This is a genomic window from Rhizobium sp. 10N427, from assembly GCF_056394605.1.
Map to the genome: position 1 here is coordinate 1 of NZ_JBFTID010000002.1, position 109,661 is coordinate 109,661.

The 109,661-nt window shown below is 60.9% G+C and carries 124 protein-coding genes and 1 riboswitch (1 of these 125 running past the window's edge); of the genes, 35 read left to right on the forward strand and 89 right to left on the reverse strand.

All coding sequences use genetic code 11. From position 1 onward, the window contains the following. Together AC1DIJ_RS04360 and AC1DIJ_RS04365 are read left to right on the forward strand one after the other, a co-directional pair. On the forward strand, positions 1 to 376 hold a 376-nt coding region (locus tag AC1DIJ_RS04360; RefSeq protein ID WP_477831185.1), incomplete at its 5' end, for a hypothetical protein. Positions 377 to 453: 77 nt separating this feature from the next. Further along, on the forward strand, positions 454 to 840 hold the full coding sequence (locus tag AC1DIJ_RS04365; protein ID WP_477831186.1) for a thermonuclease family protein: 387 nt from the start codon (positions 454 to 456) through the stop codon (positions 838 to 840). 106 nt (positions 841 to 946) lie between these two features. Here the strand turns inward: AC1DIJ_RS04365 and ligD are convergent, their stop codons facing one another. The 49 genes from ligD to AC1DIJ_RS04610 all read right to left on the reverse strand — a co-directional run bounded on the left by ligD (position 947) and on the right by AC1DIJ_RS04610 (position 38,957). Continuing rightward, positions 947 to 1,987 (reverse strand): non-homologous end-joining DNA ligase, encoded by a 1,041-nt coding sequence (gene ligD, locus AC1DIJ_RS04370; protein ID WP_477831187.1) that lies wholly within the window; start codon positions 1,985 to 1,987, stop codon positions 947 to 949. A gap of 189 nt (positions 1,988 to 2,176) precedes the next feature. Beyond that, positions 2,177 to 2,689: a hypothetical protein gene (locus AC1DIJ_RS04375; protein ID WP_477831188.1), complete on the reverse strand. Its 513-nt coding sequence runs from the start codon at positions 2,687 to 2,689 to the stop codon at positions 2,177 to 2,179. 108 nt (positions 2,690 to 2,797) lie between these two features. Further along, complete coding sequence (locus AC1DIJ_RS04380) at positions 2,798 to 3,223, reverse strand: hypothetical protein (protein ID WP_477831189.1); 426 nt, start codon at positions 3,221 to 3,223, stop codon at positions 2,798 to 2,800. 16 nt (positions 3,224 to 3,239) lie between these two features. Beyond that, positions 3,240 to 3,530 (reverse strand): hypothetical protein, encoded by a 291-nt coding sequence (locus AC1DIJ_RS04385; RefSeq protein WP_112597599.1) that lies wholly within the window; start codon positions 3,528 to 3,530, stop codon positions 3,240 to 3,242. Further along, positions 3,517 to 3,855, reverse strand: coding sequence for a hypothetical protein (locus tag AC1DIJ_RS04390; protein ID WP_477831190.1), 339 nt, complete (start codon positions 3,853 to 3,855; stop codon positions 3,517 to 3,519). Before AC1DIJ_RS04390 ends, AC1DIJ_RS04385 begins: the two co-directional genes overlap by 14 nt. Next, entirely contained in the window at positions 3,758 to 4,207 is a 450-nt protein-coding gene (locus tag AC1DIJ_RS04395; protein ID WP_477831191.1) for a hypothetical protein, read from the reverse strand. Before AC1DIJ_RS04395 ends, AC1DIJ_RS04390 begins: the two co-directional genes overlap by 98 nt. Next, complete coding sequence (locus tag AC1DIJ_RS04400; protein WP_477831192.1) at positions 4,207 to 4,806, reverse strand: lysozyme; 600 nt, start codon at positions 4,804 to 4,806, stop codon at positions 4,207 to 4,209. The genes AC1DIJ_RS04395 and AC1DIJ_RS04400 overlap by 1 nt, the downstream gene beginning before the upstream one ends. Then, positions 4,793 to 5,014 (reverse strand): DUF7940 domain-containing protein, encoded by a 222-nt coding sequence (locus AC1DIJ_RS04405; protein WP_477831193.1) that lies wholly within the window; start codon positions 5,012 to 5,014, stop codon positions 4,793 to 4,795. The genes AC1DIJ_RS04400 and AC1DIJ_RS04405 overlap by 14 nt, the downstream gene beginning before the upstream one ends. A 26-nt stretch (positions 5,015 to 5,040) precedes the next feature. Continuing rightward, complete coding sequence (locus AC1DIJ_RS04410) at positions 5,041 to 5,619, reverse strand: DUF7338 family protein (RefSeq protein WP_477831194.1); 579 nt, start codon at positions 5,617 to 5,619, stop codon at positions 5,041 to 5,043. Next, positions 5,616 to 6,104, reverse strand: coding sequence for a hypothetical protein (locus AC1DIJ_RS04415; protein ID WP_477831195.1), 489 nt, complete (start codon positions 6,102 to 6,104; stop codon positions 5,616 to 5,618). The genes AC1DIJ_RS04410 and AC1DIJ_RS04415 overlap by 4 nt, the downstream gene beginning before the upstream one ends. Next, the gene (locus AC1DIJ_RS04420) at positions 6,101 to 6,862 is read right to left on the reverse strand and encodes a hypothetical protein (protein ID WP_477831196.1); all 762 of its coding nucleotides are present in this window, start codon (positions 6,860 to 6,862) and stop codon (positions 6,101 to 6,103) included. Before AC1DIJ_RS04420 ends, AC1DIJ_RS04415 begins: the two co-directional genes overlap by 4 nt. Before the next feature lie 10 nt (positions 6,863 to 6,872). Beyond that, positions 6,873 to 7,829 (reverse strand): hypothetical protein, encoded by a 957-nt coding sequence (locus tag AC1DIJ_RS04425; RefSeq protein WP_477831197.1) that lies wholly within the window; start codon positions 7,827 to 7,829, stop codon positions 6,873 to 6,875. Positions 7,830 to 7,843: 14 nt separating this feature from the next. Continuing rightward, on the reverse strand, positions 7,844 to 8,632 hold the full coding sequence (locus AC1DIJ_RS04430; RefSeq protein ID WP_477831198.1) for a hypothetical protein: 789 nt from the start codon (positions 8,630 to 8,632) through the stop codon (positions 7,844 to 7,846). After that, positions 8,625 to 9,704, reverse strand: a complete 1,080-nt coding sequence (locus AC1DIJ_RS04435) for a baseplate J/gp47 family protein (RefSeq protein WP_477831362.1) — start codon at positions 9,702 to 9,704, stop codon at positions 8,625 to 8,627. Before AC1DIJ_RS04435 ends, AC1DIJ_RS04430 begins: the two co-directional genes overlap by 8 nt. Further along, positions 9,676 to 10,212 (reverse strand): phage GP46 family protein, encoded by a 537-nt coding sequence (locus AC1DIJ_RS04440; RefSeq protein ID WP_477831199.1) that lies wholly within the window; start codon positions 10,210 to 10,212, stop codon positions 9,676 to 9,678. Before AC1DIJ_RS04440 ends, AC1DIJ_RS04435 begins: the two co-directional genes overlap by 29 nt. A gap of 27 nt (positions 10,213 to 10,239) precedes the next feature. Further along, complete coding sequence (locus AC1DIJ_RS04445) at positions 10,240 to 10,683, reverse strand: phage baseplate assembly protein domain-containing protein (RefSeq protein WP_477831200.1); 444 nt, start codon at positions 10,681 to 10,683, stop codon at positions 10,240 to 10,242. Further along, entirely contained in the window at positions 10,680 to 11,723 is a 1,044-nt protein-coding gene (locus AC1DIJ_RS04450; protein ID WP_477831201.1) for a phage baseplate assembly protein, read from the reverse strand. The genes AC1DIJ_RS04445 and AC1DIJ_RS04450 overlap by 4 nt, the downstream gene beginning before the upstream one ends. Before the next feature lies 1 nt (position 11,724). Beyond that, the gene (locus AC1DIJ_RS04455; protein WP_477831202.1) at positions 11,725 to 12,348 is read right to left on the reverse strand and encodes a hypothetical protein; all 624 of its coding nucleotides are present in this window, start codon (positions 12,346 to 12,348) and stop codon (positions 11,725 to 11,727) included. After that, complete coding sequence (locus tag AC1DIJ_RS04460; RefSeq protein WP_477831203.1) at positions 12,348 to 12,806, reverse strand: DNA circularization N-terminal domain-containing protein; 459 nt, start codon at positions 12,804 to 12,806, stop codon at positions 12,348 to 12,350. The genes AC1DIJ_RS04455 and AC1DIJ_RS04460 overlap by 1 nt, the downstream gene beginning before the upstream one ends. Positions 12,807 to 12,809: 3 nt before the next feature. Further along, positions 12,810 to 14,705: a phage tail tape measure protein gene (locus tag AC1DIJ_RS04465; RefSeq protein ID WP_477831204.1), complete on the reverse strand. Its 1,896-nt coding sequence runs from the start codon at positions 14,703 to 14,705 to the stop codon at positions 12,810 to 12,812. A gap of 59 nt (positions 14,706 to 14,764) precedes the next feature. After that, positions 14,765 to 15,139 carry a hypothetical protein gene (locus AC1DIJ_RS04470; RefSeq protein ID WP_477831205.1) on the reverse strand — a complete coding sequence of 125 codons (375 nt, stop codon included), beginning with the start codon at positions 15,137 to 15,139 and terminating at the stop codon, positions 14,765 to 14,767. 1 nt (position 15,140) lies between these two features. Further along, positions 15,141 to 15,512, reverse strand: a complete 372-nt coding sequence (locus AC1DIJ_RS04475; RefSeq protein ID WP_477831206.1) for a hypothetical protein — start codon at positions 15,510 to 15,512, stop codon at positions 15,141 to 15,143. A 56-nt stretch (positions 15,513 to 15,568) separates the two neighbouring features. Continuing rightward, positions 15,569 to 17,047, reverse strand: a complete 1,479-nt coding sequence (locus AC1DIJ_RS04480) for a hypothetical protein (protein WP_477831207.1) — start codon at positions 17,045 to 17,047, stop codon at positions 15,569 to 15,571. A 4-nt stretch (positions 17,048 to 17,051) separates the two neighbouring features. Next, positions 17,052 to 17,228, reverse strand: coding sequence for a hypothetical protein (locus tag AC1DIJ_RS04485; protein WP_477831208.1), 177 nt, complete (start codon positions 17,226 to 17,228; stop codon positions 17,052 to 17,054). Between the two features lie 43 nt (positions 17,229 to 17,271). Beyond that, a complete protein-coding gene (locus AC1DIJ_RS04490) occupies positions 17,272 to 17,982 on the reverse strand; it encodes a hypothetical protein (protein ID WP_477831209.1) in 711 nt (236 codons plus the stop codon). Further along, positions 17,982 to 18,374: a hypothetical protein gene (locus AC1DIJ_RS04495; RefSeq protein ID WP_477831210.1), complete on the reverse strand. Its 393-nt coding sequence runs from the start codon at positions 18,372 to 18,374 to the stop codon at positions 17,982 to 17,984. Before AC1DIJ_RS04495 ends, AC1DIJ_RS04490 begins: the two co-directional genes overlap by 1 nt. Before the next feature lie 4 nt (positions 18,375 to 18,378). Then, positions 18,379 to 18,753, reverse strand: coding sequence for a hypothetical protein (locus AC1DIJ_RS04500; RefSeq protein WP_477831211.1), 375 nt, complete (start codon positions 18,751 to 18,753; stop codon positions 18,379 to 18,381). Between the two features lie 101 nt (positions 18,754 to 18,854). Continuing rightward, positions 18,855 to 19,865, reverse strand: a complete 1,011-nt coding sequence (locus AC1DIJ_RS04505) for a major capsid protein (protein WP_477831212.1) — start codon at positions 19,863 to 19,865, stop codon at positions 18,855 to 18,857. Between the two features lie 12 nt (positions 19,866 to 19,877). After that, positions 19,878 to 20,249, reverse strand: coding sequence for a head decoration protein (locus AC1DIJ_RS04510; RefSeq protein WP_477831213.1), 372 nt, complete (start codon positions 20,247 to 20,249; stop codon positions 19,878 to 19,880). A gap of 3 nt (positions 20,250 to 20,252) precedes the next feature. Further along, positions 20,253 to 20,681 (reverse strand): hypothetical protein, encoded by a 429-nt coding sequence (locus tag AC1DIJ_RS04515; protein ID WP_477831214.1) that lies wholly within the window; start codon positions 20,679 to 20,681, stop codon positions 20,253 to 20,255. A gap of 142 nt (positions 20,682 to 20,823) precedes the next feature. Next, the gene (locus tag AC1DIJ_RS04520; RefSeq protein ID WP_477831215.1) at positions 20,824 to 21,753 is read right to left on the reverse strand and encodes a S49 family peptidase; all 930 of its coding nucleotides are present in this window, start codon (positions 21,751 to 21,753) and stop codon (positions 20,824 to 20,826) included. Positions 21,754 to 21,763: 10 nt separating this feature from the next. After that, positions 21,764 to 22,033, reverse strand: coding sequence for a hypothetical protein (locus tag AC1DIJ_RS04525; RefSeq protein WP_477831216.1), 270 nt, complete (start codon positions 22,031 to 22,033; stop codon positions 21,764 to 21,766). After that, on the reverse strand, positions 22,033 to 23,619 hold the full coding sequence (locus AC1DIJ_RS04530; RefSeq protein WP_477831217.1) for a phage portal protein: 1,587 nt from the start codon (positions 23,617 to 23,619) through the stop codon (positions 22,033 to 22,035). Before AC1DIJ_RS04530 ends, AC1DIJ_RS04525 begins: the two co-directional genes overlap by 1 nt. Beyond that, positions 23,601 to 25,577, reverse strand: a complete 1,977-nt coding sequence (locus AC1DIJ_RS04535; protein ID WP_477831218.1) for a terminase gpA endonuclease subunit — start codon at positions 25,575 to 25,577, stop codon at positions 23,601 to 23,603. Before AC1DIJ_RS04535 ends, AC1DIJ_RS04530 begins: the two co-directional genes overlap by 19 nt. After that, positions 25,574 to 26,173, reverse strand: coding sequence for a hypothetical protein (locus AC1DIJ_RS04540; protein WP_477831219.1), 600 nt, complete (start codon positions 26,171 to 26,173; stop codon positions 25,574 to 25,576). Before AC1DIJ_RS04540 ends, AC1DIJ_RS04535 begins: the two co-directional genes overlap by 4 nt. Positions 26,174 to 26,347: 174 nt before the next feature. Next, a complete protein-coding gene (locus AC1DIJ_RS04545) occupies positions 26,348 to 26,881 on the reverse strand; it encodes a phage tail protein (protein WP_477831220.1) in 534 nt (177 codons plus the stop codon). A gap of 171 nt (positions 26,882 to 27,052) precedes the next feature. Continuing rightward, positions 27,053 to 27,850, reverse strand: coding sequence for a hypothetical protein (locus AC1DIJ_RS04550; RefSeq protein WP_477831221.1), 798 nt, complete (start codon positions 27,848 to 27,850; stop codon positions 27,053 to 27,055). 302 nt (positions 27,851 to 28,152) lie between these two features. Further along, positions 28,153 to 29,973 (reverse strand): DNA primase family protein, encoded by a 1,821-nt coding sequence (locus AC1DIJ_RS04555; protein ID WP_477831222.1) that lies wholly within the window; start codon positions 29,971 to 29,973, stop codon positions 28,153 to 28,155. Between the two features lie 5 nt (positions 29,974 to 29,978). Further along, positions 29,979 to 31,223 carry a DUF7146 domain-containing protein gene (locus AC1DIJ_RS04560; RefSeq protein ID WP_477831223.1) on the reverse strand — a complete coding sequence of 415 codons (1,245 nt, stop codon included), beginning with the start codon at positions 31,221 to 31,223 and terminating at the stop codon, positions 29,979 to 29,981. Then, positions 31,220 to 33,136: a DNA cytosine methyltransferase gene (locus AC1DIJ_RS04565; RefSeq protein WP_477831363.1), complete on the reverse strand. Its 1,917-nt coding sequence runs from the start codon at positions 33,134 to 33,136 to the stop codon at positions 31,220 to 31,222. The genes AC1DIJ_RS04560 and AC1DIJ_RS04565 overlap by 4 nt, the downstream gene beginning before the upstream one ends. A 26-nt stretch (positions 33,137 to 33,162) precedes the next feature. Next, positions 33,163 to 33,369, reverse strand: a complete 207-nt coding sequence (locus AC1DIJ_RS04570; RefSeq protein WP_477831224.1) for a hypothetical protein — start codon at positions 33,367 to 33,369, stop codon at positions 33,163 to 33,165. Continuing rightward, positions 33,363 to 33,662, reverse strand: coding sequence for a hypothetical protein (locus AC1DIJ_RS04575; RefSeq protein ID WP_477831225.1), 300 nt, complete (start codon positions 33,660 to 33,662; stop codon positions 33,363 to 33,365). The genes AC1DIJ_RS04570 and AC1DIJ_RS04575 overlap by 7 nt, the downstream gene beginning before the upstream one ends. After that, complete coding sequence (locus AC1DIJ_RS04580; RefSeq protein ID WP_477831226.1) at positions 33,662 to 33,868, reverse strand: hypothetical protein; 207 nt, start codon at positions 33,866 to 33,868, stop codon at positions 33,662 to 33,664. The genes AC1DIJ_RS04575 and AC1DIJ_RS04580 overlap by 1 nt, the downstream gene beginning before the upstream one ends. Positions 33,869 to 33,871: 3 nt before the next feature. Further along, entirely contained in the window at positions 33,872 to 34,396 is a 525-nt protein-coding gene (locus tag AC1DIJ_RS04585) for a hypothetical protein (protein ID WP_477831227.1), read from the reverse strand. Further along, complete coding sequence (locus AC1DIJ_RS04590; RefSeq protein WP_477831228.1) at positions 34,393 to 34,836, reverse strand: hypothetical protein; 444 nt, start codon at positions 34,834 to 34,836, stop codon at positions 34,393 to 34,395. Before AC1DIJ_RS04590 ends, AC1DIJ_RS04585 begins: the two co-directional genes overlap by 4 nt. Further along, on the reverse strand, positions 34,833 to 37,364 hold the full coding sequence (locus AC1DIJ_RS04595) for a DNA methyltransferase (RefSeq protein WP_477831229.1): 2,532 nt from the start codon (positions 37,362 to 37,364) through the stop codon (positions 34,833 to 34,835). Before AC1DIJ_RS04595 ends, AC1DIJ_RS04590 begins: the two co-directional genes overlap by 4 nt. Then, positions 37,364 to 37,879 (reverse strand): GcrA family cell cycle regulator, encoded by a 516-nt coding sequence (locus AC1DIJ_RS04600; protein WP_477831230.1) that lies wholly within the window; start codon positions 37,877 to 37,879, stop codon positions 37,364 to 37,366. Before AC1DIJ_RS04600 ends, AC1DIJ_RS04595 begins: the two co-directional genes overlap by 1 nt. Positions 37,880 to 38,042: 163 nt before the next feature. Continuing rightward, complete coding sequence (locus AC1DIJ_RS04605; RefSeq protein ID WP_477831231.1) at positions 38,043 to 38,546, reverse strand: hypothetical protein; 504 nt, start codon at positions 38,544 to 38,546, stop codon at positions 38,043 to 38,045. Between the two features lie 234 nt (positions 38,547 to 38,780). After that, positions 38,781 to 38,957: a helix-turn-helix domain-containing protein gene (locus AC1DIJ_RS04610; RefSeq protein WP_477831232.1), complete on the reverse strand. Its 177-nt coding sequence runs from the start codon at positions 38,955 to 38,957 to the stop codon at positions 38,781 to 38,783. A 73-nt stretch (positions 38,958 to 39,030) separates the two neighbouring features. On the opposite strand from AC1DIJ_RS04610, the gene AC1DIJ_RS04615 reads away from it, so the two are divergent. The 19 genes from AC1DIJ_RS04615 (at position 39,031) to AC1DIJ_RS04705 (ending at position 49,399) form a co-directional block, all read left to right on the forward strand. Then, entirely contained in the window at positions 39,031 to 39,720 is a 690-nt protein-coding gene (locus AC1DIJ_RS04615) for a S24 family peptidase (protein WP_477831233.1), read from the forward strand. A 129-nt stretch (positions 39,721 to 39,849) separates the two neighbouring features. After that, positions 39,850 to 40,053: a hypothetical protein gene (locus AC1DIJ_RS04620; protein WP_477831234.1), complete on the forward strand. Its 204-nt coding sequence runs from the start codon at positions 39,850 to 39,852 to the stop codon at positions 40,051 to 40,053. Positions 40,054 to 40,112: 59 nt separating this feature from the next. After that, entirely contained in the window at positions 40,113 to 40,784 is a 672-nt protein-coding gene (locus AC1DIJ_RS04625; RefSeq protein ID WP_477831235.1) for a hypothetical protein, read from the forward strand. After that, positions 40,781 to 41,488, forward strand: a complete 708-nt coding sequence (locus tag AC1DIJ_RS04630) for a hypothetical protein (protein ID WP_477831236.1) — start codon at positions 40,781 to 40,783, stop codon at positions 41,486 to 41,488. The genes AC1DIJ_RS04625 and AC1DIJ_RS04630 overlap by 4 nt, the downstream gene beginning before the upstream one ends. Then, on the forward strand, positions 41,485 to 41,838 hold the full coding sequence (locus AC1DIJ_RS04635; protein WP_477831237.1) for a hypothetical protein: 354 nt from the start codon (positions 41,485 to 41,487) through the stop codon (positions 41,836 to 41,838). Before AC1DIJ_RS04630 ends, AC1DIJ_RS04635 begins: the two co-directional genes overlap by 4 nt. Beyond that, entirely contained in the window at positions 41,838 to 42,062 is a 225-nt protein-coding gene (locus tag AC1DIJ_RS04640; protein ID WP_477831238.1) for a hypothetical protein, read from the forward strand. Before AC1DIJ_RS04635 ends, AC1DIJ_RS04640 begins: the two co-directional genes overlap by 1 nt. Then, entirely contained in the window at positions 42,062 to 42,577 is a 516-nt protein-coding gene (locus tag AC1DIJ_RS04645; protein WP_477831239.1) for a single-stranded DNA-binding protein, read from the forward strand. Before AC1DIJ_RS04640 ends, AC1DIJ_RS04645 begins: the two co-directional genes overlap by 1 nt. A 21-nt stretch (positions 42,578 to 42,598) precedes the next feature. Next, on the forward strand, positions 42,599 to 42,937 hold the full coding sequence (locus AC1DIJ_RS04650) for a hypothetical protein (protein WP_477831240.1): 339 nt from the start codon (positions 42,599 to 42,601) through the stop codon (positions 42,935 to 42,937). Between the two features lie 32 nt (positions 42,938 to 42,969). Continuing rightward, positions 42,970 to 43,887 carry a DUF2303 family protein gene (locus AC1DIJ_RS04655; protein WP_477831241.1) on the forward strand — a complete coding sequence of 306 codons (918 nt, stop codon included), beginning with the start codon at positions 42,970 to 42,972 and terminating at the stop codon, positions 43,885 to 43,887. A gap of 17 nt (positions 43,888 to 43,904) precedes the next feature. Further along, the gene (locus tag AC1DIJ_RS04660) at positions 43,905 to 44,441 is read left to right on the forward strand and encodes a hypothetical protein (protein ID WP_477831242.1); all 537 of its coding nucleotides are present in this window, start codon (positions 43,905 to 43,907) and stop codon (positions 44,439 to 44,441) included. Beyond that, positions 44,428 to 45,561 carry a DNA polymerase III subunit beta gene (dnaN, locus tag AC1DIJ_RS04665; RefSeq protein WP_477831243.1) on the forward strand — a complete coding sequence of 378 codons (1,134 nt, stop codon included), beginning with the start codon at positions 44,428 to 44,430 and terminating at the stop codon, positions 45,559 to 45,561. The genes AC1DIJ_RS04660 and dnaN overlap by 14 nt, the downstream gene beginning before the upstream one ends. A gap of 7 nt (positions 45,562 to 45,568) precedes the next feature. Then, complete coding sequence (locus AC1DIJ_RS04670) at positions 45,569 to 46,132, forward strand: hypothetical protein (RefSeq protein ID WP_477831244.1); 564 nt, start codon at positions 45,569 to 45,571, stop codon at positions 46,130 to 46,132. Continuing rightward, a complete protein-coding gene (locus AC1DIJ_RS04675; RefSeq protein WP_477831245.1) occupies positions 46,129 to 46,998 on the forward strand; it encodes a hypothetical protein in 870 nt (289 codons plus the stop codon). Before AC1DIJ_RS04670 ends, AC1DIJ_RS04675 begins: the two co-directional genes overlap by 4 nt. Then, complete coding sequence (locus tag AC1DIJ_RS04680) at positions 46,995 to 47,507, forward strand: DUF1643 domain-containing protein (RefSeq protein WP_477831246.1); 513 nt, start codon at positions 46,995 to 46,997, stop codon at positions 47,505 to 47,507. Before AC1DIJ_RS04675 ends, AC1DIJ_RS04680 begins: the two co-directional genes overlap by 4 nt. After that, positions 47,504 to 48,055: a hypothetical protein gene (locus AC1DIJ_RS04685; protein ID WP_477831247.1), complete on the forward strand. Its 552-nt coding sequence runs from the start codon at positions 47,504 to 47,506 to the stop codon at positions 48,053 to 48,055. Before AC1DIJ_RS04680 ends, AC1DIJ_RS04685 begins: the two co-directional genes overlap by 4 nt. Next, entirely contained in the window at positions 48,048 to 48,344 is a 297-nt protein-coding gene (locus AC1DIJ_RS04690) for a hypothetical protein (protein WP_477831248.1), read from the forward strand. Before AC1DIJ_RS04685 ends, AC1DIJ_RS04690 begins: the two co-directional genes overlap by 8 nt. Positions 48,345 to 48,348: 4 nt before the next feature. Next, positions 48,349 to 48,849, forward strand: coding sequence for an ASCH domain-containing protein (locus tag AC1DIJ_RS04695; protein WP_477831249.1), 501 nt, complete (start codon positions 48,349 to 48,351; stop codon positions 48,847 to 48,849). Next, a complete protein-coding gene (locus AC1DIJ_RS04700) occupies positions 48,849 to 49,112 on the forward strand; it encodes a hypothetical protein (RefSeq protein ID WP_477831250.1) in 264 nt (87 codons plus the stop codon). Before AC1DIJ_RS04695 ends, AC1DIJ_RS04700 begins: the two co-directional genes overlap by 1 nt. After that, positions 49,109 to 49,399 carry a pyocin activator PrtN family protein gene (locus tag AC1DIJ_RS04705; RefSeq protein WP_477831251.1) on the forward strand — a complete coding sequence of 97 codons (291 nt, stop codon included), beginning with the start codon at positions 49,109 to 49,111 and terminating at the stop codon, positions 49,397 to 49,399. The genes AC1DIJ_RS04700 and AC1DIJ_RS04705 overlap by 4 nt, the downstream gene beginning before the upstream one ends. Here AC1DIJ_RS04705 and AC1DIJ_RS04710 read toward each other — a convergent pair. After that, the gene (locus AC1DIJ_RS04710) at positions 49,371 to 50,531 is read right to left on the reverse strand and encodes a tyrosine-type recombinase/integrase (RefSeq protein ID WP_477831252.1); all 1,161 of its coding nucleotides are present in this window, start codon (positions 50,529 to 50,531) and stop codon (positions 49,371 to 49,373) included. The genes AC1DIJ_RS04705 and AC1DIJ_RS04710 overlap by 29 nt on opposite strands. 133 nt (positions 50,532 to 50,664) lie before the next feature. Between AC1DIJ_RS04710 and dusA the strand changes: the two genes are divergently transcribed. Next, positions 50,665 to 51,666 carry a tRNA dihydrouridine(20/20a) synthase DusA gene (gene dusA / locus AC1DIJ_RS04715; protein WP_477831364.1) on the forward strand — a complete coding sequence of 334 codons (1,002 nt, stop codon included), beginning with the start codon at positions 50,665 to 50,667 and terminating at the stop codon, positions 51,664 to 51,666. Positions 51,667 to 51,728: 62 nt separating this feature from the next. Here dusA and AC1DIJ_RS04720 read toward each other — a convergent pair whose 3' ends face one another. After that, complete coding sequence (locus tag AC1DIJ_RS04720) at positions 51,729 to 51,941, reverse strand: cold-shock protein (RefSeq protein ID WP_007533154.1); 213 nt, start codon at positions 51,939 to 51,941, stop codon at positions 51,729 to 51,731. Between the two features lie 600 nt (positions 51,942 to 52,541). On the opposite strand from AC1DIJ_RS04720, the gene AC1DIJ_RS04725 reads away from it, so the two are divergent. After that, positions 52,542 to 53,240, forward strand: coding sequence for a fumarylacetoacetate hydrolase family protein (locus AC1DIJ_RS04725; protein WP_112387143.1), 699 nt, complete (start codon positions 52,542 to 52,544; stop codon positions 53,238 to 53,240). Between the two features lie 8 nt (positions 53,241 to 53,248). After that, positions 53,249 to 53,779 (forward strand): gamma carbonic anhydrase family protein, encoded by a 531-nt coding sequence (locus AC1DIJ_RS04730; RefSeq protein ID WP_112387142.1) that lies wholly within the window; start codon positions 53,249 to 53,251, stop codon positions 53,777 to 53,779. Here the strand turns inward: AC1DIJ_RS04730 and AC1DIJ_RS04735 are convergent, their stop codons facing one another. The 5 genes from AC1DIJ_RS04735 to AC1DIJ_RS04755 all read right to left on the reverse strand — a co-directional run bounded on the left by AC1DIJ_RS04735 (position 53,780) and on the right by AC1DIJ_RS04755 (position 56,796). Further along, on the reverse strand, positions 53,780 to 54,136 hold the full coding sequence (locus AC1DIJ_RS04735; protein ID WP_112443952.1) for a hypothetical protein: 357 nt from the start codon (positions 54,134 to 54,136) through the stop codon (positions 53,780 to 53,782). Positions 54,137 to 54,149: 13 nt separating this feature from the next. Then, entirely contained in the window at positions 54,150 to 54,593 is a 444-nt protein-coding gene (locus tag AC1DIJ_RS04740; protein WP_112387140.1) for a hypothetical protein, read from the reverse strand. 106 nt (positions 54,594 to 54,699) lie between these two features. Next, on the reverse strand, positions 54,700 to 55,098 hold the full coding sequence (locus AC1DIJ_RS04745) for a Fur family transcriptional regulator (RefSeq protein ID WP_112387139.1): 399 nt from the start codon (positions 55,096 to 55,098) through the stop codon (positions 54,700 to 54,702). After that, a complete protein-coding gene (znuB, locus tag AC1DIJ_RS04750) occupies positions 55,095 to 55,907 on the reverse strand; it encodes a zinc ABC transporter permease subunit ZnuB (protein WP_112387138.1) in 813 nt (270 codons plus the stop codon). The genes AC1DIJ_RS04745 and znuB overlap by 4 nt, the downstream gene beginning before the upstream one ends. Further along, positions 55,900 to 56,796, reverse strand: a complete 897-nt coding sequence (locus AC1DIJ_RS04755; protein WP_162705952.1) for a metal ABC transporter ATP-binding protein — start codon at positions 56,794 to 56,796, stop codon at positions 55,900 to 55,902. The genes znuB and AC1DIJ_RS04755 overlap by 8 nt, the downstream gene beginning before the upstream one ends. A 101-nt stretch (positions 56,797 to 56,897) precedes the next feature. Here AC1DIJ_RS04755 and AC1DIJ_RS04760 point away from each other — a divergent pair, with 101 nt between their 5' ends. Next, positions 56,898 to 57,890: a zinc ABC transporter substrate-binding protein gene (locus AC1DIJ_RS04760; protein WP_112387136.1), complete on the forward strand. Its 993-nt coding sequence runs from the start codon at positions 56,898 to 56,900 to the stop codon at positions 57,888 to 57,890. Positions 57,891 to 57,985: 95 nt separating this feature from the next. Then, the gene (gene zigA, locus AC1DIJ_RS04765) at positions 57,986 to 59,191 is read left to right on the forward strand and encodes a zinc metallochaperone GTPase ZigA (protein ID WP_112387135.1); all 1,206 of its coding nucleotides are present in this window, start codon (positions 57,986 to 57,988) and stop codon (positions 59,189 to 59,191) included. A gap of 213 nt (positions 59,192 to 59,404) precedes the next feature. Here zigA and AC1DIJ_RS04770 read toward each other — a convergent pair whose 3' ends face one another. The 10 genes from AC1DIJ_RS04770 to AC1DIJ_RS04815 all read right to left on the reverse strand — a co-directional run bounded on the left by AC1DIJ_RS04770 (position 59,405) and on the right by AC1DIJ_RS04815 (position 72,009). Next, positions 59,405 to 59,728, reverse strand: a complete 324-nt coding sequence (locus AC1DIJ_RS04770; protein WP_112387134.1) for an RcnB family protein — start codon at positions 59,726 to 59,728, stop codon at positions 59,405 to 59,407. A 413-nt stretch (positions 59,729 to 60,141) separates the two neighbouring features. Beyond that, positions 60,142 to 61,755, reverse strand: a complete 1,614-nt coding sequence (locus tag AC1DIJ_RS04775; RefSeq protein WP_112387133.1) for a glycoside hydrolase family 43 protein — start codon at positions 61,753 to 61,755, stop codon at positions 60,142 to 60,144. A gap of 250 nt (positions 61,756 to 62,005) precedes the next feature. Continuing rightward, positions 62,006 to 63,037, reverse strand: coding sequence for an L-glyceraldehyde 3-phosphate reductase (gene mgrA, locus AC1DIJ_RS04780; RefSeq protein WP_112387132.1), 1,032 nt, complete (start codon positions 63,035 to 63,037; stop codon positions 62,006 to 62,008). A gap of 85 nt (positions 63,038 to 63,122) precedes the next feature. Beyond that, the gene (locus AC1DIJ_RS04785; RefSeq protein WP_112387131.1) at positions 63,123 to 64,256 is read right to left on the reverse strand and encodes a Gfo/Idh/MocA family protein; all 1,134 of its coding nucleotides are present in this window, start codon (positions 64,254 to 64,256) and stop codon (positions 63,123 to 63,125) included. Between the two features lie 8 nt (positions 64,257 to 64,264). Further along, the gene (locus tag AC1DIJ_RS04790) at positions 64,265 to 65,026 is read right to left on the reverse strand and encodes a sugar phosphate isomerase/epimerase family protein (protein ID WP_112387130.1); all 762 of its coding nucleotides are present in this window, start codon (positions 65,024 to 65,026) and stop codon (positions 64,265 to 64,267) included. A gap of 35 nt (positions 65,027 to 65,061) precedes the next feature. Beyond that, the gene (locus AC1DIJ_RS04795) at positions 65,062 to 67,527 is read right to left on the reverse strand and encodes a glycoside hydrolase family 2 protein (RefSeq protein WP_112387129.1); all 2,466 of its coding nucleotides are present in this window, start codon (positions 67,525 to 67,527) and stop codon (positions 65,062 to 65,064) included. A 121-nt stretch (positions 67,528 to 67,648) separates the two neighbouring features. Continuing rightward, positions 67,649 to 68,734 (reverse strand): ABC transporter ATP-binding protein, encoded by a 1,086-nt coding sequence (locus AC1DIJ_RS04800; RefSeq protein ID WP_112387128.1) that lies wholly within the window; start codon positions 68,732 to 68,734, stop codon positions 67,649 to 67,651. A 2-nt stretch (positions 68,735 to 68,736) separates the two neighbouring features. After that, positions 68,737 to 69,681 (reverse strand): carbohydrate ABC transporter permease, encoded by a 945-nt coding sequence (locus tag AC1DIJ_RS04805; RefSeq protein WP_112387127.1) that lies wholly within the window; start codon positions 69,679 to 69,681, stop codon positions 68,737 to 68,739. Then, on the reverse strand, positions 69,674 to 70,579 hold the full coding sequence (locus AC1DIJ_RS04810; RefSeq protein WP_112387126.1) for a carbohydrate ABC transporter permease: 906 nt from the start codon (positions 70,577 to 70,579) through the stop codon (positions 69,674 to 69,676). The genes AC1DIJ_RS04805 and AC1DIJ_RS04810 overlap by 8 nt, the downstream gene beginning before the upstream one ends. Positions 70,580 to 70,776: 197 nt before the next feature. Beyond that, the gene (locus tag AC1DIJ_RS04815; protein ID WP_112387125.1) at positions 70,777 to 72,009 is read right to left on the reverse strand and encodes an ABC transporter substrate-binding protein; all 1,233 of its coding nucleotides are present in this window, start codon (positions 72,007 to 72,009) and stop codon (positions 70,777 to 70,779) included. 456 nt (positions 72,010 to 72,465) lie between these two features. Between AC1DIJ_RS04815 and AC1DIJ_RS04820 the strand changes: the two genes are divergently transcribed. Continuing rightward, positions 72,466 to 73,515 carry a LacI family transcriptional regulator gene (locus AC1DIJ_RS04820; RefSeq protein WP_112387124.1) on the forward strand — a complete coding sequence of 350 codons (1,050 nt, stop codon included), beginning with the start codon at positions 72,466 to 72,468 and terminating at the stop codon, positions 73,513 to 73,515. Between the two features lie 41 nt (positions 73,516 to 73,556). Here the strand turns inward: AC1DIJ_RS04820 and AC1DIJ_RS04825 are convergent, their stop codons facing one another. Together AC1DIJ_RS04825 and gndA are read right to left on the reverse strand one after the other, a co-directional pair. Beyond that, positions 73,557 to 77,744, reverse strand: a complete 4,188-nt coding sequence (locus AC1DIJ_RS04825) for a putative Ig domain-containing protein (protein ID WP_162705949.1) — start codon at positions 77,742 to 77,744, stop codon at positions 73,557 to 73,559. 908 nt (positions 77,745 to 78,652) lie between these two features. After that, entirely contained in the window at positions 78,653 to 80,083 is a 1,431-nt protein-coding gene (gene gndA, locus AC1DIJ_RS04830; RefSeq protein WP_112387122.1) for an NADP-dependent phosphogluconate dehydrogenase, read from the reverse strand. Positions 80,084 to 80,270: 187 nt separating this feature from the next. Here gndA and AC1DIJ_RS04835 point away from each other — a divergent pair, with 187 nt between their 5' ends. Genes AC1DIJ_RS04835 through AC1DIJ_RS04845 form a run of 3 tightly spaced genes read left to right on the forward strand, consistent with a single transcriptional unit; the run spans position 80,271 to position 81,619 of the window. Beyond that, complete coding sequence (locus AC1DIJ_RS04835) at positions 80,271 to 80,669, forward strand: SRPBCC family protein (protein ID WP_112387121.1); 399 nt, start codon at positions 80,271 to 80,273, stop codon at positions 80,667 to 80,669. Next, positions 80,670 to 81,023 (forward strand): VOC family protein, encoded by a 354-nt coding sequence (locus tag AC1DIJ_RS04840; RefSeq protein ID WP_112387120.1) that lies wholly within the window; start codon positions 80,670 to 80,672, stop codon positions 81,021 to 81,023. A 2-nt stretch (positions 81,024 to 81,025) separates the two neighbouring features. Then, positions 81,026 to 81,619, forward strand: coding sequence for a DUF1801 domain-containing protein (locus AC1DIJ_RS04845; protein WP_112387119.1), 594 nt, complete (start codon positions 81,026 to 81,028; stop codon positions 81,617 to 81,619). A gap of 39 nt (positions 81,620 to 81,658) precedes the next feature. Here the strand turns inward: AC1DIJ_RS04845 and AC1DIJ_RS04850 are convergent, their stop codons facing one another. The 14 genes from AC1DIJ_RS04850 to AC1DIJ_RS04915 form a co-directional block, all read right to left on the reverse strand. Continuing rightward, a complete protein-coding gene (locus AC1DIJ_RS04850) occupies positions 81,659 to 82,369 on the reverse strand; it encodes a PAS domain-containing protein (protein WP_112387118.1) in 711 nt (236 codons plus the stop codon). Positions 82,370 to 82,555: 186 nt separating this feature from the next. Beyond that, positions 82,556 to 83,491, reverse strand: a complete 936-nt coding sequence (locus tag AC1DIJ_RS04855; protein ID WP_112387117.1) for a lipid A biosynthesis lauroyl acyltransferase — start codon at positions 83,489 to 83,491, stop codon at positions 82,556 to 82,558. Between the two features lie 4 nt (positions 83,492 to 83,495). Further along, positions 83,496 to 84,524 (reverse strand): zinc-binding dehydrogenase, encoded by a 1,029-nt coding sequence (locus AC1DIJ_RS04860; protein ID WP_112387116.1) that lies wholly within the window; start codon positions 84,522 to 84,524, stop codon positions 83,496 to 83,498. A gap of 55 nt (positions 84,525 to 84,579) precedes the next feature. Beyond that, positions 84,580 to 85,866, reverse strand: coding sequence for a beta-ketoacyl-ACP synthase (locus AC1DIJ_RS04865; RefSeq protein WP_112387115.1), 1,287 nt, complete (start codon positions 85,864 to 85,866; stop codon positions 84,580 to 84,582). Positions 85,867 to 85,877: 11 nt separating this feature from the next. Then, on the reverse strand, positions 85,878 to 87,083 hold the full coding sequence (locus AC1DIJ_RS04870; RefSeq protein ID WP_112387114.1) for a beta-ketoacyl-ACP synthase: 1,206 nt from the start codon (positions 87,081 to 87,083) through the stop codon (positions 85,878 to 85,880). Further along, entirely contained in the window at positions 87,083 to 87,562 is a 480-nt protein-coding gene (locus AC1DIJ_RS04875; RefSeq protein ID WP_477831253.1) for a 3-hydroxyacyl-ACP dehydratase FabZ family protein, read from the reverse strand. The genes AC1DIJ_RS04870 and AC1DIJ_RS04875 overlap by 1 nt, the downstream gene beginning before the upstream one ends. Before the next feature lie 113 nt (positions 87,563 to 87,675). Beyond that, on the reverse strand, positions 87,676 to 87,954 hold the full coding sequence (locus AC1DIJ_RS04880) for an acyl carrier protein (RefSeq protein ID WP_112387112.1): 279 nt from the start codon (positions 87,952 to 87,954) through the stop codon (positions 87,676 to 87,678). 173 nt (positions 87,955 to 88,127) lie between these two features. Beyond that, positions 88,128 to 88,556 (reverse strand): L,D-transpeptidase, encoded by a 429-nt coding sequence (locus tag AC1DIJ_RS04885; RefSeq protein WP_112387111.1) that lies wholly within the window; start codon positions 88,554 to 88,556, stop codon positions 88,128 to 88,130. A gap of 146 nt (positions 88,557 to 88,702) precedes the next feature. Then, positions 88,703 to 89,683, reverse strand: a complete 981-nt coding sequence (gene cbiB / locus AC1DIJ_RS04890; protein WP_112387110.1) for an adenosylcobinamide-phosphate synthase CbiB — start codon at positions 89,681 to 89,683, stop codon at positions 88,703 to 88,705. Beyond that, positions 89,680 to 90,681, reverse strand: coding sequence for a threonine-phosphate decarboxylase CobD (gene cobD / locus AC1DIJ_RS04895; RefSeq protein ID WP_112387109.1), 1,002 nt, complete (start codon positions 90,679 to 90,681; stop codon positions 89,680 to 89,682). Before cobD ends, cbiB begins: the two co-directional genes overlap by 4 nt. After that, positions 90,678 to 91,985 carry a cobyrinic acid a,c-diamide synthase CobB gene (locus tag AC1DIJ_RS04900; protein ID WP_112387108.1) on the reverse strand — a complete coding sequence of 436 codons (1,308 nt, stop codon included), beginning with the start codon at positions 91,983 to 91,985 and terminating at the stop codon, positions 90,678 to 90,680. Before AC1DIJ_RS04900 ends, cobD begins: the two co-directional genes overlap by 4 nt. Continuing rightward, entirely contained in the window at positions 91,982 to 92,821 is an 840-nt protein-coding gene (gene cobA, locus AC1DIJ_RS04905) for a uroporphyrinogen-III C-methyltransferase (RefSeq protein WP_112387107.1), read from the reverse strand. The genes AC1DIJ_RS04900 and cobA overlap by 4 nt, the downstream gene beginning before the upstream one ends. A gap of 186 nt (positions 92,822 to 93,007) precedes the next feature. Further along, a complete protein-coding gene (locus AC1DIJ_RS04910; RefSeq protein WP_112387106.1) occupies positions 93,008 to 93,958 on the reverse strand; it encodes a nucleoside hydrolase in 951 nt (316 codons plus the stop codon). A gap of 70 nt (positions 93,959 to 94,028) precedes the next feature. Continuing rightward, a complete protein-coding gene (locus tag AC1DIJ_RS04915) occupies positions 94,029 to 94,448 on the reverse strand; it encodes a cobalamin biosynthesis protein (protein ID WP_112387105.1) in 420 nt (139 codons plus the stop codon). A 104-nt stretch (positions 94,449 to 94,552) separates the two neighbouring features. Between AC1DIJ_RS04915 and AC1DIJ_RS04920 the strand changes: the two genes are divergently transcribed. Continuing rightward, a complete protein-coding gene (locus AC1DIJ_RS04920; protein ID WP_112387464.1) occupies positions 94,553 to 95,338 on the forward strand; it encodes a TSUP family transporter in 786 nt (261 codons plus the stop codon). On the opposite strand, the gene AC1DIJ_RS04925 is transcribed toward AC1DIJ_RS04920, so the two are convergent. Then, positions 95,335 to 96,012, reverse strand: a complete 678-nt coding sequence (locus tag AC1DIJ_RS04925) for a cysteine hydrolase family protein (RefSeq protein ID WP_477831254.1) — start codon at positions 96,010 to 96,012, stop codon at positions 95,335 to 95,337. The genes AC1DIJ_RS04920 and AC1DIJ_RS04925 overlap by 4 nt on opposite strands. A 168-nt stretch (positions 96,013 to 96,180) precedes the next feature. On the opposite strand from AC1DIJ_RS04925, the gene AC1DIJ_RS04930 reads away from it, so the two are divergent. Both AC1DIJ_RS04930 and AC1DIJ_RS04935 read left to right on the forward strand, forming a co-directional pair. Then, positions 96,181 to 96,543, forward strand: a complete 363-nt coding sequence (locus AC1DIJ_RS04930; RefSeq protein ID WP_112387103.1) for a nuclear transport factor 2 family protein — start codon at positions 96,181 to 96,183, stop codon at positions 96,541 to 96,543. A 2-nt stretch (positions 96,544 to 96,545) separates the two neighbouring features. After that, positions 96,546 to 97,343: a helix-turn-helix transcriptional regulator gene (locus AC1DIJ_RS04935; RefSeq protein WP_112387102.1), complete on the forward strand. Its 798-nt coding sequence runs from the start codon at positions 96,546 to 96,548 to the stop codon at positions 97,341 to 97,343. Here AC1DIJ_RS04935 and AC1DIJ_RS04940 read toward each other — a convergent pair. The 5 genes from AC1DIJ_RS04940 to cobU are packed head-to-tail and all read right to left on the reverse strand — an operon-like array spanning position 97,340 to position 104,097. Beyond that, positions 97,340 to 97,765: an EamA family transporter gene (locus AC1DIJ_RS04940; RefSeq protein WP_112387101.1), complete on the reverse strand. Its 426-nt coding sequence runs from the start codon at positions 97,763 to 97,765 to the stop codon at positions 97,340 to 97,342. The two genes, AC1DIJ_RS04935 and AC1DIJ_RS04940, sit on opposite strands and share 4 nt — an antisense overlap. Continuing rightward, on the reverse strand, positions 97,765 to 98,397 hold the full coding sequence (gene cobO / locus AC1DIJ_RS04945; protein WP_112387100.1) for a cob(I)yrinic acid a,c-diamide adenosyltransferase: 633 nt from the start codon (positions 98,395 to 98,397) through the stop codon (positions 97,765 to 97,767). Before cobO ends, AC1DIJ_RS04940 begins: the two co-directional genes overlap by 1 nt. Before the next feature lie 19 nt (positions 98,398 to 98,416). Then, entirely contained in the window at positions 98,417 to 102,529 is a 4,113-nt protein-coding gene (gene cobN, locus AC1DIJ_RS04950; protein ID WP_112387099.1) for a cobaltochelatase subunit CobN, read from the reverse strand. Positions 102,530 to 102,532: 3 nt separating this feature from the next. Continuing rightward, positions 102,533 to 103,579, reverse strand: a complete 1,047-nt coding sequence (gene cobW / locus AC1DIJ_RS04955) for a cobalamin biosynthesis protein CobW (protein ID WP_112387098.1) — start codon at positions 103,577 to 103,579, stop codon at positions 102,533 to 102,535. A 5-nt stretch (positions 103,580 to 103,584) separates the two neighbouring features. Continuing rightward, complete coding sequence (gene cobU / locus AC1DIJ_RS04960; RefSeq protein WP_112387097.1) at positions 103,585 to 104,097, reverse strand: bifunctional adenosylcobinamide kinase/adenosylcobinamide-phosphate guanylyltransferase; 513 nt, start codon at positions 104,095 to 104,097, stop codon at positions 103,585 to 103,587. Between the two features lie 324 nt (positions 104,098 to 104,421). Beyond that, positions 104,422 to 104,812: riboswitch (cobalamin riboswitch) on the reverse strand. A gap of 222 nt (positions 104,813 to 105,034) precedes the next feature. Here cobU and AC1DIJ_RS04965 point away from each other — a divergent pair. Continuing rightward, entirely contained in the window at positions 105,035 to 106,825 is a 1,791-nt protein-coding gene (locus AC1DIJ_RS04965; RefSeq protein ID WP_112387096.1) for a chloride channel protein, read from the forward strand. On the opposite strand, the gene AC1DIJ_RS04970 is transcribed toward AC1DIJ_RS04965, so the two are convergent. Then, complete coding sequence (locus AC1DIJ_RS04970) at positions 106,822 to 108,276, reverse strand: cobyric acid synthase (RefSeq protein WP_112387095.1); 1,455 nt, start codon at positions 108,274 to 108,276, stop codon at positions 106,822 to 106,824. The two genes, AC1DIJ_RS04965 and AC1DIJ_RS04970, sit on opposite strands and share 4 nt — an antisense overlap. A 451-nt stretch (positions 108,277 to 108,727) precedes the next feature. Here AC1DIJ_RS04970 and AC1DIJ_RS04975 point away from each other — a divergent pair, with 451 nt between their 5' ends. Continuing rightward, on the forward strand, positions 108,728 to 109,661 hold the 5' portion of the coding sequence (locus AC1DIJ_RS04975) for a glycine betaine ABC transporter substrate-binding protein (RefSeq protein WP_112387094.1). Its footprint extends 65 nt past the window's final position; only the first 934 of its 999 coding nucleotides appear in the window; its start codon is at positions 108,728 to 108,730; its stop codon lies beyond the right edge, outside the window.

Consider the following 109,661-nt stretch of genomic DNA (forward strand, 5'->3'; position numbering starts at 1 on the left):
GTTCAAGGACAAGCTTTTTCCTGATGTGCCGTTCGGCATGGCCAGCAACCCATGGGCGCAAGCCTATGCTGCTAGCGGTTACACCATGGTGACCGTCTTCGCGATCGGCTACGCCGTCGCAGTGGGAACCCTCGGATATCTGTTCAGGATTTCGAAAGGCGCGTTGCGTGCAACGTTCCTTGTACTCGCGATGTGGGTAGCCTTCTATTTTCATAGAAACGATTTGATGACCGAACTCGGCATCCTTAGACAGACACTTTATATCGCGATATTGGCGCTACTCGTCTCCGGCGGCGGATTTGCTATGAAACTGGGCATTGAGCGACTGCAGAACATTAGGCAGACCACCAAACGTTTGCCAAAACGAGAGGCCTGAACTCATGTATGGATGCCAGGAGCAGCCGAGGGCCATCCGCCGGAGTTAGGGATCGGTCTGGGCGTGAGGGTTAAAAAATGCTTGAATTGCTGGTTTGCGCTTCGTTGGTGGCTGTCGATGGAGACACGGTGAAGTGCCTGCCGACAGGGCAGAACATGCGTCTACTGGGAGAAGGTGTTCCGTTCGTCTCGGGGATCGATACCCCGGAGATAGGATCGCACGCAAAGTGCTTGAAGGAACGGAAGCTGGCGTTGATCGCCAAGGGAAGATTGAAAGAGCTTTTGGCTGAAAAGGGATTGCGTCTGGAATGGAGCGGCGCGGTGGACAAAACGCAGACGCACCGGCCGCTGATCAACATCTACCGGGCGAGCGGCGAGGAAGTCGGGCAGACGCTGTTGCGGGAAGGCTTTGCGCGCGTGTGGCGGCCGAATCATCGGAACGACTGGTGCGCGCCAGGTGCTTGAACCGTGGAACCGTTTGACGGATGGCCGCGTTCATAGGGCGCTGGCTCATTCCTCTGCCAGCTATGTCACTCTCGCGACTTGCCCCGCTCCGTGCGGGGCTTTCTTTTTACTCGATCTCGTAGACGGACGCGCGATCCGCGGTATCTCTCAACCCTTTGTACGAGGCGTGTCGGAGCTTCCCATCGGCCGTCCAAGCCCGATACTCGATCTCGGCTATCAGCCGCGGTCGTGTCCAGACGATGTTCTTGCGACGGCCGCCATAATCGATCGCCGGTTTCTTGGTAGCCAGCTTGTCTAGCTCCTCGCGCAGTTTCCACGTCGCGGCTTCCTTGAACCCGGTTCCGACCGATCCGACGTAGACGAGCTGTCCGCCGCTCTTGCCTGCCAGAAGGAGCGATCCGATACCTGCCCTTGCCGACATCGAGTGCTCATAGCCGACGATCGCAAAGCTGTCGGATTGGATGCACTTGATTTTAAGCCAATCTCCGAGACGCCCGCTGCGGTAGGTGCTGTTTCGATCTTTCGCGATGATACCTTCGAGGCCATGCTCGCAGGCAATTCGGAGAAGAGCGTCACCGTCAGCTTCGACTTCTTCCGATATCCGGATGGCGCCCTCGCCGGTAATGAGCCCTTCCAGCAAATGCCGGCGCGTCGCGAGTTCGGTGTTCAGGAAGGAATGACCATCGAAATAAAGCAGATCGAAAGCCATGAAGATGGCGTCGCCGGAGGTCGCCTTCCCGCTTCGGCCGCCGAGCGACTGCTGAAGGGCACTGAAATCCGATCGGCCTTGCTCGTCGAGAACAACCGCCTCGCCATCAAGGATGGCCGTGGAGACCGGCAGACCCTTGGCGGCGGCTTCGATGAGGGGGAAGCGGTGGGTCCAGTCGTGACCGCCTCTGGTGAGGATCCGGACGCCGGACGGCTCTATGTGAACGGCAAGACGATAGCCGTCCCATTTGACCTCGAAAGACCATTGCTCGCCTTGTGGCGGCTTGTGCTTCAGGAGGGCAAGACACGGTTCTATCCGTGCCGGCATTGGATCGAAGGGAAGGTTTGGCTGCGCAGGATCGCGCGGCTTGCGTGGCCGGGATCGAACCGGCTGATCGGCTTCGCGGAGAAGCGGCTTTGACTTCGGCGGCTTGGTCATGCCGCGAGTTCATCAGCAAATACTTAAAATGCAGTTTGTCTGGATACGTACAAAGGCGCCTTGTCCCGCTGATGTCGCGGGACTCTCATCATTCGATGTGATTAGTTTCGAGCGCTGATGCGTCTTGGCGGACACCTTGGCGCATGAAGGGCTCGCCGGTGTAATGAGTGGCGAGCCCTTTCTCGACTCTCATTGTGCCACGCTTTGCTTCGAGACACATCCCACGATTGCCTGCCCTGCGGCTGTCGATCCTCGCGCGGTAAGAAGGTGAGGCTTATCGGCGATGCCGTCATCAATCGCGATCTGTTTCTTCGCTGCCACAAAAGCCTCGACGAACATTTTCGCAGCAACACCTTCAAGGTGCGTTTGCGAAACAGCTAAATTATCGCCCACCGATCCTGTCTCGCCGTCTTGTACAAAGAGCAACTTGCCATCGAACGCGAACTTCATCTTCGGCCGGTACTCCGCAAGCTTGGCGTCATAGGTGAAGCCGGGTATAGCACGCACGATTATTCCGGGCTTGGCGGAATCGCAAAGTACAAATACGCCAGATCTCAGCGAACTCATGAAGTCGGCGGTGATGCTTTCGCCGCCGGAGAACGGATCAGCCTCCTTTTCTGAAGACCATTGAAGAAGCCCGGCCGATGCTGATGCCGCTGCACCGATAGAGATTGCAGATGCCAAGATGTATGCGCGAACCATCACTCACTCCGTGATCTCTCGGAACAATCTCAGCGATCAAATGCGGAAAATCAACTTCTAATCTTCGTCAAGATTAACGGCGCACCCATCTTTAATGCAACGCCCTAGTCACGGAAAGAAATCGGTGATCGTATTCCAGAATGGATGACACCGATGCACGAGCTGCGCGAAACTGTGGCCGCGCAGTTCATCGATCGATACTCCGATGATCCACGGACCTACAGCCTGATATCCGACCGGCCGGTTAGGGCTACCCGTATCGTCGCGATCGCGCATCAGCGTGACTGGCACTCTCTCGAACCGGTCAGGCCTCGTCCCAACGTACCAAGCGAGTCCTATGTATTCGCACGTGCGCAGCTTCCGGAACGCAGCACGGATCTCTGTTCGCCCATCCGGAAGTTGGCGCATTGAGGTAATTTCGAGTTTCGAGACAACTGGATTATATTTCGTCTCAAGTGCCGGCCCTACGGCATAGCTTGTGAAGACAAAGCTGAAGAACACGATCACCGCGCACATCAGCTTCACCAGCGCCACGCCCGCGGCCTTCAGCCTACTTTGCCACAAGGACCAGCCCTCCCTTGAAAACGAAGTTGGCGAGCAGGGTAATGAACGACCCACCGAAGGCAGCCAAGAGCCACCATCCGAGATTGTTGATCCGATCAAGTCGTTTCTCGATCGCAGTCAACCGTTTCTCGAGGAACTCTTTGTTGAGGTCGTCTTCGACTTCCCTGATCGCTATTTCCTTCTTGATCTCGGCGATGCTCGTGGTGAATTCGGAAATCGTCTTGGCATGCGCCTCAAGATCACGCTGCATGAGGTCCTGGCGATCAAGTGGCATCATCAACCTTTCCGCCTCCCGCACGGCGCGACTTTTGAAGTCGATCGTAATGATCTGCGCACCATTGGACGCGGGCGTTTTCGTTGGCACGCACGATCTGCCAACGCTTCTGCGGCCCGTCGATCGGGTCGTTGAGCTTGGGCTCGACGCCAGGCATTTCGTCACGGCAGTAGCTTGGCCAGTCCGGCAGATTGTCGCCTGCCCGCTGCTGACCTGTCTGCGCCGCAGCATTATCGAGCCTCGCCAGCTGCAGCGCCTGCTTTCCCGCGCAGGCGGTCAAGGTCATACTGACGCCAGCGGCTGACATCAGGATCAGTATCCTCTTCATCTTTCCTCTCCTGCCCTGCGAGTTCCGCGGCGAGCTTTGCATTGGCGGTGGTCGCCTGCCGGCGCGCTTCGTCGGCAAACAGAGCATTCTGGATTGACTGGGTGCGATAGCGCTCAGCCTCGGCCTTGGCAGCGGTCAGTTCTGCCCTCTGCACATAGCCCTCGCGTGCAGCTTCAGCTGCTTTGGCGCGCTCAAGTTCGACCCTGCCGACGATGAACCAGCTCACCAACGGCAGCTTTGAGGCGTAAGGAATATCCCGAAGGGCGGGAACGCCTTCGTAGTAGCCAATCGTGCAGACGAGCGTCACCGCGACCGGCCCAAAGAACTTGATGACCCAGAAAACGAAGCTCATCACTTCAGTCCCGAGACGCAGATCTCCGCCTCGCCGATCCGCTGGGCGTCTCCCATCTCACGGCGCCTCACCAGGCCGGTGACGATCTGCCCGCCCGCCTTGTTGAACGCGGTCTGCGCTTCACACGCTTCCCGGTATCGATTGATCCGGGCAAAGCGTGCAGCCGTCGAATTACAGGAAGCGCCGACGCCGAAATTGTATGCGCCCGAGGTCATGGACGCCTGAAGGCTGACGGGCTTCATCTCGAACCCGTCGATGCATTTCGTCAGCGGTAGATAGTAATCGTGATAGACGCGCCGCCGCAGCATGTCTTCAGCCTGCTGCCGCGTGATCGTCATTCCGCCCTTGACAGGCTTGCCGTCGATCAGGGTTTCGCCATATCCGATGTCCCAGATCTTCGCATACGGGTCCCAGTGCGACTTCAGCACCAACCCTTCCCACGGCTTGATCAAGCTATCCACGGCCAAGGTGGCGGCCGGCGGAGGAATGTCTTCATTGACGGCGAAATAGGTGCCGGACCCTGCGAGAATGGTTGCGAGCATGGCAGCCGCGATAGCTGCCTTGCCCCGCTTTGAAGGGGAAATCTTATGGATCGGCATCGGGTATACCCTTCTGTGCGATGAGGCGTGCGACGAACGCCGCTCCGACCGTCAGGCCAGACAGCGCAGCGAAAAGACGTGGGGGGATCGGCACAAGGCCGTCGAGGTAGGGAAGCGAAAACTCAAGGCCGGAGAGCGCTCCGGCCAGCAGCATCAAGCGCACCGACCAGGCACGCTTCAGCACTGCGCGCCAGTTGCTGACGAGCATGGAAGCCTCCAATGATATACGGGTGGTTACTGGCGCTTGAGGCCGAGATTGAACTGGTAGTGACAGTTGACGCCGTCATAGGCGACGTTCAACCAGCCGAGCCAGACTTTGAGATACCAGCCGGCAAAGAGCGGCTGCTCACGCTTCCACATGAAGAAGCGATGATGGTTGTTCGCCATCAACCAGTAGCGCGGATTGTCCGTATCGGCAGGCGCCTTCAGATAGACCAGAGCCTCCGCCGACATGCCGAGAAGGTTTGATTGCCATCCGTGCGCGGGGTTTCGGCAAATCCAGCATGTGCGCTGCCACCAGAGCTTCCAGCCGGTCGCGCCAACCTCGTATCCCTGCTTCTGGCCGCCATCGAGCGTATTGTCGAGCGTCGAGAACCACTGCAGGACGCCGGGCAGCACCGGTTTGCGCAGCGCCATGGAGAGAGCGGCCAGACTGGGTGCGCTGAACAAAAGAAGCAGCAATGTCCACAGGCTAACGGCCAGCGGAACGCCCCACCACCACAGCAACCCAATCAACATCGGGGATAGAATGCCCCACGTCGTCAAAACGAGCAAACCATTCGGGATGGAGTAGAGGATATAGCGGAGGATCATGACAATGTATCTCCTTCAACTGCCGACTGTTCTGAAGGTAATGGCGGGCCCATGATCTCGCTGGCGCGCGCGGAAGAAAGCGCATCGGAAATGATCGCTTTGAATTTGATGAACGCGTCCGTTCCGGTCGTGAAAACCGTAGCCTTATTGATGATTTGCCTTGTCCTGACTGGCGAGGAATCGATGGCATCAGATACCAGCTCGGCCTCTTCATCAGTCATGCGCAACCAGGGAACGTCAGCCGCCAGGGAATAATCGGTCAAAGGCGGAATCTCACCCCAAGAAGATGTGTCGAAATCCCAGACCTGCCGTGCATCGTCCGGCGCTGTCGGTACTTCAATCGCCGCGTCAGGAGGCTCCACGCCGGCGTATCCACCGATGTAGATGCCGTTCGCGGAAACATAATATTTTGTTTCCGGCGGCGGCAGAACAGAAAAAGGCACATTGGCAACGTCTGCCTCTGTCAACTCCAGGTCTTCGCTCATGCCCACGCCCTCATTACTAGACGCCAGTTGGCGTTGGTTAACCCTACAAGCGCACCGGTCGTCTTATGCGTATACAAGAACACTCCCGCCCCCGCCGACCCGTACCGGACCAGAATGTTCGTCGGGTCACTGAAGTCTATTGACGCCCCGAAGTTGTCGTTAGCGGACGTTGAGACGGCCGTGTATGGGCAAGGAATGGTGTTCCCCACCGAGTATCCGCTCTCGGCAGTTGTGCAAACAAGAACAGGCATGATGACTTTCGGCGCCACACCTAGGCCATGCGCGAGCGTGAGCAATCCTGCGGTCGTAATTGTCTGCTGAGCGCTGATGAATTCTTTGGTAAACGGAAAGCTGATATCCGAGTTTGGAACATTCCAGGTTCGATCCGCAGTCAGACCAGCGATTGAGAAGATTGGGGAAAAGCCGCCGCCATTCTTCAGGCGGAAAGTGGTCGCCGTGAACCATGCGTTGCCAATCTGCCTGCCCACAAAAATGGTGCTGATGAGGTTCGAAACCGTCAACTTCTTCAGCGAAAAACCGTCCGCGCTGTCTGCTACTGCGAACTCATCGCTATCGGCGAGCGTCGGTTTAGCTGTCGCAGCGTGGAAGTAGCCAGGCAGATACCCCGCAACCTTGCCTTGAACGAACGACAAAATCTGACGAACGGTTAGAAAGATCGTTGCACCGTTCAGCATGGCTGGAAGTTTGTGATCTTCCGACGCGGCTCCCGGATCAAGCTGGTCTATACGTGTACCCATCGTCAAATCCTCATGCCATCAGGGTCGCGGAAAGCTGCATACCGAACGTTCTCGACTGCGATGGGTCATTGAGATCGATGGTGGCGATCGGCTGCAGCACGTAGCGGGAAAGAACCGCATTCGCTGTCCCGCTGCCGTCTGTGCCCGACCCGGAGAGAGAAAGCGCAGGCTCTTCCGGAACGTGAGGAAGCTCGCCGTTGTAGCCGATACGGCTCGCGCGGCCCGTCACCTTAGGCGTACGCGCCCAGTTGAGCGGGATAGCGGAGAATGGCGCCACCCAGTTCCCGCCAGCAGAGGCGGAGCTCGTCCGCGTAAAGCTCTCGTTGACGAGGATAGCATCAAACAATCTGGCTTTGTTGACCAGGTTGGTGATCGTAGGCACGTTACCGGCGCTGGTCATGACACGCGCAATCAGCATGTCGTCATAGCCGGAATCGAATAGTGCATTGGCCTCTGCGAGGACACCCGCATTGTAGGCAGGGTCAGCAAGATCCTTGAGGACATAGCCACCCGTGGGCGACCACCGCAGGTGATACGTCTTGCTTGCGGCCACGGCGAAATCCGTCTGCACGGTCGTCACCGTGAAGATGCCACGGTGCAGAAAGTCGATACCCGCCGGCACACGCACCTGACCGGCGGACGGCGAGACGACAGGGATCATTCCGTCAGTCCTGAGAACCTCAGGATAGATGGGCAGGCGCGCACGAGCCTGCGGCATCAGGACGAAGTTGCTCGTATCGCCACCACCGGTCGCCGCCGAGATCAGCTGCTGAATTGCTTGTAGAAGCTGCGTCAGGTCACCACTCGAAGGCGTCAAACCACCAGCTGCGATGACAGCCATAATCTCACGCTGGGGATGCTCTGCTGCCCTTGCGGGCAATCGCGAGCCTGAAGTCGCCCCAGGCGTGCTGCGATCGACATACGGCGCGTTCGGGTCCGCGCTGCCATAGGGAGCGTTGTATTCCATTGAAACCTCGATTTTTAGGGTGTGACAGTGATCAGCAGCTCATTGCCGTATTCATCGACGATCGGTGTGCCGTCCTCGGTCACCAGATTGTCGAGGTAGATCCACGGCGAGAGGATGGGGATCGTCCAGGCAGGCATCTCCCGCCGGAAGAAGCACAAGATCTGTTCGGCCTCACCGAGCGAGAAGAGAGGATCCAGTCCGCATTCGGACACACCCACCTCGAAATACGTTTCCGATGTGTCCCGCACGCGGACGATGACATAGGCCTCTTCCGCCGCCGCGCCCGTCTCGTGGTAACCACCACATTCCGAAAAGCCGCATTCGAAGATGCAAGGCTCCTCGATCTCGACGACGAAACCGAACTCGTAGGCGATCCGGACAAAATCTTCCGGGTGGTTAAGGGGCTCTGCCGCGACCTTGCGGCGAAGCGCGGTCAGGCGCTGCACCGTTGACTGCTCGCCGGTAAAGCATGTTTCCGGCAGGCCGTAATCAGCCTCCCATTCGTCGAGCGTCTCATTCACAGTTTGAGCGCTGGACTCTCCGACGAGCTGCCATGCGCGGGCATAGGCAAAGGCGAAGGGCGCCAGGAGCACACGCGTGAAGCGGCCCAATAGTCCATCCAGCGACACCGCCTCGGCGTCAGGGCTTCCCCATGCTGGCCCCGTGGGCCAAAACGACAGCCCTGCCGAGATCAGATCGTCGCTGGATGGCTGCGAAAGAACATCCGCAGGAAGGGTGAACGCCGCCTGGGATCGTGGCGTGAAGCTGTTCGTCAGCGTATGCGCATAGGGTGATTTAGACATAGTCCACGGTTCCCATGACCGGATACCGTCCGTCTGTGTAGGCGATGTCTTCGATCGGCCAGTTCAGAACGTGGCTTGCCTCACCTGCTACACCGGAGATCGCTTCGGTTATCCAGCTGCGCGAAAGCACGAAGACGTCAGCGGCAACACCTGGCCGCGCCTTGTCGAACAGCATCTTGGTCAATGCAGCCTCGATCAACTCGCGCACGCCCTGCGTATCATTCGTAAGGTTGGCGATGATGGGGTTCAGAGCCTGTGGGGTTGGCGCTTCCGCCACACTATCGTTGACCCGGATCATTCTCTTGGCATCGACGGCGGCCTGAATAGCCACCACGTCGCCCGAGGTTGGGATGTTATCCGGCCGGTCCTTGAACAGAAAAAACACGACGATGAATGAAGGCGTGACGACATCTCGATACGCCCATGCCTTCAGGACTCCAGGCACATCGAGGACGGCCTGCTCGTAATCCGTCAGTTTGCCGGCGCCTGGCGGGTTTGCTTTTCTGAACAGGTATCGGGCGCGGAACGCTTCGACATCCTCGATATCGGCGCCGCCACCTAAGCCCGCGTCACCGACGACAAGATCAACCCCCAATGTCGGATAGAGGCCTGGATCGGACAACGACATCGCGCCGCCGGCATCGCGGTTGGTTGCCGCCCCTTTTCCCTCAGATACTACTTCGAAACTGACAGACCCGAGAGGCGTTGTCTGCGCAGGCCTGGTCGAGATATAGATCTGTGACCCCGATCCGAAACGGATACCGGCCGGATAGACCCGGTTAGGCTCGCCGGTTCCGACAATCACACCGGACGACGATGCAGGTTGCTTCTGGAAAATGTTAACATCGCCGGCATGCAGTTTCAGCATCGGAAGGTTGGCCGTTCTGCCGAACAGCTGCCGGGCCAGGTTGGCCATCCGCAATTCAACTTCATGCCCGAGACCGGCAAGCACCTTTGCCACCACAGTAACGAAGTTATTCTTCAGGCTGGTATCGGTGCCAGGCGTATATTGGCGAAAGTAACCGCGCGCCCGCGACGAAAGCTCATCCAGCGAGCGGACTGTCCACGCCATCGATCTGTCTCCATAAATTTTCGAATTTGCGCTGGTAGACGCGAACGCCGTCGCGCCCGTAAAGATTAACGACGCAATCAAGTCGATTGGCCTGACGGTCAGCTGTCGCAACTGCCTCGATCCGCGACACGGCGCCCTGATCGATCAAGGGCTGGAGAGCCTCGATCGCATAATCCTGGGCATCGATCTCGATCCCCTCATAGAGCGAGCGCCTGCGCAGCAACCACCAGCGCGAGCCGAGCGGCCCCTCGCCTTCCATCTGGTCGAAGCTGTCGCCGAACCAGCCCCGGTTTTCTTCGCCGTCACGCAGCTCGCTTTCCTCCACACGACGATCGGTCATGAGGTGAATGAGAACCTGCGTCGCCAATCCCTGCTCGGCGCGAAAATCGCCCGGCGCGGTAGGGTGGTCAGGCGAATTCAACAGGAGATCGCCGACAATCCCATCCCAGCCGAGATCCGGCGCGCGATAGGGCTCAGCGCTATCATCCTTGGGAATGATGCGAACCACGGATATCCTCGTTTTCGTTAAGCGGGATCAGGCCCCGTTATTGCCGTCGCTGTCGGTGATCACGCCTGAGGCGGTAATATTGCCGTTCACCTGCAGATCGCCGTTGATGGTCGCCGGACCGTTGAGTACCCAGCCACCGGCCGTCGTCGTGATCGTCCGCCCGGCAACATCGACAATGATCCCTTCCGAGACGAACTTCTGGATATTGCCGAATGCGTCATAGATCGCGGACCCACCAAGCGGTAAAACCGGCCGCTTGTCGGGATGCTCGCCTCCGATCGCCAACGCGAAGTCGGGAGTTCCAGGCTTTGGCAGGACGAAACCCTTGCCGCCGGCTATCGGGCTAGAAGCAAAACCGTGAGGCTCCGGACGATAGATCCGCGTCCAGCCATCGCCATAGGCGCCGCGGCCAGAGACGAATTGCTGACCATCCTTCTCCTCGACGCGGCCATCAAAATCGAGCCGGATCATTCCTCACCATACTCCGCATCAACGAGACCGGGCGCCGCATAGTTGCTGGCATTTTTGCCGCGTGGGTTGTCGCCACCCAAGGCTCGGGGATCAGCAAGAGAAAGCGTCGCCACGGTCATGTCCGCCTGCGAAAAGCTGATGCTTTTGATGATCATCAAACCCTCGATCCCTAGCCAGTCGTCCTCGACATGAACAAGCCAGTTCGGCTGCCAGATCATTCCGGCCTTATCGCGCCAGCCAGTGACGGGAAGGTTCGCTGTTACGCTGTTTCCGGCCGCTCGCCGCGCCGACCACGTGGCCCGCTTCTTCATGCGGTCGATCGTGGTCTCACCCTCATGCGGCAGAATGAGAGGCCGGTGTCGTTTGACACCCTTGTCGTGAACCGAGGTCTGCGGCCGGAGCTGCTGCTTTCCGGTCCCGACAGTCGCCTGTCCGCGCACCTTCGTGTGACTGTAGCGGTTCGCTTCCGTGAAGTTGGCAGTTGGACCTGGCAAGATATTCACGCCGCGTTTCAGTGTTCCCGCATGCATGCCGCCAGGCTTGCTGGCAATCATGATCTGACCCTTCGGCGTATCGTGGATCAGCGCGCCCCGCCCCCGGGCGCGGCGCTCGATCGAGCTGAAAGCACTTTCTCCCAGTCCGAGCTTATGGCGCGGCTCCTTCGGAAAGCGCGTCCCGTCTGATTTGATGCCGATACCAAGGCTATCCAGTTCCTTGGCGATCCCCACGATATCCTCGTCGAAGATCTCGCCTGTCGGATGCTCGGCCGAGCACTCGACGAAATCGACAGTCCTCGACACAAGACTGCAGCCGAGGCTGCGATCATCAGCCTCGTAACCGGTTGCGATATCGCGGACATAGCCAGTCAGCATCCGCGTTCCGCTGGCATCGACCGCCGCTTCCTGACCGACGGTGATGGGTAGGCCGCGTCCTCTGATCACCAGGTCGAGATTGGCAGTACGGACCGCCTCCTCCGCGGAGACGTCGATGGTGATGGTCTTGACCGGAGGAAAACCTGCGATCGTGATCGTCTCGAACATGTCAGCCTTCCAGGGCGTCGAAACCGACAGGCATCAGCATCGGGGTGGACGATCCGGCGATATCGACGAGGCCGCCGGCCCGTGACGCGTCGCCATAGAGTTTGTAGGCAAGGACCGTCGAAGGCATCGAGATGCCGGTCTCAATCCACACGACGGGCACAAGGTCTGCAGCAATGTCCGAAATCAGGCGCACGGAAATCTGCACCAGGTTGGAGAGCCATCCATAGAGATCGGCCGCATCCGCGCCGATCGTCGAGACAACAGACAGCGCCGTATCTCCCGTAATAGAGACGCGCTCCCTGCCAGCGCGGGCCTGAGGCCGGGAAATCCACGACACTCGCGCGCCTGCAATCGCCAGACCGGCCGCAAGCAGAATCCTCCCGGCGTCACGCGTGTCGGCACTGGAGAATACACCAGCCTTCAGGCTGTCGAATTCAGCGGGCGACGAGACACTCTCGCCAATGACGCGCATCAGCGACAGACACTCCGCGGCAAAACCCTCCGCGTCCAATGATGGGGCAGCATCAACCCGCGTGCTGAAGGCGGAGGCGTCATCCTCGTCTGAAACGAGAACTGCCGCCAGATCTGCAAGCCAGGCACAGAGTGAGGCGCGATCGACGCTCATCAGAACAACCTCGAAAATCCAGACACAGCACCGGCAAGCCTTTCAACAAAGGCAATTGTCACATCGCCGATCCGAAGCGTCGTGCCCGCCTCGTTGCTCAGCGGAACGGCTGAGAGATCGAAGGCAATATAACCCTGCCGGTCCTTTTCGCGGGAGCGGCGAAAATTCTCGACATAGGCCATGAACCCGCCATCGATCGGCAGGACCAGACGCCCCGGCCCAACGGCGAGGCAGGCCGTCGCGAGCGAAAGCGCTTGCCGGTCGCTTTCGTCGCCGAGCAGGTAGGCTGTGACATCGTAGTTCGCCGTCGCAAGCCCTGCCTCTTCAAGGACGGTTCGGCGGCCACCGGCATATTCGTGCCGGGCAATCCGCTTTCCCCCGGCGAAAGACTCCTGATCAACCCAAAAGCGCTCGCCGCGGAAACTCGCCGGCCGCAGATCTCGTGCCCAGTTGCGCATCCCCTACTCCATCCCGGCATTCATCGGCCGATTGATCGAAGCCGGCATCGAGCGGCCGGTGTCCGCATTGACCCGACCGCCTGCCACGCCCGGTCCCGGACCCAGCGAACCGAATTTTCCGGCAGCCGCAGCGAGCTTCTCGGCGGCAGCGGCAATCGCAGTGCTGACGTCGTAACCAGCCACCTTGATCAAAGCGGCGGACTCTTCGATATGCTTTCCAGCTTCCTTGCCACCATCGGCAACCTGCTGTCCGGCTTCCTCGCCGCCGAGATCGATCTTCAGCGCATCCTTGAATTCCTCTTTCGAGGGCATGCGGAAGAAATCCGGCGAGATGGCAGGGGCGCCGGGCATCCCCGCCGTCTTCGCCCGCTGCAGCGATGCCTGGTTTGCGCCGTTGCGGCTGTCAGCATACTGACCGTAAATCTCAGCTGCGCTGGCGCGCGGAGCATCGACAGCGGAGGGCCGGGAGCTTGGCATTGGGACACCCGTCCCAGGCAGCTTGCGTGGATCCATATGACTGTCGCCACCCGGAAACTCCGGAAGCCTTGGCCCCTGCGGCATGTTCGGGCCTTGCCGCATGCGCTTCAGGAATTCTGGATCGCGATAGCCACCGGCCAGAGCAAGCTTGTCAGCAGCGTCACTATGCGAAAACGAACCGAAAGGCAGGTTCTTCGCCATCCATGTCTCTGTCGCCCAATAGCCGTTGCCCTGCTTGCCGAGCGTGTCCCTAACAGCGCTGCCGTAATCGACGTCTTTCGAGATCGCATCCATGACCGGCACGGCAGGAACGGCTGCGCCACGGCCGATGCTGTTCATCAGCTTGTCCCAGCTGCTCGACAGCCGGTCCACGCTCGCCTGCGTGTCGCCGGTAACCCGAGCGAGATCGCGAAAGACCGTTCCATCGACGTCGGTCTCATTGACCGTCTTCAGGAACTTTTCATAGCTGTCGGCGCTGGTCATCAGCGACTGCATGCCGAGGCGGAACTGCTCGTCAGTGAAGAGCAGCGGTAGCTTGCTAAGGTCTCCCTTCACAGCCTCTTTCGAGATCCGGACGAACGCAGAAACGGTATCCTCGCCACTCTTGCGGGCAGCATCCATCTCCTTGCGCAGATCGATACCCATCTTCGAGAACTTCGTCGCAGTGTCAGCAGAGTAGATCTTGCCGAACACATTTTGCGCATAGGTCGCGGCTGAGGACGCCGAACCTGTGTCTTCACGGATGGTCTGCAGGATCGCCACCAGCTTCTTGAGACCATCTTCGCCAGTATACCCGAGCGACGAAAACGAGTTGGCCAGGTCAGGAATATAGGTTGCCATGTCCTTAAGCTCGAACTGGCCTGCCTTGCCGCCGGCGACCATGATATCGAAGGCGTGCTGCATCTGACTGGTTTCGAGCTTCAGCGCCGAAGCCGCCTTGATTGCCGTGTTGGCGATGTCGTCGGTGGCGGCGCCTGAAGCCTGCGCTGTCGCCAGAACCGAAGGAAGGAAGGCCATAGCCTCCTTCAGATCCATACCCGAGGCAACCAGTGTATCGAGCGCAGTGACGCCGTCGCCAACGCCCATGGCAAGCTGCTTCGTGACATTCTGAATGTCACCGAAGGCCTCCTTCGTCTCAGTAGCGCTGGCGTTCGCTGTGATGCCGATCCGGTTCATTTCGCGCTCGATCGCCGCAAAGTCCTTGAGGGCTTTGGCTGCTCCGAAAGCCAGAGCTGCAGGCGCCGCGTACCGAGCCATTGCACCGAAGGCTGCCTGACTTCCCTTCGCCAACATCCCCTGCGACCGATTGAGGGCAGCCGCACGCTTGTTGATGTCCGCCATCTTGTCGGAAACACCCTTCAGCACCCGGCCGGTCTTATCGACCGCCGAGATCTTCAACCGTGCTTCGACTTCGCGCGTCATCGATTACCCCTTCGCAACGATCATTGCGCGGCGGACCCACCACGCAATTTCCGATAGCGTCATCCGTTGGACTGTTGCGGCATCCCATCGGAGCCTGAAGACGAGCTGGTCTGCGGCGCTGGCGAAGCTGCCGACGCCGCCGGCAGGAAAAAATCGCAGATGGCATCCTGCAGCGCCTTTGTATCGGCGAAGTTCAGAGTGGCGAGATCCTTGTATTCCGGACGCCGCACGAGCTTTTGCGCATACTCGTCGATGATTGGCCAGAAGGTGAGGATCACCTTTCCGCCATGGCCGTTCGGTTGGGCTTCCTGCGGGAACCCAAGGCCCGACATGACGATGTCCTGATAGTTCGGCTCGCGCAGCGTGATGCTGTCGAACGGCGTTTCACCAGGTGGCTCGTAGCGCTGCGAGAGCTTGATCGTCTTGTCAGCCATATCAGCCGCCCGTCTTGCGATAGGTCTCGCCGACAATGGTCAAGCCCGAGGCCTCACCATTGATCCGGTTCGCCTCGTGAGTGCCGGTAAACACCGCATCGATAAAGTGATGCGTCACGCCGGTGTGTTCTTCGTTGATGACGATATTCTGCCGCGGCGCCAGCAGCAGATCGTCGGCATCGACGTCGTCCCGGAAGGTGATCACCGCACTGGGTGAGCGGGGGGTGAACACACGGTCCATCGATGCGTCCTGATTGGTGGTCGCTTCAGACGATGCGCTACCGCTCGATACACTGAAGGTGCCGCGCAACGCGAGCATCCTGCCGCTTGAAAGACGGACGTTCATGCGCCCGCCGAAATCCTTACCAGCCATCGCTGTTTCTCCTGATAACTATAACGATTGAGAGCGGAGCCCGGGACGCCTGCGCACTAAGCGCGGACGCGGGCGAGACCAGCAAAAATATCGAGCGGGTTCGCCCGGTCGATCGGAAGGACGATGTTCACCCGGTTGCGATTGTCGAGATCCCGTGTCACCGCGATCTGATCGAGCAGCGCTTGCGAAGCCTCGACAACACCACGCGCCTGAAGCTGGACCGTAGAATTCACCAGCGTCGCCTTGATATCCCGCACGGTGCGCAGGTTCGGGTTGCTTGCCGGATTGTCGTCGACGATTGCCGCATTCGAATGCTCGTTCGCAAGGGCTGCCCGGTGGAACTTCAAGCTATAGGTCAGCTGGTAGACCGCCTGAATATCGCGGAACACGGTGTCCGGAACGCCATTGGTCGTTTGCTGCTGCGTGATGACCTTGTCGATCAGCACATCGCCGCTGCTGTTGACTTTCCAAGCCGAGACGCCGTTCTTCAGAAGAACGTCGCGGGTCGTGTAGCCCGGCCAGTAATTCCGGTCGCGCGGTGCCAGGACGCCCTCAACCTTCAGACCGGACTGGTTCACCGAAACCCGGCCATCGCTGCCACCACCCAGGAAGGGAGCGATCCTCGCAACGCAAGCCGCGAGAAACTCATAATCGGGCGTGGCCATGCCGGCGTTGCTGAACATCGGCCACATGGTGAGATGCCACGTATCCTTCGCCAACGCCGAAGCCGTGAGCTCGGACGTGGTTCCCGTCTTCGGATAGAACACATGGCCGTAGAGCTGCTGGGCATAGGACCAGCGGCCGGCCGTGTTGTTGTGGAAATCGTCGAGTTTCGTGCGATTGCTGTCGTCCCCGAACGCAGACGTGACGATCTCGAACGGGTTGTCGCCCATCGCAGCAAGGATGATCGCAACATCAGGCACACCAGCGCCGGGCGTGCTGGTCGCAAATGCCAGAATGTTGGCGAAGGCGTTGCCACCGTCGATAACAGGCACGCTGACGTCGAGCTTCGAGGCATAGATGCCTTTGTGACGCGCGGTGATGGTCACGACATTGGTAGCCGCCGTCGCCGTGAAAGGCAGGCTCTTCTTGGTCGCGGCATTGAAATAAGTGTTGATCGCCGCTGCTAGGGCAGTGGCAACGGCATTTGCTGAGGTGCCCGCCGCAATGTCTATAGAGACATCCTCGCCAGCGATGGAGAGAACGCCCTGCCCCCCGTTAGCCGGAATAGCACCAACAGTGACCGTGCGGATCTCGGCCGTGCCCGTGTCGGCAACGCGGCCCAGATAGAGTTCCTGCGTCGGTGCATTCTGGAAAGTGCGGATCGCCATGCTTTCCAGCATCGAACCACGGCCAGCCAGAAGACGAGCTTCGTTAACGCTGGAGCAGAGCGCGATCCCGCCCTCAGCAAGTGTACCGGCCGCCAGGCCGTGTCCGAGAAGAATTTCTTTCGTCTCCGAAGAGAACTGGCCCGCCGATTCGACATCGAAGGCAAGGAGCGGTGCGACGATGTCGCTGGGGATGTTAGCTACCATGTCGTCAGTCCTTCTTCTTCGCGGCCTTGTCGGCCTGCTCGTCCGCAGCCTTCGCATTGATCAGGTCGCCATCTCTCACGAGATTGCGTTCGAACTGGTCGAGTTCGTTGATCGGCCGACCGTCCTCGGGCCAGCCGCCAGGGATCACGCGGCCGGGAGCCGCGATGTAAGTCTTCTTCATTGGAGGATCTCCGGGTTCTGGGGTCGGGGTCCGACCCGTGCGGTCAAGTAAGGTCGACGACAGCGCCGGGAATGTCCCCGTCGGCCGCGATGGTAAGCCTTTCGAGCGCAGGCGGCGGAACCTGCTGGAAGTGAGCAACGAGCGCGGACAGCGTCGCCTTGGCATAGGACTGAGCTGGCAACCGCGCGAACACCGTTGCCAGCGGCTCCGGCAGGCCGGGAGCGCTGAAGTCGTCATCCCTGATCCCGCAATGGAACCGCATCCTCACACGCTGCCAGCGAAGCCCCAGTTCGGGAACGGCGAAGGTCTGCTCTTCGTATTTCACGTCCCGCACGATGTGACGCCACAGCGAGCCGCTCTCGCTGTATTCGAGGACATATCGCACCTGAGAACACAGGGCGGCGAGCACGATGCGCGCCTGCGGATCGGTGGCGGCGATAGCGTCGACGAACGAGCCGTCGTCATCATTAGCCGCAACTGCTAGCTCCGCGACAATATCGAGCGCCGCGTCCGCAACCGTATCGTCGACCGCAGCGGCCGATGCTCTCAGCGAGTATCCAGCCTCCGGCGTGTATAGCGAGAGAACTGGCGTATAACCCTCGGGTGCATCGCCATCGAGATCCTCAAGCGCCGCGGCGCGGCTGTCGAACACCCGTGCCTTGGCGAGCGTTGGGAACCCCTCACCTGCCAGTGCGGCTGCGGTCGGGCAAAGCGCCTCGACAGCAGCCAGCCTCAGTGCCTCGGAAGAAAGCATCAGGTTTTCACTCGCGAAAGATACCAGGCAGGACGAAGACCCCCGTCCTCCTCCTTCGCCTCGATTTTCCAGGTCTTGCCCGCCGCAACGACGAAGTCTCCGCGGCGCGGCAGATACGGCCAGTCCGCGACATGTGCGGTCAGCACCGCATCATAGGAAACGGTGCCGTTTCGAATTCCAGTGTCAGACGACAGGTGACGCGGGATCCTGTCTGCGGGAGGCTCCAGATCAATCGATCCGGTGAAGTCGAATGCTTCCCGTCCAGGATCGTCAGCGGTCGCGTGATTGACGGTGATACCGGACACTCGCGGATGCAACCGGCATCCAGTGTAGTCGAAGATCTCGGCGCACGCTTCCTGAGTGAAGATACGCGCCGTTTCCCAGTCGACCACCGCGTTAGCCCTTCAGTTTCTTCAGTAGGTTCTTGGCAGCTGCAATTTCCTTGCCGGCCGCCGCCTTGGCAACGGCATCATCGCCCGCCGCAGCCAGCTTGCCGTTCGCTTCGGACAACGCAAGCTCGGCTGCGGCAATCTGCGCAGCGACATCCGTGTCGCCTGCCGTACCATTGCCGGTCGCCGCCTCCTTCTTGGTCTTCGGCGCCTTCTCGACGTCTTTCGCATATGCGAACTTGTCATCGATCAGATGCTGAGCATATTCGGCAGGCACCTCGATCGCTTCATGCGGCGGGACGCTGACGTCCTTATCCCTCTTGAGGATTGTAGCCGGAATGATGCCTCCCTTGACGAAGGCGATACCAATTTTCGATGCCATGGCGAGCGTCCTTTCCTGTTGCCGGATGCCTGATAGCCAGACATCGGGAAACAGGAAGCCGGGTGAACCGGCCTCCTGCTGCATCGCCGATCTTGGGAGGATCAGGTGAGCGTAAACTTGCGAAGTACCTGCGGGCGGGTGCACAGCGATATCGCGTTCATCTGTACTTCGAGATCGTAACCCTTGCCGTTGCGTTTTTCGATCGCACGAGAATAGAACGGGAGGCCGGGGGTGTTGACCGTCTCGTTGTAGTCAGCCGGTCCGAAGCGGGTAATGAACAACTCCGGCACGCCGGTGACGACGAGCCGAGCCTCGGTCGCGGCAATGTAGGGCGCCCCGAGATCAGCGGTCGCTTTTGCACCAGTCTTGTAGCGGCGCCAGATCGCACGGCCGAACTGAAATTCGTCAGGGACATCCTGGCGGAGAACAACAGCACCGGAGTTGATAACGAACGTCTCGCGCACCGACTTGTGCATCCAGAGAGCCTTGTGGAAATCGCGACCAGTCCAGACTTCGATACCTTCGTAAGGCTCATCGAGCGCATCCTCGACGCCGTAGATCGCGTCCTGAAAGAGCGACGGTACATTGGTAGCGTCGTTATCAAGCTCCAACGAAATCGCCGAAGGAACCGCGAGGCCGAAGGCGCTATAGAGGTCGATCAGGACCTTGCCGGATTTCGAGGTCACATTGCCCTTGATCGCGCCGACGCGCTGATGCTCGAGCGTCATCGTCAAGTCACGAGCGTGCCGCTGTGCCTTCTTGTTCACGCGGCCTTCGACCGTTTCAAGCGTGGTTTCCGTGCCGAACTCGCGGACGTTCTGCACTTCGTCAGCGAGAATAGAGTCGTCACGCTGATAGTGATCGACTTCGAACGGGATTTTCCGGCGGCTGTCGTCGCCGGTCGTTTCGCCGGGACCACCACGCTCGCTCGGTTCAACAAGCCCGAGCTTGCCATCGCGGAGCTCGACGGAGACGACTGTCGTGCTCACGCTATCTTCTTCGAACAGACCGGAGGCGCTGATCTGGCCAGGGCGGTACGGTTCGGCGTTCACGGCTGCCGTCAAGCTTTCAAGGCTGAAGGGATCGCCGGCATGTGCATTCGGTGCGGACATAGAAGGCTCTCCTTATCGTGCCTTGATGTTGACTGCGCGCAGCTGCGTGAGCTTGGCGGCGCGCTTGGTTCCGTCGTCGACCGACGAATGGAAGATCAGCATGGGAGCCTTCACTTCCGCGTCGTTCGCAACGATGACGGCATCGACGTCTGCGCTGGTGGCGTCGACGCCGTAAGCGAGAACGGCAATCGCCGTCTGCGTACCGTCGGAGCCGGTAGCCGGGGACGGCGCATATTTTCCGCTCGCCGTAACCTTGGCGAGAAGCGTGCCTGGTTCGAGCTTGCCGGAGCCAGAGGCAACGGTCACAGCATCGCGGGAAAGCGTGCCGTCCAGTTCGGTGAGGACGAATGCGAGGTCGCGAGGACCTTCAACTGCGGCTGCCATGACTTATGCCTCCTTCACGGCTGCGCGACGCGCAGCGAAGATTGCGTTGCGATCGATCGCCGCCTTAGGTGTGGCGGACGCGGAAGCCCCGGGCTGAGCCAAGCCGGCAGCAGCGAGACGCTTCTGCTCGTAGCTGGTGGCCTGACCGCTCGCAGGCGGATTGGTTTCCGTCGCCACCGGTACATTGGCGACCACAAAGCTGACGACGGCATCGGCGGCCATCGCCGGAGACTGTGTTGCCAGATCGAGCGCTGCAGCCATACGCTTGCCGTCGCCCTTGATACCATCGGCACCCATCACAGCGGAGAAGCGATCGCCTGCGGTTTTCAGACTTGTGGCCTCAACGCTTGCCAATGCGGCTGCGGTAGCCACTGCAGTTGCGGCCAGGTCGGCGCCGGTTGAAGCGCCGCCCGGGTTATTCGGTGCGGTCATAGATGACCCTCCAGTAGTTGCCCCCGAGGGAGGCGCTTCAGAAGACGCCTCAGCGCCGGTGACATCCCCTTCGTCAGGGGAATAGGTTTCCGCTCCAGGCCGCAGAGCGGCATGGATCGATGCAAGCAAACTGTTCATGGTTTCAGCTCCGGTTGACTGCCTTTAGGAAGGCGTCGAATGCTGCGCTCGGATCGCCGATCGCGTCGACGAGACCGATGGAAAGTGCGTCGCTGGCCTCAAAGACATCGGCTTCGGTCGACATCGCCTTCGCCTTGGTGATCTTCCCGCGGCGTCCCTTTGCGACGGTCTCGGCGAATTTGCCCCGCATTGTTTCCGCCTGCTGCTGCCAGCGAGCGAGAACATCATCGGGAAGCGGCTCATACGGATTTCCGTTGGCCTTGTTCTTCCCGGCCCGAACGATCGTGACCTTGATGCCGGACTGCTCCAGCGCTTCAGAATAGTCGGCATGTAGGATGATGACGCCGATCGATCCCGCGCCACCGAACTCCGGCATGATGATCTGACGCGACTGCGAGGCGAGCAGATATCCGGCCGAATAAGCAAAATCAGTGAGGATCGAGATTGTCGGCATCTCCTTCGAGAGTTCCGCCATTGCAGCGGCGGTCTCGAATGCGCCGTTCACTTCGCCGCCAAAGCTGTCTACCTCGAAGACCGCACCCTTGATCCGCCCGATCTTCCCGGCCTGCCGGACTGCAGCGATCTGTGTCTGGAGGCCCTGATAAGAGGTCTGCCCGGAATTCGACCCGAGCCAGCCGCCCTTGTGAACAAGACTGCCTTCGATCGGAATGACCGCGACGCTGTCGATTACATAGAACGGCAACACACCGGCCGCTTGGTAGATGCGCCCCGTCCGGTCGCCGAGCTTGCCTGCGGATGGTCTACCGTTCTGGAACGCGACATGATCAATGGCGCCGACCGAGTTTGCGATGACGACGTCAGTTCCGGCGATCCGGCCCCCAAGGCCCCGCAGGAAAGCTTCCGCCTTCCTTTCGTCGTACATGAGCGGCGTGTCGAAAAGCCGCTGCGCAACGTGTCCAAATGCTAAGCTCATGGCCTCGACCTCAATATCTGAAGGACCAGCGCCGCCCAACGCGGCACTGACCGTTTTTCTTGCGGCAGAGATCGTCGAGCCGATTGATCTCGGCATCGAGCTGCGCGAGCGTCGATGACGCAACCTTGATCCGCTGATGCATCACCGGGGACCGGATCTCGCTTTCTTCGATTTGCCCGCCGGAGAGGCGCTTGTAGCGGACGCCCCGGAGCGCCGTCGCAAGGGCGCAGGGATCTTCGATGTCGACCAATTGCCCGTCGATCTTGACCATCGTCGCCATCAGGCTTTTTCCTTGGCCGATTGGCCGTCCTTCTTGGCAGGCTCGCTACCGGTCTTGCGTACGAAGGGTGACGGCATGCCCGCCTCCGTGTAGCGCTGGTGCCAGCGGATGTTGCTCTCGAAGATCTCTTCCGCATCTTGACCATTGGCCGAGGCCTCGACATCGATCGAGCTCGTGCCGTTCAGTATCCTCTCCGTCGAAGCCTTCGCCGCCTTCTCGTCGTCAGCGGTCGGCTTCGATGGCCCGAGGCAGATTGCCCAAAGGATTGCATCACGGTTGGCCTGGTAGACCTCGGCGCCGCCCTTGAAGGGTATCTCGCCCTCACCGATCATCTCGTCGAGCCAGCTTGCGTAAGGCACAAGCACATGTGGCGCGGCGATGCGATCGGTCCGCCGCGTCGCGATCGGCCAGATGGAAGCATTCTCCATCATGGTCGAAGCATAGGTCGCCGCCGTGTAGTCGAGCGTGTAGCCGCCGAAGGTGACACCGAGCGCGCGAGCCGTCTCGCGATGAAGCGCCGCGGCGAAAGGCAAATAGTCCCGGCCGGGAACCTTGGCCGTCTCTATGCCGAGCTTTTCTCCAGGTGCCAGATGCGAGACGCCGGCGCCTGCTCCCATCCTGATTTCCGATTCCGCGGCCCGATCAAGTTGGGCGCGGAAATAGTTTGCGAAGTCATCCGCGAGGCCGTCGGTATCCTTGGCGCCGAGTTCCTTCAGGTTTTCCAACGCTTCGAAAGCGTCGGCGCTCGGCCGGTCGCTCGTGAGGATGATCGCGTAGATGGTCTGCAGGAATGCCATCTGTGCCGTCGCCTCGTCGAGGTTCTCGCCCATCAGATACTTGCGGAAGGTCGAGGCCAGCACCGTGATGCCGCGAACGTCTTCGGCCGAGAAAGGATCGAAGGCATGCATGACAAGCTGCCGACCATCAGCGTCGCGAGCGGCATAGTCGCGTTTGACGACAATGCCAGCCTCCCGCTCCTGAAAGCGGTAGTGCGAGGGACGGCCGTTCGCATCATGGATGACGCCCTGATAAATCCCCTCGATTTCGTTGGTGTCTTGCACAAGTTTCTGCGGAGAGAAAAGCAGGAACTTCGTGCCGGTCTTGATGCCATAACGGCGACGTTGCGCCCTTGGCATGAAGCTGACAACGCCAAGGCTCTCGCCGAACGCCAACCAGTTGCGAATGCCGACATCCGTCTGCTGGGCCAACGTGAACTTTCCCCGGAAGTCGCACTCCGCCGGGTTCCACGCCCAGACCTTAAAGCGGGCCTTTACGAGGCTAATCCATTCGGCCGCTTCTTTCTGATCGTAACCAAACCTCGAAAGGTCGGGTTGCGGGTTCAATGTGAGCTCAACACCGACCGTGTCAGCGATGATCTGGTCTGCCACACCACGAAGCCGACCGCTGTTCTGCAGCAGATCCATCGCCAGACCCGCCGCGCGCCACCACGAGCGCCGGACATCATCACGATGCTCGCGCAGCGATGCAGGGCGCGCAGCGATGACGCCGGACTGAGAGTCTCGGAGATAGCCGGCGCTGCTGCCTGCCTTCACCCGGATCCTCGGCTTTACTTGCGCTTCTTCCATCGATTTTCAGTGTCCTGTTTTTTCTCTGGAAGTGGCTGCTGCGGGACTGCAACGGGCACCGGCTGTGAGGCGGCCATGATCTTTACTGGCGCCGGAGAGAACATGTCCGCCTCCACGGCAGGCTCTCGCTCGTTTCGCAGAGCAGCCCACTCAGCCGGCGACATTCGCGACAATCCAAGATGCTCGGCGATCGCCATTGCGTAGATCCTGCAGTCGAGCCAGTGGTTGTCGACGCGTAGCGGCATCCACTCTTCGAACAACTTGCCGCGCTGGATCTTCTGGACGAAGCTCTCGGCGGTGATCTGCTTGAAGAATTCCTCGCCGAGCTCCTTGTGAAAGTGGCAATAGCCGGGCGGGTCGGTTCCCTCGCCGGCAGCCAGCCCCTTCTTATGAAGGTTGCCATAAAACTCAGCCTTCAGCGCCCAGGTACCGACCGGCCATGACATCGTCGAGCCGAACCGCTTTCGCTTACCTTTCTTGGTGATCGACTTGCGTTGCGGCTGGCTGATCGCAGGTCTTCCGCGACCCGGCTCACCCTTCACAGCGAAAGTGCCTGGACGGCGACGGCACCACTCCAACACCTGATTGGTGCGGTATCCCGCGTCGACGGCCAAAGCATCGAGCCGCCGCAGTACGCCCCAAGCGTCGGGATACTCGCGCTGAAAGACCTCGTCGAGAAGCAGCCAAGCTCCCTCTTGAGGGTTCTCCGTCGCGCCGGGCAGATACAATGCAGTGACTGTCCACGTCTGGCGGTCTTCCGCGAACGCCACGAGCTCGACGTAGATGCCGTGCGACTGGACGTCGGCACCGGCGGTGAACACCAGCCCCCCGGCCGGAATAACATCCGGAGCGTAGTCCTCGCGGCGCTCCATCAACCGGACATAATCCGGCGCATTGCCCTTCATCTGGTACGGCAAGGCCAGAACCAGATTGTGATAGTCCTTCGCGCCGCTCTCTCCCTTTCCTTCCGACGCAATCTTGTCTTCGGCGATGGCCTCGTAGGACATCATCAGCGACATGAACGCGTCGACGTGAAAGCCAGGGTGGCGGTCCGGGCCGGATAGCGTTGGTATGTAACGGCCGGCGCGAACCGCATGAACCCGCTCGGCTTCCGAGATCTGGTGCGTGCAGTCGACGCAGCGCATCGTCGTGCGATGCGGATGCTGTCGATCGATCACAAGCAGGTCGTCGCGCTGCACCATCTCGTGGCCGCATTCCGGGCACTTGATGTGCCAGAACCGCTGGTCGGAAAGCCGGAATGACCTGTCGATCCGGCAGTGACCGGGGCCTTCGCCCATCGGATCGCCGCTGTCGAGCTCCGGTGTGGATAGCTCAAGGATCTTGTAGGTCTTCTGCCGGCGAAACGCGGTGAAGCGGCCGAAGAAGAGCGTTTCGGGATCGGATCCGTCAGGAAACAGTTCCCACTTCGAGACCTCATCCTTGACACCGTAGCGGCAGGTCTTGCCCGACAGATCCTTCTTGGTGTTCGCGTTCCCAAGATAGATGAACGTATCTTGGCCGATTTTCTTCGTGTAGGTCGTCGAGCCGGAAGCATCGATGACCCGTTTGGCTGTTTTTTCCTGCCAGGTGTCGATCAGCGGCTGGAACTTGCCGCTATTCAGATCCTGCAGAAGGTCGATGCCGGGTGCGCCGTAGAGGGCATTGTCCGGGCACATCTCGGCGATGTAAAGCATCCACGACAAAGCAAGGATGGACACACCGGTCTGCTGGGCCTTTCGCACCGATACTCGATTGCAGGGATGCTCCTGACTGAGGCACTCTGCGATCTCCAGCAGGTACGGCCCATCCTCGACCGACCAGTATTCTCCCTTTCGCGCGCCGTCGACGAGAACGATGTTCTGTGGCAACCAAACCGGGAACGGCAGCGGCGGTGTCGGGCGTATGCCCGCTGCCAGGCTACGCGCCTGGAACTGTAGCGCACCGGGATGAGCGTTCACGCTTCCTCTTCCTCGATAACAGCGTCGGTCTCGGGCGCTTCCGACGACACGGCGACGAGCCGATCAGCGATGGCATTGCCGAGCTCGAACGCGACGCTCCGAAGAAGAACACGAACGCCGTGGACGCCTTCCTTCGAAACAGCAAGCGCCAACTGGTCCGCGTAGTTCGGGAGGCGCTTTACGATGTTCTGAATTTCCCGAGCGACGTGGCGGTTGGCCTCGTCGAGCTTGTCCTTGCGGATAAGCTGCTTCAGGTCTTCCTGATGTTTGATGCGCTCGCGCCCGAGTTTCAGCCACTCGTTCTGCCGGCGGGCCTCATCGAAGCTGTCGCTCGGATCCAGCGGAACCGTGCCCGACATCGACTGCACCGATCGGATCGGCGCTGTCGCCTTGGCCGGGTTCACGAAGCGTTGGCGGTATTCGTCATAGTGCGCCAGTGACACCAGCATGACGCGCCCTTGCGGATCGCGCTGCACTGGCGTGTCCGGCCGGTCATCCGTCAGCTTCTTAACCGCCTTCGAGACCGCAGGCTTCGAAACCCCGTCCCGTTCGGCGATCTGCGCGATCGACCACATGACCAGCTTTTCGTCGGTCATCGCCGCGTTAACCCGTTTCCTCTGGCGTTAACCGCGTTAACCCCGTTAACCCAAAGTTTTCAGCAAAAAATCCGACGCGATCCCGGGGTCGCCCCGGCCCGCAGGCGGTCAGATCGTTTGTACGGTCCCTTGACCGGGGGGGTGCCCCCGGCCGGCCTCACCGACCTTCGAGGATCACCTGGGCAAGAGCCGATCCAGTTCATGAAGAACACGAGGCGCCAGGCTATCCTCAATTAGTTCGGCAAGCACCTGGACGAACTCGTCCGGGTTGTTGGTCACGTCATGAGCCGGGTTCGGGCCGAATAGCTCACGGATTGGAAGCCTAGCCTTACCCACGCGCTTCATCACCCCGCGGTGACCGCTTTTCATCTGTGCCAGAAAGGCCGATCGATACGATCCTCGGCCGCGTACCCGAACGCCATTAGCGGTCTGCGTTGCTCCGAGATCGGCGAGCGGTATCCATCCCGATCTCTCGATGACTTCGATCGTGTTGCCACCAGCATTGAAGAACGCTTTTGTGAGAGCCTGCACCTTTCGGACAGGAAGATCCGTTCGTTCTGCGCTGCGACGTACGACCCGCGTCCGAGCCATGTCACGCATCCGGCGCATGGCACTGGCCATAGCCTTCGTCTTGATCTGGCCCGGCAGATTGGCAATTGCCCTTGACAAATGCTCGATCTCACTCGCGTCAAATCGAACTTCTGTCATCGCATTTTCCGGGATTTGCCGCCATTACAGCGGCGGAATTCATGACCGCCTCCATTAGCTGGAAACGAAAAACCCGCCGGGCGTTGCCGAGCGGGTCATCTAATCTTTTTCAGTGTGCTTACTGTATGTCAACCTTCTGCCGCACCGCAATGCCTGTTTTCTAAAATAAGATCACGCAATTTCAGAGGCTTGCGCCGAAGTGCTGGAAAATTTCTGCGTTACCCAGGGCGCCCGATCCGGCACGAAAGGCAGTAATTCGGTATTCTTCAGCTCGTGACGAAGCTCGGAGTGCAGAGTACTAAGCGCGTCCTGCCAGAGTTGCCAGTCAAGGCGGGACAGAATTGCGCCTCGCAGGGACGATGCCAACGCGTATTTCCGGTAAGCGCCGCGCACGGGACGCTGCTTTTTGCGATCGTATCCATCCGCCTCATAGCGATAGGAACGCCCGAAGCCGTCCTTTGCGCTCAGCATTACAAACCACCGCGGCTTGCCTTTCACCGAAACCTCAGCCTCATCCGGACGGTCAGCATGCCAATCTGGACCTTTGCCGAGGATCGCGCAGCTGATCACCAGGTTGACGACGTGCTTTCCGTTGAGAGCGTCGCGCTTCAGGACGAGCGCCTCGACGGCGCTCTGGACTTCCACGGCGATCAATCCTCGATCATCGCTCCATTCCGGAAATGGCGACCAACCCGATCCGATTTCAAACCCGCCACGTTCAGCCAGACGGCGAACGGCATTGCCGGCAACAACCGCGTCCGGATGCGGATCAGTCTGGGCCGTTACGAAATCGGGGATCACGCCGTAGTGGTTTGGAGACCGGTCGATCATCGTGCCGAGTGTGAAAAATTCGCTGACCATCTCCCAGGACGATCCGCTCACAAAACTGCCGCCGCTTCCAGACCCGACCTTGCACAGCTCCTGCGTAAAAGCCCAGGTCAGAAACTGTTCAATCGATAGCTTTTTCATCTTCATTTCCCTTTTGGATAGTCTGGATAGTTGATTGGATAGTTTCTGGAGAGTTATTGTTATTGTTTTCAGATAGTTAGATAGTTCAGATGGTTTTTTCGCCTTACATTGATAAATTTATTGATCGAACCCCTTCCCCCGATTTTCCTGTTATAACGCACGCGAAAACCCTCCGAACTCTCCAAGCCATTGATTTTGCTCCCCCATACCCCCGCTGAACCCTCCAAGAACCCTCGAAGAAACTATCCGAACTATCCAAATCTGGAGGGTGCAGACGGTGACGGGTGGGGTTACGGGGCATGTCAGTACATCTCCGGCAACGGTGCATCGTCATCGAAGCGGCCGGGCGGCGGCTCGGGTGTATCGTCTCGATGCGGCATGGGAACGTCACGCAAGCGGATGCCGAGGTAGAAGACATAGCCCGAGGTCTCCTTCTTGAATTTCTTCGCCATGGCGCGGCCGAAGGCCGTCGAACTCATCGGCCGTCCACCTTCGTCTTCGGTGAAGCGGCAATAGGCGCCGTAGAGCACCTTCGACTGGACCGGCTCGGCGTCGGGATCCCTAACGACGCAGCGGGCGACGAAAGCGGATGTCCGGTCCATGTCGTCCCGATATTCCTGCGTTGCCTCGCGAACGGCATCAGGGATGACGATCCCCTCCTTCAGGTAGATCTTCACGCCATCGATCAGCCAATTGAGGATGCCGGGATATTCGGGCCGGAAATAGTTCAGCATCTCTTCGAAATCGCGACGCTCGGCTTCCGGCACCTTGACCGGCCAGTGCACGACGGCCATACGCCGCCAGATGCCATCGTCGTTGCCAGAAATCTTCGGATAGCCGTTGCCGCTCATGATGACGACGAAGATCGGGTCGAAGTCCATGTATCCCGCAAACAGGTCACGCGCGGTGATCGTCTCGCCGCCAGTCAACTCCTTGACGAGGTTTTCCTTGAGGTCTTCGCCTTCTGGCAGCTCCTTGACGCGCAGCAGCCTGCGGCCGAGCAGTCGCGCCAGATCGGGCGATGCACCGCCTGACGATCCGCTCTCGCCGATCAGGCTGGTCGCCGGCAGGGTCACTGCGACCTCGCCCAGCAACCGGCAGAGCGTTTCCATGTAGACCGATTTGCCGTTGGCGCCGTCGCCATAGTGGAAGAACAGATACTGCACCGTGATGCCGACGAGGCCGAGGCCAGAAGACACCTGCACCAGGCGGCGCACCGCCGGGTCTGGCAGCATCGTCTCGAGGAATCTCACCCAACGCGGGCAAGACGCCTTCGGCTCGAAGCGGACGGGTGCGATATGCGTGATCAGATCCTCACGCCGATGCCCCTTCGTGATCTTCACATTCGCTTCGATGCAGACATCGATCGTCTCGGGAACATTCGGCGTTTCCTGCCGGCTGACGAATTTCGGATTGGTCCGGCGCTCCAGCTGCCGCTCGAAGCGCATCGTGGCGTTCTGTACCGCAAACCGCATGCGGTCGGCGTTCAGCTCGTCGGGCGCCTTGATGATATGTGGCGCCGCGCAGGCCATGGCCGCGTTCATGCGCGCGATGTTCTTCGAGGATACGGCATGGTCCATCCGCCGCTTGACACGCTTCCCGAAAGCTTCCAGCGCCTTCTCGCGGGCAGCGATCAATCTCCGCTTTCCGACCTCGACGTCCTCGCCGCGCTCTTCCATCTCGGCCGCCGCTTTACCGGCGTCGATCTTTTCCTGTTCGGACTGCGTTGGCTTGATCCAATGCCGCTCTTGCGCGATGCGATCGCCGAGCTGCTGCGCGATCGCCAGCGCCTTTGGGCCGCCGTTCGCGATGTCCCAATGCGTACCGGTCCAGACGCCGAACAGCGCCTGCTTCGCCTTCTCCTGGCTGACGACGAGAAGATCCCGCCCGAAATGCTTCAGCAGGCGCTTGCCGTTGTCGGTATCGGAATGATCAAGCCCTGCGCAGTATTCGAGGGTCGCCTGCAATTCCTCGCCAGGCGGCATGGGAGGCGCGTCGTCGAGGGTCTGGTCCGATTCGTCTCGGACCGGTGGGGTTTCGGGGTCGGTACCGCGCTGTATCATCGCCTCCTGGATGATATCGCGGAGACCGTCCGGCATGGCCGGCGATAGATTGTCCTGCATTCCCCTCATGCCCTTTCAGAAAGAAGACTAGCAAAATCCGCGCCCTGCGGAGGCCACCAGATGCTGATCTCTCGGCCCGGTGCCGACAGCCGGGATTTCGCCCGGGCCATGGCAGCGGCCGTGAAATAGAATTCGCTGTCGCCGTCGGCGAGCAGCACAAGCGACGAAACGTGACCCGCAAGCTGGATCGCTTCGTCCGGCTGCTGATCCTCTTTTGGTACCGGCCAGAAAGGCACCTTCTTGCCGCCGACCGTCTGGCTGACGCTTTTGCCCCTGCCGCGATCGGCCGGGCCGGACATGTTGCCGAGATCTCCGGCCGCGAAATAGAAGGTGTCGGCGCGGAAACCTTCGAAGCCGGCGACGGCAACCACGGTCTCTATACCTTCACCACCCACCCAGCGGCGGGCAGTCATGTCGCCAATAACCGGGACCAACGAACCCTTCTTGGTCCCGCGCATCTTCTTGGTCGTCAGCTTGACGCCCTTGGCATCGACGCCGAGATCCGGACGGAATTTCGGCGCGTTCTGCATGTCGATCCAGGTCTCGTGGCAGCCCGTCACCGCGCCGTCGAGCGTCACGAAGGGGGCGATCATCGCAGGTCCAGAATGGATCGACGACGGCCGCCCGAACTCGTCGTTTCCCTGCCAATAGGTGTGCCGGCCGTCGAAGCGCAGATTGAAGAACGTCTCCATAGGAACCAAATAGCCGGTGCGGCGCTTCAGGTAGGCCCGGATCATCCGCGCGCCGTAGAGCGTCTCGTCGAGGCACTCCTGCGCGTTGAAATATATGCCGCGTGCGCGCTGCATTTCACGGTCGCGGTAATCGTTCTGACCACGCTCCCGATCGGCGCGATCCGCCTCGACCTGTGCGCGCCCTTCCGCAATCCGCGCTTCGCGGCGGGCACGATCGTCGGGCGTCTCTCCTGCACCATCGGGAACCGGCTCGCCGAGCACGGCGGAGCATGCTTCAAGGAAGCCGGACCGGGTTTGCAGATCGAGACGGAGCAGGTATCCCGCTAAGCCGATGCCTGTGCGCCCACCGGTCTGCGAGTTGCGGCAATTCCACGCTTCCTTGCTGCCGCTGATCGAAAACCGATCCGTGCCGCCGCAGCGCGGGCACGCCTGTCCACGGTCGGCGGACCAGCCTTTTGTCTCACCTTTCGGGTACGGAACGCCGAGCCGGATTGCCGCTTCTGTGACGGAAACCCGCTGCGCATTGAGCACGAATTCGTCAATGATGGGGTCGCTCATGCTGCCGCCCGCCTCTCGACCACGGCCAGGTGATTGCAGTTCGCCGCGACCAGCGCCTTTGCAACCGGCGGGCAGACGCTATTGCCGACACATGAAACCTGCACCGCCTTCGAGAACGGCACCCAAAGCGGGCCGCCATTGTGACCGATACGCGCGTGATCGTAACCGCCATCTATCTTGTAGTCGGCAGGAAAGCCCTGAGCGGTATAGAGTTCACGAGGTGTCAGCATTCGCATGCCGATATCAACGATGACGAAGGCGTAGCCGGAAATGTCGACCGTCACGAACTCGCTATCGTCCCAGAGGCCGTGCGATCGCATGAAGTCCGCCACCTGCCGAGCCCGCGCGGCCTGCGCTTCGGTGAACGGCGGCGCGTCGATTATTGCCTCGATGTGCCCATGCCTCGGCTTGACGGTTGCGGTGCGCATCGCCTCGTCTTCACGCGAGCCCTCACCGGTCCCGTAGTAGGACTGCAGATATGGCATGATCAGCTGGCTCTTGCCTTGGCCGTCTGCCATCGTCGTGGCTAAAGGCTGGTCGATGCGATGACCGGTCGAGGTTCCGAACTGCCGGGCGATATATGCTGCAGCAACCTGCTGGTGGCTGCCGGATTGCGTGATCGTCGAAAGAGCTTGGTCGACGGGCCGGCCGGGGTTGACGCCACCGATACGGCGGCTGTCATTGTTGTGCTGCGCCATGAATGCGCACATCACCGAGTTCTGGTCCTTGTCGCTTGCGGTGACCGTCTGTAGCTGTCCGTCAGCCGGCCTGTTCGCACCACCTTGCTGTGCATAGGTGAGGACCGGAGCGAGAAGACCGAGCGGCGCCGCACCACCGGGACGCTTGATGAAGCTGTTCGCCGTGACTGTCGGCAACTGATCGAACATGTCGCAGCCAACAGCACCGGTGTTGAAACGCTGGATGGACGGCATCACGAGAGCCTGCTTGACGCCTCCTGCTACCGCTGTCCCCAATTGCCCCTCGACGCTCATGCAGCGCGGATTCTGCCCGGCGCGCTCGCCATATCCCGTCTGTATGAGGAATGGCCGATGCGCACGAATGACGAACCTGTCCAGTCCGCGCGCGATACGCGCATGGGAAGCAGCTGCCAGCGGACGCTTCGCCTGAAGGCCGTACTTCTGCATGATCTCTTCGGCCGTATCGAAGATCGATGGGCATGGGAGGCTCCAATCGATGCAGTTGGCAACGATCGGCCACGGAAGCTTCCGGCCGGTAGCAACGTCCGGATCCTTGCTCGGATCGCCGTGCGTCGGCTCGGGCCAGACGATCTTCTGGCCGTCAAAGCGCATGATGATGAAAAGCCGCTTGCGAATGGTCGGCGCGCCGTAGTCTCGACCGCGGAGCTGCCTCATCTCGATCTTTGCACCCAGGCCACGAAGCTTCTTGCACCATTTCTGGAACGTCTCGCCCTTGCGTGCAGGATCTGGCATCTCGCCACGATCGGTCTCGATCAGCGGCCCGTAATCCTTGAACTCCTCGACGTTTTCCATAATGACGACGTCGACCTTGCCGCCGCTTTTCTGGATACGCTCGATCCAACCGGGAATGATCCAGCAGAGGTCGCGGATGTTCCGCGAGACCGGCTTGCCGCCTTTCGCTTTTGAGAAATGCTTGCAGTCCGGAGAAAACCAGGCGAGCCCCACATGCCGTCCACGCAGGTAGTCGAGCGGATCGACCTTCCAGACATTTTCGGAGAGATGAATCGTTTCGGGGTGGTTTTCTTCATGAAGAGCGAGGGCATTGGCATCGTGGTTGATCGCGTAGTCAGGCGAACGGCCGAGAGCCTGCTTGATCCCTTCGGAAGCCCCGCCACCGCCTGCGAAACTGTCGAAGATGATCGGTTCCGCCCAACCCTGCTGTTCAGCAAATGAATGGATGTCATCGATCGACATGCCGTCGAAGAGTGTGGGCATGGAGGTCATGCGCGCGCTCCCGCTGCGACATGGCGCGCCGCGTGCAACGTCCGGCAGACGGCATCTTCGCCGACGCCGAGCACGCGGCTGATATCAAGCGTGTCGAATTGACCGGAATTCCAGAGCACGATGGCAGCGAGAGCCTGACGCTCGTCGATCTTTCCGCTCATCGCTGACGAGGTCGAACGCCTCGGATCTGCCTTGCTCAGCATGATGCCTCTTTCTTGAGATGCGCGAGATCGCGTTCGTTGGCGATGCGAAGGTCGCCCTTGCGCGTCAGCGCCGTCAGCACCTGGTCGAGCTCGACGCCCCGCTCCGTCGACCAGGTGCCGGAATTCATGGCGAGGTAGGCCGTGCCGCGAGACCAGCCGCGCAGGCCGTAGGCCTTGTCGATGTACCGGAGCCCTTCCCGGCTGGCATCGAGGCCAAACGCCTTCAGCGTTTCGGCCCGCTCCATGACACCGGGGGCGACGATCAGGATGACCTTCGTCTTCTTCTCCCGCATCATGCCGCACCCGTCAGGTCGAGCGGCTCCGGCGCGGAGATGAGACTGCCGTCGAGCGCAATGTGCGGCGTGCCGAGCAGAAGATGCAGCCGGTCTTCCATGTTGCGCGCCTCGATCTCGAAGGCATGCAGCGTCAGCAGCAGTCCGGTCGAGGAACCGTCCTGCTTCATGCTCTCGCGCATCTGCCTGATCGAATCGGACAGCATGCGTCATGCCTCAGCCGCTGCAAGATTGAAGACCGCCGCGGCGATCTGCTCGCCGCGCTCGGTGACGCGATAGACAGGCGGCTTGCCGCCGATACCAGCGCGAAGCTTCAGGATGTAGCCGTCGTCGAGAAGCCGCGTCATGCCGGCGTCGATCACCTTCAGCGCGACCCCAAGCTCCAGCGACAGACCGTCCTTGCTGAGCGCAAATTCGAAGTTTCGTTCCGCCGCAAATTTCAGGATGATGAAGCATCCACGCGGCAGCCCGTCGTCGCGCCGCTTTGGCTGATCGTCGTCCTCGTCTTGCTGCTCGCCGGCAAGAACGACCTTCGGCAGCTGGAAGCCATGACGAGCGTCGGCGATGCGGTTGACGACCTCCGGCCGCACGTTCAGCGGCCGCGCGATCTGCTCGGCCGAGAGACCGGCCTCGCGCATCAGCGCCATGCACTCGCTGCGCGTATGCGGCTTCATCGCCGCCAGGTCGATCTTGGAAACGACGGGCGCAAGCCCGAATTCGGGAGCGAAACTCATGACCACCTCGTTTTTCTGGGGAGCACAACAACAGCGGCCGATGGCTCGGCATGAGCCGCGGCCTGCGCATTGGAGAATTCGGAGAAGCTCATGACGGGCGCGTCGCGGTCGCCGAGAACCTCAGCGAGGATCCTCGCCTCGGCTGCCGCCCGCTTGGCGCGCCACTCGTCAAGTTTTTCGAGAAAGGTGACCGTGACCCCTTCGATGCCGCCCTGATCGCGGCGTTCCTGCCAGGCAAGCTGCACATCGTCATGTTCGCGGGCGCCCCAGGCAAACCAGCAGCCAAGGCAGCGCACGCCCATCGGCAACTTTCTGATATCGTCAGCCTTGGTGACGATGTGCACAAACGGCGGCACCTCGACGAGATGCACTCCGACGACGTCATAGGCGGCCCGGAAAGCATCGTCAGTCGCGACAAAGAGATGGATGGCTTCGCTCACTCGGCCGCCTCCATCAGGTCGAAAAGGCTTGGCATCGCGCGCTCGCGTGCCGCCGCCTCGACATACTTGCAGCCGTCCATGAAATAGGCGGAGTTGAGCTCGACGGCCTCGCCGCGGCGGTTCCATTTCAGCGCCCGGTAAGGCACCGTCATCAAGCCCCCGAACGGATCGAAAACGGTCTCGCCCTCTTCGGTATATTGCAGGATGGCGCGATCAACGATGTCGAACTGCAGCGGGCAGAGATGCAACTCGCGGCCCTTTGCGGCTTGCAGCGTGTTCATCGAAAGCATCCGCGTGACATCGGTCCAGACGTCGTCATGCTTGGAATGCGGCGGCAGCAGCATGAAGGTCGAAGGCAGCATGCCCCGTTCCTCAAGCGCCTCGGCCACCTTCACGTGATGCTCGAAGTCATAGATGCTATCCAGCTGAAATGCCTTCCAGAGCTTGAAGATCTGGCTAGCTTCCAGCCCGAGCAATTCCTCCGGTCTGAGCAACCGGTTTCCTGACGATGGCTCGTAGCCATGGGCATCGAGCTGCCAGCGTGCGCGGCTATACCCGGCTTCGTTCGACCAGGCAGAGGCCTCGGCCGACCACTGGCGCTTGCTCTTGCTGACGGGCTTGTCCGCATAGCCGTTCGACGCATCGCTCGGCGGCTTGCGGAAGATCAGCAGATATTCCGGCAGTCCGTTGCCCATCCGGCTGCCGTCCTTGCATTGCTCGGACCAGCCGAGCCGGTAGGTCTGGTTGTTCTCGCGAACGACATCGGTGGTGATCGTCTTGCGCGACAGGAAGGCAAAGCCGTGCTTGCGGAAATGCGCGGTGCAATCGTCGGCGAAGGGATAGACCGTCTGGAAGCCGAGCCCGGTCATCCCGCCCGGCACGATCCGGTCCTTCACGTGGATCGCGGCGATACGGCCCGGTGCCAGCACGCGCAGCAACTCGGGGATCAGGAAATCCATCTGCTCCCAGAAATGCGCATTGTCGTCGGTATGGCCGAAGTCGGCATAGTTCGGGGAATATTCGTATTGCGTCGAGAACGGGATCGAGGTGACGATCAGGTCGACGCTGTTGTCGGCCATCGACTTGCATTCCATCACGCAATCATTGTTGGCGATCCGGAAGCCCTCGCCCTTCACCTCGATGCGATCGACGCCCATGGCGCGCGACAGGGTTGCCGCCATCGCCGCCGACGACAGCCCGAATTCCTTGATGATCGCGGTCATCTCAGCCCTCTGTTCGATGTGGCGGCGCCACTTGGCTTCCAGGCTGTCGCGCACCGGGCGCTCGGCCTCGGTGTAGATCAGGTCGAGGCGAACGGTGTTCGTCTGCAGGAATCTCTGGATGCGGTGGACGGCCTGGATGAAGTCGTTGAACTTGAAGCCGATGCCCATGAAGATCGCCCAGGAGCAGAAGCGCTGGAAGTTGCAGCCCGACCCCATGATCGAGGCCTTGCCGGCGAGCTCCTGAATTCGGCCTTCCGAGAAATCGATGATCGTCTGCTCGCGTTCGTCGAGCTCCTGGCTGCCGTAGACCGTACGAACGCCCGGTACCGACGCCTCGATCGCGTGGCGCTCGGCTTCGAGATCATGCCAGATCAGCCGGTGCGCATCGGGATTTTCGGCCCGAAGCTCCAGCATCTTGACGACGCGATCTGGCAGGCTGTCGCGCTTCTCGCGGGCGGTTTCTACCAGCGAAGCCGAGACGTTGCGCAGGAGACGGCCCTGCCCGTTTCTCTCAGCACCTGCGGCAGAATGATCGGCCGGCAGCTCGTGCCAGTTGACGACCATTTCCGGAAGGTCATAGCCCTCGTCGGAAAAGCCGAGATCGGATGGACGCTCGACGAAGAGACCCCAGCTTGCCACCCACAGCCAGAATTCGCGGGCCTTGTGGGGATGGATGGTGAGCGTGTCGGCCTTTTCGGAGTTTCGCTTGAAGAACCGCGTCTTCGCCTGGCCGATGTCCATGACTTCGAGAAAGGCGCTATAGGCGAGCAGCTCGATGAATTCGTTCGGGCTTGGTGTCGCCGTGGCCACGAACTTGTACCGGACACCGTCGAAGAGCCGCATGAACTCGCGAAAGGTCTTCGAGCCGCCGAAGCCGCGCAGACAGGACGCCTCGTCGAGGCTGGTGGCCGTGAAATGGCGGGGATCGAGCTTGCCGTCACGCACGGTCTCGTAGTTCGTCATGTAGATGCCGTCGGTACCGGCTTCGAGCAGCGAGCGGATGAAGGCGATCTCGATCCCGAGCATTGCGGCGTCGCGGCGGAATTCCTGCCGGACGCCAAGTGGAATAACTAGCAGCGCGCGGCCACCGAAACGCTTCAACACCAGCCGCAGGATCTCCAGCTGGATGACCGATTTTCCGAGGCCGAAGGCGGCAAAGATGGCGCGGCGCCCACCGGCACAGCCCCAGATGACGACCGCCCGCTGATGCGGCTTGAGGATCGGATTGATCTCGTCATCCGTAACCACGAAGCCGCCTTCAGGCGCCATCTGGATCTTCGCATGCAGGAACGCACCGTAATCCATCAGGCCGCGCCCCTCGATACGGCGGCATGCTCAAGGCAATAGCTGCTGTCGGGCACGAGCCCGCCGCGTCGCGGACGCCCGCAGCACGGCATCTCGGGACCACCAGCGTCCTCGAAATCCGTCAACGGCCAGGAGCACTGGAAGGTACCGAGCAGTGCAAACGGGACCGAACCTGTCCCTTTGATCGGCAGGCCGCGATGGCGATAGAGGCCGGGCTTGCGCGCCGGTGCGAAGATGGGAGCCGTGGCGGGCTCGACGACCTTCGCCGGAGCACGAAATAGTCCAGCCGTCGCCTTCGGGCGCGCTGCGTGCTGCTTCGTCTCCTTTGGGCGAGGCTCGACCTTGCGCTGTTGCTTTTCCCGCCGCGGCGCGAAGATATCGGGACGGCGGTTCACCTTGCCGATCACGGCGTTTCGGCTGACACCGCCGAGCTTCGTGGCGATGGCTGCTGCCGACAGGCCGTCGCGCCAGAGCTTGGCGGCGTGTTCCATACGTGCCTCGGTCCAGTAGCTCATGACCGCACCTCGCGCGGCCGAATGTTGCCGCAGTTCGGGCAGTAGCCTTCAGCGATCTCGCCGATCGACAAGACCTTTGCGCATTCGGGGCATTCGAACGATGTGACCGGCTTCTTCGTTTTCGCGGGCGGCCGGGATCCGCAGCGGAGGCGCTCCATCGGCATCACTCCCCGACGACGGACAGCTTGGCCGTCGTGGTACCGCCTTCGGCAAGCACGCCGGCATAAATCTGCAGCAGTTCCGCTGCCTTCTCCATGACCGACTGGATATCCTTGATCGCCTGGGCTGCTTCGGCGCGCGTCAGTTTCAGGTCCGAGAACGCAAGTGCCGAATTCTGCTGGTAGGCGGCGAAGCGCCGCGTCAGTTCGAAGCTTTCGCCCATGACGCAAGCGCCATCGGCGACCCTCTCGCGGGGGTCGGAGAGCTTGCAGCTATGCAGTTCGGCCTGCGCCCGCGTCACGGCGAAGTTACCGCACTCGGCTTCGAGGCGCATGACGGCCGGAAGCGGAAGCAGCTCGGTGTCCGTGTCGCTGTGGCAGCGGCCAATCTGGCTCTTGGAAAGCGACGTGATTTCCGCCGACGCTTCGATCCCGCCGTTCAGCTTGATCAGCATGCGGTTTGCGGCCTTCAGCCGGTGAAACCAGGCATTCGTCATTGTGTCGTTCATGGTCGCCTCGCGAAGCACAAAAGGTTTCCCGCGCCGGGAAATCCCGGCGTGTTTTCCCGTGGTGGGAAGAATTCGAAAATGTGAGTTTCAGCCCGTCAGCAGATCACGGAGGATCGCATGGGTTTCGAACTCGAAAATTCAACAAAAGGCGGCCGGAGCGCTTGGAGGTCGTCGCGCTCCGGCCTGAGTTGGCGCTGGCAGTCATCAGCACCGGGAGGAACCTCGTCGAGGCGATCATTCAACCGCCTCCTTTGTGAGCGCGGAAAGAAGTCGAGCGACAGGTCCACTTGGGGGTTGCCCATTCTCCATTCTTGAGACGCTCGAACGATCCACGCCGAGGTAGTCGGCCAAGCGATCTTGCGTCCAGCCCAGCTTCTCACGGAGTTCTTTGATGTCGGCAACCTTATCCATATCCTGTAATGTGCATAACGCACATCATCCTGTCAAGTCGAAACGCACATCAGTTTCGTGCAAAATGCACACTATGGAATACGACGATCGCCCCGAACCCGCGCAGCGGCTCGAACAAGCTCGGATAGCCCGCGGGTTTGACGAGGCAAAGAAAGCCGCCCTTTTTTTCGGCTGGAACTACAACGCGTATGCCCAGCACGAAAACGGCACGCGGGGCATTTCGAGGGCAGCTTCGGCCTACGCGAAAGCCTACCGCGTCAGCGAAGCGTGGCTTCTCACCGGCGAAGGAAACGGGCCTGGAGAGATCCATCAGGTCGCAGGATTGCGGCGAGTTGTAGTGGCCGCCCATATCCAGGCGGGCGTCTTTGCGGAAACATGGGAGTGGGACGAACACGACCAGTACTCGGTCTACGTACCTGACGACATTGAGTATCGCGGGTTTACTCTTCACGCCGGAGAGACCAAAGGCCCGTCTATGAACCGTCGATACGCGGAGAGAACTGTCCTAGTTTTCACCAACGTCGAAGAAACCCGTGAGGAGCCGCGCGCAGGCAAAAGGTACATTGTCGAGCGCAGGCGCGTCGGCGGTGAAGCCGAACACACTGTTAAACTTCTTCATGTGGACGAAGACGGCAAGTATTGGCTTGTTCCCGAGTCCGACGACCCACGCTACCAAGCACCGATCTCAATCGAGGAAGGTACTGGAGACGACGATATCGTCGCGATCCTTGGCCGCGTTGTCTACGCTGTAATGCGAGAGTGATTCTCTAAGCCTTTGAAACAAAAAGCACACTGCCGGCTAAAAACGTCGCCAGTGTGCTTTTTGCACTTTGTGTTTGACTTTGCGATGTGCGTAGTGCACATTTTGATGGCCTTAACAATGGAGCCGTCAATGTTGTCCAGCCATCCCTGCGCAGCCACTTCCGCTACCGTCATCGGTCGCGATATCGCGCTCGAAATGTCGAATTTCATGCTCAGCCATCCGGGCTGCACCCGCGAAGAACTTCGCGAAGACTTCAGCGACCGCCAGATCACCCGCTACGCCCTCGAAGCCAAGGGTATCGCCGACCGGCGCCGTATCCGCCGCCTGGCCTGATCGGTTCCGGCATGGCCCGCCTTTGCGCGCGGCCATATCCGAACCGAAGGGGCTTTCTCATGAAAAATAACGATTTCGTACGCGACGGGATGAGGGCGTCAGTTGGGCTCCATCATGTTGGCGCCGTTCAGTCCTTGAGGACCATAGAGCGCGACACCGGTCGCACAAGCCATCTCACGGCCGCCATTTGCATTGAGGAGACCGATTTTCTCCCTAGTAAGCTCCATCAATCGCACGCTGTCGCGCGACCCTTCGCTCAGATCAATGTTGAAAGCGGCGATCGCAACAACCATCACCTTCTTTACAGGCCTAAGCGTTGGGCAAAGCTTTTGGATGGCGATAACATCCGCCATCTTTACCATCACCTTGTCGCGGCCGTCGTCGGCGTTCGCTTCGCCCGCGGCAGCAAGAAATGCAGCAACGGCGACCCTGGCAATCAAGCGGTTCATGTAGCCTCCAGCGATAGCAACTCTGGACCGGATAATGCAGTTGAATTTCGGGAAAGCAATAGACCCGAAGTCGACTACTTCACGCCGTTCGGCGCCCGCGTCGAGCCTCAGAAGATCATCCGCATCGACAGCAAGCGCTCACGTCTGCCCTATTGGGCCGTCGCCGCGTTTTGCTGCTTCGCCTGGGCGGGCGCGATCCTCTCGCTCGCCAACTTTGGCGTTCACAGCTACTTCACGCTGAAGAGCCTCGACCAGCAGATCGCCTGGGATGCCCGCCGATGACGGCTCGCCTGGCATCTTCTCCTATTCCGTCCTTCCGGGCCGATGGCTCGCTCATGGATCTCGCCGCCCCGCAGGCGGCAGAAATCAACTTCGCCGAAATCGCCGCAAAGCTATCCGTCATCCCGCGTTTTGCCGGTAGCCGGATCGGCACGGCCTTTTCGGTCGCGCAGCATTGCGTCATGGGCACCGAAGCGCTGCTCAACGAAGGCGCCGACAGCCGAACCGCATCGCTCTTCCTGTTGCACGACGCCCATGAAGGCCTGCTCGGCGACAATATCGAGCCGTCGATGAACCTCATCGAGGCGACGATCCGCGAAACCGATCCGAAGGCTGCGGCGCTCTACCGCCGCATTGTCGATCTGGTGAAGGGCGCCTGGGACGAGGCGATCTATGGCGCCGCCGGCCTGCCCCTGCCCGCCGTCTGGACTAACAGCCAGCGCGCGCTGGTCCGCGCCATGGACAAGCGCATGGCGGCGGAAGAGGCCCGCGCACTCTGCGGCCCGCGAGCCATTGAGTTCTATCCCGTCGACCGGTTCCCTAAACCGAAGTTCCGCGGTGATCTGAAACTGATCAAGCCGTGGGGACCAATGAAGGCCGAAGAGGCGTTCGTCGAGTGCTTCAAGCGTCTGATTGGTGAAGACCGCTTCTACGAGGCCGCCGCCTGCAACGCCGCCCACCGCGGCACACTGGAGCTGACGCTGTGAGCAAGACACCTCTTCCCTGCCACGTGATCGACCAGAGCTTCGAGCGCTCCGGCTGCAAACTGGTGCTGACCAACGCCTCCGGCGAAATGCCAGCGGGTATTGCCAAAATCGGCAGCCAGCTTACCCGGACCTTCGGCGTCTCTGCCGTCGCCCTGCTCGATCAGGCCAACGATTTCGTCGTCGCGCCCGCCGACCTTGTGACCGTCGAGCGTTTCGCTCGCCGCATCATCGACGGCGATCCGCGCGCCCGCACCGAAAGCGGCGGTCAACTGCTGCTCGCCAGCGCTTTCCTAGCCCTGCTGCTGGTTGGCACCGAGACGCGGCAAGTCGGAGCAGAGGAGACTAACTGATGGCTTCTCAGCGGCGTTGCGAGAATTGCACCAACTGGATGAATTCGGACGGTGTCTGGGGCGTCTGCTTCTACGCGTCCAACGACAATGACACTCCGGAGCGTCGCGCTGCCGCTACGAGCGTCCGGCTCGGCAGAGAGCACCCGGCAGACCTCGAAACCAAATACGATTTTGGCTGCGTCGCCTGGAAGTCGCTGAACTCTAAGACGGAGGGAGCTGCATAATGGCCGGTTCCGTCAACAAGGTGATCCTCATCGGCAATGTCGGCGCCGATCCCGAGATCCGCCGCACCCAGGACGGTCGGCCGATCGCATCGCTGCGGCTCGCGACATCCGAGACCTGGCGCGACAGGAACTCCGGCGAGCGGCGCGAGAAGACCGAATGGCACAGTGTCGTCGTCTTCGCCGAGCCGCTCTGCAAGATCATCGAGCAATACGTGAAGAAGGGCTCGAAGCTCTACGTCGAAGGCCAACTGCAGACGCGCAAGTGGCAGGACCAGCAAGGCCAGGACCGCTACTCGACCGAGGTGGTGCTGCAGGGCTTCGGCGGCTCGATCCAGCTTCTCGATAAGCGCGAAGGCTCCGGCTACCGCGCCGGCGGCGATGGCGCTTCCGACTACGGCCTCGACGAGGATCGCGCATCGCGCACGCAGAGTTTCGGCGGCGGCTCGCCCGGCCAGCCCGCCAACTTCAGCCGCGAACTCGATGACGACATTCCCTTTGCGCCGGAATGGCGCTGACAACCCGAGAGGATCCATTTCATGAAGCTTATCCAGAACGGCCAAGCGCTGATCGGCATGCTCGAAGCCGGTGAGCTCAACGAGCGGCTGACGGAGACCTGCGATGCCACCTTCGTCGAGCTGCTCGATATGAGCAATGAGAACCCGAAGGTGAAATTCAAGGGCGAAATCACCCTCAAGCTAAAGCTCGAAGTGGCAAACGGCATGATCACCATCAATGCCGATGTCGCCGCCAAGACGCCGAAGCGCAGCTTCAAGTCATCCGCCTACTGGATCACCGAAGGAGGCAAACTTTCGACTGAACATCCGCAGCAGCAGGACATGTTCGGCCAGCCCCGCGAAGTGCGCGATCGCGCCTGACTTCCCCTCCCCAGCAACGAAGGAACGCCAGCATGGACCAGCTTACAGCACCCGCAGTCAGGGAGATCGCCGATCTCGCAAAGGACAGCCAGTTTCAGATCGGGAGCATCACGGTTCCCGGCCAGGCAAAGGGCCTGCCATCTTTCTTTCCGGCATTGCTGGACCCGAAAACTGGCAAGGCATCCAGCCTCAAGGCGCTCGCCGAAGAGTGGCGCCTGACGCCCGACCGCAAGCGCGGGACGGCTGAGGTGACGACGCTTGAAAGCTTCATCCACCTCGTCGGCCGCCACAAGACCGAGGACTCTGTCATCTTTGCCGATACCGACTGGCGCCAGCCGTCGCTGACGGCCGTGATCGATTATCACAGCAGGGGAAGTGATGGCGCCGCCGACAATGGGAAGCACCGTATTCATTATCAGTTCCCGCTGTCTGACAGCTGGAAGGCGTGGACCGAGATCAACGGCCAGCTCCTGCCTCAGGTGCAGTTCGCGGAGTTCATCGAAGATCGCATCATGGATCTCGCCGCGCCTGACACGCTCGAGGAAGAAGACTGGCGGCACAAGTTTTCCTTCCGCGTCGCTTTCCCGAACGAGCTCGTCTCTCTTTCCAAAGGTCTGCAGGTCAACTCCGAAGCCAAGGTCAAGAATGCCGTATCTCTGCAATCGGGCGAGGCTCAGATCGTCTTCGAGGAAGAGCACCGCGATGCCTCCGGCAACAAGATCGACGTCCCCGGCATGTTCATCCTTCAGGTCCCGCCTTTCTTCAGCGGCGCACCTGCCCGAATTCCGGTGCGGCTGCGCTACCGCCTCGCCGGTGGGCAGCTGAAGTGGATCTGCCAACTCTACCGCCCGGACATCTACATCACCGAGCAGGTGATCCGCGACATGGAACGCTCCGCCGCCGAAACGGAGCTGCCTGTCTATCAGGGCGAACCGGAAATGAGCGCGTAGGAGCGGAGACGCGAGCCATGCCACGCCTATGGTACCCAGAATTTTTGGTCGATGAATGGCTGCCTACCGGTCGCGAGAGCCCGGAGGCATGGTTCGTACCGCTCGACCCGAGCGAGGATGCCGACGCTGCTGATGAAGGATACTTCCTCGGCCGCCTTTCCACCTATTCGCCCGGCGAGCGGATCGGCTTCAAATGGGTCGAGCGTTACGGCGACATCAGCATCAGGATCAATCCTGACGGAACGCTTCACGGCTCCCAGCGCTGCCCGCTCACGCTCGATCTCTTCGGCTTCGTCGGTATCGACCTCCCCGCCGACGATCGTCCTGCCCCTAACAACATTTACGACGACGAGAGCGAACTCTGGGCAGAGAGCATCGAGAGCTTCGCCCGGCAATATGCCGCGGGCTTCGACATCTTCCAGGGCGACGAGCCTGTGACTGTCGAGGTCGAGGCGGCCCACTGGAGCGACACGCATTATTTCATCCTCGGCCCGGACAGCAAGAGCCTGATACCGGCCCCATCTGCGGAGACAACCGATCATGTTCACGGCTGAAAAGTCCGCCCTGATGACCGCGCTGGCGCTGACGACAAGCGTCGTCGAGCGCAAGAACACCATCCCGATCCTCTCCAACGTCCTGATCGAACGGGGAGAGGCACCCGGTACGCTGAGCGCGCGCTTGACCAATCTTGACATCGAGGCAGCCACGCCGTTCCAGGCAGCGGCCGCGACCGACTTCGAGCCTTTCACCGTGCCAGCCGTACTGCTCGCAGATATCGTCCGGAAGCTGCCTGATGGCTGCGATGTCGAGATCACCAGGCGATCCGGTACCAAACTCGACGGCGTGACGATCAAGGCCGGCCGGTCGAAGTTCAGTCTGCAGGTTCTTCCGGCGTCCGATTTCCCGGAGATGCGCGAAGCCCGCAATCCGTTCCCGCACCAGGTGACGCTTTCCGCTGCGGATTTCGCGGCTGCGCTCGCGGCCTGCAGCTTTGCAATGTCGACCGAAGAGACCCGCTACTATCTGAACGGTATCTTCCTGCACCCGACGGCGGCAGCATCCGAGCATAAGGGTGTCATTTTCGTCTCGACCGACGGTCACCGCCTTTCGAAGCGTTTCGTCGCTGCCGAGAGCGACYCGGCCATGCCGGGCATCATCATTCCCCGCGCTGCGGTCAAGATCATCGACAAGGTGCTGCCGAAGACCGGTAACGTGACGGTACAGATTTCCGACAGCCTGATCCGGATCTGTGGCGGCTCATCGCTTTTCACCTCAAAGCTCATCGACGGCACCTTCCCGGACTATGCCCGCGTGGTGCCGCAGGAGAGCCCGATGACGGCGACGGTCAAAGGCGCAACGCTCGCCGCCTCCATCGACCGCGTGGCAACCGTCAGTGGCGAGCGCGGCAAGGCCGTGCGTTTCACCTTCGCCGAAGGACAGCTGCGCCTGCAGGTCAGCAACCCCGACACAGGCGACGCAACGGACGAGCTTGCCTATGACGGCGCCGCCGAGCTCGAAATCGGCTTCAACGCCCGATACGTCAACGACGTCCTCACCCACCTGCCCGGCGACCAGGTCGTCATGGGCCTCGACGAGGTAGGCGGTCCCGCCGTGCTCCGTAATCCCGGAGCCCATCCCGAAAACCTGATCGTGCTGATGCCGATGCGTGTGTGAGGCTGCCATGAACGATATGTCGCAATTTCAATTCCGCGTTCACGACTGGATGCTCGATTGCTTCGGTTCCGAAGTCGCCGCCGATCGGCGCAAGCGCGGTCACCGGTTCCTCGAGGAATCTCTTGAGCTCTCCCAGGCGATCGGCTGCACGCGCGAGGAAGCGCATCAGCTTGTAGACTATGTCTTCGGTCGTGCGACCGGGGATGCTGGCCAGGAAGTGGGCGGCGTTATGCTGACGCTCGCCGCGCTCTGCACCGCCATCCCGGCCAGCATGCTGGCGGAAGGTGAGATCGAACTGCGCCGCGTGAACACGCCGGAGATGATCTCCAAGATCCGCGCCAAGCACATGAGCAAGCCGATTCGCTCGCCCCTGCCTGGCCATGGCGAGCGGCGCATGCCTGGCACGCGCTATCTCAATCGCGTCGACGGCAAGATTTACGAGTTCGTGTCGGAAGATAACGATACCGTCACCTTCAGGCGGGAAGGCCGCGACACGCCGCATTATCTAGGTCAGGCCGAGTTCGCCTCGCGCTTCGAACGCACTGCGCCTGCTTTGGAGGATCTCAGATGACCTTCACGCCGACGCTACTGACAGACCTCGCCTACTTCTTCACCAACACCGACCGGCAGGCGCTTGAGCTTGCCGGCATCATCAAGTCTGGCAAGTCGGGCGACGACAAGTGGGAGCGGTTCAACCATAACTTCGATATTTTCATACTGAAGTCCGACGACAAACAGTTGGAAGCGTTGGCAAATCTTGCAAACGCTTACGTTGGGGACACCACCCCACCACCCCCACCACTTTCTGATACTCTCGCGACGGTAAGGGCTTCTGTCCGGAACGCGCGAGGCGCAATCGAAAGCGGCCAGGTGGTGGATAAGGACGTGCACGGCACATTGTCCAAAATCATCCGTACCATTGATGAGGCGCTCGCCACCCCCCCGCCATGGCCGCTATTGGTGGGGGCTTTGGACGATAAAACAATCACCGATTTGGCTTGGAAGCACTTCGGTGAAAGCGTCTTCATCCTGCTTACGCGGGAGAAGTCGGAGGCGATGATCCCGCAAGAGACATACGATGTTCCGACGCTTGCTTTGCGTCAGTTCGTTGACGCCTGCGTCCGCGCCGCTCTCGCCTCTGCTTCGACCGTGAACAATCCCGCAACCCTCGAAAAATCCGACTTTCAAAAATTTGATGTCGAGGGTGAACGGCTGGAGAACGAGCAGGAAACGCCGAAGCAACATGTGGTGGGGAGCCACGTCGAGGCTATCGAAGCCGCTAAGATGGCCCGCACGCGCCTGATGCAATACGCTTTGGCTGTGGAGCGTGGCGAAGTGCAGGGCGGCGGACGCGAGTTCGAGCGTCGGATCTGGGGCTCGTTCTCCGATTTCGATCAGGCTGTCGCCGCCCTCGCCTCTGCGGAGGTGGAGGGATGAGCGATCTTCTCATGAAACGCCGCGTCGTCTTCTCTGATTGTGGCCTCTATCGCTACCTGCTTGAACACGATTTCGGCGGAACCGGTCCCGTGATCTCGCTCGGGATGGTCAACCCGTCGCTCGCCAACGGCGAAGAGAACGATCAGACCATGACGAAGGTTGACGGCTTCTGCATCCGTCTTGGCGCCAGTAAGGTCATCGTCTGGAACCCGTTCGCACGCATCGCGAAGGATATACGCGATCTGCGCCATGTGGATGATCCTATAGGCCCAGAGAACGACGCCCACATCGCCAGTGCCGTTCAAGGCGCTGACATCCATATTGTCGCCTGGGGACCGCTTTCGAAGCTCCCGAAACCGCTGCGCAGCCGCTGGCGAGCGGTTGTTGATGTCCTATCAGCCGCTGGCGCGAAGCCGATGTGTTGGGGAACCGCGCTCGACGGACAGCCTCGCCATCCACTGATGCTCGCCTATGCCACACCTCTCGTGCCTTGGGAGGCGCCGCTATGAGCTGGAAAAACGTTAGAGATCACTACCGGGTCGTTCATCAGGTACAGGTCACGAAAGCCGGTATTTGCATTGGCTCGCCCTACATTCACGACATCATCGTGATCGGCCGAGATGGCAAGATCGTCAAGGAAGATGACCGGACGCTGAATGCCGAACTGATGCGCTACCAGATGGAGATGAAGGCGGATCTTGCGAAACTGAAGCAATTGGTCACGTCTCCAGATAGCTTCGTCGCATCGATCCCTGTCTACACCTACGACGGCGCCGAGATCCTCGAAAAGCAATGCGAGGAACCGGGCTGGCCCAACGTCACCCACGACGGACTGATGATGTACGAGAACACCTTCTCTACCGATCGTGAGAAGGTCATCGAGTGGGCGAAGCGCAATTGCTTGGCGCGGATCGATAGCACCCGCAGATATGTCAGTGAACAAGAGGAGCGCCTGTCGTCGCTCAAAAACCTGCTTAGCCAGGCCGAAGCCGACGCGGCGGCCCTTGGCATTGCTCCCCCACCGCCCGCAGAGAGGGAGGTAGGCAGCGATGAATAGTCTCTGGTCTAGCCCCGAAAAGATTGAAGGCTTCAGCTTTCGTGTTCGAACCAAACCCGGCGTTGGCGGCCTTTATCTGGCTGAGGCGATTGAGGGTGACTTCAGCGCTGACACGATCATCCGTGAGCCACTCTTGGCTAATTGCTGGCTTGAATTCGGAAAAACGCCCGGAGATGCGATGCGGAAGCTGAAAACGGAATGCTTGAGTGATGAAGAGCCAGGCATCAGCCCGAAGCTCTTCCGCAATCTTCATCTCTGCGATCCGATGCCCACGAAGAGGGAGAGCTAACGTCATGCTCTGCACTCTTCACGAATCTGAACTGCCCGAGCTTGCGATCTCGATCCGCCAGCCTTGGGCGCATGCCATCGTCATGGGGTGGAAGGATATCGAAAACCGCAAATGGAGCACGCGTCACCGCGGTCTCGTTTGCATCCACGCCAGCGCCTACAATCGCCGGAACTTCGATGAGGATTACGGCGACTACCTCGAAGTCGTGCAAGGCTTTGTAAAGGCATCGCCGCACAATGATCTTGCCAGCATCAGTGAAAGCGACCTGTCGTTTGGTGCGATCATCGGCGTAGCGCGCGTCGTCGAGGTTTCGACATCGCACGATAGCCCTTGGTTCTTCGGGCGGTATGGCTTCGTGCTTGCGGATCAACAGCGGTTGGAAAATCCAATTCCGCTTAAGGGTGCGCTCGGCTTTTTCGAATGGCGCGAACGCCTACCAACAGCGCAGGCCGCTGCCGAGCCACCAAAGCAAATGCTGCAACCAGCACAGGGAAGCCTATTCTGATGCCGCTCGCAGCCATGCCTTTCATCAACAAGCTTTCGGAGCGCACGCAGTGCCCGGCATGCGGCTCCGCGCGCTCGGAGTTCATCACAGTGCCACGCAGCGGAACCCGCCTGCAGCAAGCAGTCGCCGAATTTGAGTGTGACGCCACCTTTCGTGCATCAAAGGACGGCATCGCCGTCATCTACCCATGCCCGGCTCGATCCGTTCTCGTGGCCGAGCTCATGACCATCGAAGTCAACGGAAAGAGTGAGGTCGATACATGAGGCCGAGCACCACAACGGAGCAACAGTTTTCGACGGCCTTCCTGCTTTTCGCTCAGTACGGCGGACGAGCCGTCATTCCGGTCGATGACGTCTGCCGTGACTACTTCAATCACCTGACCCCGGCAAAGTTTCTTCGGAAGGTGACGGAGGGCGAAATCGCAATCCCGGTCGTTCGCGCTGAAACCTCCCAGAAGTGCCAGAAGGGTGTGTATCTGCAGGATCTCGCCAACTACCTCGATAATCGGCGCGAAGCGGCGCTCAAGGAGTTTCGTCAGCTTCACCGCTGACGGCCGTTACCGGCAGCCACTTCCATCCGGCATATTTATCGCCAGTCTGCCGGATATGGGTGTAGCGCTTCAGGCTGTTCCACGACCGATGCGCTGACACCGTTGACGCCCTTGGAATATCCCAACCAATCTCAAAGAGCCGGGAAATCCCGTCATGGCGGAGATCGTGGAAATGCAGATCCTCGATCCCCAGCAGCTTGCAGGCGTCGGTGAAATTCTTGGAAATCGTTCCTGAGTTATAAGGGAAAATCCGCTCGTCAGTTTTCGGCATGGCTTTGATCAACGCGATAGCCTCGGGCGTCAGAGTACACCATGTATTGTTGCCGACCTTCTCCCCAGGATGCTTCATGTCGCGGACCAGCACCCGCTTATGATCGTCCTCGAAATCATCCCAACGGATAGACGTAATCTCTTCCTGCCGGCGGGTCGAAAAGATCGCGAACAGGATCACCTTGTCCATTGGCAACGCCTGTGGCGCCTTGATCCTCTTCTCGGTGAAGTAGTCGAGCAGCCGGTCGAGATCKGCGATCGTCGGCCGCTTGTCTCGCTCCTTGCTTCGACTGGTCACACCGAGACGCTTGGTCACCGTAACCGCATCCTCGAAGGCACCCTTGTCCAGTTGGAAACCCCACATCGGCCGCGCGACAGCGAAGATTGAGCCGAGATGCGCCATGTAATTGCCGACCGTCTGCGGCTGCCGCAGCTTCACCTGATGTTCCCGATCTTCCTCGATATCGGAATCATCCTCTCCTTCCGGCAGCCAGCCATCCTTCAATTCGGTCGCGAACCGGCCGATATCGACGCTCGTGATCTGGCTGCACCGCATCGCTGCCAGCGGATGCTTTTTGATGAGCCTCAGGCACTGAGCCTTCGTCTTGCCGATTTTCTTGACTGACACCTCGATGTATTTGTCGATCGCCTGCCCAAGTGTCACGTCAGGATTTTTCAGCCGGTCGATCGCGCCTGGCTGGTCCAGCTCCGTTTCGCGTCTCTTGAGCCAGGACTTGGCAGCCGGCCGCCGCTCGAAAGTCTGCGCTTCGGTGTGAACCAACACGCCATCTCGCTTTATCCGGATCTGTGCGGTATAAGCCTTCGTCCCGTTCCGGCGCGTTCGCTCTGATATCGTCCCCATGAAGTGCTACACGGCCTCCTGCAGATGCTACGCTGTAGCATTAGCATCGCAGAAACGGGCAGAAAAGCGATAAAACGAGAGAAAACGAGACAACATGAAAGTGGCCGAAACCACTGCGCAGCAAGGAAAGTCGCTGTATTCCAAGGGTCCCGTATTCGCGGTTGCACCTATGATCGACTGGACCGATCGTCATTGTCGCTATTTTCACCGGCAGATCAGCCGCAACGCCTTGCTCTATACCGAGATGGTGGTGGCCGATGCGATCATCTATGGCCCGCGCGAGCGGCTGCTGTCCTTCGACGCGGCGGAACATCCGGTGGCTCTGCAGCTCGGCGGCTCCGATCCGGCCAAGCTGGCCGAGGCCGTCAGGATCGCCGCGCCCTATGGCTATGACGAGATCAATCTGAATGTCGGTTGTCCCTCCGACCGTGTCCAGTCAGGCACCTTCGGCGCCTGCCTGATGCTGACGCCCGAGGTGGTGGCCGAGTGCGTGCGTGCCATGAAGGCGGTGTCGGCGGTGCCGGTGACCGTGAAATGCCGCATCGGCGTCGATGAGCAGGATCCCGAGGCTGCTCTGCCCGATCTCATCACCCGCGTGCTCGATGCCGGCGCCGACGCCATCTGGATCCATGCCCGCAAGGCCTGGCTGAAGGGCCTGAGCCCGAAGGAAAACCGCGAGATCCCGCCGCTCGATTACGAGATGGTCTATCGCATGAAGCAGCGCTGGCCCGATGTTTTCATCGGCATCAACGGCGGCATCCACACGCTTGAGGAGGCGCAGGCGCATCTCGGGCATGTCGATGGCGTCATGCTCGGCCGCGCCGCCTATCAGAATGCCGCCATTCTCGCCGAGGTCGACCAGCGCTTCTATCGCGCCCCGGCCCGCGAGATGGATTGGGATCAGCTGCGCGACCGGATGATGGCCTATGCGCAGGCGCATATCGACAATGGCGGCCGTGTCCAGCATATCGCCCGCCACATGGTCGGCCTGTTCACCGGCCTGCCGGGCGCCCGGCGCTACCGGCAGATCCTGTCGACCGATGCCACCAAGCCCGGCGCCGGTCCGGAGGTGATTGCCGCCGCCTTCGCAGCGGTGGATTTCAGCGCCGCGCCGGCCGAAGCGCTCAGCGCCTGATCCCCAAACGAAAAACGGCGCCCGAAGGCGCCGTTCTCATTCCTGCCGAAGCAGAAATCGAATTAGTTGGCCGAGATGTTGACGGCCTTCGGGCCCTTGCCCATGCGATCCGGCTCGGTGTCGAACGTGACCTGCTGGCCTTCGCGCAGCGACTGAATGCCCGAAGCCTGGAGAGCGGAGATGTGGACGAATACGTCCTTAGCGCCGCCTTCCGGAGTGATGAAACCAAAACCCTTGTCCTGGTTGAAGAATTTTACGGTGCCCTTGGTGGCCATGTGGGATAGTCCTTTTCCCTTAGTCTTGTCTTAGTATCCGCCCCCTCGAGAGGAAGCGGACGGCTTTAGCTTTCGTCCCGCGAACCGGGCGCGAAGGGTCAGTCGGAGAAGTCACGTACGGGGAAAGAACGTCTACGAAGCGGTTTTGCCGCTCTGCCACCCTTGCGGGAGAGCTACCAATCTGTCCAGTCACCGGCATGCTAATGCCCGAGTACTGCATGACGTGACAGCATTCGGAATAAAAAGCAAGCGGCAATATTGTGGCACGCCCTTCGCGAAGCCCGGAAATACCAAAGATTCAGATAGTTGACCAAATGTGACAACCCACAGATTCGGCTGTCCCATTTCGGGACTCCGTGCCGGAACGGGACCGTTATACAACCTGCAGAGATATATCAGGCACAGCATCACATGGGTGATTACAGTCGCCATCAATCCACGGAAGGCGAGTGTCATGCGACGGTACTTGCCGCGGGCGACCGCAATCGCTTTGTTGCCGGTGTTCGCTGCACGGCACGCGACCGATAATCGCGCCCGCGTCCTTTCATTGCCTGCCGCTTTGCGTCTAAGATCGCCGGACCGCAACAGCAAGAGCATGCCATGTCATCCGCCATCAACCCCGTCATTCCTGTTCCGCAGCCCGTTCTCCTGCCGGTCGAAGGCAGCGCCAGTTTCTTTCCGGTGCGCCGCGTCTATTGCGTCGGGCGCAACTATGCGGACCACGCGATCGAGATGGGCCATGATCCGAGCCGCGAGCCGCCCTTCTTCTTCCAGAAGAACGCGGACAATCTTCTGCCAGCCGGTCAGCCTTTCCCCTACCCACCGCTCTCCGAGGACGTGCATTACGAAGCCGAATGCGTGATCTTTCTGAAAGAAGGTGGCGAGAACATTCCGGTCGAAAGGGCGCTCGCCTGCATCTACGGCTACGCCATCGGCATCGATTTCACCCGCCGCGACCTGCAGGCGGTTGCCAAGAAGATGGGCCGTCCGTGGGAAGTGGCCAAGGCCTTCGAATATTCTGCTCCCGTTTCGCCGATCGTCCCCGCCGATGAGCTCGGTCACCCCCAAAGCGGCCGTATCTGGCTCGATCACAACGGCAAACGCGTCCAGGAAGGCGATCTGAACCAGATGATCTGGAAAGTGCCGGAGATCATTGCCGAACTCTCCAAACTCTTCATCCTCGCCCCCGGCGACGTCATTATGACCGGCACGCCGGCCGGTGTCGGCGCTGTCAAGAAGGGCGACACGGTCGAGTGCGGCATCGACGGCGTCGCCACCCTCACCGTTACCGTCGGCTGAGGCGCGCCATGCCCGTCTATGCACTTGCAGGATTGAAACCAAGGCTGCTGGCAGACGACCTCTATTGGATCGCCCCGGATGCCCATGTGATCGGCGATGTCGCGCTCGGCGAAGGCGTTGGCATCTGGTTCGGCGCGGTGCTGCGCGGCGACAACGAGCCGATCACCGTCGGTCGCAACACCAATATCCAGGAAGGCGCCATGCTGCACACCGATCCGGGCGCCCCGGTGACGATCGGCGAAGGCTGCACCATCGGACACCACGCCATCGTCCACGGCTGCACCATCGGCAACAATTCGTTGATCGGCATGGGCGCGACAGTGCTGAACGGCGCGAAGATCGGCAACAACTGCCTTGTCGGCGCCAATGCGCTGGTCACCGAGGGTAAGGAATTTCCAGACGGCTCCCTGATCGTCGGCTCCCCCGCCCGCGCCATCCGCACGCTGGATGAAAAGGCGATCGAGGGACTTAGGCGCTCGGCGGAGAAATACGTGTCGAACTGGCAGCGGTTTGCGCGGGATTTGAAGCGGCTGGATTGATCAGAACAGAAGAGTGACGCCGGTGACGTTTTTCACCGCCACCTTGATGAGGCCGAACACCGCGGACAGGATCTTCTGGGCGGCGTTGTAGAGAAGGAATTCGAACTCTTTCAGAGCGCTGTTGAGATTGATCTCAAGCAGATGAAGCGTCAGGTCGGCGTTCTTGTCGCTAATCTCCCCGGCAGCAAGCTGCGCGATGACCTTGGCGGTTTTCTGGGCGATGAATTCAAGCTGGAAGGTCATTTCCTGCTTGATACCGCTCCATTGGTCTTTTGCCTTGAGGATCGCCACCTCGAGGAGCCCTTCGAGAAGCTCCTTGGCAGACCCCGGTGCGAAGTTCGCAGTATCGATCGGCATGAACAACCCCCTATTATTTCAAGGCGCCTTCCATCGTCTTTGGAATGGCGCAAACGTTTCGAACAACGGAAATATTGTCGGCCTCGTTAGGCGCCTGGCCGTCGGCCTTGAATGCTGCGCGCGAGGCCTCGATCGCCCGGCGACAATTATCGATATCATCGACAAGAAGCTGTGCGGCATTGGCCGCCGGCCGCCCGCGGAGGTAGGCCGGCCGCTTGCCGGCAATGTCCGCAGCCTCCTTCACACCCGCCAACGCGTCGATGTAATAGGGCTCCACCTTGCCATAGGGCACACGTGAGGGGCTGCTTGCCTCGATAGAGGTTTCGATCTTGGTGAGGCTGGCATGCGCGCCGTCCAGCTTCGCATAGATCGCCTCATTGTAACTGGGCGCGAAAATGGTACAGCCGCCGAGCAGCAGCGGTAGCGTCAAGCTCATCAGTTTGCGGATAAGACCCATGGGATGCCCTCCATTCACGGACATCCTAGCGCGTGCAAAATCAAATGCAATCTTAAATTACATATAAAATAAAATACACTACATAGATGCATTCGATTGCATGACGTCAGGCCGCGCAGCTCTCGCAAACGCCGCGGATCTCGATCGTCGTCTTCTCCGCCTTGAACTTCTTGCTGCGCATCCAGTTCATCAGCTGATGATCGACAGCGTGGTCGTGGAACTCGATGACCTGACCGCAGCTCTCGCAGATGGCGAAGGCGACGGTGCCGTGGCTGTGGCAATTCTCGTCCGGATGGGCGCAGACGACGAAGGAGTTGATGCTCTCCAGCCGATGCACGACGCCATACTCCAAAAGCTTCTCCAGCGCCCGGTACACCTGCAACGGCGCCCGGAACCCGTGATCGCGCAATTTGTCGAGGATCGTGTAGGCGCTGAGCGGGCCCTCCGCCTTTTCCAGGACATCGAAGACGAGCGCCTGGTTCTTGGTCAGCTGTGGCGTGTTCATGTGCCTTGTCCTTGCGGTTCCTTGCGCCCCAACCGCGGCAGCAGGCTGAGGATGAAGAGAATGAGGGCTGCGACGACGATCGACGGGCCTGACGGCGTGTCATAGGTGAGCGAGCCGAAGAGACCGCCGACGACGGCAACGGCGCCGATCAGCGATGCCAGCACCGCCATGATCTCGGGCGTCGGTGAAAAGCGGCGCGCCGCAGCTGCCGGAATGATCAGTAGCGAGGTGATCAGCATGATGCCGACGATCTTCATGGCAATGGCGATGACGACCGCCATCAACAGCATGAAGAACAGCCGCGCCCGCTCCGGCTGCAGGCCTTCGGCTTCGGCAAGCTCCGGATTGACGGTCGAGGCCAGCAGCGGCCGCCAGAGCCAGGCGATCGCCGCGACGACGAACAGCCCGCCGCCCCAGATCATCGCAATATCGGTCTTCGACACCGCAAGGATATCGCCGAACAGGAAGGCAATCAGATCGATCCGCACCCAGCTCATGAAGGCGACCATGACGAGGCCGATGGCGAGCGTGGCATGCGAGAGAATGCCGAGCAGCGCATCGGCCGAAAGCGCCTGACGCTTCTGCAAAAAGAGCAGCAGGATCGACACCGTAGCGGCAACGCCGAAGACCGCGAGCGTCAGATTGAGCTGAAAGAGCAGCGACAACGCCACCCCAAGCAGCGCCGAATGGGCGATCGTATCGCCGAAATAGGCCATTCGCCGCCAGATGATGAAGCAGCCGAGCGGCCCTGTCGTCAGCGCCAGACCGACGCCGGCGAGAACGGCACGGACGAAGAAATCGTCAAGCATGGCGCTCTCCCGCATGGTGATGGTGATCGTGGCCATCATGATCGTGAGCTCTATGATCGTGCCCGTCCCCATGATCGTGATCGTGGTGATGGCCGTCCTCGGGATGGCAGTGATCGGTCACTGATCCGTCTGAATGCAGGACGCGCCCATCCGGCAGATGCGTATGGTCGTGGTGGTGGCTATAGACGGCAAGCGTCTGCGCCGCCCGGCTGCCGAACAGCCGCACATATTCGGGGCTCTGGCTGACGGCCTGCGGCGTACCGCGGCAGCAGACATGGCCGTTCAGGCAGATGACAGTATCGGTCTCGGCCATCACGACATGCAGGTCATGGGAAATCAGCAGAATGCCGCAGCCGGTTTCGTTGCGGATCTGCTTGATCAGGTCGTAGAGCGCGATCTCGCCGGAAAAATCGACGCCCTGCACAGGCTCGTCAAGCACTAGCAGATCGGGCTTGCGGGCAATGGCGCGCGCCATCAAGGCGCGCTGGAATTCGCCGCCGGAGAGATGCTGAACTTCGGCGTTCAGCATATGCGCCATGCCGGCAGACTCGAGCGCGGCCATCATTTCCTTCTCGGCGAGCGGGCCGGTCAACGTCATCAGCCGGCGCACATTCAGCGGCAATGTCCAATCGACGGCAAGCTTCTGCGGCACATAGCCGACCTTCAGCCCAGGCAGCCGTTCGACGCTGCCCTCGTCAGGCTTGAGCACGCCGATGGCAGTCTTGGCACTTGTCGATTTTCCGGAGCCGTTCGGCCCGATCAGCGTCACGATCTCGCCGCGCGAAACGGAAAAATCAACGCCGCGCACCAGCCAGCGGCCATTGCGGCGAATACCGGCATTATTGAGGGAAACCAGTGGCTTCGCCCCGGAATTGGCGGGAGATAACATCATTTTTCCTGATGTGCTGTTGCGTCCTGCTATCGCACACGTTATAGCATTACGCAATTGATGTAATAACATAACAAACGCAATTCAAGCGGAGCGTGCACATGAAACTGGCTGCCGGCCTCACCCTCATCCTTCCGGCCCTGATGCTGGCAGGAACAGCCAAGGCTGCCGATGCGCCTGTTGTCGTCACCTCGATCAAGCCCATTCATTCACTGGTCGCCTCGATCATGCAGGGCGTCGGAACGCCAGAGCTGATCGTCGATGGCGCCGCCTCCCCGCATACCTACAATCTGAAACCATCCAACGCGCGGGCGCTGCAGGATGCAAAGGTGATCTTCTGGGTCGGCGCCGGGCTGGAAGCATTTCTCCAGAAGCCTCTGGAGGCGCTGGGCAGCGATGCCAGCATCGCCGAACTCGACAATGCGCCCGGCCTCACCAAGCTGAAATTCCGCGAAGGCGGCGCCTTCGAGCCGCATGATGACGGCGACGAGGCCGAAGGCCACGATCACCAGGCTGCGGAGGCCACCGGTCACGATGGCGGGCACGACAATGACCACGATCACGGGCATGGCGAATTCGATACGCATCTCTGGCTAGACCCGATGAACGCCAAGGCAATGGCCGCCGAAATCACCACCACGCTGGTCGCCGCCGACCCGGCGAACGCGTTGACCTACCAGGCCAATGCCAAGACGCTCGATGACAAGCTCGATGCACTCGACAAGGAACTGGCGGCGACAGTCGCTCCGGTCAAGGACAAGCCTTTCATCGTCTTCCACGACGCCTACCAGTATTTCGAACATCGCTACGGCATCAAGGTGGCAGGATCGATCACCGTCAGCCCGGAAACCATTCCCGGCGCAGAACGGGTGTCGGAGATCCACCAGAAGGTCGGCGAACTCGGCGCCACCTGCGTCTTCGCCGAACCGCAATTCGAACCGCGCCTCGTCGACGTCGTCATCGAAGGCACCAAGGCCAAGTCGGGCGTGCTCGATCCAGAAGCTGCAACGCTGAAGGCCGGCCCCGATCTCTATTTCACCCTGATGCGCGGCATCGCCGCCAGCATGAAGGATTGCCTCAGCCGCGATAGCTGAGCGCATTCGAGCACCGGCCAGAGAAGGCGAGCGCTTCTGCTCGTCTTTTTTAGGTCGCCATATGTAATGGTATAACATTTATAATGGAGATATCCATGGACAGCAGACTTCCGGTCACGGTTCTCTCGGGCTTTCTCGGCGCGGGCAAGACGACGCTTCTCAATCATGTCCTCTCCAACCGGCAGGGAATGCGCGTGGCGGTGATCGTCAACGATATGAGCGAGGTCAATATCGACGCCGCGCTGATCCGTGACGGCGGCGCCAATCTTTCGCGCACCGAGGAGCAGTTGGTCGAAATGACCAATGGCTGCATCTGCTGCACCCTTCGCGACGATCTGCTGAGCGAAGTCCGTAAGCTCGCCGCCCAGGGCCGGTTCGACTATCTGTTGATCGAATCGACCGGTATCGCCGAACCCCTGCCCGTCGCCACCACCTTCGAGTTCCGCGACGAGAAGGGTGAGAGCCTCTCCGATATCGCCCGGCTGGATACGATGGTCACTGTGGTTGATGCCGCAAATCTCCTGGCCGACTATGGCTCGACCGATTTCCTGGCCGACCGTGGTGAAACGGCGGGCGATCGCGACAACAGGACGATCGTCGATCTCCTCGTCGAGCAGATCGAATTCGCCGACGTCGTCGTGCTCAACAAGAGCGGGACCGCAACGCCGGAACAACGCCATGCGGCCCGCACCATCATCACCGGGCTGAACCCGGACGCACGGCTGATCGAAACCGATTTCGGCCGCGTGGACCTCGGCGACGTCCTCGGTACCGGCCGCTTCGATATCGACAAGGCCGAGACCCATCCCCTCTGGTACAAGGAGCTCCACGGCTTCCGCGATCATGTGCCGGAGACTGAGGAGTATGGTATCCGTTCCTTCGTCTATCGCGAGAAGCGTCCCTTTCATCCCGCCAGGCTGCAGGCCTTTCTCGATCAGTCATGGCCGGGTGTGGTGCGTGCCAAGGGCTTCTTTTGGCTGGCCACCCGGCCTCACTATGTCGGGGAGATCAGCCAGGCTGGCGCAATCGTGCGGACCAGTAAGATGGGATTGTGGTGGGCAGCCGTGCCGAACGAACAATGGCCCCGCGATCCGGGCTTCACGGCAGCACTCGCGCCCTATCTCGACCCCATCTGGGGCGACCGGCGTCAGGAGATCGTCTTCATCGGCGCCGATCCGATGAACGAAGCAGCAATCCGCGCCGGCCTCGATACATGTCTTGTCGAAGCCGACGATTTCACACCGGACCAATGGCGCCACCTGCCGGATCCCTTCGCCAGCTGGGCGCTGCGTGCCGCATGACCGCAAGGCCGATCAAGCCGTTCCGCTGCGTCTGCGAGGAATGCGAACCGCTGCCGCCGATCCCGGGCCTCAGCGCTCCGGCAGAAGAGAAGAGCAAGCCAGCAGCGCTCGGAGCGGCACTCCTCACTGCCGCTATCTGGCGCCGTCCATCCGGCACCAGGAACAAATGAAAAGGGCGGCATCGCTGCCGCCCTTCTCATCGATCCCGGCTGCTTAGCGGCCGGAAATGATGCTGGAGATGATGCCGCTTGCCACGCCAACCAGCAGGAAGTCGTTATCGACCTTCACCCAATGGTAGCCACGCGGCGGAGCCGACAGGCGGTAGCGGCGGTAGTCGCGAACGTCAGACATGCGGCGGCGTTCCGCAGCACTGACGCGGTGACCCTTGGTCCAGCGGTACTTCTTGACGACGACCTGCTTGTGCACGTCCCGCTCGACGACACCGGGGCGGCGGTAATCGTTAGCGCTGGCTTCCGAAGCAACGATCGGCGACAGCAGGAAGGAGGCGGAGAGCAGAGCGGCGAAGATCTTTTTCATTGGGGTTTCCTCGTGTTGAACACGCCCCGAAATTACGTCTGCAAAGATGAACTGAATCTGAAACTTAAATTAAACTTTCGTAATCAAATCTGCATGATAAAGGGAGAAGTTTATAATTTAGTTTTATCTTATTAGCGATTATTGCTTTGCATCTCTGGTGGCCAACCTCGTCCTTCGAGGCCCCTGCGGGGCACCTCAGGATGAGGTTGGAGTGGATGTTTTCGCCAGGACCAAGAAATCAAGGATCTGAGCTACCGCAAATCCATCAGCGACCAAACCACTCGAAAAGCCATCAACACAGACCGCCCGCAAAGCCATCAACAACCAAGCCCGCAAACGACCAGCCCTCATCCTGAGGCGCCCCGCAGGGGCCTCGAAGGACGAGGGCGAGTGGCAGACAGGCCGACACTCCCTCACAACTCCTCGTAATTGAACCAATCGAAATCAGCCATCTTCGCCCTGCCCGACGTGTCGAAGGCAAACACACCGGCAAAGGCACCGGTAAACGAGCCATGCTCCCCACGCCCGCCCTCGTCGGAAACCACACCGGCATCCAGCTCCGGCCCGATCGGCTGCCAGGCGCCCATCCCTTCCGTCTGCCAGAAAAATTGCAGCCCGTTCTCGCGGATCTCCATCGACAGCTGCACGCGCCCGTCCGCCGGTAATGCGGCACCGCTTCCGGCAGGAAATGTCATGCGACCATTCGGATAGTCGCCATCGCAAGAGAAGATCGTCACACAGCGGCCGAGCTTCTCGTGCAGCGTCACGACGGCAGCGTGGAATTTGTGACGGTTATAGTAGTGCGTCAGCCCAGCCACCTGCTGATAGGTATCCGGCTGGAACTCGACAACCGTCTCTGCGCGAAAACTATGGTGCTCTTGGCGGCGCGCCACCAGAGCCTGCTCGAACCACGAGCCGATGCTCTCACGTCCGATCAGCCGGAGATGGCCGGGGCGGTCCGTGAGATTGAAGATGCGCTGCGGCTCCGGCGTGCGCAGCCATTGGAAATCGGCAGGCAGCTTTCCACCGTCGAAGCTGTATTCGGCGCGAACCGGCTTCTCGGCGAGCGTCGCGCCATTGAGGCCGGGAACCTCGACATCGGGCACCACGGTGCCGTTCTCGAGATAGAGCCAGCCGTCCTCCTTCCAGACGCATTTCTGCAGCGCCGTTTCACGCCCCAAGGTGCAGCGCCGCTTCGGCGGCATCGGCCGGCCGCAGAGATGCGTGTGATAAACCTGACCATCCGGCGTCTCGACATATTGCCCGTGCCCTGCCCGCTGCAGCACCGCGCCCGGCTGGTCCTTGGAGGTGATCAGATGCATGTTCGGATGCATCTCGTAGGGACCATCGATGTTGCGCGAGCGCGCCATGGTCACCGCATGGTCGTAGCCGGTGCCGCCCTCGGCAGTCGTCAGATAATAGTAGCCGTTCTTCCTGAAGAGATGCGGTCCCTCGACCAGCCCCAGCGGGCTGCCGGCAAAGATGTTCTTGATCGGACCGACAAGCTCGCGCGTTTTCGGATCCCATTCCTGCAGCAGGATACCGTCGAAGGCAGGCGATTTCGGCGCCCCGCCATAGCTCTCGGTACGATGGTTCCACTGCATGTTGACGAACCATTTGCGGCCATCCTCGTCGTGGAAGAGCGACGGATCGAAGCCCGAAGAATTCACATAAATGGGCTCGGACCATTCGCCCTCAATCGTCGGCGACGTCACGATGTAATTATGCGCATCCTTGAAATTGCCGTCGAAACGCTTGACGTCGGTATAGACGAGCCAGAACAACCCGTCCGCATAGGAAAGACACGGCGCCCAGACGCCGCAGCTGTCGGGGTTGCCGCGCATATCCAGCTGCGACTTGCGCTCCAGCGGACGCTTCACCAGCGTCCAGTTCACCAGATCGCGCGAATGATGGATCTGCACGCCCGGATACCATTCGAAGGTCGAGGTCGCGATATAGTAATCGTCTCCGACGCGGCAGATCGACGGGTCCGGATTGAAACCGGGCAGAATGGGGTTGCGGATCATAGCGGCTCCTCCAGAATTTGCGGTACGTACGTCAGTATAATAAGAGGTACGGGCGACGTTTCCCCAACTCCCTCATTCCTGTGCTCGTCACAGGAATCCAGCCGGCCCAAGTCCTTGGGCCGGGAAGAGTCTATTCGTCGCGCAGACGCGCGACGGCTGGATCTCTGTGCCATCCCGTGGGCGCAGCCCTAAGGGCACAGAGATGAGGGAGCGAGGGATTAGCCCCCAAACTCCCCCAATCGCCCTTACCCTAGTCCAGCTCGGCCGACTTGGCCCACAGATTGATATCCGCTTCCTTGGCATAGACATCGATCTGCTTCAGTTCGTCCGCCGTGAACTCGAGATTATCCAGCGCCTTGACGCAATCGACGATCTGCGAGGAGCGGCTGGCGCCGATCAGCGCCGAGGTCACGCGGTCGCCGCGCAGCACCCAGGCGATCGCCATCTGCGCCAGCGTCTGGCCGCGCTTTTCGGCGATCTCGTTGAGCTTCCTGATGTTGTCGATGATCGAAGGACGGATGAAATCCTTCTTCAGGAAGTGGTTCTGCGCCGCACGGCTGTCCTGAGGAATGCCGCCGAGATATTTGGTGGTCAGCATGCCCTGTGCCAGCGGCGAGAAAACGATCGAGCCCATGCCGGTTTCGTCGAGCGCGTCGAGCAGCTTGTCGTCCTCGACCCAGCGGTTAAGCATCGAATAGCTCGGCTGATGGATCAGGCAGGGCGTGCCGAGATCTTTGAGGATCTTCGCTGCTTCGCGGGTGCGCTGCGAATTGTAGGACGAGATCCCGACATAGAGCGCACGTCCCGAGCGCACGATATGATCGAGCGCGCCGCAGGTTTCTTCCAGCGGGGTCTCCGGGTCGAAGCGGTGCGAATAGAAGATATCGACATAGTCGAGGCCCATGCGCTTCAGGCTCTGGTCGCAGGAAGCGATCAGATACTTGCGGCTGCCCCACTCGCCATACGGACCCGGCCACATGTCGTAACCGGCCTTCGACGAGATGATCAGCTCGTCGCGCAGACCGGCAAAATCGGTGCGCAGGATTTCGCCGAAGGCGGTTTCCGCGCTGCCTGGAGGCGGGCCGTAATTGTTGGCGAGGTCGAAATGAGTGATGCCGAGATCGAAGGCCGTGCGGCACATATCGACCTTGCGGTCATGCGGGGTGTCGCCGCCGAAATTGTGCCAGAGGCCGAGAGAGACGGCTGGCAGCTTCAGGCCCGAACGGCCCGTGCGGTTGTACTTCATCTTCGAATAACGGTCGGAAGCCGGTTGCCAGCTCATAATTCTATTCCTTTAAGAAAATCGCGCGGGCAGATTTTGCCCGCGCGGGACAATAGTCGTTTGAAGCCTTACTTCAAGAGCGGCCTTATCGCAGCAGCGCTTGTGCTTCTTCGATGCCGAGGGCGGCCGGCTGGGTGCAGGTCGTCGTCAGTTCGATGAACCGGCCTTCTTCGCCCGACTTCAGGATCGAGGTCATGACATCGACGCCATGCAGCGTGCGATCGAGCGAGCAGCGCGCGTCCCGCCCCTCGATGATCGCCATCGCCATGTCGGCGAGACCAGCCGTGCGGTAGTTGGCGCGCGGTCCCTGCGGGCTCTCCTGGTTGAAGATGCCGAAGGGATGTTCCCAGCCATCAACCGGCTTGATGGCCTTGTCCTTGCCGCTCGCCTCGACGACGCCGCCGAAGAAGTTCGGGTCCGGCACGTAGATCGAGCCCTCGGTGCCGTAGAGCTCCATATTGGCATGACGGTGCGACCAGACATCCCAGCTCGCCGTCAACGTCACCGTGGCGCCGCTGACGAATTCGAGGATCGCCTGGATCGTCGTCGGGGTCTTCACCGGGATGACTTCGCCATTGCGCGGGGCGCTGGTGATGGTGCGGGTTTCCGATGCCATCGAGGTCATGGCGCCGACACGCTTCACCGGCCCGATCAGGTTGATCAGGTTGGCGATGTAGTAAGGGCCGAGATCGAGGATCGGGCCGCCGCCCGGCAGGAAGAAGAAGTCCGGGTTCGGATGCCACATCTCCATGCCGGGGCTCATGACGTAGCAGGCGCCCGACGTGATGCGGCCGACGCCACCTTCATCGATATATTTGCGGGCGAGCTGATGCGCGCCGCCGAGGAAGGTATCCGGTGCGCAACCAACCGACAGGTTCTTCGCCTTGGCGATGCGGCGCAGTTCCTCGCCCTGCTCCAGGGTCAGGACCAGCGGCTTTTCCGAATAGACGTGCTTGCCGGCTTCGAGGATCGACTTGGAGACCGGGAAATGCGCGTCGGGGATCGTCAGGTTGACGACGACGTCGATCTCGTCGTTCTTAAGCAGCTCCTCGATCGTCTGCGCCTTGACGCCGTATTCGGCGGCGCGGGCTTCGGCGGCCTGCATGTTGATGTCGGCGCAGGCAAGGACCTTCAGGCCCTTGAACAGCGGCGACAGCGAGAAGTAGGTGGTGGAGATGTTGCCGCATCCGATGATGCCGACGCCAAGTTCCTTGGTCATGATAAGCCTCAATAGGTCTTGTAGGATGCGATCGAGCGGGTGATCAGGCGGTCGATATCAGCCGGATTGTCATGCTCGACGACGAAATGCTTTGCCTTGGTGCCCTTGAGAGCAGCGATCAGCTTTGCCCAGGGCAGCGTGCCATGGCCGACATCGGCCCAGCCGTCTTCGTTCTTGTTCTCGCCTGCAGGCGCGATGTCCTTGACGTGAACCGCCGTGATCCGCGAGCCGAGCTTTTCGATCCAGGCGAAGGGATCGGCGCCGCCACGAACGACCCAGGCAATATCGGCTTCCCATGAAATATCCGGCGCGCCTTCGAAGATACGCTCGATCGGCAGCGAGCCGTCGGCGAGCTTGACGAATTCGAAGTCATGGTTATGCCAGCCGAACTCGTAACCTGCATCCTTGAAGGGCTTCGCCATTTCATGCAGGCGCTTGCCGAATGCCAGCCAGCCGGCACCATCGCTCGGGCGCTGTTCGGCCGCCAGATGCGGCGCATAGATCGAATCCATGCCGAGCGCCTTTGCGATATTGAGCGACTTCTTGACTTCGCCGTCGAGGAAATCCGGGCTGAAATGGCCGGTCGCCATCGTCAGGCCGTTCTTGTCGAGTTCGGCGCGCAGGCTCTTCAGGCCGGCATCGTCGAGATCGGCATAAATGCCGCCGAAGCCTTCGACTTCCTGGTAGCCGGCCTTGCCGAGCTTTTCGAAGATCGCCGAATAGGGCTGGAAGTTGCGCGCGCTGTAAAGCTGGAAGCTGAGTTTCGTCATAGTATCCTCCTCGGGCCTCGTGCCCATCTTTCAAATCATTCTGCCGACTGGCAGGAATGCAGATCATAGAAACGGAAGTCCGGCAGCTTGCCCTTCTCGAGCGGATTTGCCGGGGTGAAGGTGATGCGGCGGGTCTCACCGGCCGCCAGATCGAAGGCGTTATCGGAATATTTTCCGTCCTCGTCCGTCTCAATCATCACGAAAAGCGCCAGTCCCTTCGCGGTGACATTGAGACAGACCGAACCGTCCTCCTCGATATACTCGTGCGTGACCTGCAAGCCGGCGGGCTCGAGCTCCAGAGCCTTGTAGGTGCCGTGGACATAATGCCCCTCGCCGCCCATGCCATTCGACGCCGTGAAGCGCCAGGCAAGCAGCGTCCCGTCGGGAATGTCGGACAGGTCGATCGAGGCAGCCGTGACCGCCGCATCCGGCGTGCAGATCGCCTGCACATCCCTGAGATGCTTGCGTTCGCCCTTCATCGTCAGGATCGAGATCGAGAGATCGACGCTGACTTCATCGAGCGTATCGTTGACCAGCGAGAAACGGATCGCCTTGCCGTCGTCAGCAGGGATCGCTGCGACCGCCACCGGCTGGAAGAAGCGCTTGACGAGATAGTGCATCGCCTTCCAGCGGCCGCCGTAATCAAGGCTCGACCACGAGGCGACCGGCCAGGTGTCGTTGAGCTGCCAGTAGATCGTGCCCATGCAATGCGGCTTCAGCGACCGCCAGTATTCCACCGCCGTCTTGATCGCCAGGCCCTGCTGGATCTGGCTGAGATAGACGAAATTCGGGAAATCCTTCGGGAAGCGGAAATAGCGGAACATCGTGCCGGCAATCCGCTCGTTGCCGCCGGCATTCTTCTGGTGCAGCTCCATCACCGGCGATGCGACATTCATGTCCTTCGCGTCCGCATAGGTCTTGATGACAGGCAGCGACGTGTAGGATTGGAAGCCGAATTCCGAGCAGAAGCGCGGCCGCACCGTGCGGTAATTGTCGAACGACTTGTTCTCGTGCCAGACCGACCAGTAATGCATGTCGCCGGAACCATCGGCATGCCAGGCATCGCCGAAATCGAGATAGCCGGAAGCCGGGCTGGACGGCCACCACAGCGCGCCCGGAAGCGCCTTTTTCACCGATTGCTCGATGGTCCGGTTCAGCCGGTCGTAGGAGACGAGGTACCGATCGCGGTCCTTCTTCGATTCGTCGAACCAGGTGAGCGCGCCCACCAGCTCGTTATCGCCGCACCAGAGCGCAATCGACGGATGCGACGACAGCCGCTTGACCTGATAATCGACCTCGACGGCAACGTTATCGAGAAAGTCTTCGGTCGAGGGATAGAGGTTGCAGGCGAACATGAAGTCCTGCCAGACCATCAAGCCCAGCCGGTCGCAGAGATCGTAGAAATAATCCTGCTCGTAGAAACCGCCGCCCCAGACGCGGATCATGTTCATGTTGGCGGCTTTCGCCGATTGCAGCAGGTCTTCGGTCTTCTCCGGCGACGACCGCGAGTAGAGCGCATCGGCCGGGATCCAGTTGGCGCCGCGGCAGAAAATTTCGCGGCCGTTCACCTTGAAAGCAAAGCGGCTACCGGCGGCGTCGGGCGTGGTGATCAGCTCGATGGTGCGAATGCCAATCTGCTTCGTCACCACGTCCGTCGGCAGATCGACGGTCAGTTCGTAGAGCGCCTGCTCGCCGCTGCCCGCCGGCCACCAGAGCTTCGGCTTGTCGATCTGGAAGACGTGATTGACGACAGTCTCCCCGCCGCTGACGCCGACATCGAGGCGCACACGCTCGCCATCCAGCGCAAAATGAACGGGAACGATGCCCGGATTCTTGGAATGGAGCGTCGCCGTGACCAGCACCTCGACACTTCCGTCCAGATTGTGCGTCTGGCGCGTCGTCACCTGCTCGATGCGTGCCGTCTCCAGCTTCCGCAGCGCGATGGTGCCGTAAAGGCCAAGCGGCGCAATCGCGATGTTCCAGTCCCAACCGAAATGGCACTGCGGCTTGCGCAGCAGGTTGCCGTTGGCGATCGGCGAATTGCCGGGATGGTACGGAATGTAGAAAGGCTGCTTGCCCTGCCGGTCGGCGCCCTCGGCGATGCTCGACTTGAAGACGATGCGGATGGTGTTGTCACCGGCCTTCAGCATCGACGAAACATCCGGCCGGTAGCGGCGGAAGCAGTTGTCGGCGGACAGCGCCAGGAAGCCGTTCACGAAGACCGAGGCCACCGTATCGAGATAATCGATATCCAGATACCAGTCGCCCTCGGTCTCCTTCAGCCTGAAGCTGCGCTCGATCGCCCATTCCTGGTGCGCCACCCACTGGATCGTTTCTTCGTTGCGGCCGAAATACGGATCCGGGATGAGCTTGGCGGCATGGAGCGCGGAATGCACATCGCCGGGGATTGCGATCGTGCTTTTGATTTCGCCATCGGCGGAGGCTAGCTGCCAGCTGCCCGCGAGATCGATGGAGGAACCGTTCTTCGGCAAGGACGTCATGATAGTACCCGATCAGGCCGCCTTGGGGGATGCCGGACGAACCGGACCGCGGCCGAATTTGGACGGCCGGAGGGCCGCTATTGAAGATCAGGCGGAGCCATCGCCCCGCCTGTATTGCGATTTAGATACGGTCTTCGCTGGCAGCGTCAAACAGCGATGCAAGCGACATATCGAAGCTGAGCTTGACCGGCGTGCCCGGGGCAAAGCGGCGTGAACCGGCAATGCGCACGGACATCGTATGCCCGGCATGTTTCAGCCACAGCAGGTTGTCGGCGCCCATCGGCTCCTCGATATCGACCGTCGCCTCATGCACCTCGGCGCCGATATTCTCGTTCACCTTGATATGCTCGGGTCGAACGCCGAGAACCACCTTGCGGCCAGGCTGCAGCGACTGCTCGGTCTGATAGCCGTCGAGCGAGAAGGTCACGCCGTTGGAGACGAAGGCCGTCTTGCCACCGGCATTTGTGAGCTCGCCGTGCAGGAAATTCATCGACGGCGAGCCGATGAAGCCCGCGACGAAGAGATTGCGCGGCTTGTTGTAGATCGTCGTCGGATCGGCGAGCTGCTGGATGATGCCGCTCTTCATGATGGCGATACGATCGGCGAGTGTCAGCGCCTCGATCTGGTCATGGGTGACGTAGATCATCGTGTTCTTCAGCGACTGGTGCAGACGCTTGATCTCGACGCGCAGTTCCGAACGGAGTTTCGCATCGAGGTTCGACAACGGTTCGTCGAAGAGGAAGACATCGACATCACGCACCAGCGCACGGCCGATCGCCACGCGCTGACGCTGGCCGCCGGAAAGCTCGGCCGGCTTGCGCTTCAAAAGTGGCTGGATCTGCAGGATTTCGGAAGCGCGGGCGACACGCTTGTCGATCTCGGCCTGCGGGATCTTTGCGACCTTCAGGCCGAAGGACAGGTTCTTCTCGACCGTCATCTGCGGATAGAGCGCGTAGGACTGGAACACCATGCCGATGCCGCGGTCCTTGGGCTCTTCCCAGGTGACGTTCTTGCCCTTGATGTAGATCTGCCCTTCGGACGCGTCGAGCAGACCGGCGATGCAGTTCAACAGCGTGGACTTGCCGCAGCCGGACGAGCCGAGCAGAACCAGGAACTCGCCGTCGTTGATATCGAGGTTCAGGTCCTTGAGGACGCTGACGGCACCGAAATTCAGCGACAGATCTTTGATGGAAACGCTTGTGTTCATGATCAACCTTTCACTGCGCCGGCGGCGATACCGCGGACGAAGAGACGCCCGGACACGAAGTAGACGATAAGCGGCACCAGACCCGTCAGGATCGTTGCGGCCATGTTGACGTTGTATTCCTTCACACCCTGGACGGAATTGACGATGTTGTTCAGCTGAACCGTCATCGGATAGGTGTCAGGACGGGTGAAGACGACGCCGAAGAGGAAGTCGTTCCAGATGCCGGTGACCTGCAGGATCATCGCCACGACGAAGATCGGCAGCGACATCGGCACCATGATGCGCAGGAAGATCTGCCAGAAGCCCGCGCCATCGACACGCGCCGCCTTGAAGAGTTCCTGCGGCAGCGACACGAAGTAGTTGCGGAACAGCAGCGTCAGGATCGGCATGCCGAAGATCGAATGGACGATGACGAGGCCCGTCAGGCTGCCATAGAGGCCGATTTCGCGCAGCACGATAACGATCGGGTAGATCATCACCTGATAGGGGATGAAGGCACCGATGATCAGGATCGAGAAGAACAGTTCCGATCCCTTGAAGCGCCAGTTGGCGAGCGCATAACCGTTGACCGAGGCAATGGCGATCGAGATCACCACCGACGGAACGGTGATGCGCACCGAGTTCCAGAAGCCGCGCGAAAGGCCGTCGCAGTTCAGACCCGTGCAGGCCTCCGCCCAGGCCTTCACCCAGGGTTCGAAGGTGATCTCCATCGGCGGCGAGAAGATGTTGCCCATACGGATCTCGGGCATCCCCTTCAGCGAGGTGACGACCATCACATAGAGCGGCAGCAGGTAATAGAGAGCTGCGATCGTCAGCGTGCCGTAGAGCATGATGTTGCGGCCCGACAGCATCGGCTTCGGCCGCGGCCCACTCGGCCCGGCGCCGAGCTTCGGCTTGATGGCGTCTATGCCGGCAGCAGTGGTGTTGAGGGTTCCTGTATCAGCCACGCTTGCGCCCTCCACCGAATTCCAGATAGGCCCAGGGAACGATGATGATCGCGACCGTGATCAGCATCATCGTCGATGCGGCAAAGCCCTGACCGAGGTTCTGCGCCTGGAACATGTAATCGTAGACGTATTTTGCAGGCACTTCCGACGAGATGCCCGGACCGCCCGAGGTCTGCGCCACGACGAGGTCGTAGACCTTGACGATGCCGGACGCGATGATGACGAGCGTGGTGATGAAAACAGGGCGCATCATCGGGATGACGATGAAGAGATAGGTCTTCCACATCGGGATGCCGTCGACACGCGAGGCCTTCCAGATGTCTTCGTCGATGCCGCGAAGACCCGCCAGCATCAGGCACATGACCAGCCCCGTGCCCTGCCAGAGGGCGGCGATCAGGATGCCGTAGATGACGATCTCGGGCGTATAGAGCGGATTGAAGGTAAAGCTCGTCCATCCCATCGAACGCACCACGGACTGCACGCCGAAATCGGGGTTCAGAACCCACTGCCAGACGAGACCGGTGACGATGAAGGACAGCGCGAAAGGATAGAGGAAAATGGTGCGGAAGGTGTTTTCGAAACGGATCTTCTGATCCATCAGCGCCGCCAGCACGAAGCCGATCACCAGCGAGAAGATCAGCGAGAGAATGCCGTAGACGGCAAGATTCTCGATCGCAGTCACCCAGCGCGGCGCGGCCCAGAGCCGCTCATATTGATCGAAGCCGACGAAGCTCATGCGCGGCAGAAGCTTCGAATTGGTGAAGGAATAGAATACGGTCCAGACCGTGCCGCCGAGGAAGATAACCACCGCGGTCAGGATCATGGGAATGGATGCAATCTTCGCATTCAGATTGCGCAGTAATTGGTTTGGCCGGCCTGCTCGCGCTTGACCCGTCATTGTGGCTCCTCCTGAAATCGCAATCGCGTTTCGTGATCCGGAATGGAAGACGGCCTTGCAGGCGAGCTTCCAATCGTCTCCATCTCAGCGCCGCCCTCTCAAGGACGCCTGAGACCTACCCCGCCCGCCGATCCCGAAGATCAGTGCAGATCCGGCCCTGAAAAGCAGGGCCGGACCGCAAGGGCAGATATACGGGATCAGTCAGCGGAGCCGATGATACCGGCAAAGCGCTTCTGAGCGTCTTCGACAGTCATCGCCGTGGAGAAGAACTCGGAGAAGAGGTCTTCCTTCTGCTTCTGGCTGTCTGCCGAAAGCAGCTGGTCGGTCCATTCGACGACATTGCCCTTGGCAAGGATGTCGAGACCCTTCTTCATGCAGTCGTTGGCAGCGCCGAGATCGACGTCACCACGAACCGGCAGCGAACCCTTCTTCAGGTTGAAGGCAACCTGAGTCTTGGGGTCGAGCAGCGTCTTGGCGAGAACGGCCTGCGCCTTGGACTTCTCTTCGTCCTTCAGCAGCGGGAAGTAGAAGGCATCGCCACCCGTTGCGATCATGTCGGTCACGCCGAGGCCCGGAAGGCAGGTATAGTCCACACCGGCCTTCTGGCCAGCGAGCTGGAATTCGCCCTGCGCCCAGTCGCCCATGATCTGACCGCCGGCCTTGCCGGTGATGACCATATTGGTTGCCTGGTTCCAATCCTGGACGTTGGTGCCCTTGGACATCTTGCGGGCGTCGTCTGCTGCCTTGAAGACCTTGGCGATCTCGGGGCCAGCGGCAACTTCCGCATCCTTGTCCTTGTAGACCTTGTAGAACGTATCCTTGCCGGCGAGAGCCAGCAGCAGAACGTCGAATGCGCCTGCGGACTGCCATGCCTGACCGCCGACGGCGAGCGGCACGATGCCTGCCTTTTCGAGAGCCGGCGCAGCAGCGACCAATTCATCCCAGTTCTTCGGCACTTCGACGCCAGCCTTCTTGAAGGCGGCATTCGAGAGCCACAGCCACTGCCAGGAGTGGATGTTCACAGGGGCGCAATAGATCTTGCCGTCGATGGTGCAGGAATCGAGCAGGTTCGACGGACGGACGATGTCCTTCCAGTGTTCTGCCGTAGCGACATCGGTCAGGTCGCGCATCAGGCCGGCCTGGACGAGTTCTTCAGCCTGACGGCCGTGGTTGAACTGCGTGGCGCCCATCGGATCGCCACCGGTGATGCGGCTGATCATGATCGGACGTGCGGTACCGCCGGAACCTGCAATGGCACCGTCGACCCACTTGTTGCCGGTGGCATCGAATGCCTTGGCGAGTTCTGCGACAGCCGCAGCTTCGCCGCCCGAGGTCCACCAATGGGTGACTTCGAGATCGGTCGCCTGCGCGGCGCTAAACGGAATGATGACCGAAGCGGCAAGCATGGCCGCGAACGAACGGATATTCATGAGTTCTCCTCCCTCACTGAAACGTTGCCGGAAAAACTTAGTGCAATCGATTTTTTGACGCAACAGCCTGCACGTAAAATTTTCTTTAGCGCCTGCGATTGCTACCCATACCTGTCAAAAAGCCAGGAAACGTGCATCTATGGCGCCAACTTGTGCGGTCAATACCGCAGCGCACTTCATGACATAAATGATTGTTATAGCTTATATATTTACAAGTATTCTCAAAAAAATCCAATTGCGACCCTTCGCAGCCGCAAAAAATCTGTGCGATTTCCATCGATTCAACCTATGCGTCTATCCCTGCCCTACAGGCATCAAAAAGTGCTCGACTTTTCTACTGTATCGTTACAGATTTTGTGACTTAGGGAGGAGCGGCTTTTCGATGCGGATGCGCTTACGGCGCGTTCAAAAAGCATCTATAAGCAGACGCAAATCGCGTGAGGGTAGCTTAGACCTATGGAAAACAAGGGAAATTTCGCGGGGGCGGCGACCGTCCAGCGCGAGCGTCCGACGCTGAAGACGATCGCCTTCATGACCGGTCTTGGCATCACCACCGTCTCGCGCGCCCTGAAGGACGCACCGGATATCGGCGCTGAAACCAAGGAGCGGGTGCGCATGGTGGCGCGCCAGCTCGGATACCAGCCAAACCGTGCCGGCGTACGCCTTCGCACCGGCAAGACTAACGTCATCGCCCTGGTTCTCTCGATCGACGAGGAGATCATGGGCTTTTCGAGCCAGATGGTCTTCGGCATCTCGGAAGTGCTGACCGGAACGCCCTATCACATCGTCGTCACGCCGCATTCCCACAGCCGCGATCCGATGGCGCCGGTGCGCTATATTCTCGACACCGGCTCGGCAGATGGCGTCATCATCTCGCGCATTGAACCTGACGATGCACGCGTGCGCCTGCTCGCCGAACAGAACATCCCCTTCGCGACCCACGGCCGCACCGATGCCGGCCTCGTTCATCCCTACCACGACTTCGACAACGAGGCCTTCGCGCACGAGGCCGTGAAGCGGCTGGTCGAGCGCGGCCGCAAGCACATCGCGCTGCTACAGCCGCCGAGCAAGCTCACCTATTACACCCACACGCGGATCGGCTTCCAGACCGGCCTGCACGACTACGGCGCCGAGGAAGTGCCGCTCAGGGTCAATATCGATGCGCCGCTCGACGAGATCAGGAATGCTGTGGAGACGATGATGCGCTCGCCGGGCGCACCTGATGCGATCGTCTGTTCCGCCGGAAGTGCTGCCATCGCCGTCAACGCCGGGATCGAGGCTGCCGGCAAGCGCCTCGGCAAGGATGTCGACATGGTCTCGAAGGAATCCGCCCCGATCCTCAACTGGATCCGCCCCGAGATCATCACCGCTTACGAAGACGTCCGCCACGCCGGCCGCGAAATGGCCAAGGCCGTCATCGCCCGCATCGACGGCATCGAACCGGAACTGCTGCAAAGCGTCAGCAAACCGGTGTGGCCGGATGGGCGACGCCGAGCAGACTGGTAGCCTGACGGCAAGTCCGCCGGGATGGAAGGCACAAAACGGTTCTAGAACCGTTTTGCCGCCCCGACCCTGGCACCGGCCGATGTCTCACCGTCGCCCTCCACATTCAGGAGCAGGCTGGCATCGATCATCCACAGATCGACGGTCTGGATAGACAGGCCGGCCGTGAGCAACCCGAATGCGCCCGATCCGTCCAAACCCGAGAATCCGGCTGTCAGGCCGAGCTTCGGCGTCAGCACCGAACCGCTTTCAACCGTAAACGACCGGGCAATCTCCGCCCCGAGGCTGAGACGGAACTGTTCTTCGTCGAAGCCATCGATCGCGATCATATCGCCGGTGCTGTTGCTGACGGCGTAATCCTCTACCTTCTCGGAGAAGTATACAGCCCGCAGCTTTGGCGTCAGGATGGTGTCGTCATCGATCGCCCATTGCCCCTCGATCGAGGTATCAGCCATCCAGCGCGTCGTATCGAACGTGCCGTCCCAGAAATCCGTATCGATGTCGTTGGACGATCCGCCATAAAGCAGGCTGGTGTTCCAGAACACGTTCTTGCCGATTTCGAAGGAGGCATACGGACCCGCCAGCCAGCCGTTTCCGGTCAGCTCCGCATCGGCATCCGTCGGATCGGTCATACGGTCGTAATGCAGGGAGAAGCCGAGCAGCGCCTTGTCGGAGAGCAGGTAATCCGCTCCCAGGTTGATCATGGCGAAGCTTCCCCACTTTCCGTCATCGGTGGCGCTGTCCCTGTGTGTCAGAAATGCGCCGTCGATCCAGATATTGAAAGGCGAAAGATCGGCATTTTTCCCATCCACCGGCGTGCTGCCCGCCGCTTCCATCTGCGCGAGACTGGTGGAGAAGCCAACTGTCAGTCCGTTCTCGGACGGCATCATGCGTGCGGTCACAGGATTGCTTTCCTGCCCCATTTGGCGGCGCTCGAGAAGGCCCGGCACCTTGATGCTCGAGGAAATCATGTTCTGGCGGCTTTGGACGAAGTCGTGGACCAGATGGTCGATGCTTTCTGCGACCTGGCCTGCAGCGTAGTTGAGGTTATAGGTCACGGTACCGGTGTTCGAATTGCCGAGCGAACTGGTAAGCCGGAAGCCCACTCGAACCTGACCCGAATATGCAGGGTTCGGTGTGAACTGAAGGTACCAGCCGACAGGCGCGAACGATCCCGCTTGCGCCAATTGGCCCTGAATGATCGCCGTGCTGCCGGCATTGGCCGGTTCGACAAAGGTAATGTCAGCTGATGTAAACGGACCGCCCGTCGCCCCGCGGTTGAGATAGACATCAGGCGGCGAGGAACCGGCGGGTACATTCACCACCTTGTCGGTCACCGAGATATCCTGTGCCTTGACCTTCAGTGTGTAGGCCGCGGTGGCAGTCGCATGGTGGCTGTCCTCCGCCTGAATCGTGAAGCTATAGTCTCCTTCGGTATTCGCATGCAGGGGACCGGACAGTGCGCCGGTCGAAATGTTCAGGATCAGGCCGGGCGGCAGGGTCCCTGTCGAAAGACTATAGATCAACGGCGCGGTACCGCCGGTAGTGCTGATAGCCTGGCTGTAGTCCTCACCGGCCATCGCCTCCGGCAGCGCTCCGGCGGCGGGCGTGAAGACAAAGCTCGCGCTACCGGCTGCGTTCACCTGCAGCGAATAGATTGCTGTTCCTGTCGTGCCGTTTGAATCCGTTGCGGTGATGGTGAAGCTGGAGTTTTCGTCTGCTGTCGGCGCGCCGGAGATCGTGCCATCTGTGGCAAGCGACAGACCGGAAGGCAGGGAACCTGCGGTGATGGCGTAGTCGTAGGGAGCGCCGCCACCCGAGGCGGCGATAGTCTTGCTATACGCGATTCCGACTGTGCCTGTTGTCAATGCACCGGCAGCCGGCGCGAAAGTGAATGTCGGCGCCGTCACCGTGATGGTCACCGTTGCCGGTGAAGATGTGCCGGCAGAATTGGTCGCCGTATAGGTGAAGCTGTCAGTGCCCGAATAGCCGGCAAGAGGCGTATAGGTGACCGCCGTACCGGAAACCGTCGCCGTGCCACGCGTACCCGTCAAGTCGACAGCAACCGAAACAGCCGCGCCGCCGGTGATATCGAGCGTGATCGGATTGGCTGATGAATTCGCCGCCACCGTCGCCGAAACCCCGTTGGCGAAGGGAGCCTGGGGGCCGATGGCAAGCGAATAGGATACCGTGCCCGTCGCGCCGTGTGTATCCGTTGCGGTGATGGTGAAGCTGGCGTTTTCGTCAGCTGTCGGCGTGCCGGAAATCGTGCCATCTGTGGCAAGCGACAGACCGGCAGGCAGCGAGCCGGCTGTGACGGCATAAGTATAGGAAATACCGCCACCCGAGGCGACGATCGTCGTGCTGTAAGCGGTTCCGGCCGTGCCTGCCGTCAACGCACCGGCAACCGGCGCGAAAGTAAACGTCGGCGCCGTCACCGTAATGCTGACCGTTGCCGGTGACGATGTGCCGGCGGGATTGGTCGCAGTATAGGTGAAGCTGTCGCCACCCGAATAGCCAGCAGCGGGTGTATAGGTGATTGCCGTGCCGGAAGCCGTCGCCGTGCCGTGGCTTGCCGCCGAGGCGACCGCAACCGAAGCAGGCGTGCCGCCGCTGATCGCGAGCGTGATCGGATTGGCGGACGAATTCGCCGCAACTGTCGCCGATGCCAAACCGGCGACCGGCTTGGTCAATGCGGCTGCCGGCGTGACGGCAGCGGTCGCAGCCGAAGCAGTCCCTGCCCCCATGCTGTTGCTTGCCGTCACCGTGAACGTGTAGGCCGTGCCGTTGCTCAGGCCGGTGACAGTGATAGGGCTCGCTGCCCCCGTCGCCGTCACATTGCCAGGGCTCGACGTTACCGTATAACCGGTGATCGGCGCGCCGCCGTTGCTCGCCGGCGCAGTGAACGAAATCGTCGCCTGCTCGTCGCCCGCAGTCGCCGAACCAATCACCGGAGCGGTGGGAACAACGGCGCTGACTGAGAAGCTCTGGGAAACCGTAGGCGCAGCAAGATAGACGCCGTCGCCCGTCTGGTCGGCATCGATCGTGCAGGTCCCGGTCGAGATGAAGGTCAGCACCCCGCCGCTGGAGATCGTGCAGATACCGGCCGTCGAAGACGTGAACGTCACTGCCAGTGTCGAGGACGAACTCGCCGTGAGCGTCGGCGAGGTGTCGAAGTTCCGCGTGCCCGGGTTGCTGAAAGTGATCGTCTGAGTGCCCTTCGGCGTCACCGAGTTGGACGCTGCTGACGCCACGCCCGCTCCAACGCTGTTGGTCGCCGTGACATAGAAGGTATAGGCCGTTCCATTGGCCAGACCCGAGACTGTGACCGGGCTGGCAGAGCCGGTTGCGGTGATGCTGCCAGGGTTCGATGTGACGGTATAGCCGGTGATCGTTGCGCCACCATTCGACGCGGGCGCCGTGAAGGCAACCGAAGCTTGTTGATTGCCCGCCGTGGCGGTTCCAACCGTCGGCGCGCCGGGCACCTGTTGAACCGTATGCACGACACCGGAGGTGTAGCCGGCACCGGGAGCGTTGCCGGCGCCATCTTTGAGCGCCGCGCCGGACACTAGATCGAGACGAACAGTCCCAGAGCCAGACGTGACCCCGACGGTAACGGTAGCGTCTTGTCCGGAGGTTGTAACGTCGCTGATCGAAGAGACCACCGAGCCTGTTGTCGTCAGCTGAAATGCAGACGTGTCGACACCTGTTACCGGTTCCGAGAACGCCACGGCAAACCTGAGCGTCCCTGCATTCGGCGCCGGGTTCCCGTTCAATGTTATCGAGGACACCGCCGGGCGCACGCCATCGACAAGAATACCGCTGGTGGACGCCACGCTGTTCAATGTCAGATCGGCGGTCATGCCACCATTCGTGATGGTGCCGCTGTTGAATGAAAGCGCGCTGATCGCGATGCCGCTCGGCGCCAGGTCTCCTGCGGCGACGAGATAGCGGAATTTCAAATCCGTCGTGCCGCTGCCCGAGGAGTAGCTTGCCTGCCGTGTCGCTGATCCGATCGTCAAACCCAGTTGCGGCGTTCCGGTGACGCTGACGGCGCTACTGAATTCAACCGTAAACTCCAGAGTGGCGCCAATCGCATAGCTGGCATTTTCCGGAACACCGACAACAGTAACCGTAGGGGATACGGCTGCAGAGGCGCATTGCACGGAAACCGTGAGACTGCCAGAAACCTCGCCGTTGGAGTAGACCAGATGCAGGCCGTCGCGCGTCAAGTCTGTACCGGAGACCGTGGTTGAGCTATTCCCTGAGCTGTACTGCCCGTTTTGATAGCTAACGTACGAATTCGAGAAATCTTGATTTGCTGCGGTAAAATAATTGTTCAAGCTGGGTGCGCTATCTGAGATCGAGAATGATAGCTGATCTGTCGCCAGGAAGTCGGACGCCGGATACACCACCTCCAGAAGGCCACCATCGGTCGTGGCGGGAATATTGACACTATTCCAGTTTGCATTGATCGCCTGACATGCAGGCGATTCAGCAAGCGCCTGCGTTGGGGCAACTGACAGGAACGCGAGCAGAAGAGCTGGGATAAGCAAAAGCCGGCTCTGGGCGAGCGGCGGTGTCTTTACGGCACCCGCCAAAGGCAAGCCCGCTGAGCTGAAAAGCCGAACGGCTAAGCCAGCGGAGCGCGAAAAAAATCTAAGAAGCGCAGTAAGAAAGCCAAGAATGGCCTGTAAAACGATCGGCGCAGACGAGGAAACCCTGTGATCCTCAGGCGGTGATGAAGTATGTACGCGACCGGTTTGAAGCATATCGAAATTTGCTTCTTTGGCGCCTTCGACGCACTCTGCACGTGAACGCATTTTTCCCCACAGGGCATCTGGATCCCCTTGAGGGAACGCATGCCGCAATCGCCTAAAATAAAATAAGTGCCGTCAATGCCGAATTTTATACGAATCGATTAGTCGTTAGGAAAAATTAAACACATTTCGCGAGCAAAATCCGATAGATTTTCGCCGTTAAGTCGTAAATTTCACCATTTAAAGGTAACGTTGCAAGAAAGACGCAGAGTTGTATCCTCGAATGCAACCACTCAACTGAGTTGCCAAGAAAGACCTGCGTCCGGACAATAAAAAAGCCCGGTCGAAACCGGGCTTTTCTCGCTCCAGATAGACAGACCTCAGAAGGTCGCGGCACCGCTGCCCCATGGGCCGTGGTGGAAGTCCTTGCCATCCAGGCGGTCGAAGCCGTGGGCGCCGAAGAAGTCGCGCTGGGCCTGGATCAGGTTGGCAGTGCCACGGCCCTGGCGGTAGGCGTCGAAATAGGTGAGCGCCGAGGTCAGTGCCGGAACCGGGAGACCGGCCTGGAGCGCGGCCGTGACGACGCGGCGCAGCGCCGGGATCGATTCCTTGACCATCTCCGAGAAGGCTGGCGTGACGATCAGGTTGGCCGCATCAGGCGCCTTGGTGAAGGCCGAGGTGATCTCGTCCAGGAACTGCGAACGGATGATGCAGCCGTCGCGCCAGATCTTGGCAATCGTCGGCATCGGCAGCGACCATTTGAACTCGCGGGATGCTTCCGCCATCACCGCGAAGCCTTGCGCGTAAGCGCCGATCTTGGCGGCGAAGAGCGCCAGTTCCAGATCCTTGTCGAGATCAGGACCATAGGCGATCGGGAACTTGTAATCAGGCTTGCCGAAGATCTTTTCAGCAGCTTCGCGCTCGCTCTTCATCGAAGAAATCGAGCGGGCGGCAACGGCGGCTTCGATGGCAGTCGCCGGAATGCCCATGTTCTGCGCTTCGATCGCCGACCACTTGCCGGTGCCCTTCTGGCCGGCCTTGTCGAGGATCATGTCGACCATCGAGCCCTTGGAAATCGGGTCGGTGGCGGCAAGCACCTTCTCGGAAATCTCGATCAGGTAGGAATTCAGGCGGCCCTTGTTCCACTGGCCGAAGATCTTGCTGATATCGGTCGAGCTCTTGCCGAGGCCGTCGCGGAAAATGCCATAGATTTCGGCGATCATCTGCATGTCGGCATATTCGATGCCGTTATGGATCGTCTTGACGAAGTGACCGGCGCCGTCATTGCCGAGCCAGGCAACGCAGGGGTCGCCCTTGTACTTGGCAGCAATCGAGGTCAGCACCTTCTCGACACGCTTCCAGCTGTCTTCCGTACCGCCGACCATGATCGACGGGCCGTGACGCGCACCTTCCTCACCACCGGAGACACCCATGCCGATGAAGGTCAGGTCGGTATCCTTGAGGCGGTCGAAACGGGCGATGGTGTCGCGGAAGTTGGCGTTGCCGGCATCGATCATGATGTCGCCCTTGGAAAGGTAGGGGCGCAACAGCTCCATCTGCTGGTCGACCGGCTCGCCGGCCTTGATCATGATGATGATCGGGCGCGGCGGGCGGATCGCCTCGACGAATTCCTCGATCGTCTTGCACGGAACGATCTGCTTTTTCAGATCACCGGCGCTCTCGTAGAACTCGTCGGTTTTCTCGGGTGTGCGGTTGAAAACCGCGATCTTGTTGCCTTTTTCCGCAATATTCAGCGCCAGGTTGGAACCCATGACGGCAAGGCCGATCAGTCCGATTTCTGCCTTTTCCACGACAATCCTCCGATGAGTCAAATTCGACCGGTGTTGTGGCACTCTAAGCCGGAAACGGCAAGTATCGAAGACGCCAAAATCGGGCCCTCCGGTGGACCCGATCGGCAAGGCGCGATATTGATCGATGGCGATCGCGCGCCATCTCGCATGGGACAGATCAGGCGCAGCCAAGTGCCGGGAGGACTTGATGACAACGATGACCGCAAGGATCGTCCATTGCTCGATCGATCGCGATTGGCAGGACGTCTACGCGTTTGCCGGCGAGCCGGAGAATATGCCGCTCTGGGCATCAGGCCTCGCCTCCGGCCTCGAAAGAGATGGCGACGACTGGATCGCGAAGGGCGTGCTCGGCACCGTCAGGGTCAGCTTCGTGCCGGCCAACAAGTTCGGCATCATCGACCATACCGTGACGATCGAGAGCGGCATGCGCGTCTACAATGCGCTGCGCATCGTTCCCAATGGCGATGGCTGCGAGGTGATGTTCACCCTGCTCAAGCAGCCCGGCATGACGGACGAGCAATTTTCCGCCGATGGCGCTCATGTCGAGAAGGATCTGCATGCGCTGAAGGCGCTGATGGAGAAATAGATGGCCAGTGATCAAACGGTGCTTCGCATCGATTATATCGAATTCAATGTCGCCGATATCGAGGCATCGAAAGCTTTCTATGGGGCGGCCTTCGGCTGGAGCTTCAAAGATTATGGCCCTGCCTATTGCGAATTCAGCGACGGCAGGCTGACGGGCGGTTTCACGACGCTGGACAAGCCCCGGCCGGGCGGCCCGCTGGTCATTCTCTATGCCAGCGATCTGGAAGCCGCTTTGGACGCAACCAGCAAAGCCGGCGGCTCGATCGTCAAGCCGATCACGGCCTTCCCGGGCGGGCGGCGCTTTCATTTCACCGATCCCGACGGCTACGAGCTCGCGGTCTGGAGCAAGGATTGAGCATGGCGGCACAAGCAACCAACCCGAAGGTCGATGCCTATTTCGCCCGCAAGGATAGCTGGCGCGAGGAAAGCGCCAGGCTGCGAACGATTGTCCTCGATTGCGGCCTGACCGAAGAGCTGAAATGGGGCGAACCCTGCTACACGGTTGGCAAGGCCAACATCGTCCTGATCCACGGCTTCAAGGACTACTGCGCATTGCTCTTCTTCAAGGGCGCCTTGATGAAGGACGAGGCCGGCATTCTCATCCAGCAGACGGACAACGTCCAGGCTGCCCGCCAGATCCGCTTTACCAGCGCCGAACAGATCTCCGGCATGGAAAACCTGCTCAAGTCCTATGTGCAGCAGGCGATCGAGGTCGAGAAGGCCGGTCTGAAGGTCGACTACAAGAAGACCACCGAGTTCACGGTGCCGGAAGAGTTTCAGACAAGGCTTGATGGCGACGCGGCCCTCAAAGCCGCCTTCACCGCCCTCACCCCGGGCCGCCAGCGCGCCTATCTGCTGCATTTCGCGCAACCGAAGCAATCGAAGACCCGCGAGTCCAGGATCGACAAGGCTATCCCGCAGATATTCGAGGGCAAGGGGCCCAACGATTAGCCATTCCCGGCACGTCGCCACACAGGCAATGCGCCGATCCTAGACCCTTACCGTTTCAGGCGCTTTGACATTCTCCATCATGATCAGCGCCCCGATCACCCGCCCGCCATTGTCGCGCAGGGGCGACATGCGGCAGCGCATCAGTTTCGCGCCCTCGCCGCTGGTGCGTTCATAGTTGTATTCCACCCGCTCCCCCGCAAAGCAGGCGTCGAAATGTGCCTTGGTTTTCTCGAAGCGCTCGGCGCCGATGAACTCGGCGACGTGCCGGCCAATCATGTCGATCGGCTTGCGGCCGAGATAAGTGCAGTTCGTCGGGTTGGAATAGAGATAGCGATAGTCGCGCGTCAGCACGGCAACGCGATCCGGCAGTGTCTCGAGAATAGCCGAATTCAGGAAATTGCCGTTGTCCATGTTCGGGACATAGCCATCCGGCTTCGGCAACCGTTCCGCCGGTGCCGGAATCCGGCGCGGCTTGCCGGAATTGCCAAAATAGCGATCCAGCAGATTTGAAAGCGTCGCCGCATAGCCCATCACGCTCGCGCAATCATCGGCATTCTGCTCCAGCAAACAGACGACGAATTGCAGCTGCATGTGAATTTCGACGATATTCGACGCCTGATACGTAACAATAGCGCCGATCAGCGCCTCGAACTCGCTATCAAGAGTTGAAACTTGATGATCGTCGCCCGCGCGGATCGCCGCATCGATTTGTGAGCAACGTGAAGAAAATGCCTGCAGAAGTTCCAGCAATATGCCCCCCAATCCCCTGACACATAGGGGAAACCAGCATATGTCAGTTTTCACGGCAGGTTTCGTCGATTCCCGATCTTCCCCAACCGGCTACTCGCCTTGGTGGCAACCACTAACATGAACGCCGTTCACATTCAATGTGAACGGCGGTCATATTTTCACATACGAAATTTAGGGGTATAAGCTCTAGTTGAGCACGCTTTCCTTGATTTTCCACCGGTCGTGGTACCAGAGCCACTGCTCCGGATATTCCCGGACCCAGCTTTCGACCTTGTCGTTCAGCATCTGCGCCATTGCCGTCAGATCGAGATTGCCGGCTGAGTCGCGGGGGATTTCCAGCTGCGGCTCGATCTCCAGCCGATAGCGATTTCCCGGCAGGCGAATGCAGCGCGCCGGGTAGACCTCGCATCCGAACTGGCGCACGAGCTTGGGAACGAGGGGATTGGTCGTCGTATCGATGCCAAAGAAGCGCGTCCTAAGCCCCTTCTTGAACTTTTGATCGACGAGAACACCGACGCCCTGCCCGGCTTCGAGCTGCCGCGCCAGCGTGAAGGACGAACCGGCATGCGATGGCACGAGCTTACCCATGCGCGCACTGCGGAAATCGAAGACCTTCTGCGCCACATAGGGATTGTTCGGCGGACGGAAGAGAACCGTCACATTGAGGCCAAAGGCGGCACCAGCCACCGGCAGCAGCTCGAAATTGCCGCTATGCGCGGTAAAGACGATGAACGGCCGCGGATTGTCGCGAAGATCGAGAAACAGCGGGATGCCTGTCACCTCGATCCGGCCGGGCTCAGATCGTTCCGGATCGAAGTCGAAAAGCCTGTCAAGGAAGACATACTCGGCGGCAAGCCGGCCCATGTTGCCCCAGCTGCCAAGCGCGATCGCCTGGATCTCGTCTTCGCTCTTTTCGGGAAAGGCGTTGCGCAGATTGACGAGCATCAGCTTGTGGCGCCGCGTCCGCGGGCCGATCTTGCGGGTCAGCCAGTCGGCAAAGCGGATCGCTCCATCAGCCGGAAAGATCTTCAGGAAGTTCAGGAAGCCGAACATCAGCTGGGCGATCAGCCACTGGCGAAAATGTTCTAGCTTAAGAACGATCCGGGTGATGAACAGCTTCACAAGGTCAGTCCATCTTCAGGATGATCTTGCCGAAGATCTGACGCGATTCCATACGCTCCAGCGCCCGGTCGATATCGTCGAAGCCGACTTCGGTATCGATGACGGGATGAACGAGGCCGCGGCCCATCTTCTGCATGGCGTCCGCCATGTTTTCCATGCGGCAGCCGAAGGAGCCGAGCAGCTTCAGCTGCTGCTGGAAGAGCATCATCAGGTTCATCTCGGTCGAAACGCCCGAGGTCGAGCCACAGGTGACAAGACGGCCGCCGCGCTTCAGGCAGAACATCGAGGCGGCGAAGGTGTCCTTGCCGACATGTTCGAAGACCACGTCGACGCCCTTCTTCTTGGTGAGCTTACGCACCACGCCTTCGAAACGGTCGGTGCGGTAATTGATGACGTAATCGGCACCCAGCGCCTTGGCCTTCTCGATCTTGTCGTCGGAACCGACGGTCGTGATGACGGTACAGCCGATCTTCTTGGCAAGCTGGATCGCCGCCGTGCCGATGCCGGAGCCGCCGGCATGGATCAGGATCGTTTCGCCGGGCTCGAGCTTGGCGTTGTCGAACAGCATATGCTCAACGGTCCCGAAGGTCACCGGTGCCAGCGCCGCGCCGATCGCATCGACGCCTGGAGGCGCCGGAACGAGAAGGCGGGCCGGAAGATTGACCTTCTCCTGCGCAAAGCCATCGAGATGGAAGCCATGAACGCCGGAGACGTGTTCGCAGAGATTGTCGCGGCCTTCGCGGCAGGGACGGCAGAGGCCGCAGGTACGCGCGCCATAGATCGACACGAGCTGGCCAGGCAGCACGTTGGCAACGCCCGGGCCGATCGCCTCGACGACGCCGGAGGCCTCCGCGCCGATGACCAGCGGCATCTTCCGCTTGGCAAATGCCATGCCGCGCCAGCCCCAGACGTCGATATGATTGAGCGCCACCGCCTTGACGCGCAGCGTCACTTCACCGGCAGAAGGGGCTTCCGGCTCCGGCAGGTCGGTGATCTCAAGCTTGCGGTCATCGACCAGTTGCAAAGCGCGCATAGCAAAACCTCTCGCCTTTCAGGCGTTCTTATCTCTGAATTTTGTCGGCAACCGCTTAAGCCGGTTCAAGCGCCATGACAAGGCTTGCGTTCTGTCCGCCGAAGCCGAAGGAGTTCGACAGCACGGCCGAAACCTGCTGATCACGCTTCTTGTTCGGCACGACATCGAGAACGATGGCCGGATCCGGATTGTTGTAGTTGATCGTCGGCGGCAGCGTGCCCGACAGCATCGTCTGGAACGAGAACACCGCTTCGACGGCACCGGCAGCCGTCAGCGTATGGCCGATCATCGACTTGTTTGACGATAGCGGAATGGACGCCATGCGCTCGCCGAAGACGGCGAGCATCGAGCCATATTCCATCTTGTCATTCTCCGGCGTCGAGGTGCCATGGGCGTTGATATAGCCGATGCCACCTTCATCCAGGCCAGCATCTGCCAGCGCCGCACGGATCGTTGCGATCGCCGGGCCGCCGTCGGGTGACGAACGGGTACGATGGAAGCTGTCGGCCTTCTCGCCGGCACCCTTCATGATGCCGAGGATCTTCGCGCCGCGGGCGATCGCCGATTCCAGCGATTCCAGCACCAGCGTTGCAGCGCCTTCGGCGATGACGAAGCCGTCGCGATCCTTGCTGAACGGCTTGGAGGCCTTGGTCGGCGGATCGTTCTGGGTGGAAAGAGCAGACAGAAGCGAAAAGCGGATCAGCGCCTCTGCGCTCAGCGAACCATCAGTCGCAACGGCAAGCGCCCGGTCCGTGCGGCCCTGACGGATCGCCTCGATGCCAAGCTGAATGGCGGTGGCGCCGGAAGCACAGGCCGTCGACAGCGTCACCGGCAGACCGCGCGTCCCGAAGCGGTCGGAGAGGCGTTCCGAGATCGCACCGAACAGTGCGGCCTCATGGAAGGCCGCATCCGGGCGCTGACGCATCGCCGTCAGAAACCGGTCATAGGCGTCGCCCGGATGATCGGAAGGCGGCGAACGGTCGGCGAGTTCGAAACGGGCACTCCATTCCGGCTCGATCGGTGGCGCTGCCAGAAACAGCGGACCATTGAAATCACCCGAGATATCGGCGTCGGCAAGCGCTTCGATCGTCGTCTCGCGGGCAAACGCGTAGGAGCGCTCGACGGCGTTCGGCACGGGAATGTCGATGAAATCGACGGTACCGGCGATCCGCGTCGACAGGCCATCGGTCGGAAAACGGGTGATGTCGTGGATACCCGACGTACCCGATGTCAGCGCTGCCCAGTTATCCTTGAGACCCTGGCCGAGCGAGGTGATGATGCCCATGCCGGTCACGGCGACGATCGGGCGGCCGAGATGATCCTTGTAAGCCTTGTCTGTCATTTGATCACTCCTCACGCTTCCGCGGAAAGAACGGCGACGCCCTCGCCGCGCTGGTGGCCGACTGTGGTGACGACGGCGGCATCGGCCGCAGCAATCATTGCTTTTTCATGAGCCGGATCGAAGGCCGGAACCTTGGCTTTAGCATCGACGGCAAGGGCTGCGAAGGCGAGACCCAGCGTGAACTGCGCTTCGAGCGCATGACCCGAAATGCCACCGAAACCGCGGATGGCGGCACCCGACAGCGTGTGCTCCAGCACGGCCTTTTCCCGCTCGGCCAGATCATGCATGCCGGTCGAACCGGAAAAGATTGCCGTGCTCTGGGGTGCCAGCTTCGCAGCGGGTTCGAGCAAGCGCTCGAGGCGCTTTTCGAAATTCCCGGCATTGCGGTTGCCGCGGTCGCCTTCGATGGACGTGATCGTCGCATAGACATGCGCGCCGCGGGCTTCCGCGTGCTGGCGCGATTCCAGAACGAGAAACGCGCCGGCCGAACCGGTAATCATCCCGCCGCCGTCCTTGTCCTTGCGCGACCAGAGCGGAGCCCAGTCGCCGCGCGTATGCGCGCCGATCGCCTCGGTGAGCAGGATCATGTCCTGGCGTTCGGCAGCGAAAGCGCCGCCGACGAGCGCATGCGAGGATTCACCCGACTTGATGCGGTAGAAGGCAGTCTCGACGGCCGAGATACCGGCCGCCTCTTCGCCCATGAAGGTGCGCGAGGAACCGGTGACCTTGTGAACGATGGAGATATTGCCGGCGAGCAGATTGGAAAGCTGCGCCAGAAAAAGCGTCGGGCGAAGCTCGGTCGTCAGCTTCTCGTTCAGCAGCAATTCCCGGTCGTTGCGCTTCAGGCCCTCGTCGACGATCAGCGTATCGACATTGATGTCGCGCTCGCCGCCACCGGCCGCAACGATCATGTCCATCGTGCCGCAGGCTTCGGCATCATCCTTGAAGCCTGCATCGTCGAGCGCCAGACCGGCGGCAAAGACGCCGATGCGCTGCCAGTTTTCCATCTGTCGCTGATCGCCACGCTTGGCGATCTGCTGCGACCAGTCGATCTCGGGCAGCGGATGCACCGGATATGGCTTGAACTTGTCGGTCTCGACGATCGCCTTCGGCGCCTCGCCTGCCGTCAGCAGCGCCAGATGCGCATCCTTGCCGACGCCCTGACAGGTGACGATGCCGATGCCGGAGATAACGACGTCATTCGCAGACTTGCCCATCATTTCACTCCCTGCGCCGCGATCGCGTCCATCAGGCCGACCTCGCTTGCGCGCTTCTTGACGATATCGCCGAGCGGAACTTCGCTGAACGGCATGGTGCGCAGCTTCAGCTGCGCGTCGCAGACCTTCTTGCCGCCACTGGTGATCTTGGCCTTGGTAACCGCGAAGCCCRAACCGTCATGTTCGAGAAAGGCTTCGATGTCGAGCACGGCTTCGGGCTCGACGAAGGTGCGCATCTTGGCGCCATCGACCGACATCAGGAACGGCATGGCGGCGAAATCGGTCGCGGCGAGCACCAGCATGCCGGAGGCCTGCGCCATGGTTTCGATCAGAAGCACGCCCGGAACGAGCGGCATGCCTGGAAAATGCCCCTCGAAGACGGGGCTCTTCGCGGGTACTACGGAACGCGCCTTGAGCACGCCCTTTTCAAGGTCGACCGTCTCGATGCGGTCGATCATCTGGAAATATTCCAGTAGCATCGGATCCTCCGGCCCGGCAGATCAGAAGCGCCGGTTACGCCTAGTTAGGAACAAAACCGCCCGGCCGCTACGGTTTGCAGAGGCAGGGCGGATAAAAAAGATGGCGGTGTCGCTTAAGCCTTGGCGGCGCGCAGCTCGTCGATCTTTGCACAGAGGTTCTTGAGCACGAAGTATTCTTCGGTCGTTACCTTGCCTTCGTTGACTTCCTGCGTCCACTTCTCGAGCGGGATCTTGATGCCGAATTCCTTGTCGATCGCAAAGACGATATCGAGGAAGTCGAGGCTGTCGATACCGAGGTCGTCGATCGTATGGCTTTCCGGCGTGATCGTTTCGCGATCGATTTCGCTGGTTTCAGCAATGATGTCGGCAACTTTATCGAATGTAGCGGTCACGCGCTTACCTCTTTGAATAACGGATTTATCCCCCTCATAGGCAAATCCATTTCAAAAGCCAATGCTTTCGAGCGCGCTGCCCTCAAAATTGGGTGGGAACTGTTGCCGAAACAGCAATGCGCAAAAGGCCCGGAAATATGATCTCCGGGCCGTATATGCGATTGGAAAGCCGGTCAGCGGGTGATGACGACCCGGGTATTGGCAAGCCCCACCTGCTTTGCCATCGAGAAGAATTGCGCGGCATTGTTGGGATGAAGACGCACGCAGCCATGCGATGCAGGCATTCCGAGCCGCTTGAGGTCATATGTGGCGTGAACCGCATATCCGCCGTTGAAGAACACGGCGTAGGGCATCGGCGCATTGTCATATTTGCGCGAGCGGTGATTGAGCGACAGCCACTTGGCGCTCCACGAGCCCGTCGGCGTCACATAGCCGCGCCGTGCAGTCGATACCTTCCAGCGGTATTTGACGAAACCGTTCTCCGTCACCGTCATCGTCTGCGCGTCGAGACTGACCCGGGCGACGAGATTGGCCGCGCTGGCGGCAACCGGAGAAAACTGCAGCAACAGACAAGCGGCAGCCGCCGCCAGAAACGTCTTCATGACTATCCCTCTTCACCGGAACGTTTGTCCGGCATCACGAAGAGCAGTCTACGAATAGACTGATTATTTTGCTTTAAAGCGCTTGGTAATCAGAAAGATAACGGAAGGCGGAAAGATCTTTACTTTGTCTATTGCCAGCAATGCTGTCAAAGCAGGAAAAGGAACGCCACGAAGACGGAAATCGAGAGAATCATGCAGGCGCCGTTGAAGACGAGAACGCCGTCTTCGACATCCTTGACTGTCGCTGTGTCGCGTCCGGCGCCGTTGATCATCGGTTCGCTGACGACGATACCGGAATAAACGCGCGGACCGGCCAGCTGAACGTCGAGCGCGCCCGCCATTGCTGCCTCCGGACGGCCGGAATTCGGCGAACGGTGCAACCCGCCGTCACGGATCGCCACCTGAACCGCCTCGCGGCAGGCGCGCGCGCCACGGCGCAGCCAGGCGCCCGCAGCGATGAGCAGGATCGAGAGCCTTGCCGCCGGCCAGTTGGCGATATCGTCAAGACGGGCCGACGCCCAGCCGAAGTCGATATAGCGATCCGACTTGTGGCCGATCATCGAGTCGGCCGTATTGAGCATCTTGTAGATGAGGAGGCCCGGGAGACCGAGCACCGCATACCAGAGTGCCGGTGCGACCACGCCATCGGAAAAGTTTTCCGCCAGGCTCTCGATCGCCGCGCGACAGATGCCGGGCTCGTCGAGAGTTTCGGGATCACGGCCGACGATGCGCGAGACCGCTCTGCGCCCACCGGCAATTCCTTCCGCCCGAAGCGCGTCCGCGACATCGGAAACGTGATCCGCCAGGCTCTTCTGCGCCATGAAGATGGCAACGCAGACGACTTCGAGGACGATGCCGATCATCCCGAACAGCTCGAAGAACCAGTGCAGGAGCAGCCCGGCAACGGCGCTGCCGAACAGCAGGGCGGCAATCGACGCCGTTCCGTTCAGACGCCGCTCGGGCCGGGTCAGCGTCTCGCTGTTATAGGTGCGGTCGAAATAGGAGATCGCCTTGCCGAACAAGACGACCGGATGCGGAACGCGCGACCAGAGCCAATCGGGGTCGCCGGCGATCCGGTCGAGAAGCAGGGCCAGCAGAAGAACCAGAAGATGTTCGTCGATCGTCATGCGTCAAAACTCTCAAGCGCGGCTGCAAGTCTTTGGTCAGCCAGACTGTCCGGCCCAAGTCCGAAGCGCAGCCAACTGGGCGCGTAGTCGAACCTGCGGACCAGAATGTGATGCCGGCAGAGATGCGTATAGAGGGCTGCCGCACGTTTGTCTTCGACCAGCATGAACAAGGCTGCGTTACCGGCAATCGTCAGACCGGCACCCTGAAGAACGGCGTTCAGCGCCGCACTGCGCTCGGCGATCCCGGCAGCAATAGGCGCCGGATCGGCGCGCAGCAGCGATGCGGCCAACGAGAGCGCCGGGCCGGAAACCGCCCAGGGACCAAGCCAATCCTCGAAGCAGGCCCGAATATCGTCGCGCGCGATCACGAAGCCGAGGCGCAGGCCCGCCAGCCCGAAGAATTTTCCGAAGGAACGGAAGATGATGAGGTTCGAAAGCCCGTCCGCCAGCGGCACCAGGCTCGCTTCAGGATCAGCATCGCCGAAGGCCTCATCAACCACAAGATACCCGCCCCTCGCCTTCAGCACATCATGAACGGCAATCAGCCGGTCACGATCATGCAGCCTGGCGTCCGGATTGTTCGGATTGACGGCGACGACCAGTCGATGCCCCTCGCCGATCCCACCAAGCCCGGCGATCTGGTCGACCCGGCACCCGGCATTAGCGAAGGCTTTCTCGTATTCGCCGTAGGTCGGCGAAACGATCGCCACGCGGCTCTCGCGCTCGAGCAGCCGTGGCAGGAGCTGGATGACGGATTGGGTGCCAGGAACCGGCAGTGGAGAAAGCAGTCCGCTGCGATAATAGTCCCGCGCCGCTTCCACGGCCGATTGCACCAGATGCCTGTCAGGCAGCCGATGCCAGACAGCAGGCGGGATCACCGGAAGCGAAACCGGACAAGGATTGATGCCCGTCGACAGATCCAGCCAGTCCTCCGGCCGCCCGCCGAATTCGGCGGCCGCGGCGGTGATGCCGCCGCCATGCACGATCGGACCGCTCATGCCGGCTCCCCGGCAAGATCGATCATGTGCATATAGGAGCCTGCGACCTGGCCACGGCGAAGCCCGGCCTGGCCAAGATCTGCGCCAAGCGCATCTGTGACATCGAAAAGCCGCTCGCCCTCGCCCTCCGAAACCACATTCGAATAGTGAAACTCATGCCCCGTCATCGGCTGCTCGAAGAAAGCCTCGCCGATGGGACGGACGCGCCGGTAGCCGAGATGGCGGCCGCGCTGCTCGTAGCTCGTCACCAGCGGCAGCAATCCGAGCATCTCGTGGCGGATGCCTTCGGCATCGATCAGCCCTTCACCGAGCGTCATGTAGCCCCCGCATTCGCCATAAATCCGCGTACCCCGCGCGGCCGCATCGGTCATGCCGCTCTTGAAGTTCGAGGCCGCCGCAATGGCACCGGCATTGAGCTCGGGATAGCCGCCCGGCAGATAGATCGCATCGGCATCATCGGCGGGTGCCTCATCGGCGAGCGGCGAGAAGAATGAAATCTCCGCGCCGCGGCGGCGCCAGCCGAGCAGCATGTGTTCGTAGCAAAAGGCAAAGGCGATATCGCGGGCGACGGCGATCTTGCGTCCCAACGGCGGCAGACGTCGAATGTTGGCGGTCGAGGCGACGTTCAGCCCCTGACGGGCGATCCGCAGCAGGAACTCGAAATTGCACTCATCCGAGACGGCTTCGGCCGCATGATCGATAAAGGCTTCCAGACTTGCATGCTCACCTGCCTGCACCAGCCCCAGATGCCGCTCAGGCAATGCCAGCGTCTTGTCGCTGCGAATGACGGCGACCACAGGCATGCGAATGGCATCCAGCGCCTGACGCAACATCATCTCATGCCGCTCGCTGCCGACCTTATTGAGAATGACACCGGCAATGCGGACATCCGCGCGGAAACTCGCAAAACCGCTGACCAGAGGCGCAACCGACTGCGACATGCGCGAGGCATCGACAACCAGGATAACGGAGAGCCCGAGCATGGCCGCCAGATCGGCAGCCGTTCCCTTCCCGTCAGCCGCGCCATCGAACAGCCCCATCATCGCTTCGATGATCAGGGTGCGGTCGCCCTGCCGGTGGATCGCGGCATTGGCCGAAATCAGCTCGCGGCGCATCGCCCAAGGGTCGAAATTGAGGCACGGCGTCCCGCTGGCCGCCGCATGAAAGGCCGGATCGATATAATCAGGGCCCGCCTTGCCGGGCGCCACCGCCACGCCGCGGTTTCTTAAGGCGCGTAAGAGGCCGAGCGTTATCGTTGTTTTGCCCGAACCGGAGGACGGGGCCGCAATGAGAAGGCCGCTCATGCCGTCTCCTTTCCGCCTTGCCTGAACGGATCGGGCTGCAGGCGGCGTCCAGCCAACGCGCCGAGCCAATCGAGCGAAGACCGCAGCCGCACCACTTCACCGACAACCACGATCGCCGGCGGCTCCAGCCCAGAGGCTTCGACCGCTGCGACAGCTTCACCGAGCGTCGTTTCCAGCACCTGCTGGCCGCTGGTGGCTGCATTGCAGACGAAGGCCACCGGCTCGTCGGCGCGGCGCCCGGCCGCGATCAGGGACGCGCTGATCTGCGCGATATGCTTCATCGCCATATACATGACGATCACAGGCGAGCCGCGGCCGATCGCACCCCAGTTGATCGCGTCAGGAACGATGCCCGAAGAATCATGTCCCGTCAGGAATGTGACCGCGTGATTGATATCCCGATGGGTGACCGGGATGCCGGCATAGGCAAGCCCGCCGATCCCAGCGGTAATGCCGGGTACGATGCGGAACGGGACGTCGTGCTCGACCAGCGTCAGCGCCTCTTCGCCGCCGCGTCCGAAGACGAAGGGATCGCCGCCTTTCAGCCGTAGAACCCGCTTGCCCGAACGCGCCAGCTCGACTAGACGCAGCGAGATATCACGCTGCTTGGCCGACGGCTTGCCGCCGCGCTTTCCGGCATATTCGAGGGCGGCATCCGGCCGGGCCAGCTTCAGACATTCCTCGTTGACCAGCGCGTCGTGAACGACGACGTCGGCCTCCGAAAGCCCCTTCGCGGCAAGCAGCGTCAACAGCCCGGGATCACCGGGACCGGCGCCGACGAGCCAGACGGTTCCCGGCTCCAATACCGGCAAATGGGCGAATGCATTCTCGATCATAAGGGTGGTCTATGCCCGCCGCTTGGCGAGGTCAACGGCGGCGAAACGCCGGCAATTACCGATTGCCGTTTCACCGCCGACTCAATTTGAGAGCAACCGGACTCGAAATCTGAGGAAACAGCCGGATCGAATTGATAGGACTCGGCAAAGTCGAACCGGGCGGAAACCGCCCGGTCGTTGGCTGTATCAGGCTCGCAGAAGCGTATCCCGGATCAGATCGACGACCTTTTCCGACTGGATGCCGGTGCAGACGATCTGGCTCGGCAGATTGTCCCAGTCGCCCGGCGGGAAGCGGCGCCCATCCGGCTTGACAATCGTCTGGCCGTCGGCAATGCCGCCGCAGACGACGCGCACCGCGCCCGTCACCGTCGTGAACAGCTCCGGCGCTACGACATAAACCGCGGCGCAGCTGTCATGCACCATCATGCCGTCTTCGACCGCATGCTTGTAGAAATCGATATAGAACTGCGAGAGGTCGTTCAGCAGCTTCACCGCCGCATCGCCCTTATCGGCGGCGGCCTTCAGATAGCTGCGGCTCATCGTCGTGATCGCCGTGACGTCGAGGCCGATGACCGCGACCTTCCACGGCGCCGTCATGACCACATCGGCGGCTTCCGGATCGCCATGGATATTGGCTTCGGCGACCGGCGAGACGTTGCCCGGCACATAGAAATTGCCGCCCATTATAACGACCTGCTTCACCAGCTTGGCGATCTCAGGATCTTCTTTCAGCGCCAGCGCTAGATTGGTCATACGGCCGACGGCAACCAGCGTCACCTCGCCCGGATTGGCCCGCACCGTCTCGATAATGAAGCGATGCGCCGGACGCGGATCGGTGGGAAGATCGATCGTCGCGGGCACGCCGATATTGCCGAGACCGTCATCGCCATGCACGAAGGTCGGCCAGCCGATTTCCTTGCGCGAGGGATCGAACGTAACGTTCGCGCCCTTGGCAACGGGTGCGGCGATGTTCCATTCGCGCTTCAGGAACAATGCGTTGCGGGTCGTCGTCTCGATCGAGGCATTGCCGAAGATCGTGGTGATGCCGATCAGATCGATGTCGGGGTGACGGTGCAGGAAGAGGAGCGCCATCGCATCATCGACGCCGGGGTCCGTGTCATAAATGACCTTGTGCATGAAATATCCTTCTCATTCTCGCCGCAGAAATCCGGGGATCCCCGCGAGGTGGCCGACACCATAGCGCCGCCTATTCTTTCTGCAACAGGACGCGCGCGATGGCGGCCGTGGCATGAGCAGATTTGATCTTCGGCACCAACAACTCCGCCGCTCCTCCCGCAGCAGCCAGCGCCGCCGACTCGGCAACGCCGTGGCAACCGACAAGGGCAAAGACGGCGGCCGAAGGGTTCTTGAGACGCGGCGTCTCCTGCTCCAGGCGCGCGGCAGCAAAGAAGACCGGCGTGATTTGAAATTCCTGCGACAGCGTCAGGATTGCAGGCTCCCCCGAACGGCTGCCGATCGAGGCAATGGCCGCAAGCTCGCCCGGTCCGATCCCGGCAAGCTCCATGGCTCGCTTCGCCAGTGTCCGCACTTCCTCCACCGGCGTTCCCCGCTCGCAGCCAAGGCCAAGCACGTATGATTTCGATCTGTCGGCGGCGAAGGACGGCATTGCATGAACCTGAAAGGGCAGACTGTGTCTCCGCAGCCATTGCAGGCGAGTGCGGGAAATGCAACATGGCGCCGCTTTCTCCCGCCTGCCCACAGAGTCCCGCCGTGTCCGATATTGCCCCTCATCTCCTCGCCCTTCTCTGCCTCGCCGCCTTCTGCGCAGGCTTCGTCGATTCGATCGCCGGTGGCGGCGGGCTGATCACCGTTCCCGCCATGCTGATATCAGGCATTCCGCCGCTGCAGACGCTGGGGACCAACAAGGTGCAGTCGATGTTCGGCGCCGCCTCCGCGACACTCGCCTATTCCCGCAAGGGCCATGTGAACCTTCGCGAACAGCTGCCGATGGCGATGATGGCCGTGATGGGCGGCGCGCTTGGCGCGGCGCTGGCAACCATCGTGCCCGGCGACGTGCTGCGCGCCCTGATGCCGGTTCTGCTGGTCGCGATCGCGCTCTACTTCGCCTTCAAGCCCAATCTCAATGACCTCGACACCCATCGCCGCATCACGCCCTTCGCCTTCGGCATGACCTTCGTGCCGCTGATCGGCTTTTACGATGGCGTCTTCGGCCCCGGCACCGGCTCTTTCTTCATGCTCTCCTTCGTCACCCTTGCCGGTTTCGGCATGCTGAAGGCGACGGCGCATACCAAGCTTCTGAACCTCGGCTCGAATATCGGCGCCCTCATCGTCTTCGCCTCCTTCGGCGCGACGCTCTGGACGATCGGGCTGATGATGGGTGTCTGCCAGTTCCTCGGCGCGCAGGTCGGCTCTCGCCTTGCCATGCGCACCGGCGCCAAGCTCATCAAGCCGCTGCTGGTCGTCGTCTGCATCGCCTTCGCGATCAAGCTGATCGCCGACCCGGCCAATCCGCTGCGCGTCTGGCTGGGCGTCTAGCCCGGCGCCTTACCGAATTTGATCGCATCGATCTTCGTCAGCTTCGTCTTCGCCGAAACACCGGGCGCATTGGCGAAATGCCAGGTGACATATTGCTCCGCATAGGGATCGGTGGACGACATGCCATCGACGGGCAGCACCACATCCATGCCCTTCAGCGCCGCATAAGCAGCCGTATTGAGAACCGCCCCCTCCGAAGCCGTGCCGGTGATGATGACCGTCTTGATATGCCGGTCGGTGAGGATCTTTTCGAGATCGGTATTGATGAACTTGTTGGCGCCTGACTTCACGATCGGATCGCCATCCTTGGGCGCGAGCACCGTTGCGATATCTTCAGGTGCCGCATTCGAGGTGATGCTGTAGACGACTGGCGTCCCGCTATCGCGCGCCTCCTTCATCAGCTTCGCCACATGCGGCAGTTCCGCAATGCAGCGCGGCTTGACCTTGGTGTTGCACGGCCCCTTGTCCGGGTTCTGCGCCCCATTGAAATCGAGCAGCAGCAGCGCCGTCGTCGACGGATCGACGGTCACCTCGCCGAGCTTCGGTGCTGGCGGAGCCTTGATCTTCTTCCACTCGTCGACAACGGTTGCCGCATACGCGGAAGACCAGCCGAGCGCGGATGCCAGAAGCGCCAGTTGTGCCACCCGTGCCGCATATGCCGAAAGCGATGTCATCAGGCCGTCCTCCATCTTCGAAATCGATTGCCAAGCCTTCCGGCGGATGACGGCACTGTCAAATCACCAAGCCGCGAGCTTGATTACCTCTCGCGTAATTGATGAGCGAACGGCGTTTGCCGATGATCGCGATGCCTGGACGAACCGGGCGATCAAAGGAGACATGACATGACCGACGCGAGCAACACTGCCGAACGCTACATCGCCATCTGGAACGAGGAGGATGCAGACCGCCGCCGCGCGCTGATCGCCGAAAGCTGGGCCGAAAACGCCACCTATATCGATCCCCTGATGCGCGGCGAGGGTCACGAGCAGATCAACGCACTGGTCGATGCCGTACAGACCCGCTTCCCTGGTTTCCGCTTCAATCTGATCGGCGCCGCCGATGGCCATGGCAACAATCTGCGCTTCTCCTGGGGTCTCGGCCCCGACGGCAGCGAGGCGATTATCAAGGGAACGGACTTCGCCCTGCTTGAAGGCGGACGCCTGAAGGCCGTACACGGTTTCCTCGACCTCGTTCCGGAAGCCTGACGATGATGACCTCAGCCCGCTCCCTCGGTGACCACCTCCGCGACTGGCGCAAGCTCCGCCGCATGAGCCAGCTCGATCTTGCCCTCGAAGCGGAGATTTCGCAGAGGCACCTGAGCTTCATCGAGAGCGGGCGCGCGACGCCGAGCCGCGACATGCTGCTACATCTGGCAGAACGGCTCGGCGTTCCCCTTCGCGAACGCAATCCGATGCTGCTCTCCGCCGGCTATGCGCCGCTCTTTGCCGAACGCTCGTTGGACGACCCGGCGCTGAAACCGGCAAGACTGGCTGTCGACATGGTCCTGAAAGCGCAAGAGCCCTTTCCGGCACTTGCGATCGACAGGCACTGGACGCTGGTTGCCGCCAATGCGGCGATCGCACCGCTGCTCGCGGATATCACTGAGAAAGGCCTGCTCGAAGGCGAGGTAAACGTCCTGCGCCTCAGCCTGCATCCGGGAGGACTGGCACCTCATATCGTCAATCTCGCCGAATGGCGCGCGCACCTTCTCGAGCGGCTTCGCCAGCAGATCGACACCTCGGGCGACCCGATCCTCGGCGCACTTCTCAGGGAATTGCAGGAGCTTTCTCCTGGCGGCAACCCGGCGGATGAGACAAAGCACGATTATGCAGGGATCGCCGTACCGCTACGGCTGCGCACTTCTGCAGGCACGCTATCGCTGATTTCGACCACCACCGTGTTCGGCACGCCTGTCGATGTCACGCTCTCCGAGCTGGCGATCGAATCCTTCTTCCCCGCCAACGAGGAAACGGCCGCAATCCTGCGAAAGCTGGCGAACGGCTAGAACAGCGCCAGCAGCAGCGCCCCGCCGGCGATCATCACCACGCCGAGCCAGTTTACCAGCCCAAGCTTTTCGCCGAGGAAGACGACGCCAAAGACGGCGACGAGCACGATCGACAGCTTGTCGATCGGTGCCACGCGCGCCGCATCACCGAGTTTCAATGCCCGGAAATAGGCGAGCCATGATGCGCCCGTCGCGGCACCTGACAAAGCCAAGAACAGCCAAGTCTTGCCGGATATGCTGGAAAGCGGCTGCCACTGGCCGGTGGCGGTGACGATACCGGCCAGAATGGCGATGATGACCACCGTGCGGATCAGCGTCGCCAGATCCGAGTTGACGCCAGCCACACCTATTTTCGCAAAGATCGCCGTCAGCGCCGCAAAGGCTGCCGACAGAAACGCCCAGAATATCCAGCTTTGCGCCATCAGAACTCCACGCCCGGCTGCCCCTTGATGCCGGAGCGGAACGGATGCTTGATCAGCTCCATCTCGGTCACGAGATCAGCGATTTCGATCAGTTCGTCCTTGGCATTGCGGCCGGTCAGCACGACGTGAGTCATATACGGCTTTTCGGCCTTCAGGAATGCGACCACTTCGTTCACATCCAGATAATCGTAGCGCAGCGCGATATTGATCTCGTCGAGGAGCACCATGGAATTGCGCTCGTCGCGGATCAGCTCCTTGGCCTTTTCCCAGGCCGCTGTTGCCGCCGCCACGTCGCGGGCGCGGTCCTGCGTCTCCCAGGTGAAGCCTTCACCCATCGTGTAGAACTGGCAGATATCGGAAAAATGCTTCTCGATCAGATCACGCTCGCCGGTCCACATGGCGCCCTTGATGAACTGGACGACGGCCGACGGCTTGCCATGGGCGATATGGCGGAAGATCATGCCGAAGGCGGAGGACGACTTGCCCTTGCCCTTGCCGGTGTGAACGATGATCAGGCCCTTCTCGTCCGTCTTGGTGGCCATGATCTTGCCGCGCGCGGCCTTCTTCTTGGCCATCTTCTCGTTGTGGCGCGCATCGTCCTTTTCGGCGGTGTCTACTGGTTCTTCGCTCATTGTCTTTCCTGATGAAATGTCATGCTGTCTGTTTATGGTATGATGGCGCCAGATCGAAGCGCGCCGAATTGCTGCGTGGCGTCCAGAGATGCCGGTCGATCGCCTCCATCAGCCGCTCCTTCATCTCTTCGAGAGCGGCCGGGTTCTTCTCCGCCATGAAATCACGCACCTTGGGATCGGCGACGAAGGCCTGGTAGACGGCTTCGAAATGATGGTTGCCGACGGCTCCCGTCGTTGCCGCAAAGGCAAAGAGATAATCGACCGTGGCGGCGATCTCAAAGGCACCCTTGTATCCATGGCGCATCACGCCATCGATCCATTTCGGATTGACGACGCGCCCGCGCACCACACGGCCGATCTCTTCCTCCAGCGAACGGATCACCGGCTTTTCCGGCCGCGAATGGTCGTTGTGATAGATGTAAGGACGCACACCGCCGACATGCTCCGCTGCCGCCGCCATTCCGCCCTCGAACTGATAGTAATCGTCGCTGTCGAGCAGATCGTGCTCGCGGTTGTCCTGGTTTTGCACCACCGCCTGGATGGAGCGCAGCCGCTCCTCGAAGATGCCGCGCTCGGCCCGGCCTTCCTCGGCCGCGCCATAGGCATAGCTTCCCCAGACGAGATAGGCTTCGGCCAGATCAGCGCGCCGCTCCCAGCCCTTCTCGTCGATCAGCGCCTGCAGCCCCGCGCCGTAAGCGCCCGGCTTTGAGCCGAAGATGCGATATCCGGCACGTTTGGCCGCCGACGCCTGATCCATGCCGGACGCCGCAAGCCGCGCCGCCTCGCCGCGCATCCGCTCGGCAATCGGATTATCCGCCGCATCCTCATCCAGAGCGCCGACTGCGCGGATCGCCTTGTCGAACAGCGCGATCTGTTCCGGAAAGGCGTCACGGAAAAAACCTGAAATCCGGAGCGTCACATCGACCCGCGGACGTCTGAGCATCGCGGGCGGGATGATTTCATAGCCGGTGACGCGGCGCGAGGTCATCTCCCAGACCGGCTTGACGCCGATCAGCGCCAGCGCCTGGGCGATATCATCGCCGCCGGTGCGCATGTTGGACGTGCCCCAGGCCGTCAGCCCGAAGGAAACCGGCCACTCGCCGTGATCCTGCACATAGCGGCGGACCAGCAGCTCCGCCGATTTCTTGCCGAGTTCATAGGCTGCAGGCGTCGGCACCGCGCGGCTGTCAACGGAATAGAAGTTCCGCCCCGTCGGCAGCACATCAGGCCGCCCGCGCGTCGGAGCGCCGGAGGGACCGGGAGCGACGAAACGGCCGTCGAGGCCGGTGAGGAGCGCCGAAATCTCGGCGGCTCCGCAGGCGAGAATCGAGGGTTTTAGCCGGGTTTCGATCTCTGTAAGGACGGATCTGGTTTGGGGCCAGTCGGCCGGGCATTCGATTTCGGCGGAGACGAGCTTGGCGGCCAGCAGTTCGATGCGTTCGACGGTGTCGCCATTTGTGCGCCAGGGGGCGTCTAGGATGTCACCGAGAATGTCCGGACGTGGACCGTTCCAGGGGGCGGCCATGTTGCAGTCGAGGGGATCGAATTTGGCGCTTGTATGCGGGTTACCCCCCTCTGCCTTGCCAGGCATCTCCCCCTCAAGGGGGGAGATCGACTCGTGGTTGGCATCTCGCAAAACAATTGAGGTGGAAGCGAGCGGTTCCGCCGAGCCGACCTCCCCCCTTGAGGGGGAGATGTCCGGCAGGACAGAGAGGGGTACGGCACCCACCAACTCCAAATCCCCAGCAATCGCCCGCTGCAAACTCTGATCCCCGCCCTCGCCAAGCCCGCGCGGCACCCGCGCCAGCGCCACGGTCAGATCCGTCAGCAACCGCCCCTCCGGCGACACGCCGAACACATGCAACCCATCCCGGATCTGCATTTCCTTGAGATCGCAGAGATAGGCATCGAGCTTCTTCAGCGCCTCATCCTCGGTCTCGCCCTTGGCAATCCCGGCATCGCTGTCGAGGCCGATATCGGCGACCAGATCGAGGATCTGCTTCGACAGCAGCCGGATACGGCGCGGATCGCTGCCGGATGCCTCGTAATATTCGTCGACCAGCGCCTCCAGATCCTTCAGCGGGCCATAGGTTTCGGCCCGCGTCAGCGGCGGCGTCAGGTGGTCGATGATGACGGCAGCCGTCCGGCGCTTGGCCTGCGTGCCCTCGCCGGGATCGTTGACAATGAAAGGATAGAGATGCGGCAGCGGCCCGAGGATCGCCTCCGGATAGCACTCCTCCGAAAGCGCCAGCGCCTTGCCCGGCAGCCATTCGAGATTGCCATGCTTGCCCATGTGAACAACCGCATCGGCGCCGAATTCCTGGCGCAGGAAAGCATAGAAGGCGAGATACCCGTGCGGCGGCACGAGATCGGGCGAATGGTAGCTTTCCTTCGGATCGATATTGTAGCCGCGGGCCGGCTGGATACCGGCGAGCACATTGCCGAACCGCGTGAATGGCAAAGCAAAGTCACCATCCACAACATAGGGATCGCCCTCCGGCACGCCCCAGCGCGCCGTCATCTCGTCTTGAATCTTTTTCGGAAGAGACGCGAAGAACGCCTTGTATCGACTCATGGAAAGCGTTTCGCGGATCACCTTTCCGTCACGCCCGGAATTCGTCGGCCCCTCCGAGAGATGGCGGATCAGCGCATCGCCATCATCAGGGAAATCCGCGACATCGTAGCCCGCCCCGCGCATCGCCTTCAGCACCTCGACGGTACCCGCAGGCGTATCGAGGCCTACGCCGTTCCCGAGGCGCCCGTCGCGGTTCGGATAGTTGGCGAGCACCAGCGCCACACGCCGCTTCTCTGCTGGTTTTCGCCGTAGCCGCGCCCAGCCGGCGGCAAGCCTCGCCGTATAACGCATCCGCCCTTCATCAGGCTGGCTGGTAACGATATTCGCCTCGACAGCAGCATCATAGCGCGCTGCCGACTTGAACGAGACGGCACGGGCCAGAACCCGCCCATCGACTTCGGGCAGCGCGACGTTCATCCCGAGATCGCGCGCCGACAGCCCCTGCGATGACCCGGCCCACGCCTCGCGCGACGAGGCAGACAGGATTGCCTGCAGCACCACGGCGCCGCTTTTTTCCAGCACGGTCGGTTCACGCTGAGCACCCGGCGCGGACACCGCAAAGCCCGTCGTGTTGACCACGACATCAGGAGGCGCCTGATCAAAAATGCTGTCGATGATGCCCTTGGAGACCGGGTCTTTCAGGCTGTAGGCAAACACCGGCAGCGGCCGGAGACCTTCCGCCGCCAGGGCCTCGATCATCGCCTCGACCGGTGCGGTCTCGCCGCTCTGGACCAGGGCTCGGTAGAAGCTGATGGCGGCGATGGGTTCGGATCCCACCTCCTCCGTCGCAGCAAGCTCGCCCCCCTCTGTCCTGCCGGACATCTCCCCCACAGGTGGGGAGATTGACTCGTTGTTGGCATCTCGCAAAACAATCGAGGTCGTAGCGAGCGGGTCCGCCCAGCCAATCTCCCCCCTTGAGGGGGAGATGTCCGGCAGGACAGAGGGGGGTGCCCCGTTCCGCAGCATCGCCGCAGACAACACTCCCCACTCCTCAACCCCAACGACTCCCCGCCCCGGCCACCATATCCCGGCCTTCATCAGCGGCGCAGCCGCACCGGGCTTTTCACCACCCGACAGCATCGCCGCCGCATAATCCAGCAGCCGCCGCGAATTCGCGTCGCCGCCCTCGATCAGGTAAGCCCACAGCGCATTGAGATCGTCGAGCGCCACATTGGAAAACGGCGTCAGCCCCGCATCCGGCTTGGAATCCCCGGGCAGAACGGCAATCCGTGCACCGTGCCGCGCCGCGCAGGTATGGAGAGCCTCCAGCGCATAGTGAAAATAGCTGGCGCCACCGAGTGCGCGGACAATGATGATCCTTGCGTGCCGCGCGGTCCGCTCGACATAGGCATCGACCGACATCGGATGCTTGAGGCTCATCAGGCTGGCAAGACGAAGCGTCAGCGGTGAACCGCCGCCCTGTCCGTGGGCGGCGGCGATGGCCGCAAGCTCCGTATCCGCCGCAGACAGGAACAGGATATCGCCGGGCGACTGGCCAAGATCGATGGCCTCGTCACCGTCGCTAATTGTTCCTTTCTGGGCGAGAAGCAGATGCATGGATCAGACGAGTGCCTCGATGGCCTTGCGCACGGCCGCTTCATCCATGTCATGCAGGCCGATAACGACGAGACGCGTGCCGCGCGTTTCGCCGGTAGCCCAGGCACGGTCGAAATACTGGTCGATACGGCTGCCGACAGCCTGGATCTGCAGGCGCATCGGCTTGCCCTCAACTGCGGCAAAGCCCTTCAGGCGCAGCACGTCGTGCTCTGCAATCACGCCCTTCAGCTTCTCGATGAAACCGGCGGTATCGGCAATCGCGCCGAGCTCGACGACGAAGCTGTCGAACTCGTCATGGTCATGCGGCGTGCCGTCCTCATGCTCCAGCTCGTGATGGGACTTACGGTTGGCAATATCTTCCTCGGTACCCACGCCGAGGCCGAGCAAGACGCTTGCCGGAACGTCGCCGTTCTTCGCCTCGATCAGCGCAGGCTTCCGCGAAATGCGCGACGCCACTTCGTCACGGACGCGGATAATGCCTGCGGCATCCAGCAAGTCCGTCTTGTTGAGCACAATCAGATCGGCGCAGGTCAGCTGATCCTCGAACAGCTCCTCGATCGGGCTCTCGTGATCGAGCGACTCGTCTTCGGCGCGGCGCGCATCGACGGCATCGTGATCGTCGGCGAAACGTCCGGCGGCAACGGCTGCGCTATCGACGACGGTGATCACGCCATCGACGGTGACTTCGCTGCGGATATCGGGCCAGTTGAAGGCGGCGACCAGCGGCTGCGGCAGCGCCAGGCCCGATGTCTCGATGACGATATGATCAGGGCGCTGCTCGCGCTCGAGCAGCTTGGTCATCGTCGGGATGAAATCGTCGGCAACGGTGCAGCAGATGCAGCCGTTGGTGAGCTCGATGATATCATCCTCGGTGCAGTTCTCCGCGCCGCAGCCCTTCAGCACGTCGCCATCGACGCCGAGATCGCCGAATTCATTGATGATCAGCGCGATCTTCTTGCCGCCGGTGTTGGAAAGTAGGTTGCGGATCATCGTCGTCTTGCCCGCGCCGAGAAAGCCGGTGATCACGGTTGCAGGAATCTTCTGGTTCATAAATTTCAACCCTTCATTTTCAGCGGCAGTCCGGCCGCGATAAAATACACGTCCGCGGCAGCGGCCGCGATCATCTGGTGCAGCCGCCCCGCATGATCGCGGAAATCCCGCGCCATCCGGTTCTCGGGCACGATCCCGAGGCCGACTTCATTGGAAACAAGCACGATCCGAGCCCTGGCCTTCGGCAGCCAGGCTGCAAGGGCAGCCGATTCCGCCGCCATGTCCCGCTCCCCCATCATCAGATTGGTGACCCAGAGCGTCAGGCAATCGACAAGGATCGCCCGCCCCTCACCGTCGATGGCCGACAGGCATTCGACAAGCTGCAGCGGCTCCTCATGCGTCGTCCAGGATGGCCCGCGATCGTCCCTGTGAGCGGCAATCCGCGCCCGCATCTCGTCATCCCAGGCCCGCCCGGTGGCGATATAGTGGCGCTCGAGGCCGCTATCGGCGATCAGCTGCTCTGCGAAACGGGATTTTCCCGAACGGGCGCCGCCGAGCACGAAGGTGGTGCTGCTCATGTGAGGATGGCTCCGGCATCAGCGTATTGGCGTCCGCCACACCCACGTCCCTCATTCCTGTGCTCGTCACAGGAATCCAGCCACGGCGCGTCCGCGCCGTGAATGACTCTGGTGCTTTGGAGGAGAAGTCTCTCCGCCGCGCAGACGCGCGGCGAATGGATTCCTGTGACAAGCACAGGAATGAGGGCAGAGATGGGAGCCTGCGCCACGCCAGAAGACCGAGGCGCCTCGCCCTTCCATCGTGCTGAAAACAGCACCGAACTATTCGTTTCAGCCATGACAACCTCCGTGCTGGCAGCGGACAGGATTGCCCTTGGGTGGGCTCTTCGCCCGGCACGGTTGGCAGGTCTCCTGGCTCGCGGTTCGAGGCCCCGACAGGGATGGCGCAAGGCCATCCCTGATCGTGCCAGCGGATCTTCCTCGCCTTCCCGGCTGCATTCTCGTGAAAAGGCGGACGATTCGTAGAAATGGAGGCGTCCAGCCCCTGCTGATCACGATGCATTCCAGTGGCTTTTCCGGTGTCCTTGAGCCACCGCCCTGCCGCGGAATGCGGCGATCAGGCAGTGGTGCCGGTGCACCGGATGGAAGACCCTGACCGCTCTACAGTCGCGGGGTCGGCTGTGATGAAGACGCCCGGTTTGGGTCCGCCCCGTCACATTCCCTTTTCATCCAGGGCGGCAATCACCGCTCCGGAACCATCCGTTATTGATTTCATCGTTAGGCGTGCGGCAGTGCGAAGTCAATCGAGCCCGGCACGATGGAAAATGCCCCGTCTTAACACGACTGAGTCTACCAAACAGATAGTCTATTAAATTCATTGACTTACGTGCAAATTTCACTTGCCGTCGCCTCGCTTTTGCTGCAATTGCTCGCGAAATCATGCGGCGCACAACGCGCGCTTCCTTGATCCTGCTCCCCGTCGCCTAGTTCTGTCATCATGCTCACGAAAACCGATATCGGCCGCCTGACGCGGCGCCATCTCAAATTCGATTTGGCGCGGCTGCGTGCGCTGGCGCGCCAGAACGAAATGGGCATGGTTTTCGCCGGTGGCGCGGTCGGCGTCATCTCCGGCTGCGCGGTCACCGGCATGAGCCTGATCTCCCGGGAGATGCACAGCCTGATCTTCGGCATCAGCGATGTCGATCGTCTCAGCTCCTCCGATATCAGCAACAAGCTGCTGCTGCTCCTGGCACCGGTCTGCGGCGGCATGCTTCTCGGCTTGCTGCTCTTCATCCTCAGCAGGACACGCAAGAAGCCGATGGTCGACCCGATCGAGGCCAATGCGCTGCATGGTGGCCGCCTCTCGCTGACCGACAGCATCATCGTCGCCATCCAGAACCTGATCTCCAATGGCTTCGGCGCATCGGTCGGGCTCGAGGCCGGCTATACGCAGCTGGCGGCGGGCCTGGCCTCGAAGCTGGGGCTCAAGCTGCAGCTGCGCCGCGCCGATTTGCGCGTCCTCGTCGGCTGTGGTGCGGCGGGCGCCATCGCCGCCGCCTTCAATGCCCCGCTAACCGGCGCCTTCTACGCGTTCGAGCTGATCATCGGCACCTACACCATCGTCTCGTTGACACCTGTCGTCGTCTCTGCCCTGCTCTCGACGCTGGTGGCACGGCTGCTCGCAGGCAACGATTTCACCATCGACGTCGGCAGATTCGGCACTGTGGTGCCGGCCGATTATGTGCCGGCCATTCTGCTTGGCGCCTGCTGCGCCGGTGCCGGCATCCTGATCATGCAGGGCGTTTCCTTTGTCGAGGAACTTGCCCGCAAGAGTTCGGTACCGACGCCGGTACGCCCGGCGCTCGGCGGCATCGTCGTCGGCCTGCTGGCCACCATCTCTCCACAGGTGCTTTCGGCAGGTCACGGCGCCCTGCATCTCAACCTGGCGCATCAGGTGGCGATCCCGACGCTCGTCGGCATCCTGCTGTTGAAGTCGCTTGCATCCGCGGTGTCGATCGGCTCCGGCTTCAGGGGCGGTCTGTTCTTCGCCTCGCTGTTCATGGGCGCGCTTCTCGGCAAGCTCTTTGCCTATTCCGCGCCGTTCTTTGCGCATGCCTCGCTGACACCCGAAGTCTACGCCGTCGTCGGCATGAGTTCACTCGCCGTCGCCATCATCGGCGGACCGCTGACGATGACTTTTCTGGCGCTCGAAATCACCGGCGACTTCCCGATCACCGTATTGGTGCTCGCCGCAGTGATCACGTCCTCGCTCGTCGTGCGCACCACCTTCGGCTACTCCTTCGCCACCTGGCGTTTCCACCTGCGCGGCGAAAGCATCCGCAGCGCCCACGATGTCGGCTGGATCCGCAATCTGACGGTCGACAAGCTGATGCGCGCCGACGTCAAGACCGCCAATGCCGCAACCACTGTCGAAGAGTTCAAGAAGGCCTTTCCCGCCGGCGCCACGCAACGCGTCATCCTTGTCGATGACTCAGGCAAATATGCCGGTCTGGTGCTAGTGCCGGAAATCCACGCCAACCCGATCGCCACCGACGACGAGGGCAAGGGGCTGGAGAGCTTCGTGCGCTACAAGAACGATTTCCTGCAGCCGCAGATGAATGCCAAGCAGGCAGCCGCCATCTTCGACAAGAGCGAGAGCGAAGCGCTCGCCGTGCTGAACAATCTGATCGAGCGCAAGGTCGTCGGCCAGCTCAGCGAAAGCCACACGCTGCGCCGCTACAGCGAAGAGCTCGACCGGCGGCGCCGCGAAATGTCCGGGGAAATCTAGCCAAGCAGCCGTTTGAGCCAGTCACGGTCGAGATGCGCCTCCAGTTCGGCCGCAACAGCATCCAGCGCCCGATCGACGCTTTCTGCGTAATTGCGCCTTTCGCCGTGAAGGCCGAAACTCTGAAGCAACCGGCTGCGATAGGCATCGGCGGAAAACAGGCCGTGAAGATAAGTGCCGACGATATGTCCATCCGCAGATACGGCACCATCCGCGGCACCGTCCACCACGGCCGACGGCCGGCTGCAATCCGCCCCCTCGGTCACGCCGAGATGGATCTGATAGCCTGACAGCGGCGTACCATATTCGGCAGAAACAGCATGGCTGTTGCGAACGGTCTTCTCCGGCGCCATGACGGTTTCGACGTCGAGCAGGCCGAGCCCGTCAACCTCCGCCGTTCCGCCCTCGATGCCGAGCGGATCGTGCACCTTGCGGCCGAGCATCTGGTAACCGCCGCAAATGCCGATCACCCGGCCGCCGCGCCGGACATGGGAGGTCAGATCGCGATCCCATCCCTCGGCCCGAAAATCGGCAAGGTCGCTGATCGTCGATTTGGAGCCCGGCAAGACGACGAGCGCCGCGTCTTCGGGCAGACGCTCCCCGGCGCCCACGAACACCAGCTCGACGTCGTCTTCGGCTCTAAGCGGGTCGAGATCGTCGAAATTGGCGATCCGCGGCAGGACAGGGACAGCAATTTTAAGCGCCGCCGACGAACCGCGCGCCAGCTTTTCAAGAACGACCGAATCCTCCGCAGGCAGCCCGCCCGCCGCTTTCAGCCAAGGGATAACACCGAAGCAAGGCCAGCCGGTATAGCGACCGATCGCGGCAATCCCGTCGTCGAAAAGCGAGACGTCGCCGCGGAACTTGTTGATGATATAGCCTGATATCATCACCCGATCGGTGTCGTCGAGAATCGCATGCGTCCCAACGAGCGAGGCGATGACGCCGCCGCGATCGATATCGCCGACCAGCACGACCGGCACGCCGGCCCTTGTCGCAAAACCCATATTGGCGATATCGCCCGGGCGCAGGTTGATCTCCGCCGGCGATCCCGCGCCTTCGACGATCACCAGATCGGCGCCCTCGGAAACCGTGGCGAAACTCGACAGTACAAATTCAAGCAGTTGTGGCTTTAGACGCTGATAGTCACGCCCCTTTGCCTGCCCCCAGACCTTGCCCTGGACGATGATCTGGCTGCCATTCTCCGATTGCGGCTTCAAAAGCACCGGGTTCATATGAACAGATGACGGTGTGCGCGCAGCAAGGGACTGCAGCCACTGCGCGCGGCCGATCTCGCCGCCATCGTCGGCAACGGCGGCATTGTTGGACATGTTCTGCGGCTTGAAGGGCCGCACCGTCAGTCCGCGATTGGCCGCCAGCCGGCAGAGCCCGGCGACGAGCACCGTCTTGCCGACATCCGATCCTGTTCCCTGCAGCATGATGGCTTTGGTCATGTGACGAGGCCTACAACGCGTTGCCTCGCGCGGTCAACGGCAGGGCCAAAAACACGAAAACCGCGCAGGCAGTAAGCCGCGCGGTTTGCCGTAAACTCTGGCGTATTCGCCCATACACGGCGAAACTCGTCTTCTCCGGGACGCAAAACCTGATCCGGAGAACCGGCGGTTTGTCCCCCGCCGTGGCTACACTGATAACGCGACATCCTTACCGGAGAGTTATTGAGGCCTTAAGCAAACATGAATTTTGACCTTTTTTGAACTTTTGTTGGCGGCGGCTTGTGCGCTGCGCATCGGCGCGCCCGGCTGAATGCGACAGGAGTCGCTAATATTAGCCTTTATAAATCAATATTTTAGGCCAAAAAAGTTCAACTGCGGAAAGTTGACCGCAACCTTTTCTGCGCTAGCATTTGCAAAATTAAAAATCCTGAGTGGAAATAAGGATGTGCAGATGAAGACCGCAGGAAAAATGCTGTTATTCGCCGCCCTTGTCTGCGCGTTTGCGACCTCGGCCGCGGCATCCGATTGCGGAAACGTCTCGATTGCCGAGATGAAGTGGGGCTCGGCCGCCATCGCCGCGAATTTTGACAGGATCATTCTCGAAGCCGGCTATGGCTGTGACGTCAAGATCGTCCCCGGCGACACCATGCCGACCTTCGCCTCGATGAACGGAAAATCGACGCCGGACGTCGCGCCGGAACTCTGGGTCAAGGGCGTCCAGACCGAACTGGACGATGCCATTACCGCCGGCCGCCTTGTCGAAGGCGCCGAAATCCTCTCGGAAGGCGCAGTCGAAGGTCTGTGGATCCCGAAATTCGTCGCCGACGCCAACCCATCCATCAGGACGCTGGAAGACGCCCTCGCCCGTCCGGATCTCTTTCCGGGCGACGGATCGACGGACAAGGCTGCGATATTCAATTGTCCAACCGGCTGGGCCTGCAAGATCTCGACGCAGAACATCTACAATGCCTTCCATGCAGAAGAGAAAGGCTTTGACCTCATAGGAGCTGAAACGCCGCGGTCGCTCGATGCATCGATTGCCGATGCCTTTGCCGACAAGCGCGGCTGGCTCGGTTACTACTGGGCGCCGACTGCGGTCGCCGGAAAATACGAGATGGTGCGGCTGGCGATGGGTGTCCCCTTCGACCAGGCAGAGTGGGACAACTGCACCTCCGTCCCCGGATGCGCCAAGCCCGAGCGCAACGCTTATCCGACATCCCAGGCCTTCACCGTCACCACAAGGTCATTCGCAGACCGCGCCGGTCCGGCGATGGATTATCTTCGCAAGCGCAGATGGGACAACGGCACGATCAACGACGTGCTGGCATGGCAGGACGAAAACGGTGAAAGCAGCCGCAACGCCGCCATCTACTTTCTGCAGAATT

Bases quoted from the DNA above. Each gene is read 5' to 3' on its own strand.
- AC1DIJ_RS04365 (WP_477831186.1), top strand. From the start codon at position 454: ATGCTTGAATTGCTGGTTTGCGCTTCGTTGGTGGCTGTCGATGGAGAC.
- ligD (WP_477831187.1), bottom strand. From the start codon at position 1,987: ATGACCAAGCCGCCGAAGTCAAAGCCGCTTCTCCGCGAAGCCGATCAG.
- AC1DIJ_RS04375 (WP_477831188.1), bottom strand. From the start codon at position 2,689: ATGGTTCGCGCATACATCTTGGCATCTGCAATCTCTATCGGTGCAGCG.
- AC1DIJ_RS04385 (WP_112597599.1), bottom strand. From the start codon at position 3,530: ATGATGCCACTTGATCGCCAGGACCTCATGCAGCGTGATCTTGAGGCG.
- AC1DIJ_RS04390 (WP_477831190.1), bottom strand. From the start codon at position 3,855: ATGAAGAGGATACTGATCCTGATGTCAGCCGCTGGCGTCAGTATGACC.
- AC1DIJ_RS04395 (WP_477831191.1), bottom strand. From the start codon at position 4,207: ATGAGCTTCGTTTTCTGGGTCATCAAGTTCTTTGGGCCGGTCGCGGTG.
- AC1DIJ_RS04400 (WP_477831192.1), bottom strand. From the start codon at position 4,806: ATGCCGATCCATAAGATTTCCCCTTCAAAGCGGGGCAAGGCAGCTATC.
- AC1DIJ_RS04405 (WP_477831193.1), bottom strand. From the start codon at position 5,014: ATGCTCGTCAGCAACTGGCGCGCAGTGCTGAAGCGTGCCTGGTCGGTG.
- AC1DIJ_RS04410 (WP_477831194.1), bottom strand. From the start codon at position 5,619: ATGATCCTCCGCTATATCCTCTACTCCATCCCGAATGGTTTGCTCGTT.
- AC1DIJ_RS04415 (WP_477831195.1), bottom strand. From the start codon at position 6,104: ATGAGCGAAGACCTGGAGTTGACAGAGGCAGACGTTGCCAATGTGCCT.
- AC1DIJ_RS04420 (WP_477831196.1), bottom strand. From the start codon at position 6,862: ATGGGTACACGTATAGACCAGCTTGATCCGGGAGCCGCGTCGGAAGAT.
- AC1DIJ_RS04425 (WP_477831197.1), bottom strand. From the start codon at position 7,829: ATGGAATACAACGCTCCCTATGGCAGCGCGGACCCGAACGCGCCGTAT.
- AC1DIJ_RS04430 (WP_477831198.1), bottom strand. From the start codon at position 8,632: ATGTCTAAATCACCCTATGCGCATACGCTGACGAACAGCTTCACGCCA.
- AC1DIJ_RS04435 (WP_477831362.1), bottom strand. From the start codon at position 9,704: ATGGCGTGGACAGTCCGCTCGCTGGATGAGCTTTCGTCGCGGGCGCGC.
- AC1DIJ_RS04445 (WP_477831200.1), bottom strand. From the start codon at position 10,683: ATGATCCGGCTCGATTTTGATGGCCGCGTCGAGGAGAAGGATGGTCAG.
- AC1DIJ_RS04450 (WP_477831201.1), bottom strand. From the start codon at position 11,723: ATGTTCGAGACGATCACGATCGCAGGTTTTCCTCCGGTCAAGACCATC.
- AC1DIJ_RS04455 (WP_477831202.1), bottom strand. From the start codon at position 12,348: ATGAGCGTCGATCGCGCCTCACTCTGTGCCTGGCTTGCAGATCTGGCG.
- AC1DIJ_RS04460 (WP_477831203.1), bottom strand. From the start codon at position 12,806: ATGCGCAACTGGGCACGAGATCTGCGGCCGGCGAGTTTCCGCGGCGAG.
- AC1DIJ_RS04465 (WP_477831204.1), bottom strand. From the start codon at position 14,705: ATGACGCGCGAAGTCGAAGCACGGTTGAAGATCTCGGCGGTCGATAAG.
- AC1DIJ_RS04470 (WP_477831205.1), bottom strand. From the start codon at position 15,139: ATGGCTGACAAGACGATCAAGCTCTCGCAGCGCTACGAGCCACCTGGT.
- AC1DIJ_RS04475 (WP_477831206.1), bottom strand. From the start codon at position 15,512: ATGGCTGGTAAGGATTTCGGCGGGCGCATGAACGTCCGTCTTTCAAGC.
- AC1DIJ_RS04480 (WP_477831207.1), bottom strand. From the start codon at position 17,047: ATGGTAGCTAACATCCCCAGCGACATCGTCGCACCGCTCCTTGCCTTC.
- AC1DIJ_RS04485 (WP_477831208.1), bottom strand. From the start codon at position 17,228: ATGAAGAAGACTTACATCGCGGCTCCCGGCCGCGTGATCCCTGGCGGC.
- AC1DIJ_RS04490 (WP_477831209.1), bottom strand. From the start codon at position 17,982: ATGCTTTCTTCCGAGGCACTGAGGCTGGCTGCTGTCGAGGCGCTTTGC.
- AC1DIJ_RS04500 (WP_477831211.1), bottom strand. From the start codon at position 18,753: ATGGCATCGAAAATTGGTATCGCCTTCGTCAAGGGAGGCATCATTCCG.
- AC1DIJ_RS04505 (WP_477831212.1), bottom strand. From the start codon at position 19,865: ATGTCCGCACCGAATGCACATGCCGGCGATCCCTTCAGCCTTGAAAGC.
- AC1DIJ_RS04510 (WP_477831213.1), bottom strand. From the start codon at position 20,249: ATGGCAGCCGCAGTTGAAGGTCCTCGCGACCTCGCATTCGTCCTCACC.
- AC1DIJ_RS04515 (WP_477831214.1), bottom strand. From the start codon at position 20,681: ATGACCGCACCGAATAACCCGGGCGGCGCTTCAACCGGCGCCGACCTG.
- AC1DIJ_RS04520 (WP_477831215.1), bottom strand. From the start codon at position 21,753: ATGAGCTTAGCATTTGGACACGTTGCGCAGCGGCTTTTCGACACGCCG.
- AC1DIJ_RS04525 (WP_477831216.1), bottom strand. From the start codon at position 22,033: ATGGCGACGATGGTCAAGATCGACGGGCAATTGGTCGACATCGAAGAT.
- AC1DIJ_RS04530 (WP_477831217.1), bottom strand. From the start codon at position 23,619: ATGGAAGAAGCGCAAGTAAAGCCGAGGATCCGGGTGAAGGCAGGCAGC.
- AC1DIJ_RS04540 (WP_477831219.1), bottom strand. From the start codon at position 26,173: ATGACCGACGAAAAGCTGGTCATGTGGTCGATCGCGCAGATCGCCGAA.
- AC1DIJ_RS04545 (WP_477831220.1), bottom strand. From the start codon at position 26,881: ATGACAGAAGTTCGATTTGACGCGAGTGAGATCGAGCATTTGTCAAGG.
- AC1DIJ_RS04550 (WP_477831221.1), bottom strand. From the start codon at position 27,850: ATGAAAAAGCTATCGATTGAACAGTTTCTGACCTGGGCTTTTACGCAG.
- AC1DIJ_RS04555 (WP_477831222.1), bottom strand. From the start codon at position 29,973: ATGCAGGACAATCTATCGCCGGCCATGCCGGACGGTCTCCGCGATATC.
- AC1DIJ_RS04560 (WP_477831223.1), bottom strand. From the start codon at position 31,223: ATGAGCGACCCCATCATTGACGAATTCGTGCTCAATGCGCAGCGGGTT.
- AC1DIJ_RS04565 (WP_477831363.1), bottom strand. From the start codon at position 33,136: ATGTCGATCGATGACATCCATTCATTTGCTGAACAGCAGGGTTGGGCG.
- AC1DIJ_RS04570 (WP_477831224.1), bottom strand. From the start codon at position 33,369: ATGCTGAGCAAGGCAGATCCGAGGCGTTCGACCTCGTCAGCGATGAGC.
- AC1DIJ_RS04575 (WP_477831225.1), bottom strand. From the start codon at position 33,662: ATGCGGGAGAAGAAGACGAAGGTCATCCTGATCGTCGCCCCCGGTGTC.
- AC1DIJ_RS04580 (WP_477831226.1), bottom strand. From the start codon at position 33,868: ATGCTGTCCGATTCGATCAGGCAGATGCGCGAGAGCATGAAGCAGGAC.
- AC1DIJ_RS04585 (WP_477831227.1), bottom strand. From the start codon at position 34,396: ATGAGTTTCGCTCCCGAATTCGGGCTTGCGCCCGTCGTTTCCAAGATC.
- AC1DIJ_RS04595 (WP_477831229.1), bottom strand. From the start codon at position 37,364: ATGGATTACGGTGCGTTCCTGCATGCGAAGATCCAGATGGCGCCTGAA.
- AC1DIJ_RS04600 (WP_477831230.1), bottom strand. From the start codon at position 37,879: ATGAGCTACTGGACCGAGGCACGTATGGAACACGCCGCCAAGCTCTGG.
- AC1DIJ_RS04605 (WP_477831231.1), bottom strand. From the start codon at position 38,546: ATGAACGACACAATGACGAATGCCTGGTTTCACCGGCTGAAGGCCGCA.
- AC1DIJ_RS04610 (WP_477831232.1), bottom strand. From the start codon at position 38,957: ATGGATAAGGTTGCCGACATCAAAGAACTCCGTGAGAAGCTGGGCTGG.
- AC1DIJ_RS04615 (WP_477831233.1), top strand. From the start codon at position 39,031: ATGGAATACGACGATCGCCCCGAACCCGCGCAGCGGCTCGAACAAGCT.
- AC1DIJ_RS04620 (WP_477831234.1), top strand. From the start codon at position 39,850: ATGTTGTCCAGCCATCCCTGCGCAGCCACTTCCGCTACCGTCATCGGT.
- AC1DIJ_RS04625 (WP_477831235.1), top strand. From the start codon at position 40,113: ATGAAAAATAACGATTTCGTACGCGACGGGATGAGGGCGTCAGTTGGG.
- AC1DIJ_RS04630 (WP_477831236.1), top strand. From the start codon at position 40,781: ATGACGGCTCGCCTGGCATCTTCTCCTATTCCGTCCTTCCGGGCCGAT.
- AC1DIJ_RS04640 (WP_477831238.1), top strand. From the start codon at position 41,838: ATGGCTTCTCAGCGGCGTTGCGAGAATTGCACCAACTGGATGAATTCG.
- AC1DIJ_RS04645 (WP_477831239.1), top strand. From the start codon at position 42,062: ATGGCCGGTTCCGTCAACAAGGTGATCCTCATCGGCAATGTCGGCGCC.
- AC1DIJ_RS04650 (WP_477831240.1), top strand. From the start codon at position 42,599: ATGAAGCTTATCCAGAACGGCCAAGCGCTGATCGGCATGCTCGAAGCC.
- AC1DIJ_RS04655 (WP_477831241.1), top strand. From the start codon at position 42,970: ATGGACCAGCTTACAGCACCCGCAGTCAGGGAGATCGCCGATCTCGCA.
- AC1DIJ_RS04660 (WP_477831242.1), top strand. From the start codon at position 43,905: ATGCCACGCCTATGGTACCCAGAATTTTTGGTCGATGAATGGCTGCCT.
- AC1DIJ_RS04670 (WP_477831244.1), top strand. From the start codon at position 45,569: ATGAACGATATGTCGCAATTTCAATTCCGCGTTCACGACTGGATGCTC.
- AC1DIJ_RS04675 (WP_477831245.1), top strand. From the start codon at position 46,129: ATGACCTTCACGCCGACGCTACTGACAGACCTCGCCTACTTCTTCACC.
- AC1DIJ_RS04680 (WP_477831246.1), top strand. From the start codon at position 46,995: ATGAGCGATCTTCTCATGAAACGCCGCGTCGTCTTCTCTGATTGTGGC.
- AC1DIJ_RS04685 (WP_477831247.1), top strand. From the start codon at position 47,504: ATGAGCTGGAAAAACGTTAGAGATCACTACCGGGTCGTTCATCAGGTA.
- AC1DIJ_RS04690 (WP_477831248.1), top strand. From the start codon at position 48,048: ATGAATAGTCTCTGGTCTAGCCCCGAAAAGATTGAAGGCTTCAGCTTT.
- AC1DIJ_RS04695 (WP_477831249.1), top strand. From the start codon at position 48,349: ATGCTCTGCACTCTTCACGAATCTGAACTGCCCGAGCTTGCGATCTCG.
- AC1DIJ_RS04700 (WP_477831250.1), top strand. From the start codon at position 48,849: ATGCCGCTCGCAGCCATGCCTTTCATCAACAAGCTTTCGGAGCGCACG.
- AC1DIJ_RS04705 (WP_477831251.1), top strand. From the start codon at position 49,109: ATGAGGCCGAGCACCACAACGGAGCAACAGTTTTCGACGGCCTTCCTG.
- AC1DIJ_RS04720 (WP_007533154.1), bottom strand. From the start codon at position 51,941: ATGGCCACCAAGGGCACCGTAAAATTCTTCAACCAGGACAAGGGTTTT.
- AC1DIJ_RS04725 (WP_112387143.1), top strand. From the start codon at position 52,542: ATGTCATCCGCCATCAACCCCGTCATTCCTGTTCCGCAGCCCGTTCTC.
- AC1DIJ_RS04730 (WP_112387142.1), top strand. From the start codon at position 53,249: ATGCCCGTCTATGCACTTGCAGGATTGAAACCAAGGCTGCTGGCAGAC.
- AC1DIJ_RS04735 (WP_112443952.1), bottom strand. From the start codon at position 54,136: ATGCCGATCGATACTGCGAACTTCGCACCGGGGTCTGCCAAGGAGCTT.
- AC1DIJ_RS04740 (WP_112387140.1), bottom strand. From the start codon at position 54,593: ATGGGTCTTATCCGCAAACTGATGAGCTTGACGCTACCGCTGCTGCTC.
- AC1DIJ_RS04745 (WP_112387139.1), bottom strand. From the start codon at position 55,098: ATGAACACGCCACAGCTGACCAAGAACCAGGCGCTCGTCTTCGATGTC.
- znuB (WP_112387138.1), bottom strand. From the start codon at position 55,907: ATGCTTGACGATTTCTTCGTCCGTGCCGTTCTCGCCGGCGTCGGTCTG.
- AC1DIJ_RS04755 (WP_162705952.1), bottom strand. From the start codon at position 56,796: ATGTTATCTCCCGCCAATTCCGGGGCGAAGCCACTGGTTTCCCTCAAT.
- AC1DIJ_RS04760 (WP_112387136.1), top strand. From the start codon at position 56,898: ATGAAACTGGCTGCCGGCCTCACCCTCATCCTTCCGGCCCTGATGCTG.
- zigA (WP_112387135.1), top strand. From the start codon at position 57,986: ATGGACAGCAGACTTCCGGTCACGGTTCTCTCGGGCTTTCTCGGCGCG.
- AC1DIJ_RS04770 (WP_112387134.1), bottom strand. From the start codon at position 59,728: ATGAAAAAGATCTTCGCCGCTCTGCTCTCCGCCTCCTTCCTGCTGTCG.
- AC1DIJ_RS04775 (WP_112387133.1), bottom strand. From the start codon at position 61,755: ATGATCCGCAACCCCATTCTGCCCGGTTTCAATCCGGACCCGTCGATC.
- mgrA (WP_112387132.1), bottom strand. From the start codon at position 63,037: ATGAGCTGGCAACCGGCTTCCGACCGTTATTCGAAGATGAAGTACAAC.
- AC1DIJ_RS04785 (WP_112387131.1), bottom strand. From the start codon at position 64,256: ATGACCAAGGAACTTGGCGTCGGCATCATCGGATGCGGCAACATCTCC.
- AC1DIJ_RS04790 (WP_112387130.1), bottom strand. From the start codon at position 65,026: ATGACGAAACTCAGCTTCCAGCTTTACAGCGCGCGCAACTTCCAGCCC.
- AC1DIJ_RS04795 (WP_112387129.1), bottom strand. From the start codon at position 67,527: ATGACGTCCTTGCCGAAGAACGGTTCCTCCATCGATCTCGCGGGCAGC.
- AC1DIJ_RS04800 (WP_112387128.1), bottom strand. From the start codon at position 68,734: ATGAACACAAGCGTTTCCATCAAAGATCTGTCGCTGAATTTCGGTGCC.
- AC1DIJ_RS04810 (WP_112387126.1), bottom strand. From the start codon at position 70,579: ATGACGGGTCAAGCGCGAGCAGGCCGGCCAAACCAATTACTGCGCAAT.
- AC1DIJ_RS04815 (WP_112387125.1), bottom strand. From the start codon at position 72,009: ATGAATATCCGTTCGTTCGCGGCCATGCTTGCCGCTTCGGTCATCATT.
- AC1DIJ_RS04820 (WP_112387124.1), top strand. From the start codon at position 72,466: ATGGAAAACAAGGGAAATTTCGCGGGGGCGGCGACCGTCCAGCGCGAG.
- AC1DIJ_RS04835 (WP_112387121.1), top strand. From the start codon at position 80,271: ATGACAACGATGACCGCAAGGATCGTCCATTGCTCGATCGATCGCGAT.
- AC1DIJ_RS04840 (WP_112387120.1), top strand. From the start codon at position 80,670: ATGGCCAGTGATCAAACGGTGCTTCGCATCGATTATATCGAATTCAAT.
- AC1DIJ_RS04845 (WP_112387119.1), top strand. From the start codon at position 81,026: ATGGCGGCACAAGCAACCAACCCGAAGGTCGATGCCTATTTCGCCCGC.
- AC1DIJ_RS04860 (WP_112387116.1), bottom strand. From the start codon at position 84,524: ATGCGCGCTTTGCAACTGGTCGATGACCGCAAGCTTGAGATCACCGAC.
- AC1DIJ_RS04865 (WP_112387115.1), bottom strand. From the start codon at position 85,866: ATGACAGACAAGGCTTACAAGGATCATCTCGGCCGCCCGATCGTCGCC.
- AC1DIJ_RS04870 (WP_112387114.1), bottom strand. From the start codon at position 87,083: ATGGGCAAGTCTGCGAATGACGTCGTTATCTCCGGCATCGGCATCGTC.
- AC1DIJ_RS04885 (WP_112387111.1), bottom strand. From the start codon at position 88,556: ATGAAGACGTTTCTGGCGGCGGCTGCCGCTTGTCTGTTGCTGCAGTTT.
- cbiB (WP_112387110.1), bottom strand. From the start codon at position 89,683: ATGACGATCGACGAACATCTTCTGGTTCTTCTGCTGGCCCTGCTTCTC.
- cobD (WP_112387109.1), bottom strand. From the start codon at position 90,681: ATGAGCGGTCCGATCGTGCATGGCGGCGGCATCACCGCCGCGGCCGCC.
- AC1DIJ_RS04900 (WP_112387108.1), bottom strand. From the start codon at position 91,985: ATGAGCGGCCTTCTCATTGCGGCCCCGTCCTCCGGTTCGGGCAAAACA.
- cobA (WP_112387107.1), bottom strand. From the start codon at position 92,821: ATGATCGAGAATGCATTCGCCCATTTGCCGGTATTGGAGCCGGGAACC.
- AC1DIJ_RS04910 (WP_112387106.1), bottom strand. From the start codon at position 93,958: ATGCACAAGGTCATTTATGACACGGACCCCGGCGTCGATGATGCGATG.
- AC1DIJ_RS04915 (WP_112387105.1), bottom strand. From the start codon at position 94,448: ATGCCGTCCTTCGCCGCCGACAGATCGAAATCATACGTGCTTGGCCTT.
- AC1DIJ_RS04925 (WP_477831254.1), bottom strand. From the start codon at position 96,012: ATGACATCGCTTTCGGCATATGCGGCACGGGTGGCACAACTGGCGCTT.
- AC1DIJ_RS04930 (WP_112387103.1), top strand. From the start codon at position 96,181: ATGACCGACGCGAGCAACACTGCCGAACGCTACATCGCCATCTGGAAC.
- AC1DIJ_RS04935 (WP_112387102.1), top strand. From the start codon at position 96,546: ATGATGACCTCAGCCCGCTCCCTCGGTGACCACCTCCGCGACTGGCGC.
- AC1DIJ_RS04940 (WP_112387101.1), bottom strand. From the start codon at position 97,765: ATGGCGCAAAGCTGGATATTCTGGGCGTTTCTGTCGGCAGCCTTTGCG.
- cobO (WP_112387100.1), bottom strand. From the start codon at position 98,397: ATGAGCGAAGAACCAGTAGACACCGCCGAAAAGGACGATGCGCGCCAC.
- cobN (WP_112387099.1), bottom strand. From the start codon at position 102,529: ATGCATCTGCTTCTCGCCCAGAAAGGAACAATTAGCGACGGTGACGAG.
- cobW (WP_112387098.1), bottom strand. From the start codon at position 103,579: ATGAACCAGAAGATTCCTGCAACCGTGATCACCGGCTTTCTCGGCGCG.
- cobU (WP_112387097.1), bottom strand. From the start codon at position 104,097: ATGAGCAGCACCACCTTCGTGCTCGGCGGCGCCCGTTCGGGAAAATCC.
- AC1DIJ_RS04965 (WP_112387096.1), top strand. From the start codon at position 105,035: ATGCTCACGAAAACCGATATCGGCCGCCTGACGCGGCGCCATCTCAAA.
- AC1DIJ_RS04970 (WP_112387095.1), bottom strand. From the start codon at position 108,276: ATGACCAAAGCCATCATGCTGCAGGGAACAGGATCGGATGTCGGCAAG.